The sequence below is a fragment of the Pseudonocardia tropica genome (assembly GCF_040105315.1).
In the GTDB taxonomy this organism is placed as follows: Bacteria; Actinomycetota; Actinomycetes; order Mycobacteriales; family Pseudonocardiaceae; genus Pseudonocardia; species Pseudonocardia alni.
In genome coordinates this window covers 284,482-397,514 of record NZ_JBEDNP010000001.1, presented here as the reverse complement: position 1 = coordinate 397,514, position 113,033 = coordinate 284,482, and the positions used below count along the sequence as shown (strand labels likewise).

113 protein-coding genes, 1 tRNA gene and 1 pseudogene (2 of these 115 only partly in view) are annotated in these 113,033 nt (G+C 74.2%); 65 read left to right on the top strand and 50 right to left on the bottom strand.

Annotated elements, in window-relative coordinates; all coding sequences use genetic code 11:
• The 4 genes in view from WHI96_RS01950 to WHI96_RS01935 are tightly spaced (at most 26 nt apart) and all read right to left on the bottom strand, a layout consistent with a single transcriptional unit that may run on beyond the window.
• A protein-coding gene (locus WHI96_RS01950; RefSeq protein ID WP_345648350.1) for a M3 family metallopeptidase crosses the window boundary here: on the bottom strand, nt 1-271 show its start. The gene continues 1,793 nt to the left of window position 1, outside the view; the window shows 271 of its 2,064 coding nt (coding positions 1-271); its start codon is at nt 269-271; its stop codon lies beyond the left edge, outside the window.
• Between the two features lie 26 nt (nt 272-297).
• Nucleotides 298-855, bottom strand: coding sequence for a GNAT family N-acetyltransferase (locus WHI96_RS01945; RefSeq protein WP_345648347.1), 558 nt, complete (start codon nt 853-855; stop codon nt 298-300).
• On the bottom strand, nt 852-1,328 hold the full coding sequence (locus WHI96_RS01940; protein WP_345648344.1) for an SRPBCC family protein: 477 nt from the start codon (nt 1,326-1,328) through the stop codon (nt 852-854). Before WHI96_RS01940 ends, WHI96_RS01945 begins: the two co-directional genes overlap by 4 nt.
• Entirely contained in the window at nt 1,321-2,823 is a 1,503-nt protein-coding gene (locus tag WHI96_RS01935; RefSeq protein WP_345648341.1) for a GMC family oxidoreductase, read from the bottom strand. The genes WHI96_RS01940 and WHI96_RS01935 overlap by 8 nt, the downstream gene beginning before the upstream one ends.
• Nucleotides 2,824-2,842: 19 nt before the next feature.
• On the opposite strand from WHI96_RS01935, the gene WHI96_RS01930 reads away from it, so the two are divergent.
• Nucleotides 2,843-4,099 carry a M18 family aminopeptidase gene (locus tag WHI96_RS01930; RefSeq protein WP_345648338.1) on the top strand — a complete coding sequence of 419 codons (1,257 nt, stop codon included), beginning with the start codon at nt 2,843-2,845 and terminating at the stop codon, nt 4,097-4,099.
• 9 nt (nt 4,100-4,108) lie between these two features.
• Here WHI96_RS01930 and WHI96_RS01925 read toward each other — a convergent pair whose 3' ends face one another.
• The gene (locus tag WHI96_RS01925; RefSeq protein WP_345648336.1) at nt 4,109-4,516 is read right to left on the bottom strand and encodes a YccF domain-containing protein; all 408 of its coding nucleotides are present in this window, start codon (nt 4,514-4,516) and stop codon (nt 4,109-4,111) included.
• Nucleotides 4,517-4,628: 112 nt separating this feature from the next.
• Here WHI96_RS01925 and WHI96_RS01920 point away from each other — a divergent pair, with 112 nt between their 5' ends.
• The 3 genes from WHI96_RS01920 to WHI96_RS01910 are packed head-to-tail and all read left to right on the top strand — an operon-like array spanning nt 4,629 to nt 6,243.
• Nucleotides 4,629-5,459, top strand: a complete 831-nt coding sequence (locus WHI96_RS01920) for an oxygenase MpaB family protein (protein WP_345648333.1) — start codon at nt 4,629-4,631, stop codon at nt 5,457-5,459.
• Nucleotides 5,460-5,518: 59 nt separating this feature from the next.
• Nucleotides 5,519-5,986 carry a DUF2975 domain-containing protein gene (locus WHI96_RS01915; protein WP_345648330.1) on the top strand — a complete coding sequence of 156 codons (468 nt, stop codon included), beginning with the start codon at nt 5,519-5,521 and terminating at the stop codon, nt 5,984-5,986.
• A complete protein-coding gene (locus WHI96_RS01910; protein ID WP_345648328.1) occupies nt 5,986-6,243 on the top strand; it encodes a helix-turn-helix domain-containing protein in 258 nt (85 codons plus the stop codon). The genes WHI96_RS01915 and WHI96_RS01910 overlap by 1 nt, the downstream gene beginning before the upstream one ends.
• On the opposite strand, the gene WHI96_RS01905 is transcribed toward WHI96_RS01910, so the two are convergent.
• Complete coding sequence (locus WHI96_RS01905) at nt 6,227-6,580, bottom strand: avidin-fold protein (protein WP_345648325.1); 354 nt, start codon at nt 6,578-6,580, stop codon at nt 6,227-6,229. The two genes, WHI96_RS01910 and WHI96_RS01905, sit on opposite strands and share 17 nt — an antisense overlap.
• 30 nt (nt 6,581-6,610) lie before the next feature.
• Between WHI96_RS01905 and WHI96_RS01900 the strand changes: the two genes are divergently transcribed.
• The gene (locus WHI96_RS01900) at nt 6,611-7,012 is read left to right on the top strand and encodes a DUF6924 domain-containing protein (RefSeq protein WP_345648322.1); all 402 of its coding nucleotides are present in this window, start codon (nt 6,611-6,613) and stop codon (nt 7,010-7,012) included.
• A 20-nt stretch (nt 7,013-7,032) separates the two neighbouring features.
• Nucleotides 7,033-7,308, top strand: coding sequence for a VOC family protein (locus WHI96_RS01895; protein ID WP_345648319.1), 276 nt, complete (start codon nt 7,033-7,035; stop codon nt 7,306-7,308).
• 30 nt (nt 7,309-7,338) lie between these two features.
• Here WHI96_RS01895 and WHI96_RS01890 read toward each other — a convergent pair whose 3' ends face one another.
• Nucleotides 7,339-7,839: a DinB family protein gene (locus WHI96_RS01890; RefSeq protein WP_345648316.1), complete on the bottom strand. Its 501-nt coding sequence runs from the start codon at nt 7,837-7,839 to the stop codon at nt 7,339-7,341.
• A 204-nt stretch (nt 7,840-8,043) separates the two neighbouring features.
• Here WHI96_RS01890 and WHI96_RS01885 point away from each other — a divergent pair, with 204 nt between their 5' ends.
• From WHI96_RS01885 to WHI96_RS01875, 3 genes are read left to right on the top strand one after another with little or no spacing between them, the layout of a single operon-like run.
• Entirely contained in the window at nt 8,044-8,175 is a 132-nt protein-coding gene (locus WHI96_RS01885) for a hypothetical protein (RefSeq protein ID WP_345648314.1), read from the top strand.
• Nucleotides 8,176-8,228: 53 nt separating this feature from the next.
• On the top strand, nt 8,229-8,645 hold the full coding sequence (locus tag WHI96_RS01880) for a DUF6194 family protein (protein ID WP_345648311.1): 417 nt from the start codon (nt 8,229-8,231) through the stop codon (nt 8,643-8,645).
• Between the two features lie 31 nt (nt 8,646-8,676).
• On the top strand, nt 8,677-9,264 hold the full coding sequence (locus tag WHI96_RS01875; RefSeq protein WP_345648308.1) for a GNAT family N-acetyltransferase: 588 nt from the start codon (nt 8,677-8,679) through the stop codon (nt 9,262-9,264).
• On the opposite strand, the gene WHI96_RS01870 is transcribed toward WHI96_RS01875, so the two are convergent.
• Nucleotides 9,198-9,632: an ArsI/CadI family heavy metal resistance metalloenzyme gene (locus WHI96_RS01870; RefSeq protein WP_345648305.1), complete on the bottom strand. Its 435-nt coding sequence runs from the start codon at nt 9,630-9,632 to the stop codon at nt 9,198-9,200. The genes WHI96_RS01875 and WHI96_RS01870 overlap by 67 nt on opposite strands.
• A 71-nt stretch (nt 9,633-9,703) precedes the next feature.
• Here WHI96_RS01870 and WHI96_RS01865 point away from each other — a divergent pair, with 71 nt between their 5' ends.
• Genes WHI96_RS01865 through WHI96_RS01855 form a run of 3 tightly spaced genes read left to right on the top strand, consistent with a single transcriptional unit; the run spans nt 9,704 to nt 11,597 of the window.
• Entirely contained in the window at nt 9,704-10,093 is a 390-nt protein-coding gene (locus WHI96_RS01865) for an ArsR/SmtB family transcription factor (RefSeq protein ID WP_345648302.1), read from the top strand.
• Entirely contained in the window at nt 10,090-11,172 is a 1,083-nt protein-coding gene (arsB, locus tag WHI96_RS01860; protein WP_345648299.1) for an ACR3 family arsenite efflux transporter, read from the top strand. The genes WHI96_RS01865 and arsB overlap by 4 nt, the downstream gene beginning before the upstream one ends.
• The gene (locus WHI96_RS01855) at nt 11,169-11,597 is read left to right on the top strand and encodes an arsenate reductase/protein-tyrosine-phosphatase family protein (RefSeq protein WP_345648296.1); all 429 of its coding nucleotides are present in this window, start codon (nt 11,169-11,171) and stop codon (nt 11,595-11,597) included. The genes arsB and WHI96_RS01855 overlap by 4 nt, the downstream gene beginning before the upstream one ends.
• A gap of 95 nt (nt 11,598-11,692) precedes the next feature.
• On the opposite strand, the gene WHI96_RS01850 is transcribed toward WHI96_RS01855, so the two are convergent.
• Nucleotides 11,693-11,775: transfer RNA gene (locus tag WHI96_RS01850), tRNA-Ser, on the bottom strand.
• 23 nt (nt 11,776-11,798) lie between these two features.
• Nucleotides 11,799-12,521, bottom strand: coding sequence for a class I SAM-dependent methyltransferase (locus WHI96_RS01845; RefSeq protein ID WP_345648294.1), 723 nt, complete (start codon nt 12,519-12,521; stop codon nt 11,799-11,801).
• A gap of 83 nt (nt 12,522-12,604) precedes the next feature.
• Between WHI96_RS01845 and WHI96_RS01840 the strand changes: the two genes are divergently transcribed.
• Complete coding sequence (locus WHI96_RS01840; protein WP_345648291.1) at nt 12,605-13,468, top strand: AraC family transcriptional regulator; 864 nt, start codon at nt 12,605-12,607, stop codon at nt 13,466-13,468.
• An 80-nt stretch (nt 13,469-13,548) separates the two neighbouring features.
• A complete protein-coding gene (ypfJ, locus tag WHI96_RS01835; protein ID WP_345648288.1) occupies nt 13,549-14,484 on the top strand; it encodes a KPN_02809 family neutral zinc metallopeptidase in 936 nt (311 codons plus the stop codon).
• Here the strand turns inward: ypfJ and WHI96_RS01830 are convergent.
• Nucleotides 14,481-15,071, bottom strand: a complete 591-nt coding sequence (locus WHI96_RS01830) for a TetR/AcrR family transcriptional regulator (RefSeq protein ID WP_345648285.1) — start codon at nt 15,069-15,071, stop codon at nt 14,481-14,483. The genes ypfJ and WHI96_RS01830 overlap by 4 nt on opposite strands.
• Nucleotides 15,072-15,153: 82 nt before the next feature.
• Between WHI96_RS01830 and WHI96_RS01825 the strand changes: the two genes are divergently transcribed.
• Nucleotides 15,154-16,008 (top strand): alpha/beta fold hydrolase, encoded by an 855-nt coding sequence (locus WHI96_RS01825; protein WP_345648282.1) that lies wholly within the window; start codon nt 15,154-15,156, stop codon nt 16,006-16,008.
• A complete protein-coding gene (locus tag WHI96_RS01820; RefSeq protein WP_345648279.1) occupies nt 16,005-16,622 on the top strand; it encodes a VC0807 family protein in 618 nt (205 codons plus the stop codon). The genes WHI96_RS01825 and WHI96_RS01820 overlap by 4 nt, the downstream gene beginning before the upstream one ends.
• Here WHI96_RS01820 and WHI96_RS01815 read toward each other — a convergent pair.
• Complete coding sequence (locus WHI96_RS01815; protein ID WP_345648276.1) at nt 16,615-17,301, bottom strand: GNAT family N-acetyltransferase; 687 nt, start codon at nt 17,299-17,301, stop codon at nt 16,615-16,617. The two genes, WHI96_RS01820 and WHI96_RS01815, sit on opposite strands and share 8 nt — an antisense overlap.
• A gap of 53 nt (nt 17,302-17,354) precedes the next feature.
• On the opposite strand from WHI96_RS01815, the gene WHI96_RS01810 reads away from it, so the two are divergent.
• The 6 genes from WHI96_RS01810 to WHI96_RS01785 all read left to right on the top strand — a co-directional run bounded on the left by WHI96_RS01810 (nt 17,355) and on the right by WHI96_RS01785 (nt 22,641).
• Nucleotides 17,355-18,341, top strand: a complete 987-nt coding sequence (locus WHI96_RS01810) for an NAD(P)H-quinone oxidoreductase (protein WP_345648273.1) — start codon at nt 17,355-17,357, stop codon at nt 18,339-18,341.
• A gap of 15 nt (nt 18,342-18,356) precedes the next feature.
• Complete coding sequence (locus WHI96_RS01805) at nt 18,357-18,902, top strand: bacterial proteasome activator family protein (protein ID WP_345648270.1); 546 nt, start codon at nt 18,357-18,359, stop codon at nt 18,900-18,902.
• A gap of 97 nt (nt 18,903-18,999) precedes the next feature.
• Nucleotides 19,000-19,866 (top strand): galactan export ABC transporter permease subunit Wzm/RfbD, encoded by an 867-nt coding sequence (wzm, locus tag WHI96_RS01800; protein ID WP_345648267.1) that lies wholly within the window; start codon nt 19,000-19,002, stop codon nt 19,864-19,866.
• Nucleotides 19,867-19,872: 6 nt separating this feature from the next.
• Entirely contained in the window at nt 19,873-20,625 is a 753-nt protein-coding gene (wzt, locus tag WHI96_RS01795; RefSeq protein ID WP_062399276.1) for a galactan export ABC transporter ATP-binding subunit Wzt/RfbE, read from the top strand.
• Nucleotides 20,622-21,527 (top strand): galactofuranosyltransferase GlfT1, encoded by a 906-nt coding sequence (gene glfT1, locus WHI96_RS01790; RefSeq protein ID WP_345648263.1) that lies wholly within the window; start codon nt 20,622-20,624, stop codon nt 21,525-21,527. Before wzt ends, glfT1 begins: the two co-directional genes overlap by 4 nt.
• 271 nt (nt 21,528-21,798) lie before the next feature.
• Nucleotides 21,799-22,641, top strand: a complete 843-nt coding sequence (locus tag WHI96_RS01785; protein WP_345648260.1) for a type IV toxin-antitoxin system AbiEi family antitoxin — start codon at nt 21,799-21,801, stop codon at nt 22,639-22,641.
• A gap of 78 nt (nt 22,642-22,719) precedes the next feature.
• On the opposite strand, the gene WHI96_RS01780 is transcribed toward WHI96_RS01785, so the two are convergent.
• Nucleotides 22,720-23,175: a GtrA family protein gene (locus tag WHI96_RS01780; RefSeq protein ID WP_345648257.1), complete on the bottom strand. Its 456-nt coding sequence runs from the start codon at nt 23,173-23,175 to the stop codon at nt 22,720-22,722.
• 161 nt (nt 23,176-23,336) lie between these two features.
• On the opposite strand from WHI96_RS01780, the gene WHI96_RS01775 reads away from it, so the two are divergent.
• From WHI96_RS01775 to WHI96_RS01760, 4 genes are read left to right on the top strand one after another with little or no spacing between them, the layout of a single operon-like run.
• Nucleotides 23,337-23,948 carry a hypothetical protein gene (locus WHI96_RS01775; protein WP_345648255.1) on the top strand — a complete coding sequence of 204 codons (612 nt, stop codon included), beginning with the start codon at nt 23,337-23,339 and terminating at the stop codon, nt 23,946-23,948.
• Nucleotides 23,945-24,262 carry a transcriptional regulator gene (locus tag WHI96_RS01770; protein WP_073573850.1) on the top strand — a complete coding sequence of 106 codons (318 nt, stop codon included), beginning with the start codon at nt 23,945-23,947 and terminating at the stop codon, nt 24,260-24,262. The genes WHI96_RS01775 and WHI96_RS01770 overlap by 4 nt, the downstream gene beginning before the upstream one ends.
• Nucleotides 24,259-25,131: an ABC transporter ATP-binding protein gene (locus tag WHI96_RS01765; protein ID WP_345648252.1), complete on the top strand. Its 873-nt coding sequence runs from the start codon at nt 24,259-24,261 to the stop codon at nt 25,129-25,131. The genes WHI96_RS01770 and WHI96_RS01765 overlap by 4 nt, the downstream gene beginning before the upstream one ends.
• Nucleotides 25,128-25,868 carry an ABC transporter permease gene (locus tag WHI96_RS01760; protein ID WP_345648249.1) on the top strand — a complete coding sequence of 247 codons (741 nt, stop codon included), beginning with the start codon at nt 25,128-25,130 and terminating at the stop codon, nt 25,866-25,868. The genes WHI96_RS01765 and WHI96_RS01760 overlap by 4 nt, the downstream gene beginning before the upstream one ends.
• Before the next feature lie 9 nt (nt 25,869-25,877).
• On the opposite strand, the gene WHI96_RS01755 is transcribed toward WHI96_RS01760, so the two are convergent.
• Together WHI96_RS01755 and WHI96_RS01750 are read right to left on the bottom strand one after the other, a co-directional pair.
• Entirely contained in the window at nt 25,878-26,480 is a 603-nt protein-coding gene (locus WHI96_RS01755; RefSeq protein ID WP_345648246.1) for a DUF1707 domain-containing protein, read from the bottom strand.
• Nucleotides 26,481-26,497: 17 nt separating this feature from the next.
• Nucleotides 26,498-28,294 (bottom strand): hypothetical protein, encoded by a 1,797-nt coding sequence (locus WHI96_RS01750; RefSeq protein ID WP_345648244.1) that lies wholly within the window; start codon nt 28,292-28,294, stop codon nt 26,498-26,500.
• A 52-nt stretch (nt 28,295-28,346) separates the two neighbouring features.
• On the opposite strand from WHI96_RS01750, the gene dprE1 reads away from it, so the two are divergent.
• Both dprE1 and dprE2 read left to right on the top strand, forming a co-directional pair.
• Entirely contained in the window at nt 28,347-29,753 is a 1,407-nt protein-coding gene (gene dprE1, locus WHI96_RS01745) for a decaprenylphosphoryl-beta-D-ribose oxidase (RefSeq protein WP_345648241.1), read from the top strand.
• A 20-nt stretch (nt 29,754-29,773) separates the two neighbouring features.
• Complete coding sequence (gene dprE2, locus WHI96_RS01740; protein WP_345648238.1) at nt 29,774-30,529, top strand: decaprenylphospho-beta-D-erythro-pentofuranosid-2-ulose 2-reductase; 756 nt, start codon at nt 29,774-29,776, stop codon at nt 30,527-30,529.
• A gap of 13 nt (nt 30,530-30,542) precedes the next feature.
• On the opposite strand, the gene WHI96_RS01735 is transcribed toward dprE2, so the two are convergent.
• The 3 genes from WHI96_RS01735 to WHI96_RS01725 all read right to left on the bottom strand — a co-directional run bounded on the left by WHI96_RS01735 (nt 30,543) and on the right by WHI96_RS01725 (nt 34,279).
• The gene (locus tag WHI96_RS01735; protein WP_345648234.1) at nt 30,543-31,193 is read right to left on the bottom strand and encodes a nitroreductase family protein; all 651 of its coding nucleotides are present in this window, start codon (nt 31,191-31,193) and stop codon (nt 30,543-30,545) included.
• 10 nt (nt 31,194-31,203) lie between these two features.
• Nucleotides 31,204-31,890, bottom strand: coding sequence for a hypothetical protein (locus WHI96_RS01730; protein ID WP_345648231.1), 687 nt, complete (start codon nt 31,888-31,890; stop codon nt 31,204-31,206).
• Nucleotides 31,891-32,122: 232 nt separating this feature from the next.
• Complete coding sequence (locus WHI96_RS01725) at nt 32,123-34,279, bottom strand: acyltransferase (protein WP_345648228.1); 2,157 nt, start codon at nt 34,277-34,279, stop codon at nt 32,123-32,125.
• Between the two features lie 330 nt (nt 34,280-34,609).
• On the opposite strand from WHI96_RS01725, the gene WHI96_RS01720 reads away from it, so the two are divergent.
• Both WHI96_RS01720 and WHI96_RS01715 read left to right on the top strand, forming a co-directional pair.
• Nucleotides 34,610-37,840 carry an arabinosyltransferase domain-containing protein gene (locus WHI96_RS01720; protein ID WP_345648225.1) on the top strand — a complete coding sequence of 1,077 codons (3,231 nt, stop codon included), beginning with the start codon at nt 34,610-34,612 and terminating at the stop codon, nt 37,838-37,840.
• A 112-nt stretch (nt 37,841-37,952) separates the two neighbouring features.
• The gene (locus WHI96_RS01715; protein WP_345648222.1) at nt 37,953-39,788 is read left to right on the top strand and encodes a glycosyltransferase; all 1,836 of its coding nucleotides are present in this window, start codon (nt 37,953-37,955) and stop codon (nt 39,786-39,788) included.
• Here the strand turns inward: WHI96_RS01715 and WHI96_RS01710 are convergent, their stop codons facing one another.
• Nucleotides 39,789-42,623: an arabinosyltransferase domain-containing protein gene (locus WHI96_RS01710; protein ID WP_345648220.1), complete on the bottom strand. Its 2,835-nt coding sequence runs from the start codon at nt 42,621-42,623 to the stop codon at nt 39,789-39,791.
• A gap of 68 nt (nt 42,624-42,691) precedes the next feature.
• Entirely contained in the window at nt 42,692-44,695 is a 2,004-nt protein-coding gene (locus WHI96_RS01705) for a glycosyltransferase (protein WP_345648217.1), read from the bottom strand.
• Nucleotides 44,696-44,878: 183 nt separating this feature from the next.
• Between WHI96_RS01705 and WHI96_RS01700 the strand changes: the two genes are divergently transcribed.
• Nucleotides 44,879-45,043, top strand: a complete 165-nt coding sequence (locus tag WHI96_RS01700; protein WP_345648215.1) for a nucleotidyltransferase family protein — start codon at nt 44,879-44,881, stop codon at nt 45,041-45,043.
• A 3-nt stretch (nt 45,044-45,046) separates the two neighbouring features.
• Here WHI96_RS01700 and WHI96_RS01695 read toward each other — a convergent pair whose 3' ends face one another.
• Together WHI96_RS01695 and WHI96_RS01690 are read right to left on the bottom strand one after the other, a co-directional pair.
• Nucleotides 45,047-46,174, bottom strand: a complete 1,128-nt coding sequence (locus WHI96_RS01695; protein WP_345648212.1) for an iron-containing alcohol dehydrogenase family protein — start codon at nt 46,172-46,174, stop codon at nt 45,047-45,049.
• On the bottom strand, nt 46,159-47,271 hold the full coding sequence (locus tag WHI96_RS01690; protein WP_345648209.1) for a mandelate racemase/muconate lactonizing enzyme family protein: 1,113 nt from the start codon (nt 47,269-47,271) through the stop codon (nt 46,159-46,161). Before WHI96_RS01690 ends, WHI96_RS01695 begins: the two co-directional genes overlap by 16 nt.
• A 170-nt stretch (nt 47,272-47,441) precedes the next feature.
• On the opposite strand from WHI96_RS01690, the gene WHI96_RS01685 reads away from it, so the two are divergent.
• The gene (locus WHI96_RS01685) at nt 47,442-48,233 is read left to right on the top strand and encodes an IclR family transcriptional regulator (protein WP_345648207.1); all 792 of its coding nucleotides are present in this window, start codon (nt 47,442-47,444) and stop codon (nt 48,231-48,233) included.
• Here the strand turns inward: WHI96_RS01685 and glf are convergent, their stop codons facing one another.
• Nucleotides 48,234-49,460, bottom strand: a complete 1,227-nt coding sequence (glf, locus tag WHI96_RS01680) for a UDP-galactopyranose mutase (protein WP_345648204.1) — start codon at nt 49,458-49,460, stop codon at nt 48,234-48,236.
• 109 nt (nt 49,461-49,569) lie between these two features.
• Here glf and WHI96_RS01675 point away from each other — a divergent pair, with 109 nt between their 5' ends.
• The 4 genes from WHI96_RS01675 (at nt 49,570) to WHI96_RS01660 (ending at nt 56,639) form a co-directional block, all read left to right on the top strand.
• The gene (locus WHI96_RS01675; RefSeq protein ID WP_345648201.1) at nt 49,570-51,654 is read left to right on the top strand and encodes a DUF6541 family protein; all 2,085 of its coding nucleotides are present in this window, start codon (nt 49,570-49,572) and stop codon (nt 51,652-51,654) included.
• Between the two features lie 168 nt (nt 51,655-51,822).
• A complete protein-coding gene (locus WHI96_RS01670; RefSeq protein WP_345648198.1) occupies nt 51,823-53,991 on the top strand; it encodes a DUF6541 family protein in 2,169 nt (722 codons plus the stop codon).
• Between the two features lie 36 nt (nt 53,992-54,027).
• Nucleotides 54,028-54,792, top strand: a complete 765-nt coding sequence (locus WHI96_RS01665; RefSeq protein WP_345648195.1) for a class I SAM-dependent methyltransferase — start codon at nt 54,028-54,030, stop codon at nt 54,790-54,792.
• A 2-nt stretch (nt 54,793-54,794) separates the two neighbouring features.
• Complete coding sequence (locus tag WHI96_RS01660; protein WP_345648192.1) at nt 54,795-56,639, top strand: arabinofuranosyltransferase; 1,845 nt, start codon at nt 54,795-54,797, stop codon at nt 56,637-56,639.
• 4 nt (nt 56,640-56,643) lie between these two features.
• On the opposite strand, the gene WHI96_RS01655 is transcribed toward WHI96_RS01660, so the two are convergent.
• The gene (locus WHI96_RS01655; RefSeq protein WP_345648189.1) at nt 56,644-57,042 is read right to left on the bottom strand and encodes a VOC family protein; all 399 of its coding nucleotides are present in this window, start codon (nt 57,040-57,042) and stop codon (nt 56,644-56,646) included.
• 164 nt (nt 57,043-57,206) lie between these two features.
• Between WHI96_RS01655 and WHI96_RS01650 the strand changes: the two genes are divergently transcribed.
• Nucleotides 57,207-58,088 carry a glycosyltransferase family 2 protein gene (locus WHI96_RS01650; RefSeq protein WP_345648187.1) on the top strand — a complete coding sequence of 294 codons (882 nt, stop codon included), beginning with the start codon at nt 57,207-57,209 and terminating at the stop codon, nt 58,086-58,088.
• A gap of 153 nt (nt 58,089-58,241) precedes the next feature.
• Nucleotides 58,242-59,708 carry a DUF8728 domain-containing protein gene (locus tag WHI96_RS01645; RefSeq protein ID WP_345648185.1) on the top strand — a complete coding sequence of 489 codons (1,467 nt, stop codon included), beginning with the start codon at nt 58,242-58,244 and terminating at the stop codon, nt 59,706-59,708.
• A 10-nt stretch (nt 59,709-59,718) separates the two neighbouring features.
• Here WHI96_RS01645 and WHI96_RS01640 read toward each other — a convergent pair whose 3' ends face one another.
• On the bottom strand, nt 59,719-60,609 hold the full coding sequence (locus WHI96_RS01640) for a glycosyltransferase family 2 protein (RefSeq protein WP_345648183.1): 891 nt from the start codon (nt 60,607-60,609) through the stop codon (nt 59,719-59,721).
• A gap of 83 nt (nt 60,610-60,692) precedes the next feature.
• Between WHI96_RS01640 and WHI96_RS01635 the strand changes: the two genes are divergently transcribed.
• A complete protein-coding gene (locus tag WHI96_RS01635; protein ID WP_345648180.1) occupies nt 60,693-61,811 on the top strand; it encodes a hypothetical protein in 1,119 nt (372 codons plus the stop codon).
• A gap of 3 nt (nt 61,812-61,814) precedes the next feature.
• On the opposite strand, the gene WHI96_RS01630 is transcribed toward WHI96_RS01635, so the two are convergent.
• From WHI96_RS01630 to pseB, 3 genes are read right to left on the bottom strand one after another with little or no spacing between them, the layout of a single operon-like run.
• A complete protein-coding gene (locus WHI96_RS01630; RefSeq protein WP_345648177.1) occupies nt 61,815-63,221 on the bottom strand; it encodes a lipopolysaccharide biosynthesis protein in 1,407 nt (468 codons plus the stop codon).
• A 13-nt stretch (nt 63,222-63,234) separates the two neighbouring features.
• Nucleotides 63,235-64,365 carry a DegT/DnrJ/EryC1/StrS family aminotransferase gene (locus tag WHI96_RS01625; RefSeq protein ID WP_345648174.1) on the bottom strand — a complete coding sequence of 377 codons (1,131 nt, stop codon included), beginning with the start codon at nt 64,363-64,365 and terminating at the stop codon, nt 63,235-63,237.
• The gene (gene pseB, locus WHI96_RS01620) at nt 64,365-65,348 is read right to left on the bottom strand and encodes a UDP-N-acetylglucosamine 4,6-dehydratase (inverting) (protein WP_345648172.1); all 984 of its coding nucleotides are present in this window, start codon (nt 65,346-65,348) and stop codon (nt 64,365-64,367) included. The genes WHI96_RS01625 and pseB overlap by 1 nt, the downstream gene beginning before the upstream one ends.
• A gap of 78 nt (nt 65,349-65,426) precedes the next feature.
• Between pseB and WHI96_RS01615 the strand changes: the two genes are divergently transcribed.
• Both WHI96_RS01615 and WHI96_RS01610 read left to right on the top strand, forming a co-directional pair.
• Nucleotides 65,427-66,152, top strand: a complete 726-nt coding sequence (locus WHI96_RS01615; protein ID WP_345648169.1) for a cytidylyltransferase domain-containing protein — start codon at nt 65,427-65,429, stop codon at nt 66,150-66,152.
• A 2-nt stretch (nt 66,153-66,154) separates the two neighbouring features.
• Nucleotides 66,155-67,678, top strand: a complete 1,524-nt coding sequence (locus WHI96_RS01610; protein WP_345648167.1) for a GNAT family N-acetyltransferase — start codon at nt 66,155-66,157, stop codon at nt 67,676-67,678.
• Nucleotides 67,679-67,688: 10 nt separating this feature from the next.
• Here the strand turns inward: WHI96_RS01610 and WHI96_RS01605 are convergent, their stop codons facing one another.
• A complete protein-coding gene (locus WHI96_RS01605) occupies nt 67,689-68,630 on the bottom strand; it encodes a lysylphosphatidylglycerol synthase domain-containing protein (RefSeq protein WP_345648164.1) in 942 nt (313 codons plus the stop codon).
• Nucleotides 68,631-69,195: 565 nt separating this feature from the next.
• On the opposite strand from WHI96_RS01605, the gene WHI96_RS01600 reads away from it, so the two are divergent.
• The 10 genes from WHI96_RS01600 to WHI96_RS01555 are packed head-to-tail and all read left to right on the top strand — an operon-like array spanning nt 69,196 to nt 78,061.
• On the top strand, nt 69,196-71,082 hold the full coding sequence (locus WHI96_RS01600) for a hypothetical protein (RefSeq protein WP_345648161.1): 1,887 nt from the start codon (nt 69,196-69,198) through the stop codon (nt 71,080-71,082).
• Nucleotides 71,079-72,158: a glycosyltransferase family 2 protein gene (locus WHI96_RS01595; protein ID WP_345648158.1), complete on the top strand. Its 1,080-nt coding sequence runs from the start codon at nt 71,079-71,081 to the stop codon at nt 72,156-72,158. The genes WHI96_RS01600 and WHI96_RS01595 overlap by 4 nt, the downstream gene beginning before the upstream one ends.
• A gap of 52 nt (nt 72,159-72,210) precedes the next feature.
• Complete coding sequence (locus WHI96_RS01590; RefSeq protein WP_345648155.1) at nt 72,211-72,792, top strand: biotin transporter BioY; 582 nt, start codon at nt 72,211-72,213, stop codon at nt 72,790-72,792.
• Complete coding sequence (locus WHI96_RS01585; protein WP_345648153.1) at nt 72,789-74,111, top strand: AMP-binding enzyme; 1,323 nt, start codon at nt 72,789-72,791, stop codon at nt 74,109-74,111. Before WHI96_RS01590 ends, WHI96_RS01585 begins: the two co-directional genes overlap by 4 nt.
• On the top strand, nt 74,108-75,235 hold the full coding sequence (locus tag WHI96_RS01580; protein ID WP_345648150.1) for a thiolase family protein: 1,128 nt from the start codon (nt 74,108-74,110) through the stop codon (nt 75,233-75,235). The genes WHI96_RS01585 and WHI96_RS01580 overlap by 4 nt, the downstream gene beginning before the upstream one ends.
• Nucleotides 75,232-75,909 (top strand): energy-coupling factor ABC transporter ATP-binding protein, encoded by a 678-nt coding sequence (locus WHI96_RS01575; protein WP_251783246.1) that lies wholly within the window; start codon nt 75,232-75,234, stop codon nt 75,907-75,909. Before WHI96_RS01580 ends, WHI96_RS01575 begins: the two co-directional genes overlap by 4 nt.
• The gene (locus tag WHI96_RS01570; protein WP_345648144.1) at nt 75,906-76,547 is read left to right on the top strand and encodes an energy-coupling factor transporter transmembrane component T family protein; all 642 of its coding nucleotides are present in this window, start codon (nt 75,906-75,908) and stop codon (nt 76,545-76,547) included. Before WHI96_RS01575 ends, WHI96_RS01570 begins: the two co-directional genes overlap by 4 nt.
• Nucleotides 76,548-76,577: 30 nt before the next feature.
• A complete protein-coding gene (locus tag WHI96_RS01565; protein WP_345648141.1) occupies nt 76,578-76,826 on the top strand; it encodes a type II toxin-antitoxin system Phd/YefM family antitoxin in 249 nt (82 codons plus the stop codon).
• Nucleotides 76,810-77,193, top strand: coding sequence for a type II toxin-antitoxin system VapC family toxin (locus WHI96_RS01560; RefSeq protein WP_345648138.1), 384 nt, complete (start codon nt 76,810-76,812; stop codon nt 77,191-77,193). The genes WHI96_RS01565 and WHI96_RS01560 overlap by 17 nt, the downstream gene beginning before the upstream one ends.
• Before the next feature lie 13 nt (nt 77,194-77,206).
• The gene (locus WHI96_RS01555; protein WP_345648135.1) at nt 77,207-78,061 is read left to right on the top strand and encodes an alpha/beta fold hydrolase; all 855 of its coding nucleotides are present in this window, start codon (nt 77,207-77,209) and stop codon (nt 78,059-78,061) included.
• Here the strand turns inward: WHI96_RS01555 and WHI96_RS01550 are convergent.
• The gene (locus tag WHI96_RS01550; protein WP_345648132.1) at nt 78,058-78,498 is read right to left on the bottom strand and encodes an RrF2 family transcriptional regulator; all 441 of its coding nucleotides are present in this window, start codon (nt 78,496-78,498) and stop codon (nt 78,058-78,060) included. The two genes, WHI96_RS01555 and WHI96_RS01550, sit on opposite strands and share 4 nt — an antisense overlap.
• A gap of 164 nt (nt 78,499-78,662) precedes the next feature.
• On the opposite strand from WHI96_RS01550, the gene WHI96_RS01545 reads away from it, so the two are divergent.
• Nucleotides 78,663-79,787 carry an NADH:flavin oxidoreductase gene (locus WHI96_RS01545; RefSeq protein ID WP_345648129.1) on the top strand — a complete coding sequence of 375 codons (1,125 nt, stop codon included), beginning with the start codon at nt 78,663-78,665 and terminating at the stop codon, nt 79,785-79,787.
• Between the two features lie 33 nt (nt 79,788-79,820).
• Here the strand turns inward: WHI96_RS01545 and pseI are convergent, their stop codons facing one another.
• Nucleotides 79,821-80,879 (bottom strand): pseudaminic acid synthase, encoded by a 1,059-nt coding sequence (gene pseI / locus WHI96_RS01540; protein ID WP_345648126.1) that lies wholly within the window; start codon nt 80,877-80,879, stop codon nt 79,821-79,823.
• A gap of 10 nt (nt 80,880-80,889) precedes the next feature.
• A complete protein-coding gene (locus tag WHI96_RS01535; RefSeq protein ID WP_345648123.1) occupies nt 80,890-81,891 on the bottom strand; it encodes a putative sugar O-methyltransferase in 1,002 nt (333 codons plus the stop codon).
• A gap of 129 nt (nt 81,892-82,020) precedes the next feature.
• On the opposite strand from WHI96_RS01535, the gene WHI96_RS01530 reads away from it, so the two are divergent.
• The 4 genes from WHI96_RS01530 (at nt 82,021) to WHI96_RS01515 (ending at nt 86,172) form a co-directional block, all read left to right on the top strand.
• Entirely contained in the window at nt 82,021-82,698 is a 678-nt protein-coding gene (locus tag WHI96_RS01530; protein ID WP_345648120.1) for a glycosyltransferase family 2 protein, read from the top strand.
• A 17-nt stretch (nt 82,699-82,715) separates the two neighbouring features.
• Nucleotides 82,716-83,162 carry a DUF2304 domain-containing protein gene (locus WHI96_RS01525; RefSeq protein ID WP_345648117.1) on the top strand — a complete coding sequence of 149 codons (447 nt, stop codon included), beginning with the start codon at nt 82,716-82,718 and terminating at the stop codon, nt 83,160-83,162.
• A gap of 73 nt (nt 83,163-83,235) precedes the next feature.
• Nucleotides 83,236-85,197: a DUF6541 family protein gene (locus WHI96_RS01520; RefSeq protein WP_345648566.1), complete on the top strand. Its 1,962-nt coding sequence runs from the start codon at nt 83,236-83,238 to the stop codon at nt 85,195-85,197.
• Nucleotides 85,198-85,227: 30 nt separating this feature from the next.
• Nucleotides 85,228-86,172: an NAD-dependent epimerase/dehydratase family protein gene (locus WHI96_RS01515; RefSeq protein WP_345648114.1), complete on the top strand. Its 945-nt coding sequence runs from the start codon at nt 85,228-85,230 to the stop codon at nt 86,170-86,172.
• A gap of 42 nt (nt 86,173-86,214) precedes the next feature.
• Here WHI96_RS01515 and WHI96_RS01510 read toward each other — a convergent pair whose 3' ends face one another.
• The 3 genes from WHI96_RS01510 to WHI96_RS01500 form a co-directional block, all read right to left on the bottom strand.
• Entirely contained in the window at nt 86,215-87,105 is an 891-nt protein-coding gene (locus tag WHI96_RS01510; protein ID WP_244325898.1) for a decaprenyl-phosphate phosphoribosyltransferase, read from the bottom strand.
• A 187-nt stretch (nt 87,106-87,292) separates the two neighbouring features.
• Nucleotides 87,293-87,874, bottom strand: a complete 582-nt coding sequence (locus tag WHI96_RS01505; protein ID WP_345648112.1) for a phosphatase PAP2 family protein — start codon at nt 87,872-87,874, stop codon at nt 87,293-87,295.
• A 156-nt stretch (nt 87,875-88,030) separates the two neighbouring features.
• Nucleotides 88,031-88,870 (bottom strand): HAD family hydrolase, encoded by an 840-nt coding sequence (locus tag WHI96_RS01500; protein WP_345648109.1) that lies wholly within the window; start codon nt 88,868-88,870, stop codon nt 88,031-88,033.
• A 66-nt stretch (nt 88,871-88,936) separates the two neighbouring features.
• On the opposite strand from WHI96_RS01500, the gene WHI96_RS01495 reads away from it, so the two are divergent.
• Nucleotides 88,937-90,061: a nucleotide disphospho-sugar-binding domain-containing protein gene (locus WHI96_RS01495; protein WP_345648106.1), complete on the top strand. Its 1,125-nt coding sequence runs from the start codon at nt 88,937-88,939 to the stop codon at nt 90,059-90,061.
• Nucleotides 90,062-90,081: 20 nt separating this feature from the next.
• Here the strand turns inward: WHI96_RS01495 and WHI96_RS01490 are convergent, their stop codons facing one another.
• The 3 genes from WHI96_RS01490 to WHI96_RS01480 are packed head-to-tail and all read right to left on the bottom strand — an operon-like array spanning nt 90,082 to nt 92,531.
• Entirely contained in the window at nt 90,082-90,534 is a 453-nt protein-coding gene (locus WHI96_RS01490; RefSeq protein WP_083474448.1) for a DUF350 domain-containing protein, read from the bottom strand.
• A 53-nt stretch (nt 90,535-90,587) separates the two neighbouring features.
• Nucleotides 90,588-91,754, bottom strand: a complete 1,167-nt coding sequence (locus WHI96_RS01485) for a glutathionylspermidine synthase family protein (RefSeq protein WP_345648103.1) — start codon at nt 91,752-91,754, stop codon at nt 90,588-90,590.
• Nucleotides 91,755-91,757: 3 nt separating this feature from the next.
• A complete protein-coding gene (locus WHI96_RS01480) occupies nt 91,758-92,531 on the bottom strand; it encodes a hypothetical protein (RefSeq protein ID WP_345648100.1) in 774 nt (257 codons plus the stop codon).
• Between the two features lie 242 nt (nt 92,532-92,773).
• Between WHI96_RS01480 and WHI96_RS01475 the strand changes: the two genes are divergently transcribed.
• Nucleotides 92,774-94,042, top strand: coding sequence for a septum formation family protein (locus WHI96_RS01475; RefSeq protein ID WP_345648097.1), 1,269 nt, complete (start codon nt 92,774-92,776; stop codon nt 94,040-94,042).
• A 1-nt stretch (nt 94,043) separates the two neighbouring features.
• A complete protein-coding gene (locus tag WHI96_RS01470; RefSeq protein ID WP_345648094.1) occupies nt 94,044-94,394 on the top strand; it encodes a metallopeptidase family protein in 351 nt (116 codons plus the stop codon).
• A gap of 3 nt (nt 94,395-94,397) precedes the next feature.
• Here WHI96_RS01470 and WHI96_RS01465 read toward each other — a convergent pair whose 3' ends face one another.
• The 3 genes from WHI96_RS01465 to WHI96_RS01455 are packed head-to-tail and all read right to left on the bottom strand — an operon-like array spanning nt 94,398 to nt 97,011.
• Complete coding sequence (locus WHI96_RS01465) at nt 94,398-95,144, bottom strand: histidine phosphatase family protein (protein ID WP_345648091.1); 747 nt, start codon at nt 95,142-95,144, stop codon at nt 94,398-94,400.
• Nucleotides 95,141-96,088 carry a prephenate dehydratase gene (gene pheA, locus WHI96_RS01460; RefSeq protein WP_345648088.1) on the bottom strand — a complete coding sequence of 316 codons (948 nt, stop codon included), beginning with the start codon at nt 96,086-96,088 and terminating at the stop codon, nt 95,141-95,143. The genes WHI96_RS01465 and pheA overlap by 4 nt, the downstream gene beginning before the upstream one ends.
• A gap of 14 nt (nt 96,089-96,102) precedes the next feature.
• On the bottom strand, nt 96,103-97,011 hold the full coding sequence (locus WHI96_RS01455; protein ID WP_208818742.1) for a hypothetical protein: 909 nt from the start codon (nt 97,009-97,011) through the stop codon (nt 96,103-96,105).
• A gap of 128 nt (nt 97,012-97,139) precedes the next feature.
• Between WHI96_RS01455 and WHI96_RS01450 the strand changes: the two genes are divergently transcribed.
• Complete coding sequence (locus WHI96_RS01450) at nt 97,140-97,910, top strand: DUF2470 domain-containing protein (RefSeq protein ID WP_345648085.1); 771 nt, start codon at nt 97,140-97,142, stop codon at nt 97,908-97,910.
• 6 nt (nt 97,911-97,916) lie between these two features.
• Here the strand turns inward: WHI96_RS01450 and WHI96_RS01445 are convergent, their stop codons facing one another.
• Together WHI96_RS01445 and WHI96_RS01440 are read right to left on the bottom strand one after the other, a co-directional pair.
• Nucleotides 97,917-98,240, bottom strand: a complete 324-nt coding sequence (locus WHI96_RS01445) for a DUF3817 domain-containing protein (RefSeq protein ID WP_020625020.1) — start codon at nt 98,238-98,240, stop codon at nt 97,917-97,919.
• Complete coding sequence (locus WHI96_RS01440) at nt 98,237-98,779, bottom strand: hypothetical protein (protein ID WP_345648560.1); 543 nt, start codon at nt 98,777-98,779, stop codon at nt 98,237-98,239. Before WHI96_RS01440 ends, WHI96_RS01445 begins: the two co-directional genes overlap by 4 nt.
• Nucleotides 98,780-99,172: 393 nt before the next feature.
• On the opposite strand from WHI96_RS01440, the gene WHI96_RS01435 reads away from it, so the two are divergent.
• Nucleotides 99,173-100,006, top strand: coding sequence for a CPBP family intramembrane glutamic endopeptidase (locus tag WHI96_RS01435; RefSeq protein ID WP_345648079.1), 834 nt, complete (start codon nt 99,173-99,175; stop codon nt 100,004-100,006).
• Between the two features lie 107 nt (nt 100,007-100,113).
• Nucleotides 100,114-100,650 carry a ferritin gene (locus WHI96_RS01430; RefSeq protein ID WP_345648075.1) on the top strand — a complete coding sequence of 179 codons (537 nt, stop codon included), beginning with the start codon at nt 100,114-100,116 and terminating at the stop codon, nt 100,648-100,650.
• A 65-nt stretch (nt 100,651-100,715) separates the two neighbouring features.
• On the opposite strand, the gene WHI96_RS01425 is transcribed toward WHI96_RS01430, so the two are convergent.
• On the bottom strand, nt 100,716-101,645 hold the full coding sequence (locus WHI96_RS01425) for a DUF5926 family protein (protein ID WP_345648072.1): 930 nt from the start codon (nt 101,643-101,645) through the stop codon (nt 100,716-100,718).
• 21 nt (nt 101,646-101,666) lie between these two features.
• On the opposite strand from WHI96_RS01425, the gene WHI96_RS01420 reads away from it, so the two are divergent.
• The 3 genes from WHI96_RS01420 (at nt 101,667) to WHI96_RS01410 (ending at nt 104,361) form a co-directional block, all read left to right on the top strand.
• Nucleotides 101,667-102,905 (top strand): cytochrome P450, encoded by a 1,239-nt coding sequence (locus tag WHI96_RS01420; protein WP_345648069.1) that lies wholly within the window; start codon nt 101,667-101,669, stop codon nt 102,903-102,905.
• 196 nt (nt 102,906-103,101) lie between these two features.
• A complete protein-coding gene (locus WHI96_RS01415; RefSeq protein WP_345648066.1) occupies nt 103,102-103,791 on the top strand; it encodes a hypothetical protein in 690 nt (229 codons plus the stop codon).
• Between the two features lie 138 nt (nt 103,792-103,929).
• Entirely contained in the window at nt 103,930-104,361 is a 432-nt protein-coding gene (locus WHI96_RS01410) for a hypothetical protein (protein WP_178376579.1), read from the top strand.
• Nucleotides 104,362-104,979: 618 nt separating this feature from the next.
• Here the strand turns inward: WHI96_RS01410 and WHI96_RS01405 are convergent.
• The 6 genes and pseudogenes from WHI96_RS01405 to WHI96_RS01380 all read right to left on the bottom strand — a co-directional run.
• Nucleotides 104,980-105,888: a DUF4328 domain-containing protein gene (locus WHI96_RS01405; protein WP_345648061.1), complete on the bottom strand. Its 909-nt coding sequence runs from the start codon at nt 105,886-105,888 to the stop codon at nt 104,980-104,982.
• Nucleotides 105,889-106,011: 123 nt separating this feature from the next.
• On the bottom strand, nt 106,012-106,341 hold the full coding sequence (locus WHI96_RS01400) for a rhodanese-like domain-containing protein (protein ID WP_345648058.1): 330 nt from the start codon (nt 106,339-106,341) through the stop codon (nt 106,012-106,014).
• Nucleotides 106,342-106,777: 436 nt separating this feature from the next.
• A pseudogene (locus tag WHI96_RS01395) lies at nt 106,778-108,370 on the bottom strand (monocarboxylic acid transporter); the annotation flags it as partial.
• Nucleotides 108,367-108,708 carry a DUF485 domain-containing protein gene (locus WHI96_RS01390; RefSeq protein ID WP_345648055.1) on the bottom strand — a complete coding sequence of 114 codons (342 nt, stop codon included), beginning with the start codon at nt 108,706-108,708 and terminating at the stop codon, nt 108,367-108,369. The gene WHI96_RS01390 and the pseudogene WHI96_RS01395, both read right to left, overlap by 4 nt.
• Nucleotides 108,709-108,923: 215 nt before the next feature.
• Entirely contained in the window at nt 108,924-110,681 is a 1,758-nt protein-coding gene (locus tag WHI96_RS01385) for a sodium/solute symporter (protein WP_345648052.1), read from the bottom strand.
• A protein-coding gene (locus WHI96_RS01380; RefSeq protein ID WP_345648049.1) for a hypothetical protein crosses the window boundary here: on the bottom strand, nt 110,678-113,033 show its 3' portion. 65 nt of this gene lie beyond the right edge of the window; 2,356 of the gene's 2,421 nt are visible here — the last part of the coding sequence; its start codon lies beyond the right edge, outside the window — the gene reads right to left on this strand; its stop codon occupies nt 110,678-110,680. The genes WHI96_RS01385 and WHI96_RS01380 overlap by 4 nt, the downstream gene beginning before the upstream one ends.

Here is a 113,033-nt window from a genome sequence, read left to right as displayed (position 1 = left end):
CCTCGATCTCGCGCACCGCGGGTGAGGAGTCCGCCGAGACGCGCGTGTAGAACAGCCGCGCCACCCGGTCCAGCGTGGCACCGGAGCGCTCCAGGGCGACGACGGTGTCGTCGAAGGTCGGCCCGCCCTCCCCCGCGACGATCGCCGCCACCTCGGCGCGCTGCTCGGCCGTCCCGGCCTCGAACGCGGGCAGGTAGTGCTCGTCGGTGATCCGGGAGGTGTCGGGCAGCCCCCACGGCAGCGCGCTCGGGGCGAGGAACGGGTTGCTCATGGGCCCGACCCTACGGCCGGGGACCGTCAGGAACCGGCCAGTTCACGGCGCATCGCGAGCCGCGGCCACACGTCGAGACCGCGCGCGGCCTCGTGCTCCCGGATCGCGCGCAGTCCCGGACCGGGCGCGATCAGCTCACGGAAGCCGAGCCGCACCCAGTACGGGCCGTTCCACGGAACGTCCCGGTAGGTGGTGAGGGTCAGCGCGGGCAGGCCGCGGTCCCGGGCCCAGCCCGCGAGGTGCTCGACCAGGCCCTCCCCGATCCGCCGTCCGCGTTGCGACGGCAGCACCGACACCTGCTCGACGTGCGCACAGCCGTCGACGAGGTCGGCGATCAGGTACCCGACGAGCCCGGCACCGATGCTCGTTCCGCCTGCGCTCCTCTCGGTGCCGACACTCGTTCCGCCGGCGCTTCTCTCGTCCACCCACGCCCGGCCCGCCACGACGTACGCGGCCAGCACCGCGGCCGGTGGCGGCTCCTCGTCGGCGACGACGTCGAGCCCGATCTCCCGGAACGGCTCGCCCGCGGCGCGCTCGATCTCACGCAGGGCGGGGACGTCGGCGACGCGGGCGGGACGGATCACACCGCGGGATCCTCCACCACCGCGCGGATGCGTTCCAGGGTCGTCCGCATCCCCTCGCGGTTGGTGCGCCCGCGGGCCCACCCCAGCAGCGCCCAGTAGAGCCGGGTGCCGGCCGAGGGCTCCAGCCGGAAGGACTCGGTGACGTCGGTGCCGTCGGTGCCGTCCGGAGCGGCGGCCGGGGTGAAGCGGTAGTGCCAGTGGTTGATCGGCCGCCCGGCCACGAGCACGACGAAGCCGAACTCCGAGCCCGGCTCGCAGGCGGTGATCCGGCACTCCGACCAGTAGGTCGGGCCGCGTCCGTTGCGGACGACCTTGCCGCGGAACCGGACACCGACGGCCGGGCCGGTCGCGCCGCCCAGCCACTGCGCGTCGACGGTCTCGGGTGAGAACCGGCCGGTGTTGCGGATGTCGGAGACCAGCTCCCAGACCCGCTCGGCCGGCGCCGCCATGTGGACGGTGACCTCGTCATGCACGGTGTTCCCCCTCGATGCCGCACACGAGGTCGGCGGCGCGCTCCCCGATCATGATCGCGGTCGCGGCCGGTCCGCGCCGCGGCGCGCGGGGCAGGACCGAGGTGTCCGCCACCCGGAGCCCGGCCAGGCCGTGCACCCGCAGGCCGGCGTCGACGACGGCGTCCGGCCCGGAGCCCATCGCGGCGCTGCCCGACAGGTGCACCGAGGTCGTCAGGTGGTCGCGGATCCAGCCGTCGAGCCGGGTGTCGTTGCCGAGCTCCCAGCCGGCGGGGCCACCGTCGTCGGGGCCCGCGCGGTCCCAGTCCGCGGCGCGCAGGATCTCCGCGGCGATCCGCACCGCGGCCCGCATCCGGTGCCGGTCGGAGGTGGTGCGCAGGTAGCGGAAGTCCAGCCGGGGCGGGTCGTCGTGGTCCGGGGAGGTGATGGCGAGCATCCCGAGGCTGTCCGGGCGCTGCACCGCGCACATCAGGTGCGCGGGACCGCCGGGTGCGAACGGGTGCGCGAACAGCAGGATCTCCAGGTCACCGGCCGGGTCGGTCCCGGAGTCGAGGTTGAGCGCGGCCTGCGCGGCGACGGCGTCGGCGGGCGGGTCCGGCAGCCCGCTGCGCAGCGGGAGGAACACCGCGGGGTGGTCCGACCAGCCACGCCCGACCCCGGGCAGCTCGTGCGCCACCGCGACGCCCGCGGCCCGCAGGGTGTCCTCCGGCCCGATCCCGGAGCGCTGCAGCAGCGCCGGGGTGCCGACCGCGCCCGCCGTCACGACGGTCTCGGCCGCGTGCAGGGTGCGACCACCGACGCGCACGCCGGTGACCCGGTCACCGTCGAGCACCAGGGTCTCGACCGGGGTCCCCCCGAACACGGTCAGCGCGTCCTTCCACTCCGCGTTCCCCCACGGCGGCGGCAGGTAGGCGGTGGCGGCGCTGACCCGGCGCCCGTCGACGGCGTTGGTCGGGATCGGACCCGCTCCCGGTGGGCCACCGGCGTTCTTGTCCGGCTCCTCGGGGTGGCCGAGCGCGAGGCAGGCGGCCAGGAACGGGTCGGTCGTCGCGGCCCGCAGCCGGCCCGAGGGCCGTGAGATGCGCAGCGGACCGGCGTCGCCGTGCCGGTCGGAGGTGCAGAAGTCGAGGTCGCGCTCCAGCCGCCGGTAGTACGGCAGGACGTCGTCGTAGGACCAGCCCGGGACGCCCCAGTCCGCGAAGTCCGCCGGGACGGCGCGCACGAAGTAGCCGCCGTTGATCGCGCCGGAGCCGCCCAGCACGCGTCCGCGCGGCACGGTGCACTCCCGGCCCTGGCACAGCGTCGCCCGGTAGGCCCAGTTCAGGACGTGGCCGGGGGCGGTCGCGGCGAGCGAGGCGATCGGCGTCGAGTCCGGTGGGACGACGACGGCGCCCGCCTCGACCAGGGCCGTGCGCACACCGCGCCCGGCCAGCCGGCCCGCGAGGGTGCACCCCGCGGACCCCGCGCCCACCACCACCACGTCGAAGCTGTCGGTCATTGCTGCCAGGATGCCCCACGTGACCGACGCTGCACGTGATCTCGCCTCGTTCCTCACCGCGAGCCCGTCGCCGTACCACGCGGTGGCCGAGGCGGTGCGCCGGTTGTCCGCGGCGGGCTTCACCGAGCAGCGCGAGGACGAGCCGTGGGCGGACGGGCCGGGCGGGCGCTACCTGGTCCGCGACGGCACGATCCTGGCCTGGTGGCAGCCCGCGTCCGGGCCGGGCGCCCCGCTGCGGATCTTCGCCGCGCACACCGACTCCCCCGGGTTCAAGGTCAAGCCGAACCCCGACGTCGGTGTGGCCGGGTGGCGCCAGGTCGGGGTGGAGGTCTACGGCGGCGCGCTGTGGAACTCCTGGCTGGACCGCGACCTCGGCCTCGCCGGGCGCCTCGCGCTCTACGACGGCCGGGTCGTCCCGGTCCGTGTGGACCGGCCGCTGCTGCGCATCCCGCAGTTGGCGATCCACCTCGACCGCGGCGTGAACCAGGGCCTGACCCTGGACCCGCAGCGGCACCTGCTCCCGATCTGGGGTCTCGGCGACCCGGACGGCGGCGACCTGGTCGAGTTCCTCGCCGTGCTCGTCGGCGAGGACCCCGAGGACGTCGCGGCGCACGACCTGTTCACCTACGACCTGACCCCGCCCGCCACCCTCGGCCGCGACGACGAGCTGCTCGCCGCCCCGCGGCTGGACAACCTGGCCTCGGTGCACGCCGGGATCAGCGCGCTGCTCACCGCGGTCGAGCGGGACCCGGGCACCGTCCCGGTGTTCGTCGGGTTCGACCACGAGGAGATCGGCTCGGCGAGCGCGACCGGTGCCGCGGGCCCGCTGCTGGAGACGGTGCTGACCCGGCTGGCCGGCGGGTTCGACGAGCGGCACGCGGTGTTCTCGCGGTCGCGCTGCCTGTCGGTGGACGTCACGCACGCCGCGCACCCCAACCACCTGGACAAGCACGACCCGGACCACCTGTCGGTGCCGAACCGGGGGCCGTCGCTGAAGGTCAACGCGGTGCAGCGCTACGCCACCGACGCGCCGGGCGCGGCCGCCTGGAAGCGGGCCTGCCGCGCCGCGGACGTGCCGAACCAGGTGTTCGTCTCGAAGAACACGGTGCCGTGCGGGTCCACCGTCGGGCCGATCATGGCGACCCGGCTGGGCATCCGGACCGTCGACGTCGGCATCCCGGTGCTGTCGATGCACTCGGCGCGCGAGCTGTGCGGGGTGCACGACCCGGGCCTGCTGGCCCGGGCGGGTGTGGAGTTCCTGACCGACGCCGGCTGAGGGACGCGGTCAGCGCAGCACGGACCGCCCCGGCAGGGAGGTGTCGCTGTCCACGATCCGCGACCCCAGCGGCAGCAGCGAGACCGGGATGAGCTTCAGGTTCGCCCAGGCCAGCGGCAGCCCGACGATCGTGACGGCGAGCGCCAGAGCGGTACCGATGTGCCCGATCACCAGCCACCAGCCGAACAACACGATCCACAGCACGTTGCCGATGGTCGACGCGGCCCCCGCGGTGGGGACGCGCACGACGTCGCGGCCGAACGGCCACAGCGCGTAGAGCCCGATCCGGAACGAGGCGATGCCGAACGGGATGGTCACGATGAGCAGGCAGGCGACGATCCCGGCGGCCGTGTAGGCGAGGAACAGCCAGAAGCCGGAGAGGACCAGCCAGACGACGTTCAGGACGAGGCGGAGCATGGCTCCAGCATGCCCGAGGTGTCCGGTTCCCCCTCCGGGACGTCCCCCAGGTCGACCCCGGGTTCCGGTGATCGACGTGCGCTCCCGCCCCGCGCGGGGTGTCCTGGAACACATGGTGGATCACGGTCTGTTCGGCCCCCGCTCGGTGACCTGGCGGGTGCACCTCGAACCCGTGATGTGGGTCGCCGGGATGCGCGCGCTGCTGCTGCAGTCGCTGGACCCGCGGGTGATGCGCGGGACGTACCAGAACTCGGCGCTGTTCGACCCGAAGAAGTCCTACGCGCGGTTCCAGCGGACCGTCGAGTTCGTCGGGACCCGCACGTTCGGACCGCTGGCCGACGTCGACCGGGCCGGCGACCGCGTCCGGCGACTCCACGCCGGTCTGCGCGGGCACGACCCCGACAGCGGCGAGAGCTACCGGATCGACGCACCGGAGGGCCTGCTCTGGGTGCACGCCGCGGAGATCGAGTCCTACCTGGACGTCGCCCGCCGGTCGGGTCTGCTCGACGACGACTCGGCGGACGCCTACGTCGCCGAGAGCGTCCGGGCCGCCGAGGTGGTCGGCATCGACCCGGCGACCGTGCCGTCGTCGGTGGCCGAGATGGCCGAGTACATGGCCGCGGTGCGTCCCCGGCTGCGGATGACCGACGAGGCCCGCCGCGCGGCCGGAAACCTGTTCGCCCCGCAGGGGGCGGCGCCGCTGCCGGTCCGGCTCGGGATCGCGAGCCTGTCCACGCTCGCCCTGGCCACGCTGCCGCGGTGGGCCCGGCGCCTCTACGGGCTGCCCGGGCTGCCGACGACCGACTGGTCGACGACGCTCACGCTGCGCGGGTTGCGCACCGCCACCGGGATGCTGCCGGACGTCCCGGCCCCGCCGGAGATCGAGGAGGCGCGACGGCTGCTGCGCGCCGCCCGCCGGACGGAGGCCGAGCGCGCCGGGTGACCCACGCCGGCCTCGGTCGACCTCTTGACCGTCGATGGATATCTGTCGATAATCGATAGATGTCACCGGCGCTGATCCAGACGCTGCGCGTCGCCCTCGTCCTCACCGGGCTCGGCACGCTCACCACCCAGGTCATCCTCGCGGCCACCGCGTGGAACGCCGGCCTGGAGGGGGCACCACCGGTCCCCGGGCTGCTGCACGTCGTCGCCGTGGTGCTGGCGATCGCCTGCGTGCAGGTGGGGCTCGTCGCGATCTGGGTCCTGCTGTCGATGGTGCGCCGCGACGCGATCTTCGACGAGCGGGCCTTCCGCTGGGTACCGGTCCTCGCGCTGTCCGGGCTGGTGGCCGGAGTGCTGACCGGTGCCGTCTGCGCGCACGTCGGCGAGCTCGACGACGCCCCCGGCCTGATCCTCGTCGGGGGCGCCCTCGTCGTCGCCGGGATCGCGTTCGCACTGCTCATGACCGTGATGCTCGGCCTGCTGCGCAACGCCACCGCGCTGCGCCGCGAGCTGGAACAGGTGGTCTGATGGCGATCGTCGTCGACATCGACCTGATGCTCGCCCGCCGGAAGATGGGGGTCGGGGAGTTCGCCGACGCCGTCGGGATCAGCCCGGCCAACGTCGCCGTCCTGAAGAACGGCCGCGCCAAGGCCGTCCGCTTCGCGACGCTCGACGCGATCTGCCGGGTACTCGACTGCCAGCCCGGTGACGTGCTGCGCCACGTCCCCGACGACGTCCCGGATCGCGCCCGCCGCGGCGCGCACGGGGTCACGTCCGACCCGTGACCTCCTCGACGACGCTCTCCCCCGTGCCCGGCCGCGACTCCCACGCCCACGTCTCGTGCGAGCGCACGCGGCCGTCGTCGAGGACCTCGAGACGGGCCTCGCAGCGGCCCGAGCCGGACGTCCCGTCGGCGGAGACGTGCACGTAGCGGAAGCGCAGGACGTCGCCGTCGCGGACACCGGCGAGCCGGCCCAGCCGGACCGCCCCACCGGAGTACTCGGCCCGGACCAGCCCGTCGGACTCGTGGTGGTCGAAGACGGTGGCCTGCCCGACCTCCCCGTCGCCGGAGTTGCTGACGCCGGCGAACCGGCGGCCGTCCAGGCTGGGTGCGCTGCTCACCCGGGCACCCTGTCACGGAGGATGAGGACCGTGGAGTTCCCCGAGACGCGCCGCACGCCGCTGGTCCGGACGTGCTCGGACACCGGCGAGGGCCCGTGGAACGAGCTGCTCGGGATCCTGCGGGCGACCGGCACCTCGTTCGACGTCGTCCTGGAGGACCTGTTCACCGGCTGGCCGGTGGAGCGGGTCGTCACCTCCGCGCTGGAGGACGGGCTGGCCGCGCGGCACCCGCTGCTGCTCGTCGCGGACGAGCGGGCGCTGGCCGACCACGACTTCCCCCTGGTCGTCGCCGACCTGCGGGGCGAGCCGGGCCGGACCTTCCGGATCGCCGCCGCCGTGCTCTCCGGCTTCCCGTCGCCGCGCGCCGGGTTCGCCGACCACGCCGACCACGCCGAGCTGCAGCCCGACCGCACGTTCCGCGGGTTCTGCTGACGATCGCCACCGTCGGTCCGGTGCGCTCCACGGTCCGGCCGGTCCTGCGCCACGACGACCCCGGCGCGGCGGCCCGCTCCCTCGTCGACGCCGCCGGGTTCACCTCGGCGGTCGTGGTGCGCGGCGACGTCGGGTACGCCGAGCTCACCCGCGACGGCGGGACGGTCCTGCTCGGCGGGACCAGGCACGACGACGGCGTCCACGCCGGTCCGCACGCCGGCGCCGTGTACGTGGCCTGCCGCTCCGACGACGAGGGCGACCTCTGGACGTCCGGGACCCACCCCGGCGGCGGCTGACCCCGCGTTCCGCGGAACGCCGCGGGGACCTCAGACGCCGGTGGCCCCGTCGATCCGCTCGCGGACCAGGTCCGCGTGCCCGGTGTGGCGGGCGTACTCGGCGATGACGTGGGTCAGGACCCAGGTCACCGACACCGCGTTCCCGTCGAGCGTCCCGGTGCCCTCCGGACCGGCGGCCGCCACGACCCGGCGGGCGTGGGCGACCTCCTCCTCCCAGACCGCGCGGGCCCCGGCGATGCCGGCGTCGCCGGGCTCGAACCCGCCGTCGTGGCCGGTCCCGGACTCGCGCGGGTACAGCGGGGGCACGTCCTCACCGGCCAGGACCCGGCGGAACCAGTTGCGCTCGACCGCGGCCAGGTGCTGGACCAGGCCCAGCAGCGTCAGCGACGACGGCGGCACCGACGCCGTCCGCAGCTGCTCGTCGGTCAGCCCCTCGCACTTCCCGAGGAGGGTCGCGCGGTAGAAGTCGAGCCAGGCGGAGAGCGTGGTGAGGGCGTCGGCCCGCAGCGGGGGGAAGGCGCGGTCGGTCATGCCGGGGATCGTGTCAGCGGGGTCCGACACCGGGCCGCTTCCCCGGCGCGGCGCCGGTGCCCCACTCCGCCGTGGCCGACACCGCGCCGACCGCGGTGCGCAGCAGCGCTGAGATCGCCGTCGCGCCCGGGACGCCGTCGGAGCGGCGACGCCCGGCACCTGTGGCGGTGGGAGCTGGAGCCCGTCGGCTCCGACACGGCCCGCGTGACCTGTGCCTACGACTGGACCGGCCTCGACCCGGACGACGCCTCCCGGCAGCGACGGGCCCGGGCCACGCCCGCCGACCGGCTGCGCGCCCCGCTGGGCCGGCTCGCCGCCGTCGTCGCGACAATGTGATCCGCGACACACGTTCCGGACGAGCGATCAGGGAAAGGTGCTGCCCTGGAGGCATGGATGCCGATCAGGTGATCACCGTTCTGGCCGGGTTCTCCGGCACCCGGATCGTGGAGGGCAACGGGGACGCGTTCGCGATCCACGACCCGGACCACGACTACGAGCAGCGCCCCCGGCAGGGCTGGGCGACCGTGGTGCGGTCCGACGTCAACGACACCGCGTCCGACCTCGACCGGCCGGGAGCGTTCCGGCTCAACATCGGGCTACCCGCGGCCCGGTTCCGTGCGCTGTTCCCGGTCGACCCCGGCATCGACCCGCGGACCCGCGACGTGCTGTTCCCGCACCCCGTGTACGCCGCCCGGCGCTGGGTGGCGGTGGTGGAGCCGGACACGACCTGGCCGCGGGTGCGGGAGCTGCTCGACGAGGCGCACGACGCCGTGGTGCGCAGGCACGCGGCGCGACGCAGGCCGTGACCGGCGCGGCGGGCCGGGCTACCGTGCCGCGGTGGCTGTCGCGATCACGCCGTACACACCCGCCCATCGCCGACCGGTCCTGGCCCTGTCCGTCCGGGCGTGGGAACCGGTCTTCCCCCTGATCCGGGCGGCCGTGCCCGGCTTCGTGTACGAGTCCTTCTACCCCCGGGGGTGGCGGGAGCGGCAGACCGAGGATCTCGGCGCGGTGCTCGACGGCGAGCCGGAGAACGTCGACGTGGCGATCGTCGACGGGGCCGTGGCCGGGTGGGTCTGCACCCGGCTGCACCCCGTCGACGACATGGGCGAGGTCTACGTCCTGGCCGTCGACCCGGACCACCAGCGGCGCGGCGTCGGGACCGCCCTCACCGACCGGGCGTGCGAGCGCGTGCGGGCCGCGGGCCTGCGGATGGTCATGGCCGAGACCGGTGGCGACCCGGGCCACGCGCCGGCGCGGGCCGCGTACGAGGCGTACGGGTTCGAGCGCTGGCCGGTCGCCCGGTACTTCCGCGACCTGCGTGGACAGGACCGGGCCCCGACGACGGCCCGCCGCCGTCACGGCGCCCCGGTGCCCCCGGGGTCGGAGGCGGCCGTGGAGGCCACGACGCCGTCGCACCCGTAGTAGGGGGCGTCGGCGGTGACGGCGTAGACCTCCCACGGCTCGTCGCCGGGGCCGCGCACCCAGACCTTGTCCTGGCGGGCGTAGCAGCAGGTCGTGTCGTCCTCCACCTGCGTGGCGAGCCCCAGCCCGGACAGGCGCTCGGTGGCCTCCCGCACCGCGGCGGTCTCCTCCACCTCGACGCCCAGGTGGTCGAGCACCGTGGCCCCCGCCTCGCCCTCGATCAGCACCAGCTTGAGCGGCGGCTCGGCCACCGCGAAGTTGGCGTAGCCGGGCCGGATCTTGGCCGGCTCGACGCCGAACAGCGACCGGTAGAACGCGATCGAACCCTCCAGGTCGGACACCCGCAGGGCGAGCTGCACTCGTGACATGACTCCTCCTTGATTCGACGACGGTCGAAACAGAGGTGGTGCCGTGTTTTGATGCTTGTCAAGATAGAGGCATGTCGAAGCAAGCTCCCGCGGTGCCGTTCGCCGGCAGCGGCGTCGAGTGCTGTTCCCCGCTGGTCACCGAGCCGCTGTCCGGCGACCAGGCCGGTGACCTGGCCCGGGTGTTCAAGGCACTGGGTGACCCGGTGCGGCTGCGGCTGCTGTCGCTGATCGCCTCGCACGCGGGGGGCGAGACCTGCGTGTGCGACCTGACCGACGTGTTCGACCTGTCCGGACCCACCATCTCCCACCACCTCAAGGTGCTGCGCGAGGCCGGCCTGATCGCCGGGGAGCGACGCGGGACCTGGGTCTACTACCGGGTGCTGCCCGACGTCCTCGGCCGTCTCGCCGACGTCCTCGGCCCGGCCGGCGCCGGCCGGCGGGCCGCGGGGACGGGCCGGTGAGCACCGGGAGCACGACCGCGGCCGGACCGGTCGTCGCCCGCCTGTCCACCCTCGACCGGCTCCTGCCGGTCTGGATCCTCGCCGCCATGGCCACCGGGCTCCTGCTCGGCCGCCTGGTCCCCGGCCTCGCCCCCGCGCTCGACGCACTCGCCGTCGACGGCGTCTCGCTGCCGATCGCGCTCGGCCTGCTGATCATGATGTACCCGGTCCTGGCCAAGGTCCGCTACGACCGCCTCGACACCGTCACCGGCGACCGCAGGCTGCTGGTCAGCTCGCTGGCGCTGAACTGGGTCCTCGGCCCCGCGCTGATGTTCGCGCTGGCCTGGCTGATGCTGCCCGACCTGCCCGAGTACCGCACCGGGCTGATCATCGTGGGGCTCGCCCGCTGCATCGCCATGGTCGTCATCTGGAACGACCTGGCCTGCGGCGACCGCGAGGCCGCCGCCGTCCTCGTCGCGCTGAACTCGGTGTTCCAGGTCGTCGCGTTCGGCGCGCTCGGCTGGTTCTACCTCGTCGCGCTCCCCGGGTGGCTCGGGCTGCCGGTGACCGACGTGGCGTTCTCCACCTGGGACGTCGCGAAGTCCGTGCTGGTGTTCCTCGGTGTCCCGCTGCTCGCCGGGTACCTCACCCGCCGCGTCGGGGAGCGCACCCGGGGCCGCGACTGGTACGAGCGGACGCTGATCCCGCGGATCGGGCCGTTCGCGCTCCACGGGCTGCTGTTCACCATCGTGCTGCTGTTCGCCCTGCAGGGCGAGGCGATCACCGGACGGCCGCTGGACGTCGCCCGGATCGCGCTGCCGCTGCTGGCCTACTTCGCCCTGATGTGGGCCGGGTCCTACGCGCTCGGCCGCGCCGTCGGCCTGGGGTACGCGCGCACCACCACGCTCGCGTTCACCGCCGCGGGCAACAACTTCGAGCTCGCCATCGCCGTCGCCGTGGGGACCTTCGGGGTCACCTCCGGCCAGGCCCTCGCCGGGGTCGTCGGCCCCCTGATCGAGGTCCCCGTCCTCGTCGGCCTCGTCCACGTCTCGCTGTGGCTGCGACGCCGCCTCGTCACCCGAACCGGAGCCCCCTCATGACCGCCGTGCCCACGGTGCTGTTCGTCTGCGTCCACAACGCCGGACGCAGCCAGATGGCCGCCGCCCTGCTCGCCCACCAGGCCGCCGGCGCCGTCGCGGTCCGCTCCGCGGGGTCCGCACCGGCCGACACGGTCAACCCCGCCGTGCGCGCGGCCATGGCCGAGATCGGCATCGACCTGGCCGACGCCGCCCCGACGGCGCTCACCACCGACGCCGTCGAGCACTCCGACGTCGTGGTCACCATGGGGTGCGGCGACGCCTGCCCCGTGTTCCCGGGGAAGCGCTACCTCGACTGGCAGCTCGACGACCCCGCCGGGCGCGACCTGGCCGCCGTCCGCCCGATCCGCGACGAGATCGCGCGGCGGACGCTCGCCCTGCTGACCGAGCTCACGGCGCCGGACGGGGCGGCCGCCGGTCCGGCCTGAAGGGCCGGAGGACCGAGGTCGAGCAGGAGGTCGTCGTCCGGCACGGCGGGCAGGGGACGTGCTCACGGTCGTCGCGGACCGGTGTGGCGCTGCGGCGGAAGCGGGGGGATTCGAACCCCCGGTCCTTTCGGACGCCCGCTTTCAAGGCGGGTGCATTCGGCCGCTCTGCCACGCTTCCGCACGGGAGGGTAACGGGACCGCTCAGCGCTCCGCGCGGTAGTAGGTGACCGGCCCCATCCTGGTCGTCCCGTGCCCGACCACCGCCGCGCCGGTGAACCCCGCGGCCGCGAGCAGCTCCGGCACCGGCTGCTGCCCGTGCCCGTGACCGCGCCCGTGACCGTGACCGTGACCATGACCGTGACCGTGACCGTGACCACCGTGCCGGGAGCGGCGGTGGGCCGGGTCGAGGCGGGCCAGCAGCGACAGCACCCTGTTCACGGTGTGCATCCGTCCGCCGGTGCGCGGGTCGTCGTCGAGGTCGACCAGGTGCAGGCTTCCGCCCGGCGCCAGGACGCGGTGCACCTCCCGCAGCGCCGCGACCCGGGTGTCGGCGGCGATGTGGTGCAGCATCAGCGAGGAGAGGACCCGGTCGACGCTGCCGTCGTCGAGGGGCAGGTCCTCGGCCACACCGACCTGCAGCTCCAGCTCGACGCCGGCCTCGGCGGCCTTGCGGCGGGCCATGGCGACCGCGTCGGGGTCGGGGTCGACGCCGCGCACGGTGGCCGTCGGAACGGCCTCCTTGGCGCGCAGCAGGACGTTCCCGGTCCCGCAGCCGATCTCCAGCACGCGGTCCCGCGGGCCGATGCCGGCCTGGGCCAGCAGCCGCCAGTACATCGGGACGGCGCCGCTGAGCCGGGCCACAGTGTCGTAGCCGGGCAGCAGCCGCGAGCTGACGAGCGCCGGCGTGTGGGCGTGCGTGGTCATCGGTCCCCCTCGGACGAATTTCGCGTTCTCCAGCGACTCTCCCTGGCCCTCGAACAGCAGACAAGGCACTATCCGTGGCCGTGATGGGACGAAGTTCGGACATCCCCCTGATCGGCTTCGCGCACACGCCGGTACCGATCGCGGCGTACCGCGTCGACGGGCCGGTGCAGCTCCCACGGGTGCAGGGGCCGCACGCGCACGACTTCCTCACCCTCGTGCACGTCGTGCGCGGCACCTGCGCCTACCAGGTCGACGGGCGGATCTGGCGGCTCGCCGAGGGCGATGCGTTCGTCATCGCGCCCGGAGCCGTGGTCGACCACGCCGCGGAGACCTCGACGCCCCCGGGCGAGCTGTGGTCGGTCGTCTTCCCCGCGGAGGCGGTCGCGCCCGCGTCCTGGCGGGACCATCCGCTGCTCGCGCCGTTCGTCGGGCGCCACCGCGGTGGCGGGCAGCGGATCGGGGTCCCACCGGCGGAGCGGGCGACCTGGCGTGCCCGCCTCGCCGACCTCGACGACGAGCTGACCCGCCGCCGCGACGGTCACGCCGAGGCCGCCCGCGCCCACCTCACCCTGCTGCTGGTGGCGCTCGGCCGGCTCGTCGACGACGTGCCCGCCGAGTCCGGCGACCCGCTGCTCGCGGCGGTGTTCGCCGTCGTCGAGGAGCGGTTCGCCGGGCAGCTGTCGCTGCGCGACGTCGCCGCGGCCGTCGGTCTCACCCCCGGGCACCTGACGACCGTCGTCCGGCGCGGGACCGGGCGGACCGTCCAGCAGTGGATCACCGAGCGCCGGATGCGGGAGGCGCGGCGGCTGCTCGCGTCCACCGACCTGCCGGTCGCCGAGGTGGGTGCGCGGATCGGCTACGCCGATCCCGGCTACTTCGCCCGCCGCTTCCGGGCCGCGCACGGCGTCACCGCCGCGACGTGGCGGGCCGGCCCGGGAACCCCCTGACGGGTGGCGCGGGACGTCCGCGCCGATGCGGTCCGGCGCGGTGTGGTGGGATTCCCCCGGTCTCATCTCGGGAGGACGACGTGCGGTTCGACGAGAACGCCCGGCTCGACACGTCCGGTGTGGACGACCTGCGCGGATCCGGCGGTGGCCGGGGCGGCGGGGTCGGCGGCCGGGTGGCGGGCGCGGGCGGCGGCCTGGGCATCGTCGGCGTGATCCTCTACCTGCTGCTGTCGAACTTCGCGGGCGTCGACGTGTCCGGGATGGGCGCGGGCGGCGGCTACCCGGGGCTCGACCAGGTGGGCTCGGGCCGGACCGCGAACAACTCGTCGCTGCAGCAGAACTGCGCCACCGGCGAATCGGCGAACACCTCGACCGACTGCCGCGTCGTCGCCGTCGTCAACTCCCTCGACGACTTCTGGGCCACCCAGTTCTCCTCGGGCTTCGAACGGCCACGGACCAACTTCTTCTCCGGCGGGGTGAGCACCGACGGGTGCGGCTCGGCGTCGTCGGACAGCGGACCGTTCTACTGCCCGGCCGACTCCGAGATCTACATCGACCTCACCTTCTTCCAGGAGCTGCAGACCCGCTTCGGCGCGCAGGGCGGACCGTTCTCGCAGGCCTACGTGATGGCCCACGAGTACGGCCACCACATCCAGAACCTGCTCGGCACCAACCGCAAGGCCGGCAACGACACCGGCCTCACCTCCGGCTCGGTGCGCCTGGAACTGCAGGCCGACTGCTACGCGGGCGTCTGGACGAACCACGCGACGACGACGCCCGGCCCGTCGGGGCGGCCGCTGATCAGCGAGCTGAACCGGTCCGACATCGACGCCGCCCTCGACACCGCGTCCCGGATCGGCGACGACTACATCCAGTCCAACCTGGGTGGCGGCCGGGTCGACGAGTCGCAGTTCTCGCACGGCAGCTCCGCGCAGCGCGAGAAGTGGTTCACGACCGGTCTGCGGAGCGGCGACCCCGACTCCTGCGACACCTTCGCCGCGCGCAGCCTCGACTAGGGCCGCAGCCGCCCGAGCTGGTGGTCCAGCACCGCAACGGCCGCCACACCGTCGGTGTCACCGAGCAGCACCGACTCCGCGAGACCTCCGGCCAGCGCGAGCAGCACGGTCGCCTCCCGGCCCGGGTCGAGCCCGGCCAGCTCACCGGCGTCGCGGGCCGCGGCGAGCCGCTCGGCGACGGCCCCGTGGATCAGGCGGTCGCCGGACCGGTAGGTCTCACGCAGCCGCTCGTCGCCGAGCGCCCGGATGAGGAAGGCGGAGCCGACGCGGGCGTCGGTGCGGGCGTCGTCGTCGAGCGGGAGCAGCGCGGTCAGCAGGGCGCGGACCTCCCCCAGCGGCGACGACGGCGCGGCCGCGGCCATCCGGGCCCGCACCCGTCCGTCCACCCGCAGCTGCAGCTGCTGCGCGGCGAAGTCCAGCAGCTCGTCGCGCGAGGCGAAGTAGTGCTGGACCCGGCCCTTCGAGACCCCCGCCTCCTGCGCGACCCGGGCCAGGCTGACCGCCTCCAGCCCCTCGGCCGCGGCGACCCGCCACAGCGCCGCCGCGATCTCCCCACGGCGCTGCCCGTGGTCGACCACCCTCGGCATCCCCACCTCGTTCCGGTCCGATCGGCTTGCGAAAAGCTCCGTCCGCTTTTACAGTCCGATCGTATCGCGAAACGGGGGGACGATGCACACCGGACACTTCACCGACACCGCGGCCCGGGACCACTTCCGCGCGCTGTACGACGACGCGGTCGCCCGTCTGGGTCCGACGAGCGGCCGCGACATCACCACCACGCACGGCGTCGTCCGCGTCCTGACCTGCGACGGACCACCCGGGATCCCGTTCGTCCTGGTGCCCGGGGCGGGCTCGCCGGGGGTGAGCTGGGCACCGAACGTGCCCGCGCTGCGCGGCCGCGCGACCGTGCACCTCGTCGACCCGCTCGGCGGTCCCGGGGCGAGCACCCAGGACGTGCCGCTCCGGTCGGTCGGCGACCAGGTCCGCTGGCTGCGCGGGGTGCTCGACGCACTCGGCCCGTGCCACCTCGTCGGGACCTCGATGGGTGGGCGCCTGGCGTTCGAGGTCGCCCGCCGCTCCCCGGCCGGGATCCGGACGCTCACCCTGCTCGACCCGGCTCTCACCTTCACCCGCATCCCGGCCGGCACGGTGGCGGCCTCGCTCGGTGCCCTGCCGGGTGCCCCGACGTGGCTGCGCCGCCGGTTCGTCGCCCGGCTGGGTGGCGGCGCCGACGTCGCCGACGACCCGGTCGCCCGGCTGATCGAGGCGGGCCTGTCCGGCTACGCCTCCGCGGTCCCGCTGCCACCGCTGCCCACCGCCCGGGACGTGGCCGCGGTCGGCGTCCGCAGCCTGGTGCTGCTCGGCGGGCGCAGCACGATGCTCGACGCCGGCCGGGCCCGTGCGCGGGCCGCGCTGTTGCCGCGCGGCACCGTCGAGGTGTGGCCGGACGCCACGCACGCGCTGCCCGGCGAGTTCCCGGAGCGCGTCGCCGAGCGGCTGTCGTCGCTGGTGGCCGCGTCGTGAGGCGCCGGGAGCTCGTGACCACCGTCCTCGGCGACGTCGTGGCGCCGCTGGTGCTGTTCTACGGCCTGCGGGCGGTCGGCGTCGCGGCCGGGCCGGCGCTGCTCGCCGGAGCCGCGGTCCCGGCGGCACGGGCGTCGTGGGGACTCCTGCGGCACCGCCGCGTCGAGTGGTTCGCGGTGCTCGTGCTCGTCCTCTGCGTGGCGAGCGCGGCGACCGCGCTGCTCGGCGGCGGCGACCGCGTCCTGCTCGCCCGCGAGGCCCTGGTCACCGCGGCCCTGGGCGTGGTGCTGCTCGCGAGTGTGCCCTCGGCCCGGCCGGTGCTGTTCACGATCGGCCGTCTCACGCTCACCGAGGCCGGTCACAGCCCCGACGACTGGGACCACCGCTGGGCCTCCTCCGCCCGGTTCCGCGGGATCTGGCGGTGGCTGACGGCGGGCTGGGCGGCGGGCCTGTTCCTCGACGCCGCACTCCGGGTGCTGATCGCGTACACGTTGCCGGTCGACGTGGTGCCCGCGGTGCACGCCGTGCAGTGGTTCGCCGTGCTGGCGGTGCTGCTCGTCGGCGGGCAGGTGTGGCTGCGGCTGCCCCGCCACCGCGAGCTGATCTTCAGCTGACCGGCGGGGCGGCGGCCAGGAAACCCGCGAGGTCGTGGGTGTAGCCCGCGACGTGCAGCTCCCACCCGGGCCGCACGAACGCCTCCCGGGTGAGCAGCACCCGGTACTCGGTGACCCGGGCGTCGCCGTGGGCGATCGTCGCGGTGCCGTCGTCGCGGTACCCGAGCCGGGCCGAGATCGCCGCGGACGCCGCGTTGCCCTCGACGTACTCCGAGCGCGCCGCGCGCGCACCGAGGTGGTCGAAGGCGAAGGCCAGCACCGCGGCCCGCATCTCGGTGCCGTAGCCGCGCCCCTGCGCCCGCCGGACCAGGTACGAGCCGGTCGCGACCTCGCGGCGCGCGCCGAACCGGTCCCCGACGACGTCCTGCAGGCCGACCACCCGGCCCTCGGCGCGCACGACGAACTGCAGCGTCCACCGGTCCGGTGACGCCGTCGCGCGGTTCGACCAGACGTACTGCGCGATGCCGCGGCCCAGGTACCGCGGGTCGGCCCGGGTCCACGGGACGCGGAACGGCATCTCCGACGACGGGTGGATCCCGCTCTCGTGCACGGCCGCGACCAGCTCCCGGATCGACGGGTCGTCCTCGACGCGCAGCTCCAGGCGCGGGGTCCGCAGGGTCAGCCCGGCCATCGGCCACGGGTCGGGGACGGGGTCGATCGGCGCGGGGAGCACGTCCATCGGACGACCGTGCCGGATCGCCGACGCGCGCGCCACGGAATACGGTCGGGCCCATGTGGGCGATCACCCTGACCGAGTACGGCGGACCCGAGCAGATGGTGTGGGCGGAGGTCCCCGACCCCGAGCCCGGACCGGGTGAGGTCGTGCTCGACGTCGTCTCCTCGGCCGTCAACCGGGCCGACCTCCTGCAGGTCCAGGGGAACTACCCGGTCCCGCCCGGCGCGTCGGAGATCCTCGGCCTGGAGTGCGCGGGCCGGATCGCCGCGCTCGGTGACGGCGTGACCGGCTGGTCGGTCGGCGACGAGGTGTGCGCCCTGCTCGCCGGCGGCGGCTACGCGACGAAGGTCGCCGTCCCGGCCCCGCAGCTGCTCCCCGTCCCCGAGGGCGTCTCCCTGACCGACGCCGGCGGGCTGCCCGAGGTCGCCTGCACCGTCTGGTCGAACGTGTTCCTGGAAGGCCGGCTCGCCGAGGGCGAGACGTTCCTGGTCCAGGGCGGCTCGTCGGGCATCGGAACGCACGCGATCCAGGTCGCCAAGGCCTTCGGCGCGCGCGTCGCCGCCACCGCGGGCCACGCCGACCGGATGCGGTTCTGCCGCGACCTGGGCGCCGACATCGTCATCGACTACCACGACGACGTCGCCGCGGAGCTGAAGAAGGCCACCGACGGCCACGGCGCCGACGTCATCCTCGACAACATGGGCGCCAAGGGCCTGGCGAACAACCTGTCCGCGCTGGCCCGCGACGGTCGACTGATGATCATCGGCATGCAGGGCGGGGTGAAGGCCGAGCTCAACATCGGCGCGCTGCTGGCCAAGCGCGGCCACGTCTCGGCGATGGGGCTGCGCGGACGCCCGGTCGACGGCCCGCACTCGAAGGCCGAGATCGTCGACGGGGTCCGGCAGAACGTGTGGCCGCTGTTCGCCGACGGCCGGGTGAAGCCGGTGATCTTCGAGCGGTTCGCGCTGTCCGACGCCGCCGACGCGCACCGCAGGCTCGACGCCGGCGGTGTGACCGGCAAGCTCCTCCTCGTGAACTCCTGAGCGGGCGGGTCCAGAATGGCGGACATGAGCGACGAGCAGGAGACCCCCGGGGACCGGGTCGTGGTGGTCGGCGCCGACGGGCGTCCGGTGGGCACGGCATCGGTCCCGCAGGACGACGACGCGCAGAGCCCCGCGTCGATGGTGGAGCAGCCCGCGAAGGTCATGCGGATCGGCACCATGATCAAGCAGCTGCTCGAGGAGGTGAAGGCCGCGCCGCTGGACGAGGCGTCCCGCGAGCGGCTCAAGGAGATCCACGAGAACTCCGTCAAGGAGCTCGAGGAGGGCCTCGCGCCGGAGCTGCGCGAGGAGCTGCAGCGGCTCAGTCTGCCGTTCACCGCGGACAAGATCCCGTCGGAGGGTGAGCTGCGGATCGCCCAGGCCCAGCTGGTCGGCTGGCTGGAGGGCCTGTTCCACGGCATCCAGACCGCGCTGTTCGCCCAGCAGATGGCCGCCCGCGCCCAGCTGGAGCAGATGCGCCGCGGGCTGCCGCCCGGCGTGGGCGGCGCTCCCGAGCAGGGCGTGCCGGAGGGCCTGGGCCGGGGCACCGGGCAGTACCTCTGAGGTCCGGCGCCGCGCGTCGCCGACCTGCGGTTTCCCACGCGCCCGGCAGGGGGCTCCCCTGCCGGGCCGCGCCGGGGGCCGTGAGTACCCTCGTCGGGTGGCCGTGACCGTGACCGACGAGACGGGTGACATCGTCGACCCGTCCGAGGTGTCGAGCCCGCGCAGCTGGCGGCGGGCCTTCGCGGACCTCGCCCAGGGCTGGCGGCAACGGCCGCTGTGGGGCTACCTCGGCTGGCAGGACATCAAGCAGCGCTACCGCCGCTCCGTCCTGGGACCGCTGTGGATCTCGATCAGCATGGGCGTCATCGCCCTCGGCCTGGGGATCCTCTACTCGGCGCTGTTCCAGATCTCGCTGGCGACGTTCCTGCCGCACGTCGCCGTCGGGCTGCTGATCTGGAACTTCGTGTCCGGCTGCATCCTCGAGGGCAGCGAGGTCTTCATCGCCAACGAGGGCCTGATCAAGTTCCTGCCCGCCCCGCTGAGCCTGCACATCTACCGGCTCGTGTGGCGGCAGACGCTGTTCTTCCTGCACAACCTGGTCGTCTGGGTCGTGCTGATGATCGTGTTCCCGCACCCGCTGGGGCTGTCGACGCTGCTGGCGATCCCGGCGTTCGTGCTGCTGGCGATCAACGGCGCCTGGGTCGCGATCTTCGCCGGGATCCTCGCGACCCGGTTCCGGGACATCCCCCCGATCATCGCCAGCGTCACGCAGCTGGTCTTCTACCTGACCCCGATCGTCTGGTCGGTCGACATCCTGAGCGACAACCCGGCCGCGCGCGAGCGCGCCCAGCTGGTCGAGCTGAACCCGGTCTTCCACTTCGTCGAGATCGTGCGCCAGCCGCTGCTCGGCCAGGAGATCGTCGGCCGGTACTGGCTGGTCACGGGCGTGATCACGATCGTCGGCTGGGCCGCGGCCCTGATCTGCCTGCGCAACTACCGCTCCCGCGTCGCGTACTGGGTGTGAACCTCTGTGACTGAACCTCGCATCCGGATCGACCGCGCCGCCGTCGACTTCCCGATCTTCGACGCCAAGACGCGGTCGCTGAAGAAGGCCGTCCTCGGCAAGGCGGGCGGCCGGATCGGCACCGACGCCAAGGTGCCGATCATCGAGGCGCTGCGCGACATCACCGTCAGTCTGGACAAGGGCGCCCGCGTCGCGCTCGTCGGGCACAACGGCGCCGGCAAGTCCACGCTGCTGCGGCTGATGGCCGGCATCTACGAGCCCACCCGCGGCCGCTCGCTGGTCCGCGGCAAGGTCGCGCCCGTGTTCGACCTCGCCGTCGGGATGGACCCGGAGATCTCCGGCTACGAGAACATCCTGATCCGCGGCCTGTTCCTGGGCATGACGCGCAAGCAGATGGAGGCGCGGATCGACGACATCGCCGCCTTCACCGAGCTGGGCGACTACCTGGAGATGCCGCTGCGGGCGTACTCGACGGGTATGCGGGTACGGCTCGCGCTCGGCGTCGTCACCTCGATCGACCCCGAGATCCTGCTGCTCGACGAGGGCATCGGCGCCGTCGACGCGGAGTTCCTGAACAAGGCCCGCGACCGGCTCCACGAGCTCGTCGACCGCTCCGGGATCCTGGTCTTCGCCTCGCACTCCGACGAGTTCCTCGCCGACCTGTGCGACACCGCGCTGTGGATGGAGCACGGGACGATCAAGGAGTACGGCCCGCTGCACGAGGTCCTCGACCACTACAAGGGGCGGACCCCGTCGTGACCGGACCGCTCCCGCCCGGCTCGGTCGTCGGCGTCATCGTCACGCGGCACCGGGCCGAGCTGCTCGTCGACTCGCTCGCCGCGATGGCGAAGCAGACCCACCCGCTGGCGCACCTGATCGTCGTCGACAACGGGCCGGACCTGCCCGCCCGCGACGCCGTCGAGGCCTGCCCGCTGCCGACGACGTGGCTGCCCTCGTGGTCCAACCTCGGCGGCGCGGGCGGGTTCGCCCTCGGGATGCTGCACGCACTGGCCATGGGCGCAGAGTGGATCTTCCTGGCCGACGACGACGGCCACGCCGCCGACGAGTCCACCCTCGCCACGCTGCTCGACGTCGCCGAGCGGCACGGGCTCGCCGCGGTGTCACCCGTGGTGGCCGACAAGACCGACCCGGGCCGCCTCGCCTTCCCACTGCGCCGCGGCCTCACCTGGCACCGGTCCCGTTCGGCGCTGGGGTCCGACGACCTGCTCCCCGGGATCGCCTCCTTCTTCAACGGCGCCCTGTTCCGGGCCTCCACCCTGGAGGTCATCGGGGTGCCGGACCTGCGCCTGTTCGTCCGCGGCGACGAGGTGGAGATGCACCGCCGGATGGTCCGGTCCGGGCTGCCCTTCGGCACCGCGCTGCAGGCCACCTACCTGCACCCCTACGGCTCCGACGAGTTCAAGCCGATGCTGGGCGGGCGGCTGCACGCCCAGGACCCGGGCGACGAGGTCAAGCGCTACTACACCTACCGCAACCGCGGCTACCTGATGTCCCAGCCCGGGATGCGGAGGATCGGCCTCACGGAGCTGCCGAGGTTCGCCTGGTACTTCCTGGTCACGAAACGCGACCCCCGCGCCTTCCGCGACTGGCTCACCCTCCTGAGACAAGGCCGCCGGGAACAGTTCCACCGCGCCCCCTGAGCATCCACACCCCCTGACCGGCGTCCACACCCGTTGCAACAGGTGTGGACGCCTGTGAACGGGTGTGGATGCGGTGTCCACACCCGGTGGAGTTGTCCACAGGCCGGCGACCCGGGGGCCGTGGGCAGCTGCCGTCGGCCAGGGTTGTCGGTGTGACGCACGAGGTGATCCGGGCCGGTCCCGACGGGCTCGTACGGCGGAGCGTGCTACGTGACCACGGTTCTCCGACGACGAGATCGACCGGCTGCGGCGCACAGGGGTCCTGACCGGTGTGCGGCGCGGGGTCTACCGCCTCGACGGCGGAGACGGTCCGGCGTCGGCGGTCCTCGACCACACCCTGCGGGCCCGCGCGGCCGCGCCGGGGCTGTCGTCGGAGGCGGTGTTCGGCCACGTCACCGCGGCAGTGCTGCTCGGCCTGCCGGTCTGGGCCGTCCCGCTCGATCGGCTGCACGTCGTCCGGTCCCGGCCCACCGGTGCCCGGACCCGCGGTGACCTGGTCGTGCGGAGCGGCACGCTCCTCTCCGACGAGATCGTCGACGGCGGCGGGCTGCGCGTCACCGGTCCCGCCCGCACGCTCGTCGACCTGGCCAGGTCGGTGCCCACCGAGCAGGCGCTGGTCGTCGCGGACGGGGCGCTGCAGGCCGGGGCCGTCGCCGCGCGCACCGGGCGGCCCCGCCCGGACGCGACGACGCCCGGGGAGATCGCGGCGGCGCTGACCCGGGCCACCGGGACGAAGGGGGTGGGAGCGGCACGACGGACACTCGCCCTCGCCGATCCGGCGAGCGAGAGCCCCGGGGAGTCGCGCAGCCGTTTCCGGATGCACGTCGCCGGGGTGCCGGCTCCGGTGACGCAGTGGCCGGTGCCGGGGACCCGCTTCCGGGCCGACTTCGCCTGGCCGGACCTCGGGCTCGTGGGGGAGTTCGACGGGCGGACGAAGTACGGGCGCACCCTGCGGCCCGGTGCAGATGCCACCGAGGCGCTCTGGGAGGAGAAGCGCCGGGAGGACCGCATCCGGCGCACCGGACTCTCCGTCGTCCGCTGGACCTGGCAGGAGATCACAGACCCCGGCCCGCACGGCATGATCACCACCCTCCGCCAGGCGCTCCGGACCTGACGGATCCACACCCCCTGTCCGGCCCGCACACCCGTTGCGACGGGTGTGGACGCCCCACAACGGGTGTGGATGCGGGGGTCAGTTCTTGAAGATGACCCAGCGCAGCATGACGAAGTTGATCGCGGTGGCGGTGCCCTGCGCGACCACCCAGGCCAGCGTCGTGTCCCACTCCATCGGCGGCAGGACGTGGAGGACCAGCGAGTTCACCACGACGTTGACGGCCAACGTGGTCCCGTAGAGGGCCACGAAGCCGGCGAACCTCGCGCGGCCGCCGGTGTTCGCGCCGGTGAAGGTGAAGCGCTTGTTGAGCAGGTACGCCGTCGTCGTACCGAGGACGAAGCTGATGCCCTTCGCGAACGGCACCCACAGGCCCGCGTTCAGGAGCAGGTGGTAGACGCCGAAGTCGACGATCGCGGAGAGCACGCCGATCGCGACGAAGCTGCCCAGCTGGCGGACGAGGCCGAGGCGCGGGGCCGGGGCGTCGGCCGGACCGGTGGCCGGGGGCTCGGCCCGGGTGGGCTCGGTGGCGGTCACCCATCGAGGGTAGCGGCGCGCGCCGCAACGACCGCGTCGACCCACCGGAGCGCAGGTCGTGCCCCTCCGGCCTGCCGATCCGCGCGCGACCGTGGACAACGCAGTGCACTTTGCCGTACAAAGTTGATGACACATCAAACCAGTTGGCAAGTGGGGGAAGCATGCAGGACCGGACGGACACCGGCGTCGACGACCAGCCGCCGCGCTCACCGGCCGACGCGCTCGCGATCATCGAACGCGAGCAGGCCCGGCAGGTCCCGCCGTACTGGATCTTCTATCTGATCTGGGGCGCGGCCTGGGCGGTCATCGGGCTCGCCTGGTTCGCGAACGGGACCGGCGCGGTCACCGCGGCCACCGCGGGCGTCCTCACGGGGCTGGCGATCGCCGGGGGGTCGATCGGCAGCGGTCTGGTCGGCTCCCGGATGGGACGCGGCGTCACCGGGCCGAGCCAGCTCCACGGCGCCCTCTACGGCTGGGTGTGGCCGGTGGCGATGATCGGCGTCGTCGCGCTGGCGGTCGGCCTGGGCCGGCTCGGTGCGCCGGTCGGGTTCGCGATGCCCGCGCTGTTCGTGTTCGTCACCGGCGGCCTGTTCGCGGTCGGGGCCGCGGTCCGGCGCGACATCCCCGACTACGCGCTCGGGCTCGGCCTGCTGGTGCTCGGCGCGGCGCTGCCGTTCGTCCCGGCGCCGTGGCACGCGCTGGCGCTGGCCGTCGTCGGCGGGGGCGCGCTGGTCGCCACCGGGCTGTGGACGCGGGCGCGGGCGGTCCGGTGACCGAGCTCGACCCCGTCATCCACGCCCAGGCCCGGCTGCGGGTCACCGCCACCCTCGCCGCCCTCGACGACGGCGACCGCATGACCTTCCCGCGCCTGCAGGAGCTGCTCGGCATGACCGCGGGCAACCTGTCCACCCACCTGCGCAAGCTGGAGGACGCGGGCTACGTCGCGATCACCAAGACCCACCAGCGGCGCACCCCGGTGACCTTCGTCGAGCTGACGAGAACGGGAAGGCGGGCCTTCGAGGACTACACGGCCGCGCTGCGGGCGCTGCTCGACCCGGCCGCCGACCCGTCGGAGGTGCCGTCGTGACCGCACCGGTGGAGCTGTGCGGGGTGACCCGCCGCTACGGCGACACCGTCGCCCTCGACGACGTCGACCTCGTCCTGGAGCCCGGCAGCCTGACCGGCCTGCTCGGCCCGAACGGCGCGGGCAAGTCGACGCTGGTCAACCTCGTGTCCGGGCTGCGCCGACCGGACACCGGCACGGTGCGGCTGTTCGGCGGGGACCCGCGCGACGCGGCGAACCGGGTCGCGCTGGGCACCACCCCGCAGCAGACCGGGCTGCCGGACACACTGCGCGTCGGGGAGATCGTCCGGTTCGTCGGCGCCCACTTCCCCGACCCGGTCGGGGCCGGTGAGCTGCTGGAGCGCTTCGGCCTCGACGGGCTGGAACGACGCCAGGCGGGCGGGCTGTCCGGCGGCCAGAAGCGCCGCCTCGCGCTCGCGCTCGCGTTCATCGGCCGCCCCCGGCTGGTGCTGCTCGACGAGCCGACGACCGGCCTGGACGTCGAGGGCCGCCGCGCCCTGTGGGACACCGTGCGCGCGTTCCACGCCGGCGGCGGGACGGTCCTGCTGACCACCCACTACCTGGACGAGATCGAGTCGCTGGCCGAGCGCGTCGTCGTCCTGGCGGGCGGGCGGATCCGCGCCGACGGCGACGTCGACGCCGTCCGCGGGGCCGTCCGGGTCGGGCGGGTCTCCTTCCGTGCGGCGACCCTCCCCGACCTGCCCGGCGTCGAGCGGACCGAGCGCGACGGCGACCACGTCACCCTGCACACCGCCGACGCCGACGAGCTGGTCCGCACCCTCGTCCGGCACGACGTGCCCTTCACCGGCCTGTCGGTGTCCCGGGCGTCGCTGGAGGACGCGTTCCTGACCCTGACCGGAGGCCCGTCGTGAGCATCGCCGCAGCGCACGCCCGCTACCTGATCCTGGAGCAGCTGCGGATCCCGGTCGCGGTGCTGTCCACCGCGCTGTTCCCGGCCCTGACCCTGTGCTTCTTCGTGCTGCCGTTCGACTGGGGCGACGACCCGGTCGCGGTGACCCGCTCGGTCGCCCAGCTCGCGCTGTTCGGCGTGCTCAGCGGGTTCCTGTTCACCTTCGGCGTGGGCGTCGCCGACGACCGCGAGAAGCCGTGGGACCCCTACCTGCGCACGCTGCCCGCGCCCGCGTCGGCGCGGGTGGTCGGCCGGCTCGCGGTCGGGGTGCTGTTCGCGCTGCTCGGGATGCTGCCGGTGGTCGTGCTCGGCGCCCTGCTCACACCCGCCTACGTCGAGCCCGCCCGGCTGCCGGGCGCGGTCCTGGCGCTGCTGGTGGCCGGGCTGCCGTTCCTGTTCGGCGGGCTCGCGATCGGCTACTCGCTGCCGACCAAGGCCGCGCTGCCCGTGACCCAGCTGGTCTTCTTCCCGATGGCCTTCGGTGGCGGGCTGCTGCTGCCACCGGAGCTGTTCCCCGGCTGGCTGGCCCGCGCGACCGAGGTGCTGCCCACCCGCGGGGCCCGTGACCTGCTGCTCTGGTCGCTCGGCGGGCCGGTCCCGAGCGGTCTGGCGCTGGGCGCGTTCGCGGCGTGGACGGTCGGGCTGGCGCTGCTGGTGGGCTGGGCGTACCGCCGCGACGAGGGACGCCGCTTCCGATGAGCCCGGCGCTCAGAAGTGGCGGCCGGCGAAGGTGTAGCGGGGCCGCACCGTGACCGAGCCGGCGGCCGTCCGGCCGTAGACGCGGAAGTGCGGGCGGCCGTGGACGGCGCGGCTGGGCATCTTCGAGCGGACCGAGCCGTACTGGGAGACGAGGCCGTCGACGTCGGCGGTGGCGTTCTCCGGGACCAGCAGCCGGGCCGACCCGGCGCCGAGTTCCAGCTCCACCTCGACGACGGGCATGGGCAGCTGCGCGTCGCAGAAGTCCAGCAGGACCGCGCCGAGCGAGGTCTGCACCCGCAGCCGGGCCGGGACCGCCCAGTCACCGCGCCGCTTGACCCCGCCGACCCCGCCGCGCAGCACCGTCGGCGGGCCGACCGGGGTGGCGAGGACGTCGGCGGACAGGTCCAGCGGGTCGCCGGGCAGGTCGGCCAGCACCGGGAGCAGGTCGGCCCCGAACCGGGCGCCGTAGACGACCGACAGCCGCTCCTGCAGCTCGTCGACCGAGATCCGGCCCTCGGCCATCGCGCGGTTGAGCCGCGTCGCGGCGCGCTCGCGGTCGGCGTCGGAGATCCTGATCTCCCGACCCTCTCCGGGTAGCCGCGCACCGGTCACCCCACCAGGGTAAACACCTATCCGACGGGTGCGGCGTCCGGCAGCCGGAACAGCCACACCCCGCCGTCGAACCGGCCGGGGTCGCCGGTGACCCGCCGGGTCCAGGCCAGCGCACGGGCCTCGTCGCCGCCGGCGTACCCGGGGACGAACGCGACCGCGGTGATCCCCAGCTCGCGCAGCTCGCGGTGGGCGGCGGCGGTGTAGTCGTCGCCGGGGTCGTTCTTGCCGTCGGCGACCCACTGCGCCCCGATCTGGTAGCGGTTCCAGCGGGACTGGATCGCGACGTCGTCCTGCGGGTCGGAGGCGATGAAGTAGCCGCCGCGGATGCGGAACGCGGGGCCGGAGGCGGCCTGCCAGCGCAGGCCCTGCGCGCCGTCGTCCCAGGCCGCGGTGATCCGCGGGTAGATCTCGACGACGTCGGCCGGGCCCAGCGGCGCCGCCCCGGCCGCGAAGAAGGCGGGCACCGGCGCGGGCAGGACCTCCTGGGCGTCGGCGGGCAGCCAGGACACCACCGCCAGCGCGGTCAGGGCGACGGCACCGACCGCCGTCGCCGGGGTGTCGAGCGGCATCCGGTCCACCCACAGCGCGACGACGACGGCGACGCACAGCGCCGTCACCACCTGGATGCGGACCGGCTCGACCTCCGACAGCAGCGGCACCTCGGCGAATCCGAGCCAGGGCAGCGGGATCTCCGTGTAGTCGCCCAGCAGCACCACGCTCGTGCCGAGCGAGGCGACCCAGGACAGGAACCCCACCGCGGCGACGACCCGCAGCGTCGTCGACCGGACGACCAGCACCGCGACGACGACCAGGGCCAGCACGGCGAGACCGACGTAGCCGCCCTGCTCGCCGATGTGGCCGCCGAGCTCGGTGTCGACGCCGTCGGGCGTCGTCCGGACGGCGGTGAGCCGGGTCGGGACGAGCAGGTTCGCCAGGTCGGCGCCGGTGGCGTGCACGTTGCGGATCGCGCCGCGCGGGCGGTTCGGCCCGGCCAGCACCAGATACAGCGGGTACGCGCCGAGCACCACGAACACCCCGACGCAGGCCGACCCGGCCCGGACCAGCCCCGGCAGCTGCGCGCGGACCCGGCGCGGGAACCGCAGTGCGAGCACCACCGCGGTGACGACCAGGAAGATCACGCCGATGGCGAGGGTCTGGGTGTAGAGGACGAGCTGCCCGACCAGGGCGAGCCCGGCCGGCGCACCGACCCGCCACGGCCGGCGCAGCGGCCCGCGCGCGAACAGGTGGTGGGCGAGCAGCAGGAGCAGCGGCGGCAGCACCGACCACGTGAGGTTGAGGTGCCCGGCGATCGCGTGCGCGAGGTGGAACGGGGAGAAGGCGTACAGCGCACCGGCGATCCCGCGGGCGGTCCAGCCGCGGCCGGTCCGGCCCACGTACGGGCCGAGCGCGGCGACCAGCACCAGCCCGGAGACGACCGGACCGAGGACCAGGCCGACGTTGAACGCGGTCACCGAGCCCGCGACCAGGGTCACCGGGGTCAGCGCCAGCGCCAGCAGCGGCACCGCGGTGTTCCACAGCGCGTTCAGCCCGTACGGCCAGTGCATCCAGTCGGTGACCAGCGGGTTCTGTCCGTGCGTCACGGCGAACGGGAACCAGTGGATCCACCAGGCGAACATGTCGGCGTCGGCGGTGACGTGCCCGATCAGCAGGCCGCCCGGGTTGGCGAGCACCCTGCGCTGCAGCCACAGCGAGACCAGCAGGTACCCGACCCCGAGCAGCACGTACAGCCCCGCGGTCGCGCCCCGGCGCCGCGCCGGTGGCAGCGGGAGGCGGACCTGCCGCTCGTCGAGCACCCGCCCAGGGTCGCACCCGCCGTCGCCGGTACCCCTCGCTACCCTGGCGACGATGACGGACACGACCGTTCCCAGCAGCACCAGGACCGACGCCCCCGCGCGACGGACCGCCTCCCTGCACGGCTGGGGACGGACCGCACCGACGATCGCCCAGCTCGTCACCCCGCGCGACGCCGAGGACGTGGCCGAGGCCGTCCGCACGGCGGGCGAGCGCGGTGTGATCGCCCGCGGGCTCGGCCGCTCCTACGGCGACCCGGCGCAGAACGCGGGCGGTGTCGTCCTCGACATGCCGGGCCTGAGCCGGATCCACGCCATCGACCCGGACACCGGCGTCGCGGACGTGGACGCGGGCGTCAGCCTGGACCAGCTCATGCGCGCCGCGCTGCCGCTCGGGCTGTGGGTCCCGGTGCTGCCGGGCACCCGCCAGGTCACGATCGGCGGGGCGATCGGCGCCGACGTGCACGGCAAGAACCACCACACCAAGGGCAGCTTCGGCAACCACGTCGAGTGGCTGCAGCTGGTGACCGCGGACGGCTCGGTCCGCGAGCTGACCCCGTCCGGGCCGGACTCGGAGCTGTTCTGGGCGACCGTCGGCGGGATGGGCCTGACCGGCGTCATCGTGCGGGCGAAGGTGCGGCTGCACCGGACCGAGTCGGCGTACTTCGTGGTCGACACCGACCGCACCGACGACCTCGACGGCCTGCTGGAGCTGCTCACCGACGGCTCCGACGACACCTACGGCTACTCGGCCGCCTGGTTCGACACCACCGCGACCGGTGCCCGGATGGGCCGGTCGGTGCTGACCCGCGGCTCGCTCGCGACCGTCGACCAGCTCCCCGCGAAGCTGCGGTCCGAGCCGCTGAAGTTCGACGCGCCGCAGCTGCTGACCTTCCCGGACGTCTTCCCGAACGGGCTGGCCAACAGGCTGTCGCTGACCGCGTTCTCCGAGCTGTGGTTCCGCAAGGCACCGAAGCGCCAGCGCGGCTCGGTGCAGAACATCACGGCCTTCTACCAGGTGCTCGACGTGTTCGGGGACTGGAACCGGGTCTACGGCTCGAAGGGCTTCCTGCAGTACCAGTTCGTCGTCCCGATGGGGGCGGAGACCGAGCTGCGCCGCATCCTGGAGAAGATCGCGGCGTCGCCGCACAAGTCCGGGCTGAACGTGTTCAAGCGCTTCGGCGCGGGCAACGACGCACCGCTGTCGTTCCCGACGAAGGGCTGGACGATCACCGTCGACTTCCCGATCGCGAACGGGCTGTCCCGGTTCTGCACGGAGCTCGACGAGATGGTGCTGGCCGCCGGCGGGCGGCTGTACCTGGCGAAGGAGTCGCGCACGTCGCCGGAGGCCTTCGCCGCCGGCTACCCGCGGTTCGCCGAGTGGAAGGCGATCCGCGACGGCGTCGACCCGGCCGGCGTCTTCGCCTCCGACATGTCCCGCCGCCTCGCACTGACCCTCTGACGTCCGGAGCCAGCACCATCATGATCGACGCAGTCGGCAACCCGCAGAGCATCCTGCTCCTCGGCGGCACCTCCGAGATCGGCCTGGCCACCGTGCGCGCGTTCGCCGCGGACCGCCCGTTGCGGGTCGTGCTCGCCGCCCGCCCCGGCCCCCGGCTCGACGCCGCCCGCGCCGAGCTCGAGGCGCTCGGGTGCGGCGTGGAGACCATCGAGTTCGACGCCAAGCGCATCGAGACCCACCCCGAGGTCGTGAAGAAGGCCTTCGCGGGCGGGGACGTCGACGTCGCCGTCGTCGCGTTCGGGCTGCTCGGCGACAACGAGAAGGCCTGGACCGACGTCGACCACGCCGTCGAGCTCGCCCAGGTCAACTACACCGCGACCGTCTCCACCGGGGTCGCGCTGGCCGAGCGGTTCCGCGAGCAGGGCCACGGCTCGATCGTCGCGATCTCCTCGGTCGCCGGGGAGCGGGCCCGCCGCTCGAACTTCGTCTACGGCTCCACCAAGGCCGGGATGGACGCGTTCTACACCGGGCTGACCGAGGCGCTGCGCGAGTTCGGCGTGACCGTGACGATCGTCCGGCCCGGCTTCGTGCACTCGAGGATGACCGAGGGCCTCGACGCCGCACCGCTCGCGACGACCCCGCAGGCCGTCGCCGACGTCATCGTCGACGCGGTGCGGACGGGCAAGGAGCTGGTCTGGGCACCGGCGCCGATGCGCTTCGTGATGAGCGCCCTGCGCCACGTGCCCCGGCCGATCTTCCGCAAGCTCCCGATCTGATCGGTGGGGCGGCCTACCAGCCGTCGACGTGCAGGACGGTGTCGAGCGGCTGGCGCTTCGCGGGCTTGAACGTGTCGCCGGTGTAGTACGCGACCGGCAGCAGGACGCCCTGGCGCACGTCCTCCGGGATGCCCAGCAGCTCGGCGATCTCCTTCTCGTACTGCAGGTGCAGCGTCGTCCAGGCGCTGCCCAGGCCGCGGGCGCGCAGCGCGAGCTGCAGGCTCCACGCGGCAGGCAGCAGCGACCCCCACGTCCCGGCCTGGTTCGACGCCGGCAGCTCGGCCTTCGCGTTCAGCGCGCCGATGACCAGCACGGGGACCTCCCCCATCCGGTCCGCGAGGTACTGCGCGCTGTCCGCGACGCGGAGCTGGGTGGCGTCGCGGTCGGCGTCGCCGTGGGAGCGGGTCGTCGGGTACTGCGAGGAGTTCCGGTAGGCGGTGAACGCCTTCCGGTAGTACTCGCCGACGGCCCTGCGCTTCTCGGCGTCGGTGAGCACCAGCCAGTGCCAGCCCTGCTGGTTGGAGCCGCTCGGGGCCTGCAGCGCGACCTCGAGGCTCTCCCGGACCACCTCCAGCGGGACCGGACGCTCCAGGTCCAGGCGCTTGCGGACCGACCGGGTGGTGGTGAGCAGCTCGTCGGGGCCCAGGGGCAGCACATCGCTCATGCCCTGCACGCTACGGCGCCGCCGGCCTCCTCGCGATGATCACCGCGCGCTCCCCCGCGCCCGCCTCGCACGTGAGGCGCCCCGCGGACCGCTGCGCACGGGTCGCGGCCAGGCGCGGGTCCGCCCAGGTGGGGACGCCGCCGTAGGGGCCGCGGGTCAGCCCGTCGGAGCCCTCCCGGACGATCTCGAACCCGGCGTCGACGAGGATCTCGCGGATCCGCAGGTGCCCGCGCGGGACGCGGGGCGGCACCCAGCGGGCACCGGCCAGCTCACGGCCGCGGCCCTCGGCGTCGGCGGCGACGACGAGTGCGTGCCCGCCCGGTTCGAGCGCCCGGAACCAGCCGCCCGGGCCGAGGTCACCGGCGAGTGCGGGGTCCGGGAGCCGGTCGAGCACCTCCACCGCGGTCAGCGACGCGACCGGCCCCGGCAGGGCGTCGAGGCTCAGGTGCACGGGGCAGCCCGGCGCACCCGCGCGCATCACCCCGGCCTCGGCCTCCGAGCCGGCCAGCCCCGAGACCGGGCCGAGCCGGGCCAGCCCGGCGAGCAGGGCCCCACCGGCGCCCGCGACGTCGAGGTAGGGGCCACGGCCCAGGTGGTGGCGGGCCAGGCGCAGGTACCAGTGCAGCGCGGCCCGCTCGGGCGGTGCGGCACCGGCGGGCTCGGGCAGGTCGGCGAGGGGCGGGGTCGTGGGGATCATCGGTCCATCGCGTCGGTGGGCGGGGCCCGTCCTGGTCGCGACGGGCTGGCCCGTCCATTGTCACCGACGCGACGCACCGCCGTGCCCGGGCACCGGCATCGCGCCGCGGTCGCCGGGCCCCGTGCCCGTTCCGCCGTAGCCGGGGGACCCGGGCGGAGGGGTGCACGGGCGTGCCCCGGACCACGACGGTGGTCCGGGGCACGCCCGGTGTTCCCCGCTCCCCAGCGGCGTCTCAGGCCCCGTGCGCCGGCCTCTTCCGGCGGCGACGGGCCGCGGCCGCACCCGAGGCGGCGACGATCGGCGTCGCGGCGCTGGCGTGGGCGTCGTCGCGACGACGGCCGGCCCGCCCGCAGTTCTCGACACCGGTCCGCGTACCCGGTAGCGCCGACGCGGAGCGGATCGCCCGCGGTGCCGGGACGACACCGCGGTCGTCGGCGAGCCCGCGGGCCGCGATGTGCAGCGACCGCAGCCGCTCCATCCGGTCGACGCCGGACGTGGTGCCGGTGCCCTCGACGACCGGGGTGAACAGGTCCCCGCCGGTCCCGGCGCCGCCGCTGCGCATCCGGGCGACGGCGAGCAGGTCGGCCGCCACGTCGTCGTGCCCCGCGGCGTCGAAGTCGGCCGCGCGGGCCGCCGCCAGGCGCTCCAGGACCCAGCGCGCCGAACCGGCCGGTGCGGGGACGTCGACCTCGGCCGCGGCCGGCACGTCGGCGGGGTCGGCCTCGGTGCGCCGCGGCGCCCGGGTGGGCGGCGACGGCGCCGGGACGACGATCGGGTCGGCCGGGGCCGGCTCGGACGCCGGGGCGGAGGGCTCGGGCTCGGCGACCGGCGCGGACGGGGCCGCGACGGGCCGGACGACCGGCATGGCGGCGGTCCGCGCGTCGTCGGCCGGGGTCTGCTCCGGTGACGTGGTGGGGGTCCAGCCCGACGTCGTGGCGACGGCGGGGCCCGCCGGGCGGCGGCGGACCACCGGCAGCGCCTCGGTCACCGGGAGCGCCTCGGTCACCGGCGGCACGTCACCGGGCTCGTCGCCGGCCACCGGCCGGGCGGCCCGCGGCACCACCCGCCGGGCGGGCACTCCCGGAGCCGCTGCGGCGGGGTCGGCGGTGGCAGCGGTGACCGGGGCGGCGGGCACGACCGGCAGCACCGAGGTCACCGGCTCGTCGGTGATCATCGGCAGCACGGAGGTCTCCGGGTCACGGCGCGCCTCGTCGTTGTCGACGACGCGGCGGGCGGCCGGGGCCGGGTCGGGGGCGACGACCGCCTCGACGGCCTCGGTGGCGGGCCGGGTCCGGCCCCGCATCCACCGGCGCGCGGGACGTTCGACGAGCGAGTACAGCAGGTGTGCCACGGGCAGAGTCCCCACGAAGACGGTGAGCGCGATCAGGTGCCCCGTCTCCCCGCCGCGGGGGAGGACACCGGAATCGCTCAGGAACCAGAAGATCTCGAACATCGGGATGTGGACCAGGTAGAGGGCGTAGGAGATCCGCCCTCCGTGCACCATCGGTCCGCGGGTCAGCAGGTGGTGCACCGGTCCGCGGTCGGCGAGCGCGAGGGCTCCGACCAGGACCGGGAAGGCGACGACGGCCAGGCCGTGCAGCCCGCCGCCGACGACGGACCCCGCCAGCAGGACGAACGGCACCGCGGCGACGGTGAACGTCGCCGTCGCCGAGGCCGCGGAGCGGACCCGCTCGGTGGCGCGCAGCCGCCGCACGGCCAGCATCGCCAGGACTCCGGCGGAGAACCCGCCGAGGATCCGGACCAGCCAGCTGTACGGGTAGTACGGCGACCCGACGACGAGGAACGCGGCCGCCATCGGCGCGGTGCACAGCAGCGACCCCGCCGCCAGCACCGCGAACGGCAGGTTCCGCAGCCGGAAGAACCCGAGCGCCAGCAGCGGGAACAGCAGGTAGGCCAGCCACTCGGCGCTGATCGACCACGTCGGGCCGACCCAGGACGCGCCGTCGAGGTACTGCTCGTCCCACATCTGCACCAGGAAGAGCTGCTCGAGCCACGCACCGACGCCGAACGACGGCTGCACCCCCTGGTAGGCGACGTCGGTCGTCGACCCGAACACCAGCCGCGCCACCAGCCACGCGCCGAAGAGGTGGAACACCACCGCGTAGGCGGGCCACATCCGGGCGGCGCGGGCCCACACGAACCCGCCCGCCTCCCGCAGGCGAAGCCGCGGGCCGAGCTGGTCGAGGTAGGTCCAGGCGATGACGAAGCCGCTCAGGACGAAGAACAGGTCGACGCCGAGAGCACCCTGTGTGATCAGCGGTCCGAGCCAGCCGTTCACCGTCTCCACACCCGCCACCGGGGTGAAGTGGAAGTGGAACGCGACGACCCAGAGCGCGGCGACGATCCGCAGACCGGTCAGCGCGAGCACCTCACCGCCGCCGCTTCCTCCCCACAGGACGGACGCCCCTCCCTGTTCGGGGGCCGTTCCGCCGGCGGCGGACGCAGCGGCGGCCGGGTCGTCGGCCGTCGCTCGCGAATCGGTGCAGATGCTCACACCGGGGCCAACGAGACGACATCACCACCGTCACCGGTGACACCCGAACAGTGCCCGAATGTCGCAGCCTGTCACGCACCGTGATCGAAACCCGGAGTGACCGGCCTTGAGACCCCGGGTGGGTGGACTACGCCGGACGGGTGGACGGTCAGGGGTCACGGGGGGATCACAGTTGATCACCGGGTGGCGTCTAGCCTCGGTCGTGTGCTGACCGCCGACACGGAGGCGGATCCCCGTCCGGGATCCGGCCCCACCGACCGCCGGTCGCGTCCGACCGACCGCCTGCTCGCCGCCGCGCTGGGCCTGCTGTCTGCGGTGCTGGCGCTGGCGATCCCGTTCCTGCCGGTCGTGCAGAACACGGCGACCGTCAGCTGGCCGAACGCCACGACCGGCACCGCGCCACTGAACGCCCCCCTGGTCGCGTACCGGCCGGAGAGCCTGACCGCGACGATCGGCTGCGACGCGATCCGCAGCCTCGACGACCGCGGGTCCGGCCGCGCGACCGTGCTGTCCACGACGCCCACCGGCGCCCCGGACGGCGACACGGTCGGGCTGCGCGTCGCCGTCGCCGACGGGGTGGTCACCCTCGACAACCGCGGTCAGCGGATCGCCACCGCGCCGCTGCCCCCGCCGGGCGCGCCCTGCGCGCTCACGTTCACCTCGGACTTCGACGCGACGACGGCGGCCCTGGGCGGGGCCACGCTCTACGAGTTCGCCGGCGACGGCCGTCCGCAGCTCACCGGGATCCACTCCGACCTCGACGCGGCCCGGGACCCGATGGGCGGCACGAGCGTCCGGTTCGACACCGACAACCGCTACGACACCGACGCCTCGACGCTCAAGCTCGTCGCGGGCGGTGTCGCGATCGTCGCGCTGTTCGGCTCGCTGTACTTCCTGCGCCGGATCGACGACGCCGACGCCCGCCGCGTCGTGCACGGCCGCCGGCTGGCGCGCCGGCTGCGCGGGCAGGACGACCTGCGCGACGCCGTCGTCGTCGGCGTGCTGGTCGTGTGGGCCCTCATCGGGTCGATGACCAGCGACGACGGCTACATCCTCGACATCTCCCGGGGCAACGACACCGCCGGCTACATCGGCAACTACCACCGCTGGTTCGACGTCCCCGAGGCGCCGTTCGGCTGGTTCTACCAGCTGTACTCGCTGTGGAGCGGGGTCTCGGAGTCGGTGCTGTGGCTGCGCGTCCCGGCGTTGGCGATGGGCGTCGCGTCCTGGTTCCTGATCAGCCGGGCGCTGCTGCCGCGCCTCGGCACCCGCGTCCGGCGCAGCCGCTCCGCGAGCTGGGCCGCGGCCGGGGTGTTCCTGTGCTTCTGGCTGCCGTTCAACAACGGGCTCCGCCCGGAGACCGTCGTCGTGATCGCGGCGCTGGTGTCGTTCGTGATGCTGGAGCGCGCCCTGGCCACCCGGCGGCTGCTGCCGGTCGCGGGGGCACTCGTCGCGGGGGCGTTCGCCGTCGCGGCGACGCCGACCGGTCTCATCGCGCTGGCCCCGTTCCTGGCCGCGGCCCGGCCGCTGCTGCGGCTGTTCACCGAGCGGATCCGCACCACCGGGTGGGCGGCCACCCTCGGACCGCTGCTCGCGGCCGGGCTGATCGTGCTCACCGCCGTCTTCGGCGACCAGACCCTCGCCACCGTCGCCGAGGCCACCCGGGTCCGCCAGGACATCGGTCCGAACCTGCCCTGGTACCAGGAGCTCGCCCGCTACGACCTGCTGTTCAGCGACAGCCGCGACGGCTCGCTGCAGCGCCGCTTCCCGGTCCTGCTGCTGTGGCTGTGCATGATCGTCTCGACGATCGTGCTGCTGCGCCGCGGCCGCATCCCGGGCGCCGCGCTCGGGTTCTCCCGGCGGCTGCTCACGAGCACGGCGCTGTCGTTCGCGGTGCTGGCCCTGACCCCCACGAAGTGGACGCACCACTTCGGCGCGTTCGCCGCGCTCGCCTCGGGCGTCGCGGCGCTGGCCGCGCTGGCGACGAGCACCGGTGTGCTGCGCTCGCGGCGCAACCAGGCGCTGTTCCTCGGCGCGGTGCTCGCGGTGACCGGTCTGGCGTTCCGCGGCCCGAACACCTGGTGGTACGTCTCGAACTGGGGCGTGCCGTGGTTCGACAAACCGGTGTCGGTGAGCGGGGTCCAGGCGACGACGGTGCTGCTGGTCCTGGCGTTCCTGTCGCTCGTCGTCGCCGGGGTGGAGCACCTGCGCTCGACCTCCGGGGTGCCGCGCCCGGTCCGGCGGACCCTCGGCCGCCGGCGCGGCCGGATCGGCACCGGCCAGGCCGTCCGGCTCGGGTCGGCGCCGATCGCGGTGATCTGCGCGTTCATGGTCCTGTTCCAGGTCGCCTCGCTGGCCAAGGGCATGGAGAAGCAGGAGGGCTCCTACTCCCTGGGCGCCGACGTGCTCACCGACCCGACCGGGTCGCGCTGCGGGCTCGCCGGGCGCATCCAGGTCGAGACCGACCCGGCCGCGAACGTGCTGCCCGTCGCGCCGGAACCGGCCGGCGTCACCGACCCCGGTCCGCTGGCCGAGGGCTTCACGCCCGAGGGCCTGCCCCCGACCGGACCGGGGTCGCTGCGCGACGTCGACGGCAGCGGCGATACCCGAGCCGGGATCACTGGCACCGGACCGTTGGGTGGACCGGTGATGGGGAGCTGGTCGTCCGATCCACGGAACATCGGTGACTACAGGTCTGAGTGGTACTCCCTGCCACAGACCGCCCGGGACGGGTCCGTGCCCCTGGTTCTCGGCATCGCAGGAACCGTGGGCGGGGGAAACACCCTCGCCCTGCAATTCGTCCGCGACGGGCGGCTCGTCGACGAGGTCGAGCCCGACGGCGCGCTGGGGACGGTGACCACGACATCGGACTTCGAGGGCGGCGCGGCGGCCGGACAGGGCTGGCGAGACGTCCGGATGACTCTGCCCGGCCGTCCCGCCGCGACCGCCGACGCTGTGCGGGTCGTCGTCGAGGATCACGGTCTCGGACCGAACTCCTGGGTCGCCGTCGCTCAGCCACGCGTCCCACGGCTGACGCCGCTCACCGAGATCGCCGGCGGCGGTACCGCTTATCTGGACTGGGCGACCTCGTTCGTTCACCCCTGCCTCAAGCGCTTCGGAGTGCACCGCGGCATCGCAGACGTGCCGGTCTTCCGGATGCTTGCGGACCCGCAGCAGCGCACCGTCGCCGACGAGTGGGGACGCAGCTACGCGGGAGGCCCACAGGGCTGGCTGATCCGCACCGGAGCCCAACGGTTCGTCCCGTCGTACCTTCCCGGCGCCTGGGACGTCGATTGGGGGCAGATCCGGCTGGTGGAGCCCTACGATCCGCGCGCGCTGACCGCGCCGGCTCAGGGTGGCAACCGCAGGTTGTGGGGCTGGCAGCAGGTCGGAGGAGCCGGCGCTGCCCCCGCCGACCCCGCGTCGCTGCCCTGAACGAGGTTCGAGACGATGGGACTGGACCGAGTGGGCGACGGAGAGGCATGAGTCAGCGATGTTGAGCACGACGGAGCGCGCCCCTGCGACCGAACCGCGGCCCACCTCGATCATGGAGGGTGCCGGATCGCTGACGGTGCAGCGTGGTCACTTCACCGGTCCTGGACGGATCGTCCCCGATGACCTCTACGCCGAGGTGCTCTCCGGCGTCGCACGGCGCGAGCACGACCGGCTCCATCTGGTCGCAGGCACCCATGTCACCACCAACACCTACTGGGGTCGGCTGCACGCGACCTACTGGCAACGCTGGACCGCCGTCACCTCGGTCCGCGTCCGCCTACGCGTCTCTGGCACCGGCTGTGTCTGGCTCATGGCGTCCGACGCCAACAAGGTCGGCCGTGCGGTGGCTCAGGCCACGGTGGGGGGGACGGACGAAACCGTCGAGCTCGACGGACCGGTCGACAGGTTCCTCGACGGCGGCGGTATGTGGCTCGAGTTCGCCACCGAGACCGACGAGCTGACCGTCTCCGAGGTCCGGTGGACCGTCACACCGGTGGCACCGCAGCGCCCGGTCGATCTGACCATATGCTCCTACAATCGGGTCGAGGAGTGTCTGAACACCCTGGATTCACTGCTCAGCGACCCCTACGCGCTGGACCGGATCGCCGTGATCCGGGTAGTGGACCAGGGGAGCGACCCGATCGAGGACAACGTCCGGTTCTCGGAGGTCGCTGCTGCCCTCGGCGACCGGCTCGACTACCGTCGGCAGGCGAACCTCGGGGGGGCGGGCGGGTTCACCCGGGGCCTGTTCGAGGCCACGTCCGGCGACCCGTCGGACGACCATGACGTCCTGCTGATGGACGACGACGTGCTGCTCGATCCCGAGATCATCGTGCGTCTCACAGGATTCGCTGCGTGCACCGGCACGACCACCATCGTGGGCGGTCAGATGCTCAATCTGCTCCACCCCGCGCATCTCCACCGTTCGGCCGAGTTCGCCAACCCGGAGAAACTCGAGAACGGTAACTGCGTGCCAGGCGGGGTCAAGGAGGGTTTCCTCCTCGGCCGGGACGAACGGCTGCTGCCGAACGTCCTGGATCGACGCGTGGACACCGTCTACAACGGATGGTGGTCCTGTCTGATCCCTGCCCCGGTCGTCCGGGCGATCGGTTACCCGCTGCCGTTGTTCTTCCAGTGGGACGACGTCGAGTTCGGATATCGCGCCAGAGCACACGGGTTCCCCACGGTCTCTCTCCCGGGCGCCGGCGTCTGGCACGCCGACTTCGGCTGGAAGGACTGGGACGAGTGGCACCGGTACTTCAACCTCCGCAACGGACTGATCATGGCGGCACTGCACACGGACTTCGACAGCCGTGTGGTCTGCGGAACCGTCACGAGGTTCCTCCGGGAGTACCTGGTCGCGATGCAGTACGGGCTCGCCGTGACTCTGCTGACAGCAGTCGAGGACTTCCTGCGCGGTCCGGAGATCCTCGACGACGGTTCGGCCTCGGCCGCAGCCCGGCTCCGCGAGATCCGAGCGGCCTACCCCGAGACGCGCTGCGTCCCGATGCACGAACTCGAACTCGACTTCCGGGATCTCGTCGTGCAACCGGCCGGTCCGAGGCCCAGCCGGGAACTCCTCGTCTGGGCCAAGCGTGCGGTCGCCCAGGCGACCGGCCGCACCCGGATCCGGTCGGGCATGGTCACGGCGGGTGAGGCCCACTGGTGGCATGTCTCGCAGTTCGAACGCGCGGTCGTCACCGACATGGGCGAGACCGGCGTCCGGGTACGAACCCGGGACAGGCAGCGGCTGACCGAACTCTCCCGCCGTGGGCTGAGTGTGGTGCGACGGTTGTACCGCGAGGGCCCGATCGTCGCACGACAGTGGCGCGACGCCGCTCCGCGTGTCACGTCGCGGGAGAACTGGGCCCGCCTCTATGAGGCCTGATCAGGGCGTCCACATCAGCGGCGGTCGTCCCGACAGGCCAGAGACGGTCGTCATCCCCCGGGTCACCGTGGGCGGGCGGAGCGGCTCGCGGGGGACCAGCCGCAGCACCTCGGCCCTCCAGGTGGTCGGCATCCCGTCGATGTAGGTAGGAACCGGCTGGAGACGATAGGCCTGCAGCAGCCCCGCGAACGGCCCGCCCGCCGACCGGGCCATCGCCTCCGGCAGGTCGCGCCCGGGGGTCACGACTACGTCCGGGACCTCGGCGATGCCGCCCTTGAGTGTGGCTTGCCGCCGGCAGGTCAACAGCGGCGCGATGGGCCAGTCCAGCAGGGCGGGGGCGGTCGCCGGAACGAGCGCACTGAGCGGGATCGTGCGCGGGACTCGCGGCCGGGAGACGGTCAACCACGAGTCCGGGTCGGAGACCTCCTGCACCGCGACCACCCGCACGAGGTCGGCACCGGGCGCCGTGGCGACCGGGTCGAACCGCGCCGGCGAGACCCGAGGCTGCAGATCCACGGGCACGTCCGCGACCACGGCGGGGCCGGTCGGCGTGCCGCGTCCGAACTCGACCGTCACCTGCCCGCGACCCGACCCGCCGACCTCGACGACGACCGGACCCGGTGCTCCCGCCGGCAGAACGTACCAACTGCTGCGCAGGGATCCCGGACTGCCATCGTCGACCGTCCACATGTCCGCGGAGGGCAGTCCCTCCCGGCTCGCGTGCTCCGCACGGTCGGCAGGACTGCGCATCCCTCCGGTCGACACGGCGGCACCCTCGGGATCGGGCACCACGGGGAGCAGACCGGCGACCGGGTCGAGTTCCACCCGCACGTACGGCTCCAGCCCGCAGTCGTCGCCGATGAGAGCCGCGGCCGTCGTGCGGGGCTGGGAATAGCCCGGGGTCACCACAGTCGCGCGCACGAGACCGTACGTCTGCAGGACTGTGGTTCCGATCAGCAGTGTCACCACGACCAGGCCGATCGGCGGGACGAGGTACTGCGGGAGCTGCGGACAGTAGCGCAGGGCGAGCCCGACGAGTAGCCAGGCCGCGCCCAGGGAGAGAGCGATCGTGGCGAACCGGACGCCGAGCAACTGAGGTGGGATGTCCCAGAAGGTCACCTGCTCCGCAGACGCCACCCACCACATGGCGGACCCGCTCAACGCGAGGGCCGACGCGAGGGCGACCGCGGAGAGAACCAGCGCCCGGTCTGCCGCACGCAGGACCGCACGGCAGCCGATCCACGTCAGCACGACGACGAGCACGGTGAGGTGGCCGGCGAAACCTCCGAAGTGGTGGGACCACTTGGTGGGGACGAATGCCAGGGCGGCCAGGCCCGCGGCCGTAGCGGCCAGGAACCGGACCAGCCGGGCGTGGTGGGTGCCCACGATCCGTCTCCGGCGCACGAGCACAGTCGCCGACACCAGCAGCGCCGTGATGAGCACCAGCACCGCGGCGCGGCGCCCGAACGCGCCCTCGACCTGCAGTTTCAGTAACGCCTGATAGCGCGTCCACTCGTCGGACCAGGGAAAGTTCGGGCCTATCGCGGTGCGTACGGCCGTACCGGCGCGGACGGCGCCGACGGTCTGGTCGGCGAACATGACCAGGACGACGAGGCCGACCGATCCTGCGACCGCACCGACCATCGCCGGTACGGCCCCGCGTCGGCGAACCATCAGGCGCAGGATCGCGGGCGCCGCGACGAGGAGGACAGCGATCGCGACCAGCCCGGTCGGCGCGGTGGTCAGCGTCAGGCCCGCCACGAGCGCGGCGAGCGCGACAGGCAACAGGCGGCGCGCAGCTACGCCGTGCTCGGCGAGGCACCAGACGGCCACGGTGCCGACCGCGATGTAGGGCTCCGACCTCAGGCCGACGTCGAACGGGAGCCACCCTGCGAGGAACGCGATCGCCGCCACCCACGGTACCCAGGAGGTGTCGCGCCCGCCGGGCAACAACCGGAACACGACGATCCGGGACAGCATCCACCAGACGAGCAGAGCCAGCAGAAGCGCAGGGAACCGCATCGACAGCAGCGGCGTTCCCTCCCCGGCCCACCATCGGTAGACCTCGTAGAACGACCCAAAGGGCGCCTCAGGCGAATTCAGCCAATGGTGGTAACCGCCGACGAATCCACTGCGGGCAGCGTCGGCGACCATCGTGGTGGTGTAGCCGTCGTCGACGGTGACCGGGCCGATCACAGTCCAGAGCAGTATCAGGAGGACAACGGGCAGGTCAGCACCCACGAACTTTCGCGGCCGCCGGTACGCGGCCGGGGCCCGGTGGGCGTGCCGCCGGTCGTGCAGCCCGGCGACGAGCAGCGACAGCACGGCACATGTCGCGGCCGCGACCGCCAGCGCGATCTTCGTGCCCGACGCCGCCGTCTCGAACCGGGTGTCGGCCGCAACAGTGGCCGACAGCCCAGCCGTCGGTGTCGCGGCGGGCAGCCCGGAGAAGAACCCCGCGACGTAGGGTCGGACGTCCCCTGCGCCCCGGGCGAGAACATCCCCGCCGCGCGCGACCTGCCAGCCGTCCGGGCCGATGCGGACGGCGAGGTCACAGTCGGGGCCCTGGTACAGGGTTCGGCCCGCGGACACCACGCTTACCGCACCGGGCGCGACCGCACCGACCCACAGACCGTCCGGTGAGGTACCGGTGGCGCCGGGCTCCGCGGTGGTGGAGAGCACCGCTCCTCCACCGGGCAGGGCGTTGAACTGGGCACACGACACCGTCGACTCGATACCCACCGGCCGGTACGCCGTCAGGGGAACCGGGGTTGCGAGCACGCCGGCGGAGGTGTCCCAGCTGTAGCTCGCCGTCCGCTGCACGACAGGAGCCACCGCGAACACTGCGGACAGGAGCAGGGCCGACAATCCGAGGGCCGCTCCGACGAGTGCGCTCCACCGCCTCACTCGAAGATCTGCTTCCAACCGTCCTTGCCGGTCAGCACGGGCGCCGCCGCCCGGTAACGGGCACGCAGGCCGTCCCAGTCCGCCGCGACGGCGCGGTGCAGCCGGAACGACTCCGCGACCATCTCCCTGAACATCGCCGGGTCACGACGGCGGAAGGTCACCCCGCGGCCGTCCGGTGTGGACACCGTCGCGGAGTCCAGGCCGGCCAGCACGAACCACTGGGCGTTCTTCCACGGCACGTTGCGCTGCGGGCGCTCGCGCAGCGCCGGGTCCGGGGTGCGCAGGTTGCGCAGCACCCCGCGGGCGAGCCCGACCGCGGCCTTCGCCCGGCCCGACGGGGGTTTCGGGAACAGCTGGGCGCCCAGCGCGTCGAGGTCGGCCGGCGGCACCTCGGTCGCGGAGTCGAGCGGGCGGCCGTCGTCGTAGCGCGCCCGCAGGGCCCGGATCTCGTCGAGCACGACGGGCAGCTTCGGGAACAGCGCCTCGGGGCCGGCGAGGAAGTCGGTGAAGCCCTTGATCTGCAGCGCGACCGCCGAGTACTCCATGAGCATCAGGTGGCGCAGGGTGCGTTTGAAGGTCTCCTTGAGCATCGCGCGCGGGTCGTCGGGGCCGTGCAGGGCCGCGGCGACGAGCCGGTTGCGGTAGTGGAAGTAGGCCTGCCAGTCCGAGGAGTCGTCCTTCTCGATGAAGGACATGTGCCAGATCGCGACGCCCGGGACGGTCGCGGTGCGGAACCCGGCGGCGCGGGCGCGCAGGCCGTACTCGGCGTCGTCCCACTTGATGAACAGCGGCAGCGGCAGCCCGAGCTGCTCCGCGGCGCGGCGCGGGATCAGGCACATCCACCAGGCGTTGTAGTCGACGTCCACGCGGCGGTGCAGCCAGCGGGTCTGGCGCAGGGTGCGGGCGGCGAGGTCGTGGTGGGCCTCGGTGTCCGGGGCGGGGCGCCAGAGGAACTGGTTGCGGTCGACGACCTCGCCCATCGTGGACAGCTGCGAGCGCGCCTGCAGCGACAGCATCTGCCCGCCGACGAGCATCGGCTCGCGGGCGAACCGGCTGAACGCGATCGCCCGGAGCACCGACTCGGGCTCGAGCAGGATGTCGTCGTCCATGTAGAGGATCTGCTCGCAGTCGATCCCGCCCGCGTGCGGGCCGGTGCCGTGCAGGACCTCGTACATGATCCGGGCGTAGCCGCCGGAGCCGCCCAGGTTGGGCTGGTCGATGATCCGCAGCCGGTCGCCGAGCGCGGCCGCGGCCTGCTCGTAGCCGGCCTCGTCGCGGACCTTGCGGTTGCCCTGGTCGGGGAGGATCACCGCGGTGATCGCCTCGAGCACCTGCGGGTCCGACCCGAGTGCGGTGAGGGTGGCGACGCAGTCGGCCGGGCGGTTGAACGTCGGCATCCCGACGACGACGGCCGCGCGGCCCGGCGCGTCGTGCGGGGCGTGCCAGCCGCCGCCGTGCAGGGTCAGGTCGGCGTCGTCGGTGGACAGGTCGAACCAGTACCAGCCGCCGTCCTCGAAGGGACGCAGGTCCAGCTCCAGGGTGACGCGGCGACGGCCGTCGACGATCTCACCGGCGACGACGATCTGCGACCCGTCGGCCTTGGTGCGGTAGACGTCGACGCGGCCCGAGCCCTCCAGGTCCAGGCGCAGCTCGATGCTGGTGAGCGTGGACCAGGCCCGCCAGTACCCGGCGGCGAAGGCGTTGAAGTAGGCGCCGAAGGAGACCTCGGTGGCCGCGGGGACGGTGGCGCTGGTGCGGTCGAGGATGCGGGTGCGGCGGCCGCCGATGGTCGACACGGTCAGCGAGAGCGGACGCGCGTCCTCGTCGGGCAGCGGCTCGACCGGGGCGAGCGTGGTGCCGGGGCGCTCGTCGAGGTAGAGCGCGCGGACGGCGGTCGGGTCGGCGGGCCGGGGCAGGACCACCCGCTGCAGCAGCGTCTCGCCGCTGGTCGTGGCCGGGGCGGTGGGGGACACCTGACCTCGCTGGTCCGTCGTGGTCATCGCAGGAGCTGCCTCTTCGTAGCGGTGGTCACGGGCGGGCCGCACTGCCGGTCCGCCCGGGCCGGGTGGAGTCGTGGCCGAGCGTAGCCGCGGGCGGTGCGGGGGCCGGGAGGCGGGCGGGCGCGGCGGGGAAGCGGTGCGGATCGTCCGGTTCCCCGCCGCCCCGCGTGCCAGACTGGCGCGATGGACGAACCGGCCCGGCGGGCGGAGGTCGCGGCGGTGCTGCGCGGCGCCGGGGCACGGTTCGCGTTCGTCCACGGCAGCCGGGCGGCCGGTGGACGCCCGCGGGCGGCCTCCGACCTCGACGTCGCGGCCTGGTGGCCGGACGCGGTCGCCGCCCGTCTCTGAGCCCTACCAGGCCGCGTCGAGGATCTCCCGCACGTCGTCCTCGGTGGGTGTGCGCGGCGCGTTGGCCGTCACCGGGTCGGCGACGGCGGCGGCCGCCAGCACCGGCAGCAGCTCCCGGTCCACGCCGAGCTCGTGCAGCGGGCGCCGGACGCGGATGCCCTCGACGAGCGCGGCGATCCCGGCGACGGCGTCGGCGGTCCCCAGCGCGGCCCCGGCCCGGGCGTACGCCTCCGCCGCGGCGTCGGCGCTCCAGCGCATGACCTGCTCGTTCACCGCCGCGAGCGCCACCCCGTGCGGGGTGCCGGTGTGCGCGGTGACCGCGTGCGCGACGCCGTGGACCAGGCCCAATCCGGAGACGGTCAGCGCCTGGCCCGCCAGGTGCGCACCGAGCAGCAGCTGCGCGCGGGCCTCGAGGTCGGTGCCGTCGTCGACGGCGACCGGCAGCCACCGGCCCACCAGCGCGACGGCCTGGGCCGCGGCGGCGTCGGAGACCGGGTTCGCGCCGCGGGAGGCGAGCGACTCGACGCCGTGGACGAGCGCGTCGAAGCCGGTCGCGGCCGTCGCCGCGGGCGTCAGGCCGACGGTCAGCTCCGGGTCGAGGACGGCGACGCGCGGCCGGACCGAGGCGTGGCCCAGGTAGACCTTGTGCTTGGCGCAGGTGTCCTCGACGACGCCGAACCCGTTGGTCTCCGCACCCGTCCCGGCGGTGGTGGGGACCGCGATCAACGGCATCCCGGCGACGGGCGAGGACCACAGGTCGTCGGTCGCGCGGGCGCCGTGGTGGGTGGCGAGCAGCGCGATGCCCTTGGCCGCGTCGAGCACCGAGCCGCCGCCGACCGCGACGACCACGCAGGAGCCGAACGCGCGCAGCGCCGTCGCGCCGTGCTCGACGGCCGTCGTCGACGGGTTGGGGCCGATGCCGTCGAACACCTCGGTCCACAGCCCGGCCGCGGTGAGGTCGCCGACGACCCGGTCGACGATGCCGGTGGCGCGCAGCCCGGAGTCGGTGACGACGAACGCCGCCGCCCCGCCGAGACCGTCGACCAGCGCGGGGACCCGGGCGACCGCGCCGGGACCGAACTCCAGGGCGCAGGTCGCCTCGATCGTGAACCCGTTCACCGGACCCGCCACCGTGCGATCGCCTCCTCGTCGAGGGTGAACCCGAGGCCGGGGGCGCTCGGGACCGCCAGCATGCCGTCGTCGCCGACGGTCAGGGGTGCGGCCAGCGGGAAGTCGCGACGCGCCGGGGTCCAGTCCGGCGGGTCGTAGGGGAACTCGAAGTACGGGCCGCCGCCGACGCCGGCGCTGACGTGCAGGTTCGCCAGCACGCCGATGCCGTTGGTCCAGCTGTGCGGGGTGAACGCGCGGTGGCGCAGCAGCGCGAGCTCGGCGAGCGTGCGGACGCGGCTCATCCCGGCCGCGAGGACGACGTCGGGCTGGTGGACGTCGAGCACGTCGTCGTCGAGCAGGCGCAGCAGCTCGCCGAACGAGCGCTGCATCTCCCCCGCCGCGATGCGCAGGCCCGGGTTGTCGGCGCGAAGGGTGCGCATCCCGTCGGCGTCGGCGTAGGGCAGGGGCTCCTCGACCCAGAACACGTCCAGGTCGGCGAGCCGCCGGACGAGGCGCCGGGTCGCGGCGAGGTCGGTGGCGGGGGCGACGTCGCCGGCCATCCGCCACGCCTGGTTGAGGTCCACCATGATCGCGAATTCCGGGCCGAGGGCCTCCCGCACCGCGGCGACGGCGGCGACGCCCTCGTCGGCGCGGTCCCGGTCGACCCGGATCTTGACCGCGCGGAAGCCCTCCTCGGCGACCCGGTGCGCCACCTCGGCGCGCTCGGCGGGCGGGCGCAGCACGCAGAACGACGCGTAGGCGGGCACGGCGTCGTACGTGCCACCGAACAGGGTCGCGACGGGAAGGCCCGCGACCTTGCCCGCGAGGTCCCACAGTGCCGCCTCCAGCGGCCAGTAGTGGCCGCCGTGCAGCGCGCAGGTCTCGATCGCGCGGACGTGCCGGGCGATCGCGAGCGGGTCGGTGCCGACGAACAGGTGCCGGTAGGCGTCGAAGCCGTCCATGGTGTCGCCGGAGCCGATGCCGACGACGCCGTCGTCGGTGTGGACGCGGACGACCGTCGCGTCGAACACGGTGCGGGGGTCCGGGTCCCAGGCGGCGCGCAACGGTGGGTCCAGCGGGAGCCGCACCCGGTCCAGCGTGATGTCGGTGATCTTCATCGGTCCGGGATCGTGTCGGGAGCTGGTTCCGGCTCGGGGCGCGATCGGGGGGCGGTGCGCCCCGAGCCGGTCGAGCGCAGAATCTAGGAAGTCCGCGCGGCCACGGCCAGGTCCGGCCGGGAATCGAGATCATGGTTGCGCTCAGGGCAACCGGGACTAGCGTGGCCGGGGTGCGCAACGGCCACGGGCTCGGACGCGACGTCGGGCTGCTGGAGGCGCTCGCGTCGGACGAGGCCGTGCGCACCGACGGGCTGGGCGTCACCGCCGTCGCCCGGCTGACCGGACGGGAGAAGAGCCAGGTCTCGCGCGCGCTGCGGGCCCTCGCCGACGCCGGCCTGGTCGAGCGGGACGAGGACACGCTCGTCTACCGGCTCGGGTGGCGGCTGTTCTCGCTGGCCGCGCGGGGCACCGACAGCCGGCTGACGGCCGTCGCCGAGCCGGTGCTGCACCGGCTGGCCGCCGCGACCGAGGAGACCGTGCACCTGTGCGTGCTCCGCGACGACGCGCTGCTGACCGCGCGGACGGTGTCCGGGCACTCGTTCCGCACGACGGGCTGGGAGGGCAGGCGCGCGCCGCTGCCGTGCACGTCGGCGGGCCGGGTCCTGCTCTCCGACGCGACGCCCGACGAGCTGTTCGTGCGCTTCGGCGCCGTCGAGGACCTCGTCCCGGACTACCCGGACTCGACGGTGCGGACGGTGCCGCAGCTGTGGCGGGCGATCCACGAGGCCGCCGAACGCGGCTGGGCCGAGTCGCGCGACGAGTTCGAGCCCGGGGTGTCGGGGGTGTCGTCGGCGGTGCGCGACTTCCGCGGCCGGGTCGTCGCGGCGCTCAACGTCTCGGGGCCGACCCCCCGGCTGGACGGGCGGTTCGACGAGACGGGCCGGGCGACGGCGGCCGCGGCGGCCGCGGTGTCGGCGGAGCTGGGGTGGACGCCGGGGCGTTCCGCCCCGCGGCCCCCGTGATCAGTCCTCGGCCTCGGTGCCCGACAGCGGGCGCCCCTCGGTGAAGTGCGGGACGAGGCGGTTCTCGTACATCGTCAGCGCCGACCCGATGGCCATGTGCATGTCGAGGTACTTGTAGGTCCCCAGCCGCCCGCCGAACAGCACGCCCCGGTTCGCGGTCTCCTTGCGGGCCAGCTCGCGGTAGCGGTCCAGCTTCGCCCGGTCGTCGGGGGTGTTGATCGGGTAGTACGGCTCGTCCCCGGACTCGGCGAAGCGCGAGTACTCCCGCACGATCACGGTCCGGTCCTTCGGGTAGTCCCGCTCGGGGTGCATGTGGCGGAACTCGAGGATCCGGGTGAAGGGGACCTCGGCGTCGTTGTAGTTGATCACCGAGGTGCCCTGGAAGTCCCCGGTCGGCTCGACCGACAGCTCGAAGTCCAGGGTGCGCCAGCCGAGCTCGCCCTCGGCGTGGTCGAAGTAGCGGTCCAGCGGGCCGGTGTAGACGACCGGCACGTCGGCGGGGAGCTGCTCGCGCACCGCGAAGTAGTCGGTGTCGAGGACGACGTCGATGCCGTCGTGGTCCGCCATCCGCTCCAGCCACGCGGTGTACCCGTCGGTCGGCAGGCCCTCGTGGGTGTCGTTGAAGTAGCGGTTGTCGTAGGTGTAGCGGACCGGGAGCCGGGTGATGATCGAGGCGTCCAGCTCGGTGGGGTCGGTCTGCCACTGCTTGGCGGTGTAGCCCTTGACGAACGCCTCGTAGAGCGGGCGCCCGACCAGCGAGATCGCCTTCTCCTCGAGGTTCGCGGCCTGCCCGGTCTCGACCTCCGCGGACTGCTCGGCGATCAGCGAGCGCGCCTCGTCGGGGGTGTGCGCCTTCCCGAAGAACTGGTTGATGAGCGCGAGGTTCATCGGGAACGCGTAGACCTGCTCGCCGACCCGGGCGAACACGCGGTGCTGGTAGTCCGTGAAGCTCGTGAACCGGTTGACGTAGGCCCACACACGCTCGTTCGAGGTGTGGAACAGGTGCGCGCCGTACCGGTGGATCTCGATCCCGGTCTCCGGCTCGGCCTCGGAGTAGGCGTTGCCGCCGATGTGGTTCCGGCGCTCCAGGACCAGGACGCGCTTCCCGAGGCCGTCCGCGACCCGCTCGGCCACGGTGAGTCCGAAGAACCCGGACCCGACGACGATCAGGTCGTAGCTGCTCAGGTCGTAACCGTTCAGGTCGGCACTGTCGACGCTCACGGCCATCGAGGGTAGGGCAGGCGTGATCCGGGGCACCCGGCGGCTTCGGTACCCTCGCAGACAGGTCCGAGAAGCGGACGTATCCGGCACCGTCGCGGCCCGAGGAGAAGATGGCGTGAGCTGGCTGTCCGCCGTCCCCCTCGTGGCGCTGGCCGCGGCCTGGGTCACGCTCCCGGGACTGGTCGTGGGCCTCGCCGCCGGTCTGCGCGGGATCGCCGCCTGGGGCGCCGCCCCGATGCTGTCGGTCGGCGTGATCGCCGGGTCCGCCGTCGGCGCGAGCATGCTCGGCGTGCCCTGGAGCGGGGCCGCACCGGCCACCGCGGCGGCCGCGTTCGCGCTGCTGGTGGTGGGTGTGCGACGGCTGGTGCTCCGCCGCCCGCTGCTGCCGCGGCCCACCGTGGTGCGGGCCGCCGTCGGGGAGTCGGTCCGGACGCTGCTCCGCGGCGGACCCGACCGGCGCTGGACCGGGCTCGCCGCGCTCGGCGGGCTGACGATCGCCGCGGCGCTCGGTCTGCGGGCCGTGCTGCGCGGGATGGACCGTCCCGACGCGCTGTCCCAGACCTTCGACGCGAACTTCCACTACAACGCCGTCGCCCGGATCCTCGGGACGCACGACGCGTCGTCGCTCACCGTCGGCGGCCTGGTCAACTCCCCCGGCTTCTACCCCGCGGCCTGGCACGACGTCGTCTCGCTGGTGGCGCCGCTGGCCACCGGGCCGGGCGGGATCGTCGTCGCGTCGAACGCGGTCGCACTGGTCACCACGCTGCTGGTGTGGCCGCTGTCGGTGCTCCTCCTGGTCCGCACCCTCGTCGGCCGCTCGGCCGGTGCCGCGCTGGCCGCACCGGTGCTCGCGCTCGGATTCGTCGCGTTCCCGTGGACGCTGGTCACCTACGGCGCGCTGTGGCCGAACCTGCTGGGCGTCTCGCTGGTGCCGGCCGCGCTGGCCGCGACAGCGCTCGCCGCGCGGCCGGGTCTCGGGCCGGACCCGGTGTCGCCCGCCCGGCCGGGCCCGTACCCCCCGGGACGGGTGGCGCGCTGGTTCCCGGCGGGGGCCGCCGTCGTCGCGCTGGGGTTCGCGCACCCGAACGCGCTGTTCGGCGCCGTGGTCGTCGCGGTGCCGCCGATCCTGTGGGGCCTCGCGGGCGCGGTGCGCCGCGGGCTGCGCGGCGGCGTGTGGCCCACCGTGCGCGCGGTCGTCGCGGTACCGGTCGTGCTCGCCGCGCTCGGCGGCGTCGGCTGGTTCATGTTCGTCTCCCCCGCCCTCGACGGGATCCGCGGCTACTACTGGGAGCCGGAGGTCTCGGTCACCGACGCCGTGTGGAACGCGGTGCTGCACAACCCCGAGGACAACGCACCGGCCTGGTCGATCGCGGTGCTCACGGTGGCCGGTGCGGTGTGGGCACTGCGGCGGGCCCGGACGTCCTGGCTGGTCCCGGCGCACCTGCTGGTCTGCACGCTCTACGTCGTCGGCGCCACCACGTGGTCCTCGGTGTGGACCGGGGTCTGGTACAACGACTCGCCCCGGATCGCCGCGCTCGTCCCGGTGACCGCGGCCCCGCTGGCCGCGCTCGGCCTGGTGGCGCTCTGCTCGCTGGCCCGCACCCTCGCCTGCCTGGTCCGCGACCGCCTCACCCGGGCCGCGCCCGCCGTCGCCGGGCTGCCCCGGCCCCGGGCCGCGGTGCTCGTCGCGATCGGGGTGATCGCCGTCGTCGTCACCTCGGGCGGGCTCTACCAGCGCTCGCACATCGACTCGCTCGCCGCGATCTACCAGACGCCGGAGGAGGTGCTGGTCGGCCCGGATCAGGCGCGGTTCCTGCGCGAGGCGGGCGACCTGCTGCCGTCGGACGCGGTCGTGGCGCAGAACCCGTGGGCCGGCACCGCGATGCTGTGGCCGCTCACCGACCGGCAGGTGCTGTTCCCGCACCTGACCGGGGTGTGGTCGCCGGACCAGCAGATCATCGCCGAGCGGCTGCGCGACGCGTCGAACGACCCGGCGGTGTGCGCGGCGGTCGCCGAGACCGGGACCGGGTACGTGATCACCGCGCCGCCGACGTTCTGGCAGCCGGACCCGCTGGCGCTGCAGTGGCCCGGACTCGACGACCTCGCCGACGCCGACGGGTTCGAGCTGCTCGCCCGCGACGGCGACAACGCGTTGTGGCGCATCACCGCCTGCGACGCCGGCCGGGTCGTCGGGTCCTGATCGCAGTGTGGCCGGATCGTCCGGCCTGGTACCCGACCGGGTCGGTGAGGCGGACCGACAACGGTGACATCTCACCGGTATCGTCCCGCGAGCCACCGCCTGAACACCTGCTGTAACGCGGTGGCCAAGGACCGTCGGTGCCACATCCTCGGGAAGGAGCCGCCCCCGATGGGCGCAGCGACTTGGCTCTCCGCCGCGCCCGTAGCGCTAGTCGCGGCGCTGTGGGTGGTTGTCCCGGGACTGCTGGTCCTGCGGGCATCGGGTTTGCGTGGCATCACCGTTTGGGCGGCGTCCCCGCTGCTTTCGATTACGTTGATTGCACTGTCCGCGGTAGCGGGAACTGCACTCGGTATCCCTTGGGGATCGTGGTCGCCGATGGTTCCGGCCGTGAGTCTGGCGGCCGCCGCGCTGCTGTTCCGCGGATTCGTGGCTCGGCGGCCTGCCGGCAGCGCGCTGCACCGCGGCTGGCGATCGGCACTACGCACGTGGGGACCTGGATTGCGAGCCCGCGCGGCGTGGCAGCAGCTGCGTAGCCCCCGGGGAGAGTTCGCCCGCCGGGCGGAACCACTGACGGGCGCGTTGCCAACGGCGTGGAAGACATCAGCGCAACGCCAGGGCCTCGACGGCTGGTATGGCGGGACCGCGGCTGCCATCGGGGTCGCGGTTGGCGCAGGGCTCGGGTGGGTCACCGTCGTCCGCGGCTTCGGACCGGTCGATTCCCTTTCCTCAACCTACGACGCAGTATTCCACTACAATGGTATTGCGCACATCCTGCGGACCGGCGACGCGTCATCCCTCACCCTCGGTACGATCAACAATCCCGCCGCGGCGACGGCTCTGTACCCGGCCGCGTGGCACGACCTGGTCTCGCTGGTTGCACTCGGAGCCGGAACCTCGATTCCACAGGCCGTGAACATGACCGCCTGGGCGGTGGCCGCGCTGGTGTTCCCATTGTCGGCGCTGCTGCTCACTCGGCAACTGGTCGGTCGGTCCGCAGCGGCTGCGTTTGCCGCGCCGGTGTTGGCATCCGGATTCACCGCGGCCCCCTGGATGCTCATGTCGTTCGGAGTGCTGTGGCCGAATATGATCGGCATTGCGCTGTTACCCGCTTCGATCGCAGTTCTCGCGACGCTGTTCGGCGCGGCACGAGAGTCCGCGCTACGGGTCCCGGCGGCAGCGTTGATTTTCGTCGCGACACTTCCCGGGCTCGCTTTGTCACATCCCAACGCCGTGTTCAGCCTCGCTGTGATCGGCTTTTTCCCGATACTATGGGGGCTGGGTCGACTGACTCGGTACCGTCTTTTCACGATGCGGCTCTGGCAACCAGCACTTGGCGCACTGCTGCTGTCCGCAGCAGTGACGATGACGCTCTGGCTAATGTTCTACTCGCCGCTACTTTCCGGGGTACGCAGTTTCGACTGGCCGGCTTTCACCGACACTCCTGGCGCTGTTGTCGACGTGGTCACCAACAGCATGAACCGGCAACCGGCGCTGTCCATACTCTCCGGCCTGGTGCTGGTCGGGCTGGTAGGAGCGTTCCGGCGGGTGTCGACGTCATGGCTGGTTCCCGCTCACGCGGCGTCCGGCTTTCTGTATGTGATGGCCGCGTCGCGGGAGGACGGGCTCTCCGCCGGACTGACCGGAGCCTGGTACAACGACTCCTACCGACTGGCGGCGATGGTACCGGTGACGGGTGTGCCCCTCGCCGTCATCGGTCTGCTGACACTGGCCGGACTGACCCGGCGGGTGATCGCGCTGCTGCCCCCACTGGGGCCGCTGACTCGCCGTCGGTGGTTCACCCAAGGTGTCGCTGTCACCGGGACAATCTTCGCGCTCGCATTCTCAGGCGGGATGAACATCGCGGTGCACTCCGATGTGCTGGCCGAACCGTACCAGCGTCCGGACTCCGACCGAATGCTAAATCCCGACCATCGGGAGTTTCTTGTCGAAGCGAGCAGGTTATTGCCACCGAACTCCGTTGTCGCCGAAAACCCGTTCACCGGTAACGCCCTACTGTTCGCCCTGACTAATCGGCAAGTGCTTTTCCCGCACCTGGGCGGGAACTGGACAGCGGATCAGCAAGTCATCGCGGCCCGTTTGCGCGATGCAGCGTCCGACCCGCAGGTGTGCGCCGCAGTCACAGCCACTCAGACGACTCACGTCCTGACCGGCGACGTGTCCTTCTGGCCACGAGACCCCCGCGCCGCTCAATTCCCAGGTCTGGACGGGCTTGACACGGTCGGCGGTTTCACCTTGCTCGCACAGTCCGGTGCGACACAGTTGTGGCAGATCGACGTCTGCGACAGGAAACCGATCCCGAATTCATATGATGGGTGACCGTTCACACGCCCCCGGCTGCAAGGAGCACCCCACGTGACCGACCTCCCCGAGTACGAACGTTCCCTACGCATGGTGGATCGTCGGACGCTCGCCACCGGGTTCGCCCGGCAGATCGCGATCACCACCGGACCGGCCCTCGACGTGCCGTTCCGTGATGCACGGGTGGTCGATCTCGGCTGCGGCTACGGCTACACCGCACTCGAGCTCGCGGGCCTGTGCCGGGAGGTCGTCGGCATCGAGCCGAACGGTGCGCTGGCCGCCGAGGGGACCCGGCTGGCGGCCGAGGGCGGCCGGGACAACTTCACGTTCCGTGTCCAGGGCATCGGCGACTTCGGCCACGGCGACGACGCCGGCGCCTTCGACGTGGCCGTGCTCGACAACGTCCTGGAGCACCTCGACGACCAGCCCGACGCGCTGGAGCGGATCGCGTCCTGCCTGCGGCCCGGCGGCGTCGCCTACATCCTGGTGCCGAACCGGTGGTGGCCGATCGAGGCGCACTACTCGCTGCCGTTCCTGGCGTGGCTGCCGCTGCCGCTGGCGACCCGCTACCTGCGCTGGTCGGGGCGCGGCAGCGACTACACCGACGCCAGCTACGCGCCCGGCTACCTGCGGATGCGCCGGCTGCTCGCGCGGCGCCCCGACCTCGACGCCCGGTTCACCGTGCCCGGCGACGTCAGCCTCGCCGAGGGCGGCGGGTCGCGGCTGTACTCGCTGGGGGTGGCGGCGCTGCGCCGGTTCCCGCCGCTGTGGGCGATCTCGAAGGCGTTCCTCGTCGTCGCCGTGAAGAAGCAGACCTGACCGTGACGCGACGGCTCCTCGCCGCGGCCGACCTGGTCGTCGGCCCGGTCGTCGCCGTCGGGGTCGTCGCCGCGGGGCTGCTGCTCGCGGACCGGATCACGGTCCCGGCCGGGTCGAACGTCGGGCTGGCGCTCACCGCGACCGGTGGCGCGCTCGTCGCCGCGGTGCTGGCCGCCGCCGCGTGGAGCCGGTCGCCGCTCGTCGCCGCGCCGCTGGCGTGGGTGGGGCTGGCGGCGCTGCCCGCGCTGCCGCTCACGCTGTTCCTGGCGAACACCCCGCACTACCTGTTCGGGGTCGGCGGCGACCAGCAGTTCCGGGTCGCGTTCCTGACCCGGTTCGCGGACTCGGCGCGGCTCGCGGACTTCGCCTACGCGGACATGCCGCCGTACTACCCGGCCGCGTGGTTCTGGGTCGGCGGCCGGGCCGCGGCGCTGCTGGGTGTCGACGCCTGGGCGTTCCACAAGCCGTTCTCGATCGCGACGCTGGCGGTCACCGCCGTCCTGACCTGTGCGCTGTGGGGGCTGGTGACGTCCCGTCCGCGGGCGGTCGGGGCGGCCGTGGCGACCACCCTCGCCGGGTTCGTGACGCTGGCCGCGTACTCGCCGTACTCGTGGCTGACCGCGGCGCTCGTCCCGCCGCTGGCGGTGCTCGGGCTCCGTCTGGTGCGCCGGACCGGCGGCTCGTGGGTCCGGACGGCGCTGCTCGCCGGGTTCGTCCTCGGGCTGGCCGCGGTCACCCACACCCAGATCCTGGTGTTCGCCGGGTTCGTGCTGACGGTGCTGGCCGTCGACGGCCTGGTGACGCGGACGACCCGGCCCGCGACGCTCGCGGTGACCGTCGGCGTGGTCGTCGCCGCGGCGCTGCCGCTCACCCTCGTGCACTGGCTGCCCTACCTTCTGGCCTCGGCCGGGGAACCCACCTACAGCGCGGGCCAGCACTTCCTCGCCGAGGCGGGGTCGCGCTGGCCGCTGCCGATGCTGGAGGCGACCCCGGTCGGGGCGCTGTGCCTGCTGGGCACGGTGTGGGTCGTGGCGCGGTTCCGCACGGACCCGGTCGCGCGGGCGCTGGGCGTCACCGTGGCCTGCGGCTACGCCTGGTACCTGCTGTCGACGGCGGCGCTGGCGTTCGGGAGCACCCTGCTGGCGTTCCGCATCCAGCCGATCCTCACCGCGGCACTGGCCTGCGGGGCGGTCTGGGCGGTCGCCTCACTGGCCGGCGTCCTGCGCGACCGGGGCGTCCGTGCCGGGACCTGCGCGGCGGTGGCGACGGCGCTGGCCGCGGCGGTCGTCGTCGGGCAGGTGCAGTCCGTGCCGCAGGACTACGCGTGGACCGGTGCGGCGCAGGACTACCGGCCCGACGGGACGCGGCCCGACGGCTCGCGGGATCCGGCGGATGCGAACGCCTGGCTCGGGGACCTGCGCGCGACGATCGACGGCCTGACCGGCCGGCCGCCGCGGGAGGTCGTCGTCGCGAGCGCGAACGCGACCCTGCTCAGCTACGTGCCGTACTTCGCGTTCCAGGCGTCGCAGCCGCAGTACGCGAACCCGCTCGCGGACTACCCGGCCCGCACCGACGAGGCCCGCCGGTGGGCGGCCGCGGCCGACCCGGGGCGGCTGCTCGACGCGCTGGACCGCGGCCCGGCGCGGCCGCCGTCGGTGATCGTGCTGGAGCGGTCAGCCGACGGGGCCCTGCGGCTGCCGCTGGCGCAGGACCGGTTCCCCGACCCCCGCCAGGGCACCGACCCGGCGGTGTTCGCGCCGCAGCTGTTCGACGATCCGGCCTGGCAGCGGCGCGACGTCGGCCCGTACGCGGTGCTGGTGCGGGCCGACGTCCCCCCGGTGCCCTGACGCCTCAGGCCTCGACGACGGTGATCACGTTGCCGTCCGGGTCGCGCAGCATGAACAGCCGCGGGACGCCGGGGGTGTCGTCGGTGGGCAGCGGGTCCAGGCCGGTGACGCCGAGCTCGGTCAGCCGGGCGTGCTCGGCGGCCAGGTCGGAGGTCTCGACGCCGATCGCGCTGCCACCGGGCTCGTCGTACATCGGCGGGTTGAGCGCGAGCCGCGCGGTCGAGCCGGGCGGGGCGACCTCGAGCCAGCGGTACTCGTCGTTCTCGCCGAACCGGGTGTCGCCGCGGACCTCGAACCCAAGCACGCGGGTGTAGAAGTCCAGGGCGGCGTCCTGGTCGGCGACGGTGAACATGACGACGCCGATGTTGTTCAGGGTGGTGGGGCGCTGGGTGGGTGTGCTCATGCCCGGTACGACCGGCCGGGCCCGCAGAACTCATCGTTCCGAAGCCGGCACCGCCATTCACCCGGGCGCGCCGGACCTTCCCCTCGGTTCGCCGCACCGAGATGCGATAAACCTCGTTGAACCTGGACAGGGTATCGCCAAGATCGGCGAGGAGACGGGGACCGATGACACTGAACATCCTGCTGCCCTTCTACGGGGACGCCCGGCTGCTGCGACTCGCGGTGGAGAGCGTCCGCGCCCAGCACGACCCGGCCTGGGAGCTGCTGGTGATCGACGATGCCTACCCCGATCCGTCGGCATGCTCCTGGATCTCCGACATCGGCGACCCCCGCATCCGAGTCCTGCGCAACGAGACGAATCAGGGGGCCAACGCGAACTACCAGCGTTGCCTCTCCCACGTCACCCACGACTGGTTCACCGTCATGGGGGCCGACGACGTCATGACGCCGGACTACCTCGACGTCGTGAAGGAGGCGATCGCCGCTGCGCCGGACGCTGGGATCGTCCAGCCGGGCGTCACCGTCATCGACGAGCACGGACACGACGTCGTCCCGCTGGCGGACCGAATCAAGGCGCACTACCGGCCCCGCCCGCGGGGCCGCACAGAGCTCCGCGGCGAGGAGCTCGCCACCAGCCTGCTCCGGGCCAACTGGACCTACTTCCCGTCCCTGTGCTGGCGGAAGGCTGCGCTGCCGGGACACGGATTCCGGAAGGGCCTGAACGTGGTGCAGGACCTGGCGATGATCCTGGACGTGGTCGGCGCGGGCTGGTCGATGGTGCTTGACGACCGGCCCTGCTTCCAGTACCGGCGGCACACCGGCAGCGATTCCGCGGTGAAGGCCCTGGACGGCACCCGCTTCGCCGAGGAACGGGCGTTCTTCGCGTCGACGACACGTGAGATGGACGAGCGGGGCTGGCACCGGGCAAGCCGCGCGGCCCGACGACATCTGACCTCCCGGCTGAACGCGGCGAGCCTTATGCCGGTGGCGTTGCGGACGGGCCGTTCGTCGGACCTGCGGGCGTTGAGCCGCCACCTCGTGGGGTAACCGTGTGACGCCGACCGCTGCAGGCTCCCGGCAACCATCCGTTCGGGGAACACTGTCGGCATGCTGCGTGCACCCGCCGCGGATGCGGGACCCGCCACGGATGCGCGTCCCGGGCGGCTCCGTCGCCGGCGTCCGGCGCTCGCCGTGGCCTTGGTGATCCTCGGAGCCGGGCTCTGCGCCTGCTGGTCGGTGACCGTCGACGACGCCTACATCACCTACCGGTACTCGGCGAACCTCGCGCACGGGTTCGGGCCGACGTGGAACCCCGGTCAGGACCCCGTGGAGGGCTACACGAACTTCCTCTGGATGCTCTGGCACGTCCCGTGGGTCTGGCTTGGGGTCCCGCTTCCGCTGGTCTCGAAGGTGACCTCGGCGGTCTGCGCCGCCCTGATCGGGTGGATCCTCGTCACGGAGCCACGGACGCGGGCGGGTGCCGCGGTCGCGGTCGGCGCCTTCGTGCTGTTCCTCCCCACCTGGATCCACGTCGACGGGGGACTCGAGACGGCACCCTTCGCCCTGGTGGTGCTTCGCGGGGTCGTACTGTCCGCGCGGCTGCTGCGCGACGACGACACTCCCGTGCGCCCGTGGGAGCCGCCGCTCCTGTTCCTGGTCGCCGGCATGCTGCGGCCGGACGGCATCCTGGCTCTCGCTCCCCCGCTGCTCGTCTGGGCCGTGCGGCGCCGGGAACGCCCGGGTACCTGGACCTGGCTGGGTTCGGCCGTCGTCGTCGGCGTGGCCTACACGGCCTGGCGGTGGTCGTACTTCGGTCATCCGCTCCCCAATACCTTCTACGTGAAGGTCGGGGTTGAGGCGGCAACCGACCTGCGCTGGATCACAACGACGAGCGTGCTTTTGCTCCCGCTGATCCTCCTGGCCGTCGCGGCTGCCGTACCGCGGGCGACAAGGTCGTCGGCACTGCTGGCCCTCGCCGGATGTCTCGCCCTCTACGCCGTCCCGGCCGTGACAGCGCCGGCGATGGACTACCTGTCGCGTTTCGCGTGGCACGGCTTCCCGCTGCTGTGCCTGGCCGCAGGATGGGCTCTCGACTCCGTGCGGCAGCGGGTCGTCGCCGCGGTCCTGGCCGTGCTCGCCGTCGCCTGGACCTGTACGGCGGGGTTCCTCCACCCGAACGGGCCCAGCATGGTCAACTACGGGCAGGACCTGCGCCGGGCGCACATCGCCATCGGGCTCGGCCTCGCTGACGCCGGGCTCACCCCGGACCGTCGGACCGTGGCGATGACCGACGCCGGTGCGATCCCCTACTTCTCCGGCTGGCGGGCGACGGACTACATCGGCTTGAACGACGAGCGCATCGCGCACCGGACGAGCGCGACCGACGCCCTGCTGGCCGACCGGCCGACGGTCGTCGTCGCCACGGGTCCCACCCCGAAGATGCCCCGCAGGACCTGGGGTACCGACCTGCCGCGCGTCGTCGGCGACCGCGAGCTCGTCGCCGTCACCCGGGTAAGGCCGGACTACTACGAGCAGGTCTACGCCGACCGGGATGTCGCCCCGGAGCTGCGTGCGACGATCGGACGGCGGCTCACCGAGGGTGCGGCGGTGACCGACGGCCGGTACGACCAGACCTACGACCGCTGGCTGGACCGTCTGTTCGGGTGACGCCGGCCGGTCACCAGGTCAGGAGGTGCCCGCCGAGCGCGCGCAAGGCGGCCGAGTCACGCCGAGCCAGGGCCCCCGGCAGCTGGACGGCCGCGTTCAGCCGCGAGGACAGGTGCCCGCGGGCCGCCCGGGCCGCGCGGTGCCACCCTCGCGCGTCCATCCGCCGGGCCTCGGCGCGAAAGTAGCGGCGCTCCTCGGCGAAGCGGTTGCCCGCGGCCGCGCCGGAACCGGAGTCACTGGAGCGGTGGCGCCGGTAGCGGAAGCAGACGTGGTCGTCGACCACGATCGAACCGCCCGCCACCACGACGTCCACCGGCAGGGCGAGGTCGAACACGTCCGCGGACTCGGGCACACCGACCACGCGGACCGCGTCGGTCCGCCAGCACAGCGACGGGTTGTAGAGCCAGTTCCCCCACAGCAGACGGACCGCGAGATTCTCGCCGGAGACCAGCCGCGGCCCGGTGCCGCCGGGCGCGATCATCGCCTTCACCCGGTCCGCAAGCGGACGGACGGGCTGCTCGTCGGAGTCCATGACCTCGACACCGGGCTGGACGACGGCGGCGGCCGGCCAGCGCTCGTGCAGCCGAATCACCGTGTCGAGGTAGTCGGGCAGCAGGAGGTCGTCGGCGCCCATCATCACGAAGTAGGGCAGCTCCACCAGGTCGATACAGTACCGGTTGTTGGGCTGCGCGCCGAGGCGCTCGGGGTTGCGCCGGTAGCGCACGCGGTCGTCACCGAGTGCGTCGAACCAGCGGCCGACGGACTCGTCCGGGTAGCCGTCGTCCACGACGGTCAGCCGCCAGTCGGTGCGATGCTGCTGCTGGACGCTGCGCACCGCACGTTGCAGGAGTTCGGGGTCGCCGTAGAAGGGGAGCATCACGTCGACGGTCGGCGCACGCACACGCCGACGGTAGCGACCGCCCGTCCCGCTAGGATCGCCCGGTCCCGAACGGGGCGACGCCCGCAGCGATCCGGAGCACGGCCTTGGACATCCAGAACCACTACTACGGTCACTCAGCCGTCCTGGCCGCTTACGCCGGGCTGCGCCGGCCCCGCCACATCGCAGGCCTGCTCCAGCACGGCTGGACCGCGAGTTCGCCGGTCCCGGCGCACTTCGCCGACTTCCCGCGGGTGGGGACCGACCCCCGGCAACGCCGGCTGCTGGTGTGGTCGCACGGCTGCCGGGGCTGGTCCCCCGCCGACGAGGACCGCGAGACCACGCCGGTCGGCGCGCCCCTGCTGTACCTCGAGCGGCAGCTGCGGTCGCAGGGCTGGACGCGGTCCGAGCGGCTGGGTCCGGTATTCGTCCCGTTCCACGGCACACGCCTCGCCCGGGTCACCGGTGCACACGGCGAGCTGGCCCGCCAGGTCGCGAAGGTCGACGGTCCATCGACGGTGTGCATGCACCACGAGGACCTCTCGGATCCGGAGATCACCTCGGCCTGGGCCGACGCCGGGCACACCCTGGTAACGGCCGGGCGTCGCAACGACCCCCGGTTCCTGCTGCGCATCATGCACCTGGTGGGGAACGCGAGCCGGGTGTCGTCCAACCGGCTGTCGACGGCCGTGCTGTACGCCGCCGCCGTGGGCACCCCTGCCGCGGTGTGGGGCGACCCCTTGACGTTCGGTGCTCAGTCCTCTACCGCCGTGGAGCAGCTGCGGTCGACGTGGCCCGAGTTCCACACCTATGACCCCGACGACGGGTCCCGGCCCGTCGACGGAGCAGCCGCGGCCGACAGGTCCGCCACCTCCCTGGCCCGCCGCGAGCTCGGCACGGAGTACCTGCTCGACCCGGAAGCGCTGCGGGGAGTGCTCGGCTGGGGCCGCACCCCGAGCGTTGGGCCGGGCGTGCAGTACTACTCCGCATCGCCGCTTACGAAGGCCGCGATGGTGCTGGGTCTCACGAAGCGCTCGGACGCCAGCCGGAAGGCGATGACCGAGGGCGGTATCACGACGAACCCGCTGCTGTGGCTGCGCAACCCGCTCGCGGCGCTGCCCCGGCCGCTGCCGCGGGGTCTGGCGGTCCCGGTCGCTACGGAGGAGCCGCCGCACGTGGACGAGTGGCGCGCCGCCGAGCAGCACTCGGATCCGTCCGGCGGCTGACGGTCACCCCCCGGTCGGAGCGAAGATCCGCCGCACCAGGACGAGCAGGACCACACCCAGCAGCGCGGCCAGCACGAACCGGACCGCCAGCCACAGCACGCCCTCGGACGGCAGCAGCACGCCGGCCCCGCACACGACGACGCCGACGGCCAGTGGCCCGGCCAGCACCGCCTCCCGCCAGCGGGTCGGCGACACCCGGCGGCGCAGCAGCGACGTCCCGGCCGCCAGGGCCAGGTAGATCAGCGGGAACCCGGCGGCGACGGCGGTCAGCGACCCGGTCCGGGCGAGCAGCACCGCCGCGACCACGCCGAGCACCAGGCTGAGCGGGCTCGCGAGGGCCAGCCCGCCGCTGCGCCCGGACGCGAACACCAGGTGCACGTTGGCCAGGTAGACGACGCTCACCACGGCGCCGAGCGTCGCGACCGCGGCGACCGGGACCAGCTGCTCCGGGGCGAACGAGGCCGGGGCGAGGATCCGCAGCAGGAACGGCGCGAGCAGCGCGACCCCGCCGGCCAGGGCGGCGGTGACGACGCCGACGTCGCGGGCGGTGCGTTCCAGGGCGGCGCCGCGCGCCTCGGGCGGCGTCCGGTAGATCACCGGCGCCCAGGCGTTGTTCAGTGCCGAGACGATCATGGCGGGGGCGGAGCCGAGCAGCAGCGCGATCTGCATGCGGCCGCCGTCGGCGACCCCGAAGTACCGGTTCACGATCAGCACGAGCGCGTTCTGCACCAGCAGCAGCGCGACCAGGTGCGGGACGGCGGGCAGCCCGATCCGCAGCGCCCGGCCGAAGTCACCCCGCGCGGTGCGCGGACGGCCGCCGCGCAGTGCCAGCACCAGCCCGGTCACCGCGGCGGCGAGGTAGCCGAGCAGCAGGCCGAACAGGTAGTCGTCGGCGTCGCTCGCCCGCCACGCGACGAGTGCGAGCCCGGCGAGCGGGCCGCCGAGCGTCGCCACCCCGGACATCACCACGAACGGCACCGGCCGGTCCTGCACCCGCAGGAACGCCTGGGCGTTGAGCACGACGACGAAGCCGGCGGCGGCCAGCCCGGCGAACGCGAGCCCGGCCCGCCACGGCACCGACAGCACCGGGAGGCTCCACCACGGCCCGGCCAGCACCGCGACGACGACCACCGCCAGCGACAGCGCGCTGCCCTGCAGCACCAGCGCCCGCGCGCCGTCGGTGCCGGAGCTCTCCAGGATCCCGTGCCGGGTGATCGACGACGCCAGGCCGAACCCGGCGACCATCGCACCGACCTGCACCAGGATCAGCCCGACGGCGACGACGCCGTACTCGGCGTCGCCCAGCAGCCGGGTGACGAACGGCGTGACGACGACGTTCGCCAGGATCGGGGCGACGCTGCCCAGGGTGTAGAGCGAGCCGCGCCCGAGCACCTCCCGGCTGGCGTCCACGCTCACGTCTCCCTCACGCGGAGTGCCCGAAGAACTCCCGGACCAGGGCGGCGACCCGGTCCACGTCGGTGTCGGTGAGATCGGGGAACAGCGGCAGCGAGAGCTGCTGGGAGTAGTACTCCTCGGCGTTCGGGCACAGGCCGCGGCGGTAGCCGAGGTCGGCGAACACCGGGTGCCAGTAGGCGGGGATGTAGTTGACCTGCACCCCGATGCCGTGACCGCGCAGGTGCTCGAACAGCGCGCGGCGGCGGCCGTCGAGCACGCGCAGCGGGTAGAGGTGCCAGGCGGGCTCGGCGCCGTCGCGGCGGACCGGGCTGCGGACCTCGGGCACGTCGGCGAGTGCGGCGTCGTAGCGGGCGTGGATCTCCCTGCGCCGCGCGGTGAACGCGGCCAGCCGCGTGAGCTGGGAGGATCCGAGCGCGGCGAGCAGGTCGGGCAGCCGGTAGTTCAGCCCGAAGGCGTGCACCTCCTGGTGCCACGGTCCCTCGTCGGGGAAGCGCTGCGCGTCCCGGTCGCGGACGAGGCCGTGGTTGCGGAACGACCGGGCGCCCGCGACGAGATCCGCCCGCGGGGACACGACCGCGCCGCCCTCGGCGGTGGTGAGGTTCTTCGTCGGGAAGAAGCTCAGCGTGGTCAGGTCGGCCAGGTCACCGACCGGGCGACCGTGCCAGGTGCCGCCCACGGAGTGCGCGGCGTCCTCCAGCAGCAGGGCGCCCGCCTCGTGTGCCACTGACCGCAGCGGTGCCGCGTCGATCGGGTGGCCCGCGTAGTCGACCCCGGCCACGACGGTGGTGTGCGGGGTGAGCGCGGCCTTCGCCGCGTCCGGGTCGAGGTTGCCGGTGTCGGGGCTGACGTCGGCGAACACGACGTTCGCGCCGAGCAGCGCCGCGGCGCTCGCCGTCGCCACGAACGTCAGCGGGGCGACCACGACGTCCTGGCCGGGGCCGACCCCGGCCGCGGCGTAGGCGACGTGCAGCGCCGCGGTCCCGCTGGTCACGGCCACCGCGGGGTTGCCGCAGACCGCGGCGAGGTCGTCCTCGAACCGGGTCACGGCCGGGCCGGTGGTCAACCAGTCGGTCCCGAGGACCGCCGTGACCGCCTCGACGTCGGGCGACGAGATCGACTGCCGGCCGTAGGGGAGCATCAGTCCAGGGCCTCGACCATCGCGCGCAGCTGCTCGGGCGAGAGCCACAGGTCGTTGGTGTCCGACCGGTAGGCCTGCCCGTCGGGGACGGGCTCGCCGTCGGCCGGGGAGGTGTAGCCCCAGCCGGCGATGTAGGGCTCGACGACGTAGCGGTCGGCCAGCTTGAGGGTCCGCCGCGAGTCGTCGGCGGCGATCATCTCCTCGTGCAGCTTCTCCCCCGGCCGGATCCCGATCTCGTGGGTCGCGGCGCCGGGGGCGATGGCCTCGGCGAGGTCGGTCATCCGCATCGACGGGATCCGCGGCACGTAGAGCTCGCCGCCCTGCATCGCGTCGAAGGAGTCGATGACGAACTGCACCGCGTCCGGCAGGGTGATCCAGAACCGGGTCATCCGCTTGTCGGTGATCGGAAGCGACTGGCCCTCGGCGGCGAGCTTCTTGAACAGCGGCACCACCGAGCCGCGGCTGCCGAGCACGTTGCCGTAGCGGACCACGGCGAACCGGGTCTCGTAGGCGGCCGCGTAGTGGTTCGCGGACACGAACAGCCGGTCGGCGCACAGCTTGGTGGCGCCGTAGAGGTTGATCGGGCTCGACGCCTTGTCCGTCGACAGCGCGACGACCTTCTTCACCCCGGCGTCGATCGCGGCCTCGACGACGTTCTGCGAGCCCTCGACGTTGGTCCGGATGAACTCGAACGGGTTGTACTCGGCGGTGTCCACCTGCTTGAGCGCGGCGGCGTGCACGACGTAGTCGACGCCGTGCATCGCGCGGCGCAGGCGCGGCTGGTCGCGGACGTCACCGAGGAACCAGCGCAGCCGCGGGTCGTTGTCGAACAGCGACCGGCATTCGTACTGCTTGAGCTCGTCGCGCGACAGGATCACCAGCCGGCGCGGCTCGTAGCGGTCGAGCAGGGTGCGGACGAAGGCCTTCCCGAAGGACCCCGTCCCGCCCGTGACCAGGACCGACGAGCCCTTGAGTACCGACATCACGCCTCCAGATCTGCGGAATTTCTTCCGCCCGGCATGATGGCACGCGATCGATCGGACGAATCGAAGCAGGTACGGGTGCGGGTCAACGCGGTCATCCAGGCGCGGACGGGGTCGACGCGGCTCCCGGGCAAGGTGCTCACCGACCTCGGCGGCACACCGGTGCTCGACCGGGTGGTCGCGGCCGCCCGCGCCGCCGAGGGTGTCGACCGTGTGGTGGTCGCGACCTCGACCGCCCCGGGCGACGACGCGGTGGCCGAGCGGGCCGCCGCGGTCGGTGTCCCGGTGGTGCGCGGCTCCGAGGACGACGTGCTGGCCCGCTTCGTCCAGGCCGTCGACGAGCACCCCTGCGACGCCGTGGTGCGCCTGACCGCGGACTGCCCGCTGCTCGACCCGGCGCTGGTGTCGCTGGTCGCCGCGACCTGGCGGGACGCCCCCGGCCACGACTACGTCGCGACCACCCTGGTGCGCACCCTGCCCCGCGGCCTCGACGTCGAGCTGGCCCGCACCGGCGCGCTGCGCGAGCTGGCCGGCACCGCGACCGGCCACGACCGGATCCACGTGACGTCGGGCCTCTACGGCGACCCGGAGCGGTTCCGCTGCCTCGGGCTCGTCGTCGCCCCGGCGGCCGACGACCTGCGCGTCACCCTCGACACCGCCGACGACCTGCACGCCCTGCAGGGCCTGGTGGAGGCACTGGGCGGCCGGAGCGACTGGCGGTCGGTGGTGGCGGTGCTGCGGTCGCGACCCGACCTGGTGGAGCGCAACGCGCACGTCCGCCAGAAGTCCCTCACCGAGGGCTGACCGTGCGTCTGCTGCTGCGTTGCGACGCCGGGCCGTCGACGGGGGTGGGGCACGCCGTCCGGTGTGCCGCGGTCGCCGAGGCCGCGCTGCTGTCCGGGCACGAGGTGTCCTGGTCGGGACGGCTCGACGGGCTGGACTGGCTGTGGTCCGGGCTGGTCCGGGAGCCCGGCCCCGTCCTGCCCCCGGCCGACACCGCGGGCGGGCTCGCCGCGCTGGCCCGTGAGCACCGGATCGACGCCGTGCACGTCGACCACTACCTGCTCGGCGACGACCTGCGTCCGGCCCTGCACGACGCCGGGGTCGTGCTGTCCACGGTGGAGGACTTCGCGTCCGGCCGGCGTCCCGGCGACGTCGTGGTCGACCCCAACATGGGGGCCGGGGACCACCCCCGCCCCGACGACGGCTCCCCCGTCCTGCTCCGCGGCCCCGGCTACGCCCCGCTGCGGCTGGCGGCCCGCCGTGCCCGCACCCGGCGGGCCCTGCGCACCGCCGACGGCCCCGGCACCGGGCCGCCCCGCGTGCTGGTCGTCATGGGCGGGACCGACGCCGCCGGGCTGCTGCCCCGGGTGGTCACCGCCCTCGCCGCCGCGGACGCCCCCGCCGCGGTCGACGTCGTCGTCCCCGGCGGGCGGCTCCTCGACCTGCCCACCGGCGGGCCCGCCACGTTCCGCGCGGTCCCGCCGCTGTCCGACCTGCCCGCCGCGATGGCCGAGGCCGACCTCGTCGTCAGCGCGGCCGGGACGACGGTGTGGGAACTGTGCTGCGTGGGCGTGCCGATGGCGCTGGTCCGGGCCGCGGACAACCAGACCGAGGGCTACCGGACCGTCGTCGACGCCGGTGCCGCCGCCGGGCTGGGCGGCACCGGGGACCTCACCGACCCGGCCGCGGCCGCCGCCGTGCTGCGCGCGCTGCTGACCGGCCCGGACGCCCGCGCCGCGCTCGCCGGCCGCGCCGCGACCGTCGTCGACGGCGAGGGCGCGGGCCGGGTCGTCGACGCCGTGGCCACTGCGGTGGGCACGTCCTCCGGCCGGGAGGCACGCGTCGCCGCCGAGGAGCGGGTGCTCGCCGGGGTGCTCCGCGCCCGCCGCGCCCGGCCGGACGACGCCGAGCTGCTCCTGGCCTGGCGCAACGACCCCGACACCCGTCGCTGGTCGCGCAGCCGCGACGAGGTCGGCCTCGCCGGCCACCGCCGCTGGCTCACCGGCTCGCTGGACCGCGACGACCGGCTGCTCCTCGTCGTCGACGACGTCCGCGGCCCGGTCGGCACCGTCCGCTGGGACCGCGACGACAGCGGCTGGGAGGTCTCGATCACCGTCGCCCCGGAGCGCCGCGGCGAGGGGCTGGCCGGGCCGCTGCTGCGGGCCGGGGAGGACGCGCTGCGGGCCCGGGCCGGCGCCGGGACCGCGGTGACCGCCGTCGTGCACAGCGGGAACGACGCCTCAGCCCGGCTGTTCGCCCGGGCGGGCTACGCCGAGGGCGCAGGACCCGACACCGACGACTTCCGGACCCTGCACCGCACCCTCTGACCGGAGCCGGTCACGGCGACGTCACCGGCCCCACCGCCCAGCGTCGCGTGGCAAACAGCGCGACCCCGGCAGACAACAGGTCGGCCAAGGTCACCAACACCCGCGACAACAGGGCCACGGCGACCGCCGCCCCCAGGCCGACTACGGGTGCCAGGACCACCACGAGCGTCGCTTCCCGCGCCCCCGCGCCTGCGGGCAGCACCACCGCGGCCGTCCCGACCAGCCACGCGAGGACGTAGGCACCGGTCGACAACGAGAGAGTCGCGACCGTGGCAGGGGCGCCGGCCGCGATCGCCAGGACCGCCACCTGCGCCCCGACCGCCGCCCACGACGCCATCGTCCAGAGCACTGCGCGGCCTACTCCCCGCAGGCCCAGCTGAGCCGGCAGCGGGTCCCGACGGGTGATCCGCAGCACGACCCCGATCACCCCGTTCAGTACCGGCGGGCACAGACCGACCAGCACCAGCGGCGCCAGCATGGACCACGGGAGGTCGAGCAGCAGAGCCGCGGCGAGGCCGGCCGCGGTGACCGCGGAGACGAGCACGGCAAGCAGCATCGAGGCGACCGTCTGTCGCCGGGCGACGGCATGGTCGCGGGCGAGCTCGGCGGCGGCAAGCAGGTTCCAGACGCCACCGGGCAGGTACTTGCCAACCTGCCCGACCAGGTAGACCCGCGCTGCGGCCCGGACGGGCAGCGGACTGCCCAGGCCGGACAGGACCGCTCGCCAGGCCAGAGCGGCCAGAAGCAGGTTGGCCACCGCGGCCGCGCCGGCGAGGACCAGGTCCGCCGGGGCGACGCGTTCCAGAGCCGCAAGGACCGCGACCCGCTGGTCGACGACAGTGACCACGGCGAGGGCGACGGCCGCGCCGAGGAAGCCGAACCGAACCCATCTCGATCCCGCAGCGGCGGACGTCGCGCGCAGGAGCGCGGCGGACCGACTCGAACCGGGCATCCGTTCCCCCTGGTCATCGTGGCTCCGCGACTGTAGCGACCCTCCCGAAGTGCCCCGGATCCGCTCCTCCTACGATCCACGGGTGTCCCGCACCACAGCTGCCGCCGGCACGGTCGTCGTGCTCGCAGCCTGGTGCGGAGCTCAGGTCGCTACCGGCAGCCCAGCCACGGCGACCGCTCTCTGGGTGCTCGCCGTGGCAGCGGGCTGGTTGCTCCCCGGATTCGCGGTCGTCCGAGCCACCCAGCGCGAGCCCGGTGCCCCCGCCGATGACCTGGGTTGGGCGGTTCTGGCTGGTGCCCCGCTCGCGCTGACCGGGTGGGTCGTCTGCCGGATGACGGGGCTACCCGACGCGGTGTGGGGCCCGGCGGTGACCATGCTGCTACTGGCCGCCCCGTGGTCGCGGCGGCGGATCCTTGCCCCTACCCGGGCTGCAACCGACACGTCCTCTCTCCTAGCCACCGGAGCCGTCGTCGCGTCGCTGATCGTCGCTGTCGCGTGGATGACGGGCGAGTTCCTGAGGTGGGTCCCCGCGTTCCCGGGCCGGGGGTTCGCCTATTACCCTGACGTGCTCTTCCAGCTCGCGCTGGTCGGGGAGGCCGGGCATTCGCTCCCCCCGCAGAACCCCACGGTCGCCGGTCTCCCACTGGACTACCACTGGTTCACTCATGCAGTGACCGCGCACATCGCGGCCGCGGCCCACGTAGATCCCGCCCTGGCCACCGTGCGGTTCATGCCCACCTCGCTGGTCCTGGGTACCGCGCTGGTCGTGGCGACGGTGGCCCGGCTGATCAGCGGCCGGATCTGGGCGGGACCGATCGCGGCCGCGCTGCTGCTCGTCGTCGGGGAGTCCGGCGGGACGGCGTGGCGGGCGACGGTCCCCGTGCTCTCGATGGTGCACACCAACTGGTGGGCCAGCCTCACCCAGACCTTCGGGGACCTCGTCGTAGTCGGCACAGTGGGCGTGCTGGCCGGGCTGCTGCGTGATGGCGGTCGCGCGGGCACCGTCCCGGTGGTGCTGTTGGTGCCGGTTCTGATGACTGGCGCAGGCGTGAAGTCGACCATCCTGCCGGTCGTGTTGTGTGGTCTGCTCGCCGCCTGCGCAGTGGCCGTGCTGCAGCGACGACACCGCACGGCGGTCCGGGCTGGCTCAGCAGCAGGAATCGTCGCCGTCGTACTGGTGGGCGCCACGATCCTCCTCTACGGCGGCCGCAGCTACGGCACAGTGGTGGCACCGCTGGCCGGGGCGCGGGCGTTTGCCGCAGCCCTCGTCCCGGGCCTGTCCGGCCGGATCGAAGGCGCTCCGCTCGCCACCGGGGTGACGCTGCCCCTGGCCACCACCCTGGCCCTGACCGCGTTCTGGCTCGCGGTGGGTACGGCCCGCTGGCTGGGCCTGGCCGTCCTCGTCCGCCGCCGCATCGACGACCCGGTGACCTGGCTGGTGCTGGGGACCGTGACGGCCGGGGTGATCGCGACCCTGACGGTCCGGCACCCCGGTGGCAGCGAGGCGTACTTCCTGCGCACCGTGTTCCCGGTGGGCGTCACGGGATCGGCCGCCGGCCTCACAGTGCTGTTCGCCGCTCGCCCCGGAGCACGAGAACTACCGGGCACCGCCGCGGTGGCGATGGCGGCCGCGGTCCTCACCGCCGGCGCGCTTGCGGTGCTCGCGCCGTGGCCTGCCGGGACCGAGTCCCCGACCGACCAGTGGCAGCGGGAGTTCGGCCATGCCCCGGCCCGGGCCGAGCTGGGGCAGATTCCACAGGTCTGGGCTTACGTCGGCCCGGTCGTCACAGTGTGGGCGGCGGTCTCCACGGCCGCCGTACTGACCGGCCTCGTGGTGGCGGCACGGCGCCCGGCCGCGACCGGGCGTGCGGTGGCAGTGGCGGTGCTGGTCGGCGGGGTACTCGGCACCGGCGTCGGGTCGACGTGGGGCTGGACAGTGGGGACCAGGGAGCGATCGGTGGCCGCCGCGGACGCCGCGGCCGGGCCGGACGCGCCCGGCGCCGTCACGGGCGGTCACGTCGCCGCGGCACACTGGGTTCGCGACCACGCTGGCCCGGACGACGTCGTCGCAACCAACCGCTGGTGCCGCGACGACCAGCGAACACCGGACGGATCAGTGCGCGCCTGCGCGGCCACCGCGTTCTGGGTCCCGGCCTACACCGAGCGCCGCGTGCTCGTCTCCGGGTGGGCGTACTCCGGGCCCTCGCTGGATACCGGTGCGCGCAGCACCTCCCACTACACCAGGCAGCCGTTCTGGGATCCGGCCCTGCTCGACTTGCAGGAGCGGGCCTTCGCGGCGCCCACCCCGGCGGTGCTCGGCGCCCTGCGGGAGAGGGGCGTGCGGTACCTGGTCGCTGACCGGCGCGCCGGCCCCATCGACCTGCCCGGCCTCGACTCCCTGGCCGAACGAAGATTCACTGATCCCGACGCCGTGGTCTGGTCCGTCCGATGACACCGTCTCGTCCGAAGGAGACTCCCGTGGGCGCACCAGCCGCTCCGACCCTCAGCGTCGTAGTCCCTATGTACGACGAGGAGGACGTGCTCCCGCTGTTCGTCGAACGGCTGCGCCCCGTGCTCGACGGCGCTGAAGTCGACTACGAGGTCGTGGTGGTGGACGACGGCAGCAGGGACGGCACCCCGGTCCTGCTCAGCCGCACCGCCCGGGAGTGGCCCGAGCTGCGGATCATCCGGCTCCGGGCCAACGCCGGGCATCAGGCCGCGCTGTCGGCCGGCCTCGCCCGCGCCCGTGGGGAGTACGTGGTCACCATGGACGCGGACCTGCAGGACCCGCCCGAGCTGATCCACGCCATGCTGGAGACCGCGCGACGCGACGAGGTCGACGTCGTCTACGCCGTCCGCCACGACCGCAGCTCCGACAGCCGATTCAAGCGCTCCACCGCGACCGGCTTCTACCGGGTCATGGAGAGGATCGGGACCAGCAGCGGGCCGATCGGTGCGGCGGACTTCCGGTTGATGAGCCGCGCCACCGTCAACGCCGTCAACTCACTGCCCGAGTGCCACCGGGTGCTGCGACTCGTGGTGCCAGCGCTGGGCTTCCCGGCCTCGACAGTCGAGTTCCGGCGGGCCGAACGGGCGGCGGGCAGCACCAAGTACCCGCTGACGGCGATGCTCAAGCTGACCCTCGACGCAGTCACCGGGTTCTCAACGGTCCCGTTGCGCCTGGCGACATGGTTCGGTCTGCTCAGCGGGATCGCGACGGTCGGGCTGCTGATCTACGCGCTCGGCAGCTACCTGCTCGGTCACGCCGTTGCCGGCTGGACATCGACGTTCGTCGTCGTCGCGGCGACCGCCGCAGTGCAACTGTTGTGCCTGGGCATGCTCGGTGAGTACGTCGGCCGGATGTACACCCAGATGCAAGGCCGGCCGGGGTACGCCGTCGCCTTCGACTCGCTCGCGGCCACAGCGTCGGGCGCTCCCCCGGTGCCGTCGGGCCCGACCCCGGCGCAGGAGGCCGCCGCGGTCAGGAGCGCCGACCGGGAGACGGGGCAGATCGCGGTTCTGCCGTGACGCAACCCGCACGGCACACCTCCGGCACGCCGCTGTGACCTACCCTTCGCGCGTGTCCGGATCCCGTCCCGCGCTCCCCGCGGCCGACCTCGCCCGCGTGGTCGTGTTCGCCGCGTTCATCGCCGTCCTCGGGTTGTTCCCCGGCTTCGCCGGGGTGGCCGGCGTCCCGATCGTCCTGCAGAACGTCGGCCCGATCCTGGCCGGTGTGATCCTCGGGTGGCGGCTCGGCACGGCCTCGGTCGCGCTGCTGCTGGTCCTCACCGCGGTCGGGCTGCCGCTGCTGTCCGGTGGCCGCAACGGCGCCGCGTTCTTCGGTCCCAGCGGCGGCTTCCTCGTCGGCTGGCTGCTGTCCGCGCTGGTCGCAGGCCTGGTCGTGCAGCGGTTCCGGTCGCGGTCGCTGCCCGTGCTGCTGCTCGCCTGCCTGGCCGGGCTGCTCGCCGACTACGTGATCGGCATGCCGTGGCTGGGTGTCTACATCGGCGACGTCACCGGCGGGATCGTGCAGTCCCTGGTCTTCGTGCCCGGTGACCTGATCAAGATCGTGCTGGCCGCGCTGATCGCGTCGCTGGTGCACCGGGCCCTGCCGGACCTGCTGCCGGTCCGCTCCGCGTCGTCCGAGCCCCGGGTCCGGTGAGCGGGGCGGAACGCGAGACCGCCGACGACGCGGCCGCGCCCGTCGTCCCCGCCCCCTGGCTACCGCGCGGGCTCGCCGACGCCGTCGCCGCGGCCGGGGAGCGCCTCGCCCGGCTCGGGGTGCGGGCCGGGGAACGCGTCGTGCTCGACACCCCCACCCGGGCCCGCTGGGCGGTGCTGCCCTACCTGCTCGCCGCGGACCGGCTGGGCGCGGCGTCGCTGCTGGCCGACGCCGGCTGGACCGGCCGCGAACGCGACGCGGTGCTCGCCGACGCCGCGCCGCACCACGTCGTCGGCACCGACGGCCGGGCCGCGACCGCCGACGGCGGAGCGCGGACGCCCGGGCTGTTCCTGCTCCCGACGACCTCGGGCAGCACCGGTGTCCCCACCGTGCTGGCCCGTGACCGGCGCTCCTGGCGGATCGGGTTCGACATCCTCGGTGCGCTGCCCGGACCGGTCCTCGTGCCGGGGCCGCCGTCCTCGACGCTGTACCTGTTCGGGGCGCTGCACGCGCTGCACCACGGTCTGGGCCTGGTCACCCGCGGCCGGCTCGACCCGACCGACCTGCCCGACGGCGGCTCGGTCCATCTCGTCCCCGCCCAGCTCACCGCCCTGCTCGACGAGCGCGAGCGCCGCCCGGGCGGCCCCGCGCCACGGGTCGTGGTGTGCGGTGGCGCGCACGTCGCGCCGGGGATGCGGGAGCGGGTCGCGCGGCTGCTGCCCGGCACCACGCTGCTCGAGTACTACGGCTCGGCCGAGCACTCGCTGATCGCCACCCGCCGCGACGACGGCCCGCTGCGCCCGGTCGAGGACGTGCACCTCACCGTGCGCGACGACGTGCTGTGGGTGGACAGCCCGCAGTCGGTGCACGGCCGGTTCACCCGTGGCGCATTCGTCCCCGCCGGCCCCGGTCCGACGACCGTCGGGGACCGCGCCGAGCTCACCGGCGACGGCGGTCTGACCGTCCTCGGCCGCGCCGCCACCACCATCTCCTCCGGCGGCACGCTGGTCGCCGCCGAGGAGGTCGAGCAGGTGCTGCGCGGCGTCGCGGGCGTCGGGGACGTCGTCGTCGCCGGGACCCCGCACGCGTCGCTGGGGATGGTGGTCACGGCGGTCGTCGAGGCCCGCGACCGTGTCCCGGACCGGCGGGCGCTGCGCGCCGCGGCGCGGGCCGGACTGTCTCCGGCGAAGCGCCCGCGCCGCTGGCTGGTCACCCGCGCGTTGCCGCGGCTGGGCTCGGGCAAGCCCGCCCGCGCCGCCGTCGACGCCGCACTGCGCGACGGGACCCTCGACGCCGTCCCGCTCGGGGGGCCCGAGTGACCGGCCCCGGCAGCGGCACCACGGCCGACACCCCGGTCGTCGTCGCCGCGCGGCGCACCCCGATCGGCACCGCGGGCGGCGCGCTGCGCGCGGTGACCGTCGACGCGCTCGCCGCGCCCGTCCTCGCCGCGCTGGCCGGCACCCTCGGCGGCCCGGTCGACGACGTGCTGCTCGGCAACGTCTTCGGCCCCGGTGGCAACCCGGCCCGGGTCGCGGCGCTCGCCGCCGGGCTCGGCGACGACGTGCCCGGCATGACCGTGGACCGGCAGTGCGCGAGCGGGCTGGCCGCGATCCTCACCGCCGCCGCGGGCATCCGCGCCGGGGACGGCGCCGGCTACCTCGCCGGGGGCGCCGAGTCTCCGTCGACCGCGCCTGCGCGGATGTGGGCCGACGGCACCGCCTACACCCGCGCGCCGTTCGCCCCGGCCGGCGACCCGGACCCGGACATGGGGCCCGCCGCCGACGACGTCGCCGACCGGGCGGGCCTGTCCCGCCGGCGGCTCGACGCGTTCGCCGCCCGCAGCCACGCCCGCGCCGTCGACGCGCAGCGCTCCGGCCGCTTCGGCGACGAGCTGGTCCCGGTCGGTGCCGTGCTCACCGACGAGCGTCCCCGCGACCGCTTCACCCCCGAGCGGCTCGCCCGGTTCCGGCCCGCGTTCACCCCCGGCGGTGTGCACACCGCCGCGAACTCCTGCGGGGTGAACGACGGTGCCGCCGCCGTCGCGCTGGTGCCGGAGTGGCGACGCCGGGAGCTGGGCGTGCCCGGCCTCGCGCTGGTCTCGGCCGCCACCCGGGGCTGCCCCCCGGCCGACCTCGGGCTCGGCGCCGTCCCAGCCCTCGCCGCGCTGCGCGACCGGCCGAAGTCCCCGGACGCCGTCGAGTTCACCGAGGCGTTCGCCGGGCAGGCGCTGGCCTGCCTCGACGCGGCCGGGATCGACGAGCACCGGGTGAGCCCGGACGGCGGCGCGATCGCGCTCGGCCACCCCTGGGGCGCCTCCGGCACGGTGCTGGTCGTGCGGCTGTTCCACCGGCTCGTCGTGCAGGGCCGCGGCGAGACCGGGATCGCGGCGCTGTCCTCCGGCGGCGGCCTCGGCGTCGCGACGAGCTGGCGGGTGGTCCGGTGATCGAGTTCGAGGCGGTCGGGCACCGCTACGGCGAACGCACCGTCCTCGACGGCGTCACCCTCACCCTCGCCGAGCCCCGGGTCGCGCTGGTCGGCGCGAACGGCTCAGGCAAGTCCACGCTGGCCCGGACCGTGAACGGGCTCGTCGCGCCGACCGAGGGCACCGTGACCGTCGACGGCCGCGACCCCGCCCGCGACGGTGCCGCCGTCCGCCGCCGGGTCGGGTTCGTCTTCAGCGACCCGGACTCCCAGATCGTCATGCCGACCGCGGGTGAGGACGTCGCGTTCTCGCTGCGCCGGACCGTGCGCGACCGGGCCGAGCGCGCCCGGCTCGCCGCGGAGACGCTCGCCGGGTTCGGGCTGGGCGACCACGTCGAGCACCCCGCGCACCAGCTCTCCGGTGGGCAGAAGCAGCTGCTCGCGCTGGCCGCCGTGCTCGTGCTGGATCCGGACGTGCTGGTCTGCGACGAGCCGACCACCCTGCTCGACCTGCGCAACAAGCGCGCCTTCGCCGACCGGCTCGCCGGGCTGCGCCAGCAGGTCCTGCTCGCCACGCACGACCTGGACCTGCTGACGGGCTTCGACCGCGTCGTCGTCCTCGACGGCGGGCGGGTCGTCGCCGACGACGAGCCCGGTCCGGCCGTCGCGTACTACCGCAGGCTCTGCGGCTCGTGACCCCGCTGGGGCTCTACGCGCCCGGTGACAGCCTGCTGCACCGGGCGCCCGCCGGGCCGTCGCTGCTCGTGGTGCTGGCCCTCGCGGTCGGGGCGGTGCTCACCGAGGACCCGCGGGTGCTCGGCGGGCTGTGCCTGGCCGTCGCCGTCGGCTACCTGGTCACCCGGATCCCGTGGCACCGGGTCCGGCCGGTGCTGCGCACGCTGGTGCTGCTGGCCGTGCTGCTCGGGGCGGTCCAGTGGTGGCTGCTCGGGCCGGAACGGACGCTGGTGATCGTGCTCCGGCTGGTCGCCGCGATGGGCGCCGCGACCCTGTTCACCCTCACCACCCGGGTGGACGACCTGGTCAGCGCAGTGGAGCGGGGGCTCGGCCCGCTGCGCCGGTTCGGTCTCGCACCCGAGCGCCTCGGCCTTCTCGTCGGGCTGACAGTGCAGTCGATCGGGACACTGTCCGGCATCGCGGGACAGGTCCGGGCCGCGGCGAAGGCGCGCGGGGCCGACCGGTCGCCGACGGCGTTCGCCGTGCCGTTCCTGGTGCGGACACTGCGGCACGCGGACGCCCTGGGCGAGGCACTGGCCGCGCGCGGGTGGGGCGACGACGACCCCGACGACCGACCCGGAACCCGGAGGACGGACTAAGCTGGACCAGGTCCGACGGACGGAGGCACGGTGACCGCCGAGTTCAACATCCACGAGGCCAAGACCCACCTGTCCCGGCTCCTGGAGCGCGTCGCCGCGGGCGAACGCATCGTCATCTCCCGGGCCGGTACGCCCGTGGCGGACCTGGTGCCGCACCAGCGCCGGACCGTGCGTCTGGGCGGGCTCCGCGACCGCGTCCGCTACGACGACACCGACTTCGAGGGCGTCGACCCGGACATCCAGGCCATGTTCTACGGCGACGATGCTGCTCCTCGATAGCCAGGCCCTGCTGTGGGTCCTCACCGACAGCGAACGGCTCGGCCCGCAGGCCCGCGAGCTCGTCGGGGCCGCGACCGCGGTGCACGTCTCGGCGGCATCGGTCTGGGAGCTCACCATCAAGGCCGTGTCGGGGAAGCTCGACCTCCCGGCCGAGCTCCCCGGGCTACTCGTGGATCAGGGGCTGGTCGTCCTGGACGTGACGGCCGCCCACGCCGAGGGCCTGCGCACCTTCCCCGAGCTCGTCCGCCACGACCCGTTCGACCGGCTCATCATCGCCCAGGCGGAACAGGACGGGATGCAGCTGCTCACCGCCGACCGGGTGCTGCTCGGGCTCGGCCGGAGCTTCGTCGTCGACGCGACCCGCTGACCGGAAGGATCCGATGACGGCCCTGCGCGACCACGTGATCCCCCGCCCGGAGGGCGACCTGCACGTCCACCTCGCGGGCGACACCGGCCCCCCGGTGCTGCTGCTCTCCGGCGCCGGCCTCGACAACGCGCTGCTCAGCTGGCACCACCTGATCCCCGACCTCGCCCGCGACCACCGCGTCATCGCCCCCGACTGGCCCAAGCAAGGACGCAGCCGACCGTGGCGGGGCCGGGCCGGCCACGACGTGCTGCTCCGGACGGTCGTCGACGTGCTGGACGATCTCGGCGTCGAGCGGGCCGCGGTCGTCGGGCTCTCCCAGGGCGGCGCCCTCGCGCTGGCCACGGCGATCGAGCACCCGGAGCGGGTGGAGCGCGTCGCGGCGCTCGCACCGGCCGGGACGCTGAGCTTCCCGCCGGGGCTGCACCAGCTGCTGTGGCTGACCGCGCGGGTGCCGCTGCTCTCGCGGACCCTGCCGAACCTGGCGTTCCGGAGCCGGGCGGCGGTCACCGCGTTCACCCGGCGCGCGCTCTTCGGCGACGCCGGCCGCGTGGCCGACCTCGACGGGATCGTCGAGGAGATCCTGGCCGAGGCCCGGGCCGGGAACGCGGGCAGCTCCGACTGGCAGAACGACTCGATCGGGTTCCGCAGGATGCGGGTCGACCTGCGCCCCCGGCTCGCGGAGATCCGCTGCCCCGCCCTCTTCGTGCAGGGCGACCGGGACGCGGGCGTCCCCGTCGCGACGACGCGCGCGGCGGCCGCGGCCGTCCCGGGCGCCCGGTTCGTGGTGCTGCCCGGCCGCGGTCACTGGTCCAACCGGGAGTCCCCGGACGAGGTGAACGCCCTGGTCAGGGAGTTCCTCGACGGCTAGTTCGCCGCGCGGTCCAGGCCCCGCATCTCGCGCAGCGCGTCGGCGAGGGTCCGGTACCCCAGTGACTGCAGCACCGCCCCCTCCACCTCGGCGGTCAGCCGGGCGAAGTACTCCGCGGCGTGCGTCGTCACCGGGCAGACGTGCTCGTTCTCCGGGCGGCACGCCCAGAGCGGCTTCTCCCCCACCGCGCAGCGGTAGATCTCGGCCAGGGTGATCTCCCCGGCCGGCCGGGCGAGCCGGGCACCCCCGCTGCGCCCCCTGCTGGACTCGACGAGGCCGTGCACGCCGAGCGGCACCAGCAGCTTGCGCACGACGCTGGCGTTCGTCCCGAGGGCCTGGGCGAGCCGTCCGGAGCTGACCGTCGGACCGTCGCCCTCGGCCGCGGCGGCGAGGTAGAGCATCGCCTGCAGGGCACTGGAGAACCGGATGTCCAGCACGACCTCACCTCCCGTCCCGGGCCGCCAGCCTACCCGTCGCGACCGAAAAGGTGGTGGTCACTGTTGCAGTTCGCGGCGTCATATGTATCTTTGATCAGAACCATTTGACGCCTCCGCCCGGACCCACCGAAGTGCCTGGACGGCCTCACCCCCAGGAGTGACCCGTGTCCACACGTGCCGCACGGCTTCTCGGCCGTCCCTACGCCCTCGGCTCCGCGCAGCTGCCCAACCGGATCGTCATGGCCCCGATGACCCGGGCGTTCTCGCCCGACGGCGTCCCCGCCGCCGACGTCGCGGCCTACTACGGCCGGCGTGCCGCCGCCGGCACCGGCCTGATCATCACCGAGGGCACCTACATCGACGACCCGTCCGCGGGCGACGTGCCGACCGTGCCGTTCTTCCACGGCGAGGCGTCGCTGGCGGGCTGGGCGGAGGTCGTCGCGGCCGTGCACGGGGCCGGCGGCCGGATCATGCCGCAGCTCTGGCACGTCGGGATCACCCGCGAGGCCGGGAAGGCGCCCTTCCCCGAGGCCCCGTCGGTCGGCCCGTCCGGCGTCGCACTGGACGGCACCGAGGGCGCGGGCGAGGCGCTGACCGCGGCCGGGCTGGACCGGATCGTCGGCGCGTTCGCCGAGGCGGCACGGCAGGCCGAGCGGATCGGGTTCGACGGCGTCGAGCTGCACGGCGCGCACGGCTACCTGATCGACGAGTTCCTGTGGGAGCGCACCAACCGCCGCACCGACGGCTACGCGGGCGGCCCGGCCGAGCGGGCCCGGTTCGCCGCCGAGATCGTCGCCGCGGTGCGCGAACAGGTCTCGCCGGACTTCCCGGTCGTGTTCCGGTTCTCGCAGTGGAAGGCCGGCGACTACGACGCGAAGCTGGCCCACACCCCCGACGAGCTGGGCACCGTCCTCACCCCGCTGGCCGACGCCGGCGTCACCGCGTTCCACGCGTCCGGGCGCCGCTACTGGGAGCCGGAGTTCCCGGAGTGGGACGCCGAGCTCAACATCGCCGGCTGGGCCCGCAAGGTGACCGGCCTGCCGACGATCACCGTCGGCTCGGTCGGCCTGGACCGGGTCTTCGCCCCGGAGATCTTCGCCGGCGGCGACGCGCACGCCGGGGTCAGCGGCATCGAGAAGCTCCTCGACCGGCTGGAGGACGACGAGTTCGACCTCGTCGCGGTCGGCCGCGCGCTGCTCGCTGACCCGGAGTGGGCCCAGAAGGTGCTCGAGGGCCGCGAGTCCGAGCTGGTGCCGTTCGAGAAGTCCGCTCTGGCGACGCTGCACTGAGTGCGTGGGCGGGCGGGTGGACCGCCCGCCGTCTCAGATCAGGTCCCAGGTCAGCGGGGTGCCGCGGGCGACGTCGCGGGTGAAGGTCCGGCCCAGGACGGTGCCGATCGTGTCGGTGTGCAGACCGCCCGCCGGGCGGATCGACCGCACGTTGTCCGCGGTCACCTCCTGCCCCGCGGCGACGTCGGCGACCACCCACAGCGAGCGGCGCAGCGCGAGGGTGTCGCGCTCGGACTCGCGGGGGCCGAACCGGGCCGGGCCCATCGCGCGTCGCGCCACGTCGGTCTCCGCGACCAGCGACGCCAGCTCGGCGGGCTCCAGGGAGAAGTCGGAGTCGACGCCGCCGTCGGCGCGCTGCAGCGTCACGTGCTTCTCGATCGCGACCGCGCCGAGCGCGACCGCGGCGACCGGCACCCCGATCCCCGGGGTGTGGTCGGACAGCCCGATCGGGACGCCGAACGCCTCGCGCAGCGCCGGGATCGTCTGCAGGTTCGCGTCGACCGGGTCCGCCGGGTAGGAGGCGGTGCAGGCCAGCAGCACGATCTGCGTCGCACCGCCCTCCCGGGCGGCGGCGACGGCGGCGTCGATCTCGGCCAGCGTCGCCATCCCGGTGGAGATCACCATCGGCCTGCCGGTCGCGGCCATCGCCCGGATCAGCGGCAGGTCGACCAGCTCCGCGGAGGCCACCTTGTACGCCGGCGCGTCGAGGGACTCCAGCAGCTCGATCGCCGTCGGGTCGAACGGCGAGGAGAACGGCACGAGCCCGTGCTCACGGGCCCGGGCGAACAGCGGCTCGTGCCACTCCCAGGGCGTGTGCGCCTGCTCGTAGAGCTGGTAGAGGTTCCGCCCGCCCCACAGGCCGTGGTCGTCGCGGATCCGGAAGGCCGGGCCGTCGGCGTCGATGGTGATCGTGTCGGCGCGGTAGGTCTGGAACTTCACCGCCTGCGCCCCGGTGCCGGCGATCGCGTCGACGATCTCCAACGCCCGGTCCAGCGAGCCGTTGTGGTTGCCGGAGACCTCCGCGATGACGAACGGTCGCTCGCCGGGGCCCACGCGGTGGCCGCCGATCTCGATCGGGTCCGGGGTGCGCATGCGCGCCACCCTACGAGCGCCGCGCGAGCACCATCACCTCGGACACCGTGCCCTCGGAGTCCTGGCCGTAGAGCCCGGCGTCGGAGTCGACGAGCTCGAACCGGTCGAACATCTCCAGGTAGCGGTGCCGCAGCATGGGCTCGCGCACGTTGGGCTTGCCGGTCGGGGAGTTGCGCAGCAGCAGCCAGCGGGCGCCCAGGTCGGTGACCAGGCTCGCGTAGTTCGCGACGACGTCGGGCTCCATCTCCTGGAAGGAGATGAAGTTGGCGAACAGGTCGACGGTCCCGGTGAGCCGGGGCAGCTGCCAGGAGCAGAGCACCGTCGCCGGCTGCTCCAGCTCGTCGATCACGATCTTCTCGCGCTCGCGGGTGGCCGCGTAGTCGAGGACCCTCTCCGGCCCGAGCGCCTCGCGCAGGTAGTGCGTGGCGACGGCGGCGACCGGCGGGATGTCGACGTCGATGTAGCGCAGCCCGGGGTTGCCCGACAGCAGGATCTCGCCGAGCGTGCCGAACCCGCCGCCGATCTCCAGGACCGTCGAGACGTCGAGGTCCGGCACGGCGCGCTTGAGCATGACCAGACCGCGCAGGTAGTTCAGCGACGACCGGCTGAACCGGCGGCCGTCGAACACCAGGTGCTCGGCCGGGGCGCCGGCGGCCGACTCGCTGAACCCGGCGAGCGACGGCGACCGGTCGGCCGGGTCGAGCGCGGTCACCGTGGCGTGGTGGGCCCGGGCGACGGGCACCTGGTCGATCCGCTCGCGCAGCAGCGTCCCGGGGCCGCCCGCCAGACCGAAGGCCCGCGACAGTGCGGCCGCCGGGCGGGACACCGGCGCGTACTGCGGGGCGTAGAAGAACGTGGCCGAGGGGTGCCGGCGGAACTCCGCGAACCCGCGTTCCCGCAGGTCGGCGACCACCTTCTCCAGGCCGGTCCGCCAGAAGTCCGTCGGCCGGTACAGCTCCGGCGCGCTGTCCAGGTCGGCCAGCATCAGCTCGAGCAGCGTCCTCGGATCCATGGGAACGACGGTACGGATCGTCACGTTCACCCGTATCCCCACGGACCGTCGGTCAGCGCCCGGCACCGGAGCGATAGCCTCTGTGCGACGGCTGTGAACGGTCGCCCGGCAGTGACGAGGGAGTGGGACGTGGTCGCCGACACCGGCACCTGGGTGGTGGTCCCCGTGTACAACGAGGACACCGTCATCGCCGACGTCGTCGCGGAGATCCGCACGAGCTTCCCGAACGTCGTGTGCGTCGACGACGGCAGCCGGGACTCCTCAGCCGAACGCATCGCCGGCACCGAGGCGCACCTGGTGCGGCACCCGATCAACCTCGGGCAGGGCGCGTCGCTGCAGACCGGGATCATCTACGCCCTGCTCCGCGGCGCCGAGCGGATCGTCACCTTCGACGCCGACGGCCAGCACGACGTCGCCGACGCCGTCCGGATGGCCGCGATCCTGCGCAGCGGCGAGGCCGACGTCGTCCTCGGGTCGCGCTTCCTGGAGTCGACCGAGCCGGTCCCGCCGCTCAAGCGGCTGGTGCTGCGCACCGTCGCGGCGCTATCTCCGGCCAGCCGCAAGCTCAAGCTCACCGACGCCCACAACGGGCTGCGGGCCATGAACCGGGCGGTCGCGGAGGACCTGCGGATCACCATGAACGGGATGGCGCACGCGTCGGAGATCGTCGCGTCGCTGGCCCGGTCGTCGTGGCGGATCCGCGAGGTCCCCGTCACGATCCGCTACACCGAGTACTCACGATCCAAGGGCCAGTCGCTGTTCAACGGGGTGAACATCCTGTTCGACCTGTCGGTACGGCAGCGATGACCCAGGAGGCGAACACCGTGATCCTGCAGATCCTGCTCCTGGTCGCCGCGGTAGGCGCGCTCGTCTACTTCGTGCGCAGCGGGCAGAGCGTCGGCGTGCGGGCGAGCAAGCGGATCGCCTTCGGCGCATTCATCGTGCTGAACATCTACGCGGTCCTGCGGCCCGACGACCTCACCTACCTGGCCCGGGCGGTGGGCATCGGCCGCGGCACGGACCTGCTGGTCTACCTGCTCGTCGTCGCGTTCGTGTTCGGCATGCTGAACACCTACCTGCGGGACCGCGAGATCAGCCAGCACCTGACGAACCTGGCCCGCCAGATCGCCGTCCGGGACGCGGAGCTGACCCGGCGGGAGAACGACCTCGAGCAGCGGCTGACCGCGCTGGAGCAGCAGGCAGTGCACCCGTCGACAGGAGCTGTCGCCCTCCCCGCGGCTGCCCCGAGTACCGCACCAGAGGGACAGTGACGGAGTAGGGGCGTGAACGACCTCGTCCTGCTCGTCAGCTCGATCCTGCTCGGGTTCGGGCCCGGCATGCTCCCTGGCCCGGGCTGTCGGGGTCCGGTCCGTGCTCGTCACGATTGCAGCCGGCCCGGCCGTGACGATCGGGCTACTGGGGGCGATCGCGACCCTCGCCGGGGCACTCCACGTCGCGTTCACCCCGGCCACGGTCGGGGTGGTCATCGTGGTGGTCGGCCTCGGCGGCGCGACGTCTCGGTACTTCAGGGGACGGCCGTTCGAGATCGCATTGGCGAAGCCGTCGTTCGCTGCGCTGTGTTCGATCCTCATGGTGGTCGTAGGACTCGCACTCGCTGTGCGAACCTGGCTGCGCGGGTTCCGCGGGCTGTCGACGGTGGCCCAGGAACACGACATGATCACTCACCAACTCCTGGTGGCCTACATCGGCCGGACCGGGCGCGCTGCGCCGTGGCAGGTCCAGCCGGTCGATCTCCTGACAGGCGGGCCGGTCTCCACCTATCCGGCAGGCGGGCATCTGGGCCCAGCCCTCCTCGCCGGAGCGGGTGCCGATCCCAGTGCGGCGCTGAATGCGTTCACGATCACCTATCTGGCGGTCGGTTTCGTTATCGGCGTATGTGCCCTCTCCGTGGTGACGGCGCGTCAACTCGGTTGTGGTGCCCAGGTTTCCTCACTGGCCGGAGGGGTCGGCGCAGTGATCGCCCCAGCCCTCTATCGACCGACGTTCCAGCTCATGCACGACGGCGGCGTCTATCCGAACGCCGTGACCCTGGCGCTCGCACCGGGACTACTCGCCGCGTTCCTGGCTGCGCCCGCGGAGCGGTCGAGGAGCGCGATCGCCGTCGTCCTGGGTTTCGCCTGCGCCGGGCTGGTCACAACCCACCCCAGCGCGGTGGCGACGGTCGCGGTCAGCCTCGTCGCCTGGTTGTGCGGGGATCTCCTCGATCGCCACGGGCGTCGTCGTCTGGTGCGACTGCTACCCGTCCTGCTGGGCGCCGGGGCGGTGGCGGCGATCGGGATCCTGCCGCTACTACTCAGTAGCACCTCCACCGTCGGAGGTATCGCAGGATTTCCCCCGGACACGGGGGCGACCGGTTTCGCGCAAGCACTCGGCAGCACCATCGGACTCTCCTACGGTGGCTACCTGGACAACGGTCGACTCACCGGCCAGGCAGGACTGACCGCGTTGGTGCTCGTCGGGGTGTTCCTCGTTGCTCGCGCACGTCGGGGCGTCGGCGTGGTCGCCGCATGGGCGACCTGGAGCGCGATCGTCTTCGCGATGATGCTGAGCCCCGGCATCGGACCCGAAGCGTCCGTGACAGGACTGTTCTACAACGCGCTGCAGCGGGTTTGGGCACATACGGCATTGTTCGTACCGACGCTGGCGGCGATCGCCGTCGTGTTGTCCTCCGCCGCCGTGGTCCGGGTGACGCGCCGCCACCTACCCGTCGCCCTGCGGACCACCATCCTCGTACCCGCACTCGTTCTCGCCGCCGCTGCCGCCCTGGTCGCCGCACCCGTCAGCAGTGGCGCACGAACGAACACGATCAGCGTTGCCGAGAGGTACGGCGAGCCGGAGTTCCGGCGGTTCGACACACACGACGCGGCTGCGATCGACTTCCTACGCAGTCGCGTCGCCCCGGGTCAACGAGTCATGAACTCCGCGAACGACGGGTCGACACTTCTGTACGTGCAGGCCGGGATCCCGGTTGTCAACACCACGTCACTCGGCACCGGATCGGTCCCTTGGTCGATCCCGCTTCTCGCGTCGTTCCGCGACTATCCGGAGCGTGCCGACATTCGGAGCATGCTCCGCGAGCTCGACGTCGCCTGGGTATACGTTGACGATGCACCACCCGGGATCGGGGCGGGCGGCTCGCCCTACGGTTGGGTCTCCGATCCCGGCCCCTTCACGGTTCCACCTGGCCTTGAAGATTTGGACGTCACGCAGCTGCCGGGACTCACGAAGCAGTTTCAGAGCGGCCCGGTCTCAGTCTATCGACTGAGCCTCGACTCACTACCCTGAGGACCACTGGCCCCATTCGAGAGGGATGCCATGCGCGCGCTCGTCACCGGCGGAGCCGGCTTCATCGGCTCCACCCTGGTCGAGTCCCTGCTCACCCGCGGCGACGACGTCCTCGTCGTCGACGACCTCTCCGCCGGGACCCGGGACAACCTCGCCCCGGGCGTCACGGTGGCCGAGCTCGACATCCGCGACACCGCCGCGCTCACCGCGCTGGCCGCGGAGTACCGCCCGGACGCGGTGTTCCACCTGGCCGCCCAGATCGACGTACGCCGCTCGATGGAGGACCCGGTGCACGACGCCTCGGTCAACGTCCTCGGCACGCTGAGCGTGCTGCAGGCGGCTCGGGACGCGGGCGCGGGCGCGGTCGTCGTCTGTTCCACCGGCGGCGCCATCTACGGCGACGGCGCACCCCTGCCGACGACCGAGGCGGAGCCGGCCGAGCCGGAGTCGCCGTACGGGATGAGCAAGCTCGCCGCGGAGCGCTACACCCGGTTCTTCGTGCGGGCGCACGGCCTCCCGGCGCTGGTGCTGCGCTTCGCGAACGTCTACGGGCCGCGCCAGCACCCGGCGGGCGGGGCCGGGGTCGTCTCGCTGTTCTGCGACCGGGCCCGCACCGGGCTGCGGCCGACCGTGTTCGGCGACGGCGGCCAGACCCGCGACTTCCTCTACGTCGGCGACGTCGCCCGGGCGGCGCTCGCCTCCGCCGACCGGCTCGCGGCCGGGGAGCTGGCCGGCGAGGTGTTCAACGTCGGCACCGGCACCGAGTCCACGGTCGTCGAGCTGGCCGCGACGATCGGGGAGATCGCCGGTCTCGCCCCGGAGGCGTTCGCGCCGGAGTTCCGCCCGGCCCGGGCCGGGGAGCTGCGCCGCAGCTGCCTCGACCCGTCGCGCGGGATCGCCGCGCTCGGTCTGCCCGCGCCGACCCCGCTCGCCGAGGGCCTCGCGCACACCTGGGCCTGGCACACCGGGCGCTGAGACACCGGGCACCGACACACCACGGGCCCGGGGTGGGCGACGTCAGCTGTAGACGGCCAGGGTGAGCATCGCGATCCAGGCCAGCGCCAGGACCTGCAGCGCCCGGTCGCCGAGCGCGATCTCCTCGGGCTCGCCGCCGGTGCCCCGGTCGACGTCCACCGAGTAGCGCAGCACCGCGATCACGAACGGCACGATCGACAGCACCGACCACACCGAGTTGTGGTCCTCGCGGATCTCGAACGCCCACAGCCCGTACATGACGATCATGACGGTGGCCGAGAGCGACCAGATGTAGCGCAGGTAGGACGCCGTGTAGTTCTCCAGCGACTTGCGGATCTTGGCCCCGGTGCGCTCGGCGAGGTTGATCTCGGCGTAGCGCTTGCCGGCGACCATGAACAGCGAGCCGAACCCGGTGACCAGCAGGAACCACTGCGACAGCGGGATGCCGGTGGCCACACCACCGGCGATGGAGCGCATCAGGAAGCCGGAGGCGACGATGCAGATGTCGAGCACCGGCTGGTGCTTGAGCCACAGGCAGTAGGACAGCTGCACCGCCACGTAGACGGCGAGCACGATGATCAGCTGCCAGGTCACCGCGAACGACAGCGCGATCGACCCGGCGAACAGCACGCCCGCCGCGACGAAGGCCAGCGGCACCGGGACGATGCCGGACGCGATCGGGCGGCGCCGCTTGGTCGGGTGCGCCCGGTCGGCCTCGACGTCGAGGGCGTCGTTGACCAGGTAGACACCGGACGCGGCCAGCGAGAACGCGACGAACGCGATCACGCAGTCGATCAGGACCGGCACGTCGAACAGCTGGCCGCTGACGAACGGCGCGGCGAAGACCAGGACGTTCTTCACCCACTGGCGGGGGCGCATCGTCTTGAGCAGGCCGCGGGCGACCATCGTGGTGGTGCGCTCGGACGGGTCCATCGGCACGTGCGGGGCGGGCTCGGCGGCGACGGCGGCCGGGGCCGCGTCGGCCTCGTGGCCCTCGGGGGCGCCTGCGTCGTCGGGGGCGTCCGGGACGACGGGGGTCTGCGGGTCGGCGGCCCGGGCGACCTTCTCCTTCTCGGAGTCGTCGCGGTCGACCTTCGTGGGGTCGGTGCTGGTCATGCGCTCACCCTCCGGTGGTGGGGTTGCGTGAGATCACGCGACGCGCGGTACCGGCGACGGCCGCGCCGAGCGCGGTGCCGGTGGCGACGTCGGTCGGGTAGTGCACGCCGAGGACCAGGCGCGACAGCGCCATCAGGCCCACACCCGCCACGGCCACCGGGCGGGAGCGCCTGCCCAGCAGGCCGCCGTAGAGCACGGCGGCGGCGGTGGTGGACGTGGCGTGCGAGGACGGGAAGCTCAGCCGGCTCGGGGTGCCCACCAGGACCCGGACCGCGGGGTGGTCGGGGCGGCGGCGCCGGACGACGCGCTTGATCCCGATCGAGGCGCCGTGCGCCAACGCGACGGCCGCGGCGGAGCCGAGCCACTCGCGACGGCGGGGGCGGTCCAGCGCGGCACCCACCACGCCGATCGCCAGCCAGCCCGCGGCGTGCTCGCCGAACAGCGACATCCCGCGGGCGACCCGCACGGTGGCGTCGCATCCGAGAGCGCCCTGCACGGACGCCAGCACGGCGACCTCGCCGGTGGGCGGGACGTCGGCGGGCGGTTGCGGACCGGAACGGTCCAGGGTGTCTGCCGTGTCAGCCACGGGTGGGGGCCTCCTGGCGCGGGCGCTGGCACCCGGCTCGCGGGCGATGACAGCCGGTGATGGTACGCGCGGGCGGTGTCGTGGGCCGGGTCGGGGCGGCCCGTGGGACCGGGCATGACCACTCGTCGACGGGCGGGTGAACGGCGCCGGGTGCGCTCAGAACCAGCGCTCCAGGATCTCGGCGAGCCCGTCGTGGGTGTGCGGTGCCGTCACCTCGTCGGCGAGCCCGACCAGGTCCGGGTGGGCGTTGCCCATCGCGACGCCGAGCCCGGCCCAGCGCAGCATCTCCCGGTCGTTGGGCATGTCGCCGAACGCCACGGTGTCCGCCGCGGTCACCCCGAGACGACGGGCGACCTCGGCCAGGCCGGTCGCCTTGGTGACCCCGGGGGCGGAGGCCTCCAGCAGCCCCGACGAGTGCGAGAACGTCAGGTCGGCCAGCCCGCCGGCCTTCGGTGCGAGCGCGTCCATCATCTGCTCGCTGGTCAGCTCCGGGGAGCGGATCAGCACCTTCGTCGCCGGGCGGCCGAGCAGGTCCTCGCGGCTGGTGGAGCCGCCGTCGTGCTCGCCCCAGGCGTGTACGTAGCCGGGGTCGGTGAGGAACTCGTCGACGACGCCCCGCACGCCGTCGTCGCCCTCGGCGTTCCCGACGCGCTCGACGCCGAACCCGCAGCCGGGGAACAGCTCCGCGGCGAGGCCGGCGAGCTCGCGGATCGTGGCGGGCTCCAGGGTGTGCGCGCCGAGCACGACGTCGTCGGCGGCGTCGTAGAGCACCGCGCCGTTCGCGCACACGCACAGCCGCACCAGTCCCTCGGGCAGCCGCGCGAGCACCGGCGGGATCCAGCGCGGCGGGCGGCCGGTGACCAGCACGAAGCCGGCGCCGGCGACGACCGCCCGCTCCAGCACGGCGACGGTGCGCGGGGTGACCGCGCCGCCGTCGTCGAGGAGGGTCCCGTCGACGTCGGTGGCGACGAGCCGGGGCGCGTTCTCGACGATCACACCCAGAGCGTACGGAACCGCGCGGAGACCGCCCCCGGACGACCGCGTGGCGGTTACCCTCGAACGGTGCGCGTTCTGGTGGTGGCGGCCCCGCTGTCGGGGCACCTGACACCACTGTTGCCGCTCGCCCACGCGCTCTGGGACTCCGGGCACGAGGTGCTGCTCGCCGGCGGCGGCGACGCGCACCCGCTCCCCGGGGCGGGTCCGCTGCCGTTCATCGACGTCGCCCGCAGCCTGCGGGTGGGCAGGCTGGCCGCGCGTTCGCTCGTCGCGCACCCGGTGACCGCGCGGGCCGAGCTGGCCGGGCGCGGCGGCGACGCCGGGGTGCGCTCGCTGTTCGGCCCGGTGAACGAGGAGCTGACCGACGCGCTGGTGACCGTCGCCGAGCAGTGGCGGCCCGACGTCGTGGTGTACGAGCCCCTGGCGGTCGCGGGGGCGCTCGCGGCCGCCCGGCACGACGTCCCGGCGGTGCTGCACGAGAACGGTCTGCTCGACGGGTTCGCGCTGGTCCGCACGCTGCTGGACTCCCGCCCGCTGCAGCGTGCCCGGCTGCGGCACGGGCTGCGCGGGGTCCCGCCACCGGCGATCGCGCTGACCATCGCCCCGTCGAGCCTGGTCGGGGCGCGCGACGCGCTGGCCGTGCGGCCGGGACGGGCCCGCGGCCCGGGCCGGTCCTCGCTGCCCGCCTGGCTGAGCGGCCCCTCGGTCCGCCCGCGGGTGCTGGTGCTGCGCGGCGGCGGACCGGTGCGCGGGGACCTGCAGTCCTCCGCGGTGCGCGCGCTGCCGGGCGTCCGCGCCGACGGCACGGACTGCGAGCTCGTGCTCGTCCGTCCCCCGGCGCGGCTGCTGCGCCACCACGGGCCGGGGGTGCGCACCGTCGGGCGGGTCCCGCTGGACGAGCTGCTGCCCGCCTGCGCGGCGGTGCTGCACGACGGCAGCGCCGCGCACGTGCTGGCCGCGCTCGCCGCGGGCGTCCCGCAGCTCGCGCTGCCCGGGCCCGGCGACCGGCGGCACAACGCCGAGCTGGTCGCCGCCCGCGGCGCGGGGCTGGGCGGCCCGTTCACCGCCGACACCCTGCGCAGGCTGCTGCACGACGGCGAGCTCGCGGCCGCCGCCCGCGACGTCCGCGCCGAGATCGCCGCGATGCCGACGCCGCAGGCCAGGGTCGAGGTGCTGACCGCCCTGGCCTGAGCGGCGCCGGGACCGAGGGTCTAGAAGACGGCGACCGCGACGATCAGACCGAGCGCGACGTGCGCGGCCGCGACGACCTTCGCCACCGCCCGCGGCTCGTCGGACTGGATGACCTCGCCGATGTCGATGCCGGTCACCCACTCCAGCAGCCGCACCGCGGCGACCTGGGCGATGATCCCGATCAGGCCGAACACCAGCGACGACACGACGCCCTGCAGCAGCGAGCCGTACGAGCCGTAGATCGCGGTGACGATGATGAACGCCATCGACAGCATCCCGGCCGAGGTGATCGTGACCGCGTTCGGCAGGCCGCCGCGGACCATCGCCGGGAGCTTGCCCGGCGTGGTGAGGTCGATGGCCCAGAAGCCGACCAGCATGAGCAGGGTGCCGATCACGGCGTAGAGCAGGATCGCGCCGACACCGCGGCCGAGGAAGCCCCAGTACGTGGCGTCGAACGCCTGGGCGAGGATCACGGGAGGTACCTCCGGGGAGCGGGGGTGTGCAGGAACTGGTGCGGGAACAGGGGTCAGGACTCGGGGATGCGGTGCGGCACGAAGGCCGCGCCGTCGTCGGTGATCAGGCCGGCGGTCTCGCGGATGCCGAGCCCGGCGGCGGTGTCACCGACCAGCCAGGCGCCCAGGCAGGGACGGAACCCGTCGAACTCGGGCAGCGGGTCGAACATCTGGTAGACGAAGCCCTCGTCGCCGTAGACGCCGCCGGTGGCGGTCTCGTGGCCGGGGGCGACGATCTGGATGTTGGCGCCCTCGCGGCCCAGCAGGGGCTTGCGGACGTACTCGGTGAGGATGCCGGGGTTGCCGAGCGAGGCGGGCAGCAGGTTCGGGTGCCCGGGGTACATCTCCCAGAGCACCGCGAGCAGCGCCTTGTTCGACAGCAGGGTCTTCCACAGCGGTTCGAGCCACAGCGTCTCGGGCAGGCTGCGGGTGACGTGCTTGCCGAACTCGTCGGACAGCATCCACTCCCAGGGGTAGAGCTTGAACACCGTCGACATCGGAGCTTCCTCGAGGTCGACGAAGCGGTCCAGTGCGGAGTCCCAGCCGATGTCCTCGATGGACAGTCCGACGGTGTCGAGGCCCGCCTCGGCGGCGGTCTCCTGCAGGTAGCCGACGGTGATGTGGTCCTCGCCGGTGGACTCGGCTCCGGACCAGGTGACGTGCACCTCCGACGACGGCAGCAGACCCTTCAGCTCGCCCCAGCGTTCGACGAGCTTCTCGTGCAGGGAGTTCCACTGGTCGTCGCCCGGGTGGACGTCGGACAGCCAGTGCCACTGCAGGATCGAGGCCTCCAGCAGCGAGGTGGGGGTGTCCGCGTTGTACTCGAGCAGCTTGGCCGGGCCGGAGCCGTCGTAGCGGAGGTCGAAGCGGCCGTAGAGGTGCGGGTCGGAGCGGCGCCAGGACTGCGCGACCTGCTCCCAGCACCACTCGGGCAGCGCGAAGTCCCGGAACCGCTCGGTGGTGACCACGTGGTCGACCGCCGACAGGCACATCGACTGGAGCACCTCGACGTCGGCCTCGAGGGACAGGACCTCGTCCATCTCGAAGACGTAGTGCACCGACTCGTCCCAGTAGGGCCGCTCGTTGCCCGAGCCGTCCCGGCCGGGGGTGCCGAAGACCAGGCCCTGCTCGGCCACGGTGCGCTGCCAGTCCGGGCGGGGGGTGCCGCGTTCGCGTCGCACGCCTCAGCTCCCGCTGGACGAGCCGGACCCGCCCGAGGAGGACGACGACCCGCCGCCCACGCCGAGACCGCCCCGGGAGATCGTTCCGCTGCGGTTCGCCGAGCCGATCGTCGAACCGGTCGTGCCGCTGCGGACGGTGGTGCCGCTCGGCGGCGGGGACACGTTCCCCCCGGTCGCGACCTGACCGACGCCGCCGGTGCCGCCGTAGTTGTAGTGGTACTGGCGGCCGTTGCCGCCCAGGAAGATCGGCACGAAGGCGAAGCCGCCGCCCCCGCTGGCGACCTGGCCCTGGCGCTCGGTACCGCTGCAGTTCTCGTCCGGCACGACGACGCCCTGGTCGTCGACGCAGCGCGCCTCGACCGACTCGCTGCCGCCGCCGGACCCGGCGTACACGGCCGCGATCAGGGCGACGACGCCGACGGTCGCGCCGGCGCCGATCAGCACCCGCTTCGTGGTCTTCGAGCGGGCCTCCTTGAGCCGCACCGCCTCGCGGTCCGCGCGCAGCTTCTGCTCGCGGGCGCGCTTCTCGGCGAGCGTGGGCTCGCGGGGCGTGGTGCTGCCGTCCTGCTGCCGGATCCGGCCGCGCGGGGCCTCGGCGGGCTGCTCGGCGGGCGCGTTCGCCCACGGCGCCGTCGCCGGTCCGTCGGTCTGCGGTGTCGGCGTCGTCGACTGCGGCTCCGGCGGCTGCGGTGTCGCGCCGCCCGGTGCCGCCCTCGGCGTACCGGCGGGCGGCGTGCTGTCGTCCGGGCCGCCGCCGGCGCGCGGTCCGTCGGTCATCGCTGGTCCCCCATCGTCACTCCCGTCCCCCGCGCGCACCGTACCGGGACCGGCCGACGACCACCGGCCGTTCCCGGATGACGATTCGGCTGCGTTTCGCCCACGTCCGCGCGGACGAGTGGTCGCGGCACCCCGTCGCACCGGGCGGACCTGCACGTTCACAGCATCCGGCCGACCGACCGCCGCGCCGGGGCTCCGGCCGGGTGAAGCCACGCCGACCCCGGCTGCATGATGGGGACGTCATGGATTCCCGCTCCCCCGCCGGCTCCGACCGGCCCGACGCGACCGGCCGCACCGCCGTCCACGGCGGGCAGGGCACGACCTCGGTGCTGTCCCGGCCCTCGGCCACCCCGGTGGTGCCGACCCGCAGGCGGGGTCCCGCCGACGGTGCGGCCGGGCGGGGCGGCCTGCGTGGAGCCCGGCGGGTGGGCATCGGGATCCTGGTCGGCGCACTGCTCATGCTGGCCGTCGCGTCGGTCGACTCACTGCTCGGCGCCGAGGTGCCGGTGCTGGGCTCGTTCGCGTCCTCCGGGGTGCCGAAGGTGGAGGAGCCCCCGCCGCTGCCGCCCCCGCCGGACACCGCGGGCACCTGCCTGAACTGGACCCGCTCCGACGCGACCGACACCGCCGCCGTCGACTGCGCCCGGCCGCACCTGTTCGAGCAGGCGGGTCGGGTCGCGCTGGCCGACCAGCCGGCGTTCCCGGCCGACGAGACCTGGCAGAAGCTCGTCGCCGAGCGCTGCACCCCGGTGGTCACGACGTACCTGAACGGCAAGTTCGACCCGGACGGGAAGTTCCGGGTGGGCGCGCTCAAGCCGTCGCAGCAGCGTTGGGACGGCGGTGACAAGGGCATGCGCTGCGGCCTGCAGATGGCCTCGCGCAGCGGGGAGATGTCCCCGATCACCGGCAAGGTCGCCGCGCAGGACCAGTCGGCGGTCCAGCCGGTGGGCACCTGCCTGGCCATCGACGGACGCACCGTCGGCGACCCGACCGACTGCGCCGGGCCGCACGCCGTCGAGGCCGTCGGGCTGGTCGACCTGGGCAGCGAGTTCACGGGCGACTGGCCGACCGTCGAGGACCAGGACACGTTCCTCCAGCCCGCCTGCACCACGGCCGCGAACACGTTCGCCGGCAACGACACCGTGATCGGCGCCAAGGGCCTCACCGTCTACTGGGGCAACCTCTCCGAGGAGTCCTGGAAGGCCGGTAGCCGCAAGGTCAACTGCAACATCGGCACCCTGCTGCCGGACAACAGCGGCTTCGCCTCGATCACCGGCTCGGTGAAGGGCGATCTCGTCGTCTCCGGGCAGCCCGCCGCCGCGGCGCCGTCCGCGCCCGGTGCCCCCGCCGCGCCGGGCGGCGCCCCGGCCGACGGAGCGGCCACCCCGGCGCCGGGCTCGCAGGCCCCGGTCGAGCAGCCCGACGCCGAGCAGCCCGCCGCACCCGACAGCGGCGCCGGGCAGCCGGACCTGGACATCCCGCCCGGCCTGCCCGGGCTGTCGGGCAACTGACGTGCCGGTGGCGATGCCCGCCGACCGGTTCGACGAACTGGTCGGCGAGGCGCTCGACCTCGTGCCCACCGAGCTCGCCGCGGCGATGGACAACGTCGTCGTGCTGGTGGAGCCGCGCCACCCCGACGAGCCGGACCTGCTCGGGCTCTACGAGGGCGTCGCGCTGACCGAGCGCACCGCGGACTACGCGGGCGAGCTGCCGGACCGGATCACCGTGTACCGCGACGCCGTCCTCGACTTCTGCGAGGACGAGGAGCAGGTCGTCGACGAGGTCGCGATCACCGTCGTCCACGAGATCGCGCACCACTTCGGCATCACCGAGGAGAAGCTGCACGAGCTCGGCTGGGGCTGACCCCTACCGGTGGGTGGCGCGCCGCCCGCCGGGCATCGCGTCCCACAGCTCCGGGACCCAGCCGCCGGGGTCGCGACGCAGCACGACCCGGCCGGTGTTGGGGACCGGGCGCTCGCGGCCGTAGGTGACGTCGGGGTGGCCGGGTCCGGAGCCGTCGTGCCCGCCGAGCAGCGCCAGCGACAGGATCCGGATCGCCGCCCCGTGGCTGACGACGACGACCGCCCCCTCCGCCACGCCGGAGGTCACCGCGGCGAGGTCGGGCAGCGCCCGGTCCCACACGTCGCGGGCGGACTCGCCGCCGGGCATCGCGCGGTCGACGTCACCGTCCCACCAGGCCTCGAAGACCTCGTCGAACGCGGCGCGGGCGTCGTCGCCCTCCTGGCCCTCGAGGTCCCCGACGAACACCTCGTGCAGGCCCTGGAGCAGCCCCACCCCGCGTCCGAGCGCACGGCCGATCGGGGTGGCGGTCTCCTGCGCCCGGGTCGCCCGTGACGCGTACAGGCCCCGTACGGGCCATCCGGCGAGCAGCCCGGCGACCTCCCCGGCCTGCGCGTGACCCAGCTCGTCCAGCCCGGGGCCCGGCAGCGCGGTGTCGAGGCGGTGCCGCACGTTCGACGGGGTACGGCCGTGCCGGACCAGCACCAGGCGCAGCGCGCCGTCGTCCGGCGGGACCTGCGCGGTCCGGGTGCCGGTGCCGACGGCCGCGAAGGAGGCCGCGCCATCGTGCTCGTCGTCGGTCTGGTGGCTCACGTGTCGGCTCCCCGTCGGACCGCGGCGAGCCAGCGCTCGGACGCGGCGTAGTCGTCGGCGGTGGCGACACCGAGCGCCGCCACCGGGCTCCCCACACCGGCCGCCGAGGCGTCCGGTGCGGGATCGGATCGCGGGAACGACCCGAGGTAGATCAGCCGGTCGCAGCGACGGTGCAGCGCGGCCAGGGCCTCCCCCATCGCCGGGTCGGCGACGTGACCCGAGCAGTCGAGGTGGAACCAGTACTCGGCGTGGCGGCCCTTCACCGGGCGGGACTCGATCCGGGTCAGGTCGATGCCGCGGACGGCGACCTCGGTGAGCAGGCCGAGCAGGGTGCCGGGGCGGTTCGTCGTCGTCGCGGCGAGGGTGGTGCGGTCCCAGCCGGTCGGCGCCGGCGGCGGGCCGGGGCGGGTCAGCAGCACGAAGCGGGTGACGGCGCCCACGTTGTCGGCGATGTCGTCGGCCAGCACCTCCAGGCCGTGCTGCGAGGCCGCGAGCGGAGCGGCGACGGCGGCGTCGACCTCGCCCCGGGCGGCCTGGGCCGCGGCCTCCGCGGTGGAGGAGCTGACCCGGACCTCGGCGGCCGGCAGGTGCTCGGCGAGCCAGCCGCGGGTCTGGGCGATGCCGTGGCCGTGGGAGGCGACCGAGCGGATCGCGTCACGCATGGTGCCCGGGCGGCCCATCAGGCAGAACCGGACCGCGATCCGGGCCTCACGGGCGATCACCAGCGGCGGGTCGGCGACGAGCCCGTCGAGCACCGGCGGGACGGCGCCCTCGACGGTGTTCTCGATCGGCACGCAGCCGGCGTCGACGGAGCCGTCGCGGACGGCCGCCAGCACCGCGGGGGCGCCGGGCAGCGGCACGAGCTCCGCGCCACGCGACTCGGGCAGGGTCAGCAGGGCCTGCTCGGTGAACGTGGCGTGCGGCCCCAGGAATCCGATCCGCATCCGATCCGTCCTGATCAGTCCAGCAGCCCGAGGGCGACGAGGTCGGCGATCGGGACCGGCTCCGGGTCGACGCCGCAGCGCGGCAGGACGGTGCGGACCTGCTCGACGGCGGCCTCGGGCAGCTCGTCGAGCTCCCGGGCCAGCTTCTCGCCGTCGGTGCAGGCCAGGGCATCCTCGGCCGGGTCGGGCGAGGCGCTGACCCCGGTCATCCGCGCGACGGCGGCGATCAGGTTCAGCAGGCCGTGGCGGCCGCGGGGCGTCGACGCGGACGGGTCCTCGCGGACGATCCGGTCGATGCCCTGGGCCGAGATCCCGCCGGTGCCGCTCTCCAGGCCGGCCAGCAGGAACTTGTGCACGTCCACGATCTCCGGCACGTCGGAGGCGCGCGGCCCGCCGAGGCGGATCTTCGGGGTGCAGCCGTGCTCGGCGACCTTGCGGACGGCGGCGAGCCAGGCGAGCGTGCCGTCGGCGTCCCCCTCGACGGGGCGGCGCGGCTCCACGACCGGGGTCACCTCGTCCGGCACGAACTCCGAGACGCGCTCGAGCCAGATGCCGTCGACGTCCGGCGGTGCGGCGCACTCGACGGTGCTCGGGGTGAGCAGGCTGGAGCGGGAGAACACGGTCGACAGCGCCTTCGGCACCGCACCCAGCCCGGTGTCGACGACGAGGGCCAGCTCCGCCGGCCGGCTCGGCGCGGAACGGGCGAGCTCGGTGACGACGGCGGGCAGCTGCGACGCGGGGCAGACCAGCCGTCCGACGAGGCCTCCGTAGTGGCCGTCGCGGGCGGCGAGATAGCGCGACACGACGGCGTCGACGCCCGGTGCGACGGTCCTCGGCTGCAGCAGGCTGGTGTCGTCGACCAGCGCGGCGAGCAGCGGACGGATCGGCCACGGGTCGGCTGAGGAACCCGAGGGCACGGTCATCACGTCGACAGACGCTAACGGTCGGGTCACGGCGACCCATCAACGGGGGTTGCCCCCCTGTGTGCGCAGCCACTGGACAGGCGATACTTCCGACTGCTTAGGTAAGGATTACCTAATCGGAGGTGAGAGTGGGAACGACCCGAGTGCGCCGCCCCCCGACGCCCGCCGTCGCCGAGCGAGCCCGCAGCCTCGTCACCCGTGGTGGCCGCGCGGCACTCGTCGGCACCGGCGAGCCGGAACCGTGTGCGCCGCTGATGCACCACACCTGGCCGGACGGCACGACCGACCTGCTGCTGCCCGACGACCACGTGCTCCGCGAGCGGGCCCGGCTCACCCTCGGCGGGCTCCCGGTGATGCTCGAGCTGACCGGCAGCACACCGGTGCCGCTCGACGAGCCGGTCCGGGAGCTGCTGTGGCTGGTCGGGACGCTGGAGGAGCCCGACCCGGCCACCGGCCGGGAGCGGGCGCTGCGGCTCGCCGAGAAGGCCCCGCACCCCAACCTCCTCGACGCCGGGCGCGGCGCCACCCTGCTGCGGCTGCACCCGTCGTCGGCGGTCTACTCCGACGCCGAGGGCTGCGCGCCGGTCTCGCCGACCGAGCTCGTGGCCGCCGAGCCCGACCCGTTCTGCCGGGTCGAGCAGGTGTGGCTGGAGCATCTGGACCGGGCGCACCCGGAGATGCTGTGCGCGCTGCGCCGCCATCTGCCCGACGGGCTGGGGTTCACCGGCGGCCGGGTCCGCCCGGTCGGCGTGGACCGCTTCGGGCTCCGCGTGCGGGTGCCCACCGCGACCGGCACCCAGGACGTGCGGCTGGCGTTCTCCGCGCCCGCGGACACGCCCGAGGAGCTGCAGCGCCGGTTCGCCGAGCTGGTGGGCTGCCCGGCGGCGGGGGGCCGCTGAGCCGGGTCAGGGACCGGCGGGTGCCAGGTGCTCGGCCTGCACCTTCCGGGTCACCTTGCGCTCGGCGACGAACGACGCGACCGGGATGGTGCCCGCGGCCAGGATGACCACGGCGAACACCGGCTTCCAGCGGCAGCGCTCGGCCAGGATCAGCGTGCACACGATGTAGATCATGTACAGGAAGCCGTGCACCATCCCGATCAGCGCGACCGGCCGCGGGTCGCCGAACAGGTACTTCGCCGGCATCGCGTAGAAGGTCAGCAGCAGCAGGCCGACGCCGGTGACCCAGGCGGAGATCCGGTAGGCCTTCAGAGCGGTCGCGACGGTCACGGGGTGGACTCCTCCCGGTGCCGGGCCGCCAGGCGGGCCAGCTCCTCGTTGTAGGCCCGCAGCTGCGGGTCGGTGCTGCGGGGCGGGGCGGCGTTCGCCGGGCGGGACGTGAACGGCGACGGCCCGGCCGGGGGTGCCGGGACCGCAGGCGTCGTGTCCGGCGTCGAGGCCTGTGTCGCGGCCTGTGTCGTGACCGCGGGGGAGGTCCCGGCGGTCCGCGCCGGCACGGTGGCGGGAGTGTCGGACTGCGTGGCCGGTGCCTGCGCGGCGGCCGGATCGGTGCCCGGTACCCCCGGGGAGCCGCCGGCCGCCCCCGCCGCCCGCAGTTCGGCGATCTCCATGCTCAGGAAGCGCCACCACATGACGCCGAAGAAGACGGCGAACAGCGGCCACTGCAGGCCGTAGCCCACGTTGAGGGCCGAGCCCATCGCCGATCCCGCACGCCCCCACTGCCAGATGGCCAGCCAGGTGCAGGCGACCATCGCGCCGAGTGTGAGGACGTGCCAGACCATCCACCTCGGGGACAGCAGCAGCCGCATCACGCGGACCAGGGTACGCACCCCGGCTTGGCCACGGCCGGGCCCCGACGGGCGCTCGGTCACGCCGGCCCGGGCGCCGGGCGCGCGGGCGGTCTCGTGGTCGCCCCGCCGCTCCCCCGCCTGCCCCGTGACCCATGCGGCGATCCGTCGCCCACGCCGCGATCCGCAGCCCGCTCGGTGGTCCCCGCCCGCCCGGTGGTCCGTCGTTCGCGCGCTGATCCGCAGTCCGCGCGCTGATCCGTAGTCCGCGCGTGTCCGGACGCACGCGAATCGCGGATCAGCGCGCGCGGTGCGGATCAGCGCGTGCGGTGCGGATCACGTGCCCCGCGACCCGGCCTGCACCGCACGGCTCGGCCCGCGGAACCGTCCGGCACCCGGTGCGATGATCGGCCCATGACGAGCGGACCGGCCCCGGCGCGACCGCGTGGGACCCTGCGGGACTGGCTGAGCCCGGCGCCCCCGTCCTTCCCGGGCGTCGCCACCGACCCCCGCGAGCGACGGCTGATCGGCCTGGAGATCGCCGTCGTCCTGACCGTGACGCTGGGCCTGTCCGCGGTGCGCAGCGCGCTGTCGCTGCTCGAGGCCCTGCTGAACCCCGCCCCGCTGGCCGACCAGCAGGTCACCCTGAACGCGCCCGCGTCCACCGACGCCTGGATCGACCTCGCGTTCCAACTGGTCCGCGCGCTGCAGCTGGCCGGGTGGGGCGCGCTGGCCGCGTACCTCCTGCTGCGGGCGGGCGTCGCGCTGCACCGGGTCGGGCTCGACGGGCGGCGGCCGTGGCGCGACGCGGCGCACTCCGCGGGCCTGGCCGCGCTGATCGGCCTCCCCGGGCTGGGGCTCTACCTGGCCGGACGGCTCGCCGGGATCACCCCGGACGTCGCGCCCAGCACGCTGACCGACCAGTGGTGGCGGATCCCGGTGCTGGTGCTGTCCGCGGCGGCGAACTCCTGGGCGGAGGAGGTCGTCATGATCGGCTACCTGCTCACCCGGCTGCGCCGGCTCGGCTGGTCGGAGAACCGGTCGGCGTTCGCAGCCGCCGTCCTGCGCGGGTGCTACCATCTCTACCAGGGGATCGGCGCGTTCGCCGGCAACCTCGTCATGGGCCTGGTGTTCGCGCGCTACTGGCAGCGGACGAACCGGCTGTGGCCGCTCGTCGGCGCCCATCTGCTGATCGACATCGTGGCGTTCGTCGGGTACGCGCTGCTGGGTGGCGTGCTCCCGTTCTGACCCGGGAAAGGGGCCCTCACCAGCGGAAAGGTGACCCTGTCCAACTGAGACGGACGCCCTTTCTGGAGCCGTTCCAGGAAAAGCCGCCAGTCGCTAACCTGGATGTCATGACCGACGAGTCGAAGTTCCACGCCCTGCTCCGCGACCAGGTCCGGAGCGAGTTCACCGCCGCCCAGCAGTACCTCGCGATCGCCGTCTGGCTGGACGACGCCGACCTCCCGCAGCTGGCCGCGCACTTCTACGCGCAGGCCGTCGAGGAGCGCAACCATGCGATGATGATGGTCCGGTACCAGCTGGACAACGACCTCACGGCGACCATCCCCTCGGTCGGCGAGGTGCAGAACGACTTCGCCTCGGTCGAGGAGCTCGTGCAGCTCGCGCTGGCCCAGGAGAAGCAGGTCACCGAGCAGATCACCACACTGGCCCGCACCGCCCGCGACGAGGACGACTACCTCGGCGAGCAGTTCCTGCAGTGGTTCCTGAAGGAGCAGGTGGAGGAGGTCGCCTCGATGACGACGCTGCTCACCATCGTCCGCCGCGCCGGCGACGACCTGTTCCACGTCGAGGACTTCGTGGCCCGCGAGCTCGCGCGCGGCGACGCCGCCGACGCGACCGCCCCGGCCGCCGCGGGCGGCGCCCTCTAGGAACCCCTCGTCGGTCAGACCCGGGTCCCGGGGCGCCGAGCAGGTGCGCGGGGACCCGCGGCCGTCTAGCGCAGGGTGATCTGCTTGCCCGCGAGCACGTCGCGCGCCCGGTGCTCGGACTCGGTCAGCGGCGTGGCCTCCAGCCCGGCCACCGCCTCGTCGAGCCGCTTCGCGAACTCCGCGGCGGGAACCGCCCACTCCGAGGAGTGCATCTCCCGGTCGACGTCCCAGACCGGCACGAGCAGCCCGTGCGCCCGGAACGACCCGGCGTAGCGGGAACCCTCGCCCAGCTCCAGGCCGCCCTGGCCGGACAGCCGCGCCAGCGCCGCCATCAGCGTCGTCTCGTCCTCGGTCCGCACCCAGCGCACGTGCGCCTTGGACCCGGTGTCGACCCAGTACGCGCCGCGCACGCCGTCGGCGGTCACCGCCTCGGTCGGCATGATCACCGAGTTGGCGCGCTCCAGCATCGCCTGGGCCTCGGGGTCCGGGCTCTCCGACGGCAGCCACCACGCGAAGTCGGCGTGCACCGTCGGCTCCAGCGGCGTGCCGGGCTCCAGCACGTCCTGCAGCCGCTCACCGGTGTGGCGCCCGGCCCCGACGACCGGCAGCGACGATCCCGGCTCGGCCGAGCGCGCCCACGCGAGCGCCCCGGCGAGGTCGGCCGAGAGGTCCCCGGACCGGGTCTGGACCTGCATGCCGAGCAGGACCTCGCCGTTGTCGCGTACGATCGCGGCGGACGCGCCCGGCAGGACCGAGGCCAGCGTGACCGAGCCGCCGGAGCGGACCGGGAGGGCCGCCGTCGCCGACGGGAGGAACTCCCGCATGGCGACGAGGTCGGGCTCCGCCGCGAGGCCCTCGAACGGCCGGATGACGATCACGTCGTCACCGGCGCCGTGGCAGGCCTTGTACCGCTTGCCGGAGCCGCAGGGGCACGGCCGGCGCGGGTTGTCCCCCGCGTCGGCGGTGCTGGCACGGTTGCGCGTCTTCTTACCCATCGCCGGGCAAGGTAGCGGGTCGTGCATGCCTTCGATCCCGCCGACCCCGGTTTCCTCGCCGACCCCTACCCCGCCTACGCGGCCCTGCGCGCCGCCGGGCCGGTCCACGACCACACCGGTCTGGGCGTCCCGGTCGCGGTGACCCATGCGGCCTGCTCGGCCGTGCTGCGCGACCGCGGGCTGGGCCGGATCTGGTCCGACGCCGAGCCCGCGGCCGAGCTCGCCGCGTTCAACCTGCTGCACCGCAACTCGCTGCTGGAACGCGAGGGCGAGCCGCACACCCGGCTGCGACGCCTGGTGGCCTCGGCGTTCGCCCGCGGCCACACCGAGCGGCTGGCCCCGCTGGTGCGGGCGCGGGCCGGGGTCCTGGTCGACGACCTGGTGGCCCGCGTCCGCGACGGCGCCCCCGCCGACCTGGTGGAGCTCGTCGCCGCACCGCTGCCGGTCGCCGTGATCGCCGACCTGCTCGGCGTGCCGGAGGATCGCCGGGCGCCGCTGCGGGACTGGTCCGACGCGATCGTGCGGATGTACGAGCCCGACCCCGGCGACGACGGCCGTCGCGCGGCCGAGCGGGCGTCGGCCGACTTCACGGCGCTGCTGCGGGAGCTGGTCGACGAGCGCCGGTCCGGCCGCGCCGCCCCCGCCACGGCCACCGGCGCGGGGCCGGACCTGGTCACCGACCTGCTCGCCGTCCGGGACGCCGGCTCCCCGTCGGTGCGGCTCGACGAGGACGAGCTCGTCGGCACCGCGGTGCTGCTCCTGATGGCCGGGCACGAGGCGACGGTCAACGTCGTCGGGAACGGCGTGCACGCCCTGCTCCGGCACCCAGACCAGTGGCAGCGGCTGCTCGACGACCCCGGGCTGGTCGGAACGGCCGTGGAGGAGCTGATCCGCTTCGACGCCCCGCTGCAGCTGTTCGAGCGGACCGCCGTCGTCGACACCACGGTGGCCGGCCACCCGGTCCCCGCGGGCACCCGGATCGCGACGCTGCTCGGCGCGGCCGGGCGCGACCCGTCCGCCTTCGGCGACGACGCCGACCGCCTCGACGTCGGCCGCTCCCCCAACCCCCACCTGGGCTTCGGGGCCGGGGTGCACTACTGCCTGGGCGCCCCGCTGGCCCGGCTGGAGATCGCCGAGGTGCTGCGCGCGCTGCTGGAGCGCCTGCCCGACGCCGTCGTCGACGGCGCGCCGGTCCGGCGCCCACGGTTCGTCCTGCGCGGCTGGGCCGAGCTGCGACTGGCCGCCCACACCGTCCGATGAACCGAATGCCGCAATGATCCGAGAGCCGAACGGTCCAGTCCCAGGAGCCGTCGGCGAATTGTCGATGGCGCCGCGCAATCATCGACGGAAAAGGGGCGTCGGGAACGACCGGAACCGACGTCGACGACCATCGGGCGACGTGGTGGAATCGACGATGATGGAATCGTGGTCGGAACTGCTGCGGACCGTTCTCGGCGTGCCGGGGACGGGGTACGCCTGCGTCGCCGACCCCGCCACGGGCGAGCTCGTCGCGGACGCCGGCGGGCGTGCCGTGCCCGGCCTCGCCGAGGTGCTCGAATGGGGCGCCGCGCAGGTCGTCGCCGAGGGGCCGGGACCGCTGTTCGAGGACGCGGTGATCACCACCCGGGAGGGCGACCACCACCTCCTGCGGGCCCTGCCCCGCGACGGCGCGGCCCCACTGCTCGCCTACGCGCACCTCGACCGGTCCGGCAGCCCGGTTGCGCTCCTCCGGCGGGCGCTGCGCCTTCCCGGAACGGCCCCGGTACGGACGGATCCACAGGTCACGGCGCGATTCACCGACCCGGCCGCGGCCCCGGCACGTCCGGTGATGCGGGCCCGCCCGGCCACGCCCCCGGTGTCGCCACCCGCACCCGCGGACACCCCGCCGGCGACGATCGCGGTGCCGAGGCCGTCGCCGGTGCCGGACGCCGAGCGCACCCCGGCACCGGCCGTCCCGCTCCCCCGGCGCGCGCACGGCCCCGCTGAGCCGCCCGACACGGCGGAACTCCCCGCCGCAGTCGACGGTGACGCCGCGCACGTCGGCGCCGCCCCCGAGGGCGGCCGGTGGGCCGACGACCTGGGCACCATGGCCCGGATCCTCGCCGCGTTGCGCCGTCTGGATCCGTCGTCCACGACCGGGTGTTGACGCTCCGGAATTGCGCGTTATCGTTGTCCGCCCCGGCGCCGGAAAGAACCGAGATCATTTTCCGCGGAATGCGGAACGGGATCACGGCGCGGGCTCCCCGAGATCGTCGCGGCGACTGCCGCGCGGAAGGCTCTTGAGATGAACAACATCGATCGTTCCCTGGACATGGCCGCCAACATCAAGGGCGCGTTCGCGGTCGCGATCGTCGACTTCGACAGCGGCATGACCCTGGGATCCCGCGGGGGCAGCCCCGAGTTCGACCTCGACGTCGCCGCGCCCGGGAACTCCGAGGTCGTCCGGACCAAGCTCGAGGTCATGCAGAAGCTGGGGCTGCGCGAGAACATCGAGGACATCCTGATCACACTCGACACCCAGTACCACCTGATCCGGATCATCCGCGGCACCGACGAGCAGCTGTTCTTCTACCTCGTGCTCAACCGCGCCCAGGCCAACCTGGCGATGGCCCGCCGGGACCTGCGCGTCATCGAGCAGCAGTTCGCGATGACCTCGCCGCAGGCCGGCGCGCCGCAGCAGCAGGGCCAGGCGTTCTTCCCCGCCCAGCAGCGCTGAGGCCCCCGCGACCCACACGACAGATGGGACGTCACCGGCACGCCGTCGCCGTACGCACCGACGGGCTGGCCGCCGTACTGGGGCCGCTGTTCTTCGACCCGCGGATCCGCTCGGCGGCCCTGCTCGACGTGGACAGCGGGATGGTCCTCGACGTCTGCGGGCCCGACACCGCCGTCGGGCGGACGGGCCGGGGCGTCCCCGCGGCCCACGACCACCGCGACGAGGTCCGCGGCGCGGCGCACGCCGAGCTCGTCCGGATCGCGCTGGCCCTCGCCCCGAACGCGGGCGGGCGGCTCGGGCTCGTCCTGGAGGCGGGCCCGGACCGGCACGTGCTGCGCACCGTCGCCGACCCGCACGGCGGGCGGCTGGCCCTGTCGGTGGTCGTGCGCGGCCCCGACCGGGCCGTGCGGCGGGTCCGCAAGCTGCTGGAGGAGGTCTCCGACGCCGCGCTGACCGCGGGCCCGTCGACGGCGGTCCGCCCCGGATCGGCGGGCTGGGCGGCCACGCCCGGCACCCCCGCGCCGCCGCCGGCTCACCCGGCACCGGCACCGGCACCGGCACCGCCATCCCTGCCGGCGGTGCGGCCGGACACCGCCCGGGCGTCCGGCCCGCCCGGGTTCAACCCGCCGGGTCCGCTGCCGTGGTCGGGACCGGTGCCGCCGTCGGCGCTGCCTGCGGGGCCGCCGCTCCCACCGGGACCGCCGGCTCCGCGCCGGCCGTACCCGCCGTCGCCGACACCAGCACCTGCCGGGGACCCTGAGCCCGCGTCGCCAGCAGAGCGGTGAGCAGGCGGACGACCCGGATCGTGCGCCACGCCGTGACCGCGGCGAGCACGTCGGCCCAGGCGTGCAGGACGACCCCGTCCGCCAGCGCCTGCGTGCCGGTGCGGAACCGCCAGACCAGGACGACCGCGCCGAGGACCACGCACGCCATCCACAGCGCCCACCAGATCAGCAGCTCCCGCGACGGCGACGGCCGCCGTTCCGGCGGCAGGTCCAGCGCGGCGTGCTCGGTCTCGGCCAGCAGCGAACCGGGCGCGACCAGGTTCCAACCGGGCACCACCCAGCCCGCGACGACCCACCGGCGGCTCCGCCAGGCGCGCGTCCCCGCGCGGTCCGCGGCGGCCCGGTAGGTCCACAGGCTCCACGAGAGCGTCAACACCCCGGCGGCGATCGTCGCCACCACCGAGGACCAGCCGCCGAACCACACCAGCGCGTCGGAGACGCCGACGGCCTCCGGGGACAACGCGTCGGACCGGCTGAACAGCAGCAGCACGTACCGCCAGACCTCGGCGACGGCGGCGACCCCCGAGACGACGACAACCACCCACAGCACGGGCACGAGCTGCGCGGCCAGCGCGCGGGCCCGGTCGACCGGCCGGAGCGGGCCCTCACCGGGGACCGGCACGATCCGCCAGGGCCCCACCGGGAGACCCCAGCGCGGGACGGCGCGGTAGCGGGGCGGGCCGGTGTAGCGGTCCCGCCGGGCCGTGGGCTCTGCGGCCGGCCCACCGGGCGTCGTCGCCACCCAGTCCAGGGCGGCCAGGTACCGGCCGCACCACGGGCAGAACGCACCCCCGCCGGGGGGCGCCGTCCGGCCGCAGCGCGGGCACGGCGGGCCCGGCCGTCGGGACGCCGGCACGGACACGGGTCAGGCGATCCGGGGGGCGCTGCCGTCGTCGGTCACGACCGTGCGGCCCCGGGCGGCCCAGTCCTGCATGCCGCCCTCGACGTTGACCGCCGGAAAGCCCTGCTGGGCCAGGTAGGCGACGACCCGGGCCGACCGGCCGCCGGAGCGGCAGACGACGTAGAGCGGGTCGTCGGTGGGGACCTCGCCCATCCGGCCGGCCAGCTCGGACATCGGCAGGTGACGGGCGTGCGGGGCGTGCCCTGCGGTCCACTCGTCGAGCTCGCGGACGTCCAGCATCGGGGCGTCGGCGGGGAGATCGGACACGCTCACGGCGGGAACCGGGTCGGACATGGCGCCATCCTGCCACGCCGCCCCGTCAACCCGCCGTGAGCGGCGCGGGTCAGCGGCCGTCGTCGCGATAGAGCGACCCGTGCGGGATCGTCACCTCGTTCGGGTCCAGCGGCGGCTGGACGGCCCGGTACCCGCCGGTGGCCTGCGCGGGGCGGTACCCGCCGGTGCCCTGCTGCCCGGGCCGGCGCCCGGTCCCGAACCGGTCCGGACGCCCGTCGGCCCCGACCGCGGGCTGGGTGCCGGTCAGCCCGGTGTTGCCGAACAGCTCGCCGGCCTGGCGGCTGGTCTGCGGCCGCTGCTGCCCCGGGTTCGGCCGGGGCTGCGGACGCGGCTGCGAGCGGTGCCGGCCGGAACCGTCGGCCTCGCGCCGGGGGATCCCGATGAGGTCCTCGGCGGGCACGGCGGTCGGCTTCGGCGCCTCCTTCGGCGCGGTGGTCGCGCGCACCGCACCGGCACCGGTGAGCGAACGGACCTCCATCTCGGCGTAGCGGGCGGCGTTGAACCGCTCGCGGCCGCCGAGGAAGGTGCCGATGACGCCCAGCGCGAACGACACCGGGATCGACACCAGGCCGGGGTTGGCCAGCGGGAAGAACGCGAAGTCCGCGTTCGGCACCATCGAGGTCGGGGACCCGGACACGGCCGGGGAGATCACGATGAGGCCCACGCAGACGATCACGCCGCCGTAGATGCTGCACAGCGCGCCGGTGGTGTTGAACCGCTTCCAGAACAGCGAGAAGAGGATCGTCGGCAGGTTCGCCGACGCGGCGACGGCGAACGCCAGCGCCACCAGGAAGGCGACGTTCTGGCCGTTGGCGACGATCCCGCCGCCGATCGCGACCAGGCCGATGACCAGCGCGGTCATCCGGGCGACCTTCACCTCCGCGTCCGGCGTGGCGGTGCCGCGGCGGAGCACGTTGGCGTAGACGTCGTGGGCGAACGAGGCCGACGCGGTGATCGTCAGACCGGCGACGACCGCGAGGATCGTCGCGAACGCCACCGCCGAGATGAGGCCGAGCATGATCTCGCCGCCGAGGGCGTAGGCCAGCAGCGGCGCGGCGTCGTTCTGGTTGGCGCGGGTGATCGTCCCCGGTGGCAGCAGCGCCGTCGCGCCGTAGCCGAGCACCAGCGTGAACAGGTAGAAGATGCCGATCAGCCAGATCGCCCAGACGACCGAGCGCCGGGCCTCCTTGGCCGAGGGCACGGTGTAGAAGCGCATCAGGATGTGCGGCAGACCCGCCGTGCCGAGCACCAGCGCGAGGCCCAGCGAGATGAAGTCGATCTTGTTCGTGTACTGCAGGCCCGGGTTGAGGATGGCCTCGCCGCGCTCGGAGTTCCGGGTGGCCTGCTCCAGCACCGCGGACAGGTCGAACCCGTAGCGGCCGAGCACCCAGGTGGTCAGCACGGCGGCCCCGGTGAGCAGCAGACCGGCCTTGATGATCTGCACCCAGGTGGTGCCCTTCATGCCGCCGAACAGCACGTAGACGACCATCAGGCCGCCGACGACGACGATCACCAGCGCCTGTGACAGCTTGTCGGTCTTCGGGATCTGCAGCAGCAGCGAGATCAGCCCGCCGGCCCCGGCCATCTGCGCGATCAGGTAGAAGAGCGAGACGACCAGCGTCGAGGTCGCGGCGGCCGCGCGGACCGGGCGCTGGCGCATCCGGAACGCCAGGACGTCGCCCATCGTGAAGCGACCGGTGTTGCGCAGCAGCTCCGCGACGAGCATGAGCGCCATCAGCCAGCCGACGAGGAAGCCGATGGAGTACAGGAAGCCGTCGTAGCCGTAGAGCGCGATGGCCCCGGCGATGCCGAGGAACGAGGCCGCGGACAGGAAGTCACCGGCGATCGCGGTGCCGTTCTGCGGGCCGGTGAACGCGTGGCCACCGGTGTAGTAGTCGGCACGCGTGGCGTTCGTGCGGCTGACCCGCAGCACGATCATCAGGGTCACGATCACGAACAGCAGGAAGAAGCCGAGGTTCGCGGTGACCGAGCCGACCGACTCGGCCTGGGCCAGTACCGACGTGGTCATGCGCGCACCTCCGCCTGCTCGACCCGGGCGCGCAGCTCGGCGGTCGGGCCGTCGATCTCACGCTCGGCGAACCGGACGTACAGGGTCGTGATCAGGAAGGTGGAGACGAACTGGCCGAGGCCGACGAGCAGCCCGACCGTGATCGTCCCGACGACCCGGATGGACATGAACTCGGGGGCGTAGCAGGCGAGACCGACGTACGCGAGGTACCAGGCGAGGAAGATCGCGGTCATCGGGAACACGTAGCGCCGGAGACGGCTGCGGTACGCCCGGAACTCGGGACTCGCCTGGACCTGCTGGTAGATCGTCCCGGCCGAGCGCTCTGCGGGGCTGCTCATGGCGCCGGTTCCTTTCGGGTCGTGCTGCGGGGAGCCGGGCCGCGTCGTGGCCGGGGGGACCGCGGCGCGCCCCCGGGGGACACGTTTCACCCGGAACAACGACGGGGTATCGCATCGGGGAACGTCGTTGCGCGCCGTCACGACGAAGACCCCCGGTCCGGACCAACCGACCCGTCCGAGCGGTGACGCTGTGTAGACCGGTTCGCGGGGACCCGTCAGGCCCTGTCGTCCAATCGGTCCCGCATGAGACCCAGCCGTTCGGGTGCGTGCAGGCGCAGGAGTACCTGGCCGGCGTCGGCGGGGCGGCGCGACCGGGTGAACCGGGAGACCAGCGCCATCGTCGCGAACGCCAGCGGCACGCTGACGATCGCCGGCCGGTACAGCAGGACCCCGGTCCAGCCGGCCGACGGGCCGAGCCCGGAGACGTCGGCGCCGGCCAGCGCGGCGACGACCGCGCCGGCCGACACCACCCCGCCGACGACGACACCGGCGATCGCGCCGACGTCGGTCAGCCCGCGCCACCAGATGCCCAGCACCAGCAGCGGGCAGAACGTGGACGCGGCGACGGCGAACACGAGCGCGACGGCCTCGGCGAAGTTCAGGCCGGTCGGCACGAGCGCGACGACCGTCGGCGGCACCCCGGCGAGCACCGACGCCAGCGGGAAGCGCCGGGTCATCCGGCCGTGGCGGGGCAGCACGTCGGTGGACACGACGCTGGCCAGGCTGACCAGCAGGCCCGACGCCGTCGACAGGAACGCGGCCCACGCCCCCGCGGCGACGAGGCCGCCCACCAGCGCGCCCAGCAGGCCGCTGCCCAGGATCGCGGTCGGGAGAAGCAGCACCGCGGCGTCGGTGCGGCCGGTGACCAGCAGCTGCGGGGTGTAGACCCGCGACAGCACGCCGAGCAGGGTCACCAGGACGTAGAAGCCGCCCAGCATCCCCAGGACGAGCACGGCGCTGCGACGGGCCGCCCGGCCGTCGGAGTTGGTGTAGAAGCGGCCGAGCACGTGCGGCAGGCCCATGGTCCCGAGGAACGTGGCGAGGATCAGCGAGTAGGTCGCGAGCAGCTGGTGCTGCTCGGAGCCGGTGAACGGGCGCAGCCAGCTCTCGTCGTCGGTGGGGGCGCCGCGGGTGACCGGCACCGGGCCGCCCGCCGCGAAGCGCAGCTCGGTCCCGGCGGTGACCTCGTGGGTGGACCCGGCGACCCAGCGCAGCGGGCCGTCGACGGCCTGCCCGTCGACGGTACCGCGGGCGACGACGTCGACGGCCAGCCGCGCCTCCAGCGTCACCGGCGTGGTGACCGAGACGGTCGTGGGCTCGCGGAACTCCGGCGGCTCGTCACGGGCGAAGGTGTGGCCGTCGCCGATCCACACGGCCAGGCCGATCACCGCGGGCACGGCGAGCGCGGTCAGCTTGAACCAGTACTGGAACGCCTGCACGAACGTCACCGACCGCATCCCGCCGAGGGCGACGGTGGCGACCACGATCACCCCGGCCGCGCCGGAGCCGACCCAGTCGGGCAGACCGGTGACGATGCCGACGGTCAGCCCGGCGCCCTGCAGCTGCGGCAGCAGGTAGAGCCAGCAGATGACGATGACGACGGCCGCGCACACCTTGCGCAGCATCGGCGAGGCGAGCCGGGCGTCGGCGAAGTCGGGGACGGTGTAGGCGCCCGACCGGCGCAGCGGTGCGGCGACGAACAGCAGCAGGAACAGGTAGCCGGCGGTGTAGCCGGCGGCGTACCAGAGCGCGTCGACGCCCTCGAGGAGGATCAGCCCCGCGATGCCGAGGAACGACGCCGCGGACAGGTACTCGCCGGAGATCGCGCCGGCGTTGAGCCGTGACGGCACCGACCGGGACGCGACGAGGAAGTCCGAGGTCAGCCGGGTCCGGTGGGCGACGGAACCGATGACGGCGGTCGCGACCGCCACCAGGACGATCGCGACCAGTGACAGGATCGCGGTCAGGCTCATCGATCGGCCACGTCGTCGGCGAAGTCCTGCTCCGCCGCCTCCGCGGAGCTCACGTACCACCAGCCCAGGCCGAGCAGGAACGGGTAGACGAGCACGCCGAGCAGCAGCCAGGGCAGCCGGATGCCGAGCACCTCCACCTGGCCGATCACCGGGACCGCGATGAACAGCGCGGGCAGCACGCCCAGCCCGATCAGCGCGACGACGCTGACCCGGAGCGCGAGCAGAAGCTGGGTGCGGACCAGGGAGTTGCGCAGCAGGGTGCCGACGGCGCCGGGGTCCTGCACGTCGGACAGCCCACGGGAGGACTGCGTGGTCGAGCGGCGTTCGGAGAGCACGACGCGGACGCGTCCGGCACCGGGGCCCTCGCCCTCGAGCTCCTCGACGGGCGCGGGCGGGTCGGTCGGCTCCGCGGAGAACGGGCGCGGACGGGCCCCGGTGTAGGGCGCGGCGGCGAACGGCTCGGGGGCGGGCTCGACCGACGGCTCGGGGGCCGGGGCGACGTCGACCTCGGGGGCGCGCCAGATGACCTCGGTGCGTTCGAGGGGGCCGCCGCGCAGCTCGTCGAGCTCCTCGTCCAGCTCGTCCTCGTCGGGGAGGTCGTCGTCCGGCTCGTCGTCGGCGCGGTCGGCGGCGGCGCTGTCGTCGACGCCGAAGCGGTCGTCGGAGTCCGCGGGGCGGTACGGCATCGGTGCGACGGGGCCGCGCCGTCCCGCCGCGGACCAGCGGGTGGGGACCGGTCGGGTCTCGGGAGGCTCCTCGGGACGCGGCCGGTCGGCCGGTGCGACGACGGTCGTGTCCTCGGCCCCGGTCCTGTCCCCGGTCGCGGTCGTGTCCCCGGTCCCGGTACGCGCCCGGACCCCGGTGCCGTCCGTGCCGTGGGTGCCCGTGCCGTGGGTGCCCGCCGTGTCCGTGCCGCGGGCGGTGCCGGTCGCGTCCGCGGTGCCGGTCGCGTCCGCGGTGCCCGCCGTGTCGGCGGTGCCCGCCAGGAGCGCGCTGCGGTCGGGGGACCAGGTGTTCGACCACGACGTCGCACCCGGGACGCGCTGGGGCAGGCCGGAGCCGCCGCCCGACGGGGGCCACTGCTTCCCGCTGTCGGCGACGCCCGGTGCCGGGGTCGCGCCCGGGGCCGACGGCCAGCCGGTACCGGGGCGCACGCCCTCCGGGGCGTAGGGGTCCGGCACGAGGTTCGCGCGGGGGCGGGCCGGGCGGGCGCGGGTGGGGCGGACCGGCCGGGCGTAGGTCTCGCGCGCGTCGGGTTCCCGTGCGTCGGGGTCGTCGGAGTCGCGGGCGTCCGGGTCGCGGGGCAGGTCGGTGTGGTCGGGATCGGTCGCCGGAGCGTCGTCCCGGTCGGGCCGCCCGCCGTCCCGCGGTCGCGTCCCGGCCGGGTCGACGCGGGCGTGCCGGCCGGGCCCCCCTGCCCGGTCCGCGACGCGACGGGCGATCTCGGCCTGGAGCCAGCCGGCGCCGCTGTCGTCGACGGGTTCCTCGACCGCGCGACGGGCCCGGCGGGCGGCGCGGCCCACGGTCGCTGCGGTCGCGTCCCGGTCGCCGACGGTCCCGTCGTCGGAGCCCGGGTCGCCGGACCCCCGGCTGCCCGCTCCCCGGCTGCCGGGACCCGGGTGGCCGTGGACGCGGTCGCCGGGGGGCGGGGCGGGGGCGGGGGCGGTGTCACCGGGCGCGGCGCTGTCGGATGACGGGCCGCCGGGAGGCGGGCCGACGGTGGGCGCGGACGCGGCCGGAGCAGCACCGGCGCGCGGAACGGCCCCCTCGGGTCCCGGGGCGGCGGTCGGTTCCGTGCGGGGCGTCGGCCGGGGGCCGGGGCTCGGCACGGAGCCGCCCCCGGCGCGGCCGGACCCGGACCGCTCGGGGCCGGACGCACCGGCGACAGGCCGGGCCGAGCCGGACCGGCCGGAGGGGGCTCCCCCCGCAGCCGGACGGTCGGACGGGGTGCCACCGGCGTCCGGCCGGGCCGGCGCGGGCCGTCCACGGTCGTCGGGTGCACCGGACTCCGGCTCCGGGCCGTGCGGCAGCGCGGCGGACGGACCGGCGGACGCTCCCCCGGGCCCGGGCGCGCCGTACCCGCCGGCCGGCCGCGGGTGCGGACCGGATGCGAACGAGCCACGCGGCTGGGCCGGGATGACGTTCCCGGACGGCTCCGGCGCGAGAGCGACCCGGCGGTTGCGGTGCTCGAGTGCCGGGTTCCAGGCGTCGAGACCGGCGACGGCGCCGTCGGGGTACGGGCGCGACCGTGCGGGGTCCGGACGCTCCTCGGGCACGGCGGAGCCGTGGTCCGCGCGGGACCCGGCGGCCGCCGCGTCGGGCTCGGTGCCGGGCCGGTCGGACCCGTCGAGA

Coding starts and splice junctions, on each gene's coding strand:
- WHI96_RS01880 (WP_345648311.1), top strand. CDS start 8,229: ATGGATGCCGATCAGGTGATCACCGTTCTGGCCGGGTTCTCCGGCACC.
- WHI96_RS01650 (WP_345648187.1), top strand. CDS start 57,207: ATGACACTGAACATCCTGCTGCCCTTCTACGGGGACGCCCGGCTGCTG.
- WHI96_RS01670 (WP_345648198.1), top strand. CDS start 51,823: ATGGGCGCAGCGACTTGGCTCTCCGCCGCGCCCGTAGCGCTAGTCGCG.
- WHI96_RS01890 (WP_345648316.1), bottom strand. CDS start 7,839: ATGACCGACCGCGCCTTCCCCCCGCTGCGGGCCGACGCCCTCACCACG.
- WHI96_RS01830 (WP_345648285.1), bottom strand. CDS start 15,071: ATGCCGAGGGTGGTCGACCACGGGCAGCGCCGTGGGGAGATCGCGGCG.
- WHI96_RS01700 (WP_345648215.1), top strand. CDS start 44,879: ATGGACGAACCGGCCCGGCGGGCGGAGGTCGCGGCGGTGCTGCGCGGC.
- WHI96_RS01705 (WP_345648217.1), bottom strand. CDS start 44,695: ATGACCACGACGGACCAGCGAGGTCAGGTGTCCCCCACCGCCCCGGCC.
- WHI96_RS01480 (WP_345648100.1), bottom strand. CDS start 92,531: ATGACCGACGGACCGCGCGCCGGCGGCGGCCCGGACGACAGCACGCCG.
- WHI96_RS01390 (WP_345648055.1), bottom strand. CDS start 108,708: ATGAGCAGCCCCGCAGAGCGCTCGGCCGGGACGATCTACCAGCAGGTC.
- WHI96_RS01870 (WP_345648305.1), bottom strand. CDS start 9,632: ATGTCACGAGTGCAGCTCGCCCTGCGGGTGTCCGACCTGGAGGGTTCG.
- WHI96_RS01910 (WP_345648328.1), top strand. CDS start 5,986: ATGGCGATCGTCGTCGACATCGACCTGATGCTCGCCCGCCGGAAGATG.
- WHI96_RS01410 (WP_178376579.1), top strand. CDS start 103,930: ATGAACAACATCGATCGTTCCCTGGACATGGCCGCCAACATCAAGGGC.
- WHI96_RS01805 (WP_345648270.1), top strand. CDS start 18,357: ATGGCGGACATGAGCGACGAGCAGGAGACCCCCGGGGACCGGGTCGTG.
- WHI96_RS01730 (WP_345648231.1), bottom strand. CDS start 31,890: ATGATCCCCACGACCCCGCCCCTCGCCGACCTGCCCGAGCCCGCCGGT.
- WHI96_RS01400 (WP_345648058.1), bottom strand. CDS start 106,341: ATGTCCGACCCGGTTCCCGCCGTGAGCGTGTCCGATCTCCCCGCCGAC.
- WHI96_RS01555 (WP_345648135.1), top strand. CDS start 77,207: ATGACGGCCCTGCGCGACCACGTGATCCCCCGCCCGGAGGGCGACCTG.
- WHI96_RS01840 (WP_345648291.1), top strand. CDS start 12,605: ATGGGACGAAGTTCGGACATCCCCCTGATCGGCTTCGCGCACACGCCG.
- WHI96_RS01475 (WP_345648097.1), top strand. CDS start 92,774: ATGGATTCCCGCTCCCCCGCCGGCTCCGACCGGCCCGACGCGACCGGC.
- WHI96_RS01455 (WP_208818742.1), bottom strand. CDS start 97,011: ATGACCGTGCCCTCGGGTTCCTCAGCCGACCCGTGGCCGATCCGTCCG.
- WHI96_RS01655 (WP_345648189.1), bottom strand. CDS start 57,042: ATGAGCACACCCACCCAGCGCCCCACCACCCTGAACAACATCGGCGTC.
- pseB (WP_345648172.1), bottom strand. CDS start 65,348: ATGTCGGTACTCAAGGGCTCGTCGGTCCTGGTCACGGGCGGGACGGGG.
- WHI96_RS01915 (WP_345648330.1), top strand. CDS start 5,519: ATGTCACCGGCGCTGATCCAGACGCTGCGCGTCGCCCTCGTCCTCACC.
- WHI96_RS01845 (WP_345648294.1), bottom strand. CDS start 12,521: ATGACCACGCACGCCCACACGCCGGCGCTCGTCAGCTCGCGGCTGCTG.
- WHI96_RS01440 (WP_345648560.1), bottom strand. CDS start 98,779: ATGCGGCTGCTGCTGTCCCCGAGGTGGATGGTCTGGCACGTCCTCACA.
- WHI96_RS01690 (WP_345648209.1), bottom strand. CDS start 47,271: ATGAAGATCACCGACATCACGCTGGACCGGGTGCGGCTCCCGCTGGAC.
- WHI96_RS01430 (WP_345648075.1), top strand. CDS start 100,114: ATGACCGACGAGTCGAAGTTCCACGCCCTGCTCCGCGACCAGGTCCGG.
- WHI96_RS01715 (WP_345648222.1), top strand. CDS start 37,953: ATGGAGGGTGCCGGATCGCTGACGGTGCAGCGTGGTCACTTCACCGGT.
- WHI96_RS01925 (WP_345648336.1), bottom strand. CDS start 4,516: ATGCTCCGCCTCGTCCTGAACGTCGTCTGGCTGGTCCTCTCCGGCTTC.
- dprE1 (WP_345648241.1), top strand. CDS start 28,347: ATGACGGACACGACCGTTCCCAGCAGCACCAGGACCGACGCCCCCGCG.
- dprE2 (WP_345648238.1), top strand. CDS start 29,774: ATGATCGACGCAGTCGGCAACCCGCAGAGCATCCTGCTCCTCGGCGGC.
- WHI96_RS01535 (WP_345648123.1), bottom strand. CDS start 81,891: ATGGATCCGAGGACGCTGCTCGAGCTGATGCTGGCCGACCTGGACAGC.
- WHI96_RS01605 (WP_345648164.1), bottom strand. CDS start 68,630: ATGCCCGGTTCGAGTCGGTCCGCCGCGCTCCTGCGCGCGACGTCCGCC.
- WHI96_RS01560 (WP_345648138.1), top strand. CDS start 76,810: ATGCTGCTCCTCGATAGCCAGGCCCTGCTGTGGGTCCTCACCGACAGC.
- WHI96_RS01385 (WP_345648052.1), bottom strand. CDS start 110,681: ATGAGCCTGACCGCGATCCTGTCACTGGTCGCGATCGTCCTGGTGGCG.
- WHI96_RS01815 (WP_345648276.1), bottom strand. CDS start 17,301: ATGGACGTGCTCCCCGCGCCGATCGACCCCGTCCCCGACCCGTGGCCG.
- WHI96_RS01735 (WP_345648234.1), bottom strand. CDS start 31,193: ATGAGCGATGTGCTGCCCCTGGGCCCCGACGAGCTGCTCACCACCACC.
- WHI96_RS01920 (WP_345648333.1), top strand. CDS start 4,629: ATGGTGGATCACGGTCTGTTCGGCCCCCGCTCGGTGACCTGGCGGGTG.
- WHI96_RS01865 (WP_345648302.1), top strand. CDS start 9,704: ATGTCGAAGCAAGCTCCCGCGGTGCCGTTCGCCGGCAGCGGCGTCGAG.
- WHI96_RS01855 (WP_345648296.1), top strand. CDS start 11,169: ATGACCGCCGTGCCCACGGTGCTGTTCGTCTGCGTCCACAACGCCGGA.
- WHI96_RS01425 (WP_345648072.1), bottom strand. CDS start 101,645: ATGGGTAAGAAGACGCGCAACCGTGCCAGCACCGCCGACGCGGGGGAC.
- WHI96_RS01935 (WP_345648341.1), bottom strand. CDS start 2,823: ATGACCGACAGCTTCGACGTGGTGGTGGTGGGCGCGGGGTCCGCGGGG.
- WHI96_RS01595 (WP_345648158.1), top strand. CDS start 71,079: ATGACACCGTCTCGTCCGAAGGAGACTCCCGTGGGCGCACCAGCCGCT.
- WHI96_RS01435 (WP_345648079.1), top strand. CDS start 99,173: ATGACGAGCGGACCGGCCCCGGCGCGACCGCGTGGGACCCTGCGGGAC.
- WHI96_RS01515 (WP_345648114.1), top strand. CDS start 85,228: ATGCGCGCGCTCGTCACCGGCGGAGCCGGCTTCATCGGCTCCACCCTG.
- glf (WP_345648204.1), bottom strand. CDS start 49,460: ATGGCCGTGAGCGTCGACAGTGCCGACCTGAACGGTTACGACCTGAGC.
- pheA (WP_345648088.1), bottom strand. CDS start 96,088: ATGCGGATCGGATTCCTGGGGCCGCACGCCACGTTCACCGAGCAGGCC.
- pseI (WP_345648126.1), bottom strand. CDS start 80,879: ATGCGCACCCCGGACCCGATCGAGATCGGCGGCCACCGCGTGGGCCCC.
- WHI96_RS01825 (WP_345648282.1), top strand. CDS start 15,154: ATGCACACCGGACACTTCACCGACACCGCGGCCCGGGACCACTTCCGC.
- WHI96_RS01810 (WP_345648273.1), top strand. CDS start 17,355: ATGTGGGCGATCACCCTGACCGAGTACGGCGGACCCGAGCAGATGGTG.
- WHI96_RS01625 (WP_345648174.1), bottom strand. CDS start 64,365: ATGCTCCCCTACGGCCGGCAGTCGATCTCGTCGCCCGACGTCGAGGCG.
- WHI96_RS01510 (WP_244325898.1), bottom strand. CDS start 87,105: ATGGACCCGTCCGAGCGCACCACCACGATGGTCGCCCGCGGCCTGCTC.
- WHI96_RS01775 (WP_345648255.1), top strand. CDS start 23,337: ATGCAGGACCGGACGGACACCGGCGTCGACGACCAGCCGCCGCGCTCA.